Annotated in this window: 98 protein-coding genes; 48 read left to right on the top strand and 50 right to left on the bottom strand. The window is 54.2% G+C overall.

Annotated elements, in window-relative coordinates; all coding sequences use genetic code 11:
• Positions 1–222: 222 nt before the first annotated feature.
• From ACT3XD_RS07170 to ACT3XD_RS07160, 3 genes are all read right to left on the bottom strand, one after another.
• Positions 223–996, bottom strand: coding sequence for an AfsA-related hotdog domain-containing protein (locus tag ACT3XD_RS07170; RefSeq protein WP_192539880.1), 774 nt, complete (start codon positions 994–996; stop codon positions 223–225).
• A 30-nt stretch (positions 997–1,026) separates the two neighbouring features.
• Positions 1,027–1,566 carry a hypothetical protein gene (locus ACT3XD_RS07165; protein WP_192539879.1) on the bottom strand — a complete coding sequence of 180 codons (540 nt, stop codon included), beginning with the start codon at positions 1,564–1,566 and terminating at the stop codon, positions 1,027–1,029.
• A 232-nt stretch (positions 1,567–1,798) separates the two neighbouring features.
• Positions 1,799–2,740, bottom strand: coding sequence for a LysR family transcriptional regulator (locus ACT3XD_RS07160; protein ID WP_192539878.1), 942 nt, complete (start codon positions 2,738–2,740; stop codon positions 1,799–1,801).
• A 46-nt stretch (positions 2,741–2,786) separates the two neighbouring features.
• Between ACT3XD_RS07160 and ACT3XD_RS07155 the strand changes: the two genes are divergently transcribed.
• The 3 genes from ACT3XD_RS07155 to ACT3XD_RS07145 are packed head-to-tail and all read left to right on the top strand — an operon-like array spanning position 2,787 to position 5,364.
• Positions 2,787–3,770: an aldo/keto reductase gene (locus tag ACT3XD_RS07155; RefSeq protein WP_192539877.1), complete on the top strand. Its 984-nt coding sequence runs from the start codon at positions 2,787–2,789 to the stop codon at positions 3,768–3,770.
• The gene (locus ACT3XD_RS07150; protein WP_192539876.1) at positions 3,767–4,147 is read left to right on the top strand and encodes a carboxymuconolactone decarboxylase family protein; all 381 of its coding nucleotides are present in this window, start codon (positions 3,767–3,769) and stop codon (positions 4,145–4,147) included. The genes ACT3XD_RS07155 and ACT3XD_RS07150 overlap by 4 nt, the downstream gene beginning before the upstream one ends.
• 29 nt (positions 4,148–4,176) lie before the next feature.
• Complete coding sequence (locus ACT3XD_RS07145; RefSeq protein ID WP_192539875.1) at positions 4,177–5,364, top strand: MFS transporter; 1,188 nt, start codon at positions 4,177–4,179, stop codon at positions 5,362–5,364.
• A 179-nt stretch (positions 5,365–5,543) separates the two neighbouring features.
• Here ACT3XD_RS07145 and ACT3XD_RS07140 read toward each other — a convergent pair whose 3' ends face one another.
• Positions 5,544–6,650 (bottom strand): hypothetical protein, encoded by a 1,107-nt coding sequence (locus tag ACT3XD_RS07140; protein WP_444280550.1) that lies wholly within the window; start codon positions 6,648–6,650, stop codon positions 5,544–5,546.
• A gap of 859 nt (positions 6,651–7,509) precedes the next feature.
• On the opposite strand from ACT3XD_RS07140, the gene ACT3XD_RS07135 reads away from it, so the two are divergent.
• On the top strand, positions 7,510–8,460 hold the full coding sequence (locus tag ACT3XD_RS07135; RefSeq protein ID WP_192537605.1) for a DUF808 domain-containing protein: 951 nt from the start codon (positions 7,510–7,512) through the stop codon (positions 8,458–8,460).
• Positions 8,461–8,551: 91 nt separating this feature from the next.
• Here the strand turns inward: ACT3XD_RS07135 and ACT3XD_RS07130 are convergent, their stop codons facing one another.
• Positions 8,552–8,860, bottom strand: a complete 309-nt coding sequence (locus tag ACT3XD_RS07130; protein WP_018917985.1) for a hypothetical protein — start codon at positions 8,858–8,860, stop codon at positions 8,552–8,554.
• Positions 8,861–9,191: 331 nt separating this feature from the next.
• On the opposite strand from ACT3XD_RS07130, the gene ACT3XD_RS07125 reads away from it, so the two are divergent.
• Together ACT3XD_RS07125 and ACT3XD_RS07120 are read left to right on the top strand one after the other, a co-directional pair.
• Positions 9,192–10,013: a type IV toxin-antitoxin system AbiEi family antitoxin gene (locus ACT3XD_RS07125; RefSeq protein ID WP_192537604.1), complete on the top strand. Its 822-nt coding sequence runs from the start codon at positions 9,192–9,194 to the stop codon at positions 10,011–10,013.
• A complete protein-coding gene (locus tag ACT3XD_RS07120; RefSeq protein WP_192537603.1) occupies positions 10,003–10,920 on the top strand; it encodes a nucleotidyl transferase AbiEii/AbiGii toxin family protein in 918 nt (305 codons plus the stop codon). The genes ACT3XD_RS07125 and ACT3XD_RS07120 overlap by 11 nt, the downstream gene beginning before the upstream one ends.
• A 199-nt stretch (positions 10,921–11,119) precedes the next feature.
• Here the strand turns inward: ACT3XD_RS07120 and ACT3XD_RS07115 are convergent, their stop codons facing one another.
• A complete protein-coding gene (locus tag ACT3XD_RS07115) occupies positions 11,120–11,749 on the bottom strand; it encodes a LysE family translocator (RefSeq protein WP_192537602.1) in 630 nt (209 codons plus the stop codon).
• Between the two features lie 397 nt (positions 11,750–12,146).
• On the opposite strand from ACT3XD_RS07115, the gene ACT3XD_RS07110 reads away from it, so the two are divergent.
• Together ACT3XD_RS07110 and ACT3XD_RS07105 are read left to right on the top strand one after the other, a co-directional pair.
• Positions 12,147–13,130, top strand: coding sequence for a DUF1852 domain-containing protein (locus ACT3XD_RS07110; RefSeq protein WP_192537615.1), 984 nt, complete (start codon positions 12,147–12,149; stop codon positions 13,128–13,130).
• Between the two features lie 27 nt (positions 13,131–13,157).
• Positions 13,158–14,180: a methionine synthase gene (locus ACT3XD_RS07105; protein WP_192537601.1), complete on the top strand. Its 1,023-nt coding sequence runs from the start codon at positions 13,158–13,160 to the stop codon at positions 14,178–14,180.
• 882 nt (positions 14,181–15,062) lie between these two features.
• Here the strand turns inward: ACT3XD_RS07105 and ACT3XD_RS07100 are convergent.
• The 5 genes from ACT3XD_RS07100 to ACT3XD_RS07080 form a co-directional block, all read right to left on the bottom strand.
• A complete protein-coding gene (locus ACT3XD_RS07100; protein WP_192537600.1) occupies positions 15,063–15,911 on the bottom strand; it encodes a fumarylacetoacetate hydrolase family protein in 849 nt (282 codons plus the stop codon).
• A gap of 47 nt (positions 15,912–15,958) precedes the next feature.
• Positions 15,959–18,586: a UxaA family hydrolase gene (locus tag ACT3XD_RS07095; RefSeq protein WP_192537599.1), complete on the bottom strand. Its 2,628-nt coding sequence runs from the start codon at positions 18,584–18,586 to the stop codon at positions 15,959–15,961.
• Between the two features lie 30 nt (positions 18,587–18,616).
• Positions 18,617–19,648, bottom strand: a complete 1,032-nt coding sequence (locus ACT3XD_RS07090) for a 2-keto-3-deoxygluconate permease (protein WP_192537598.1) — start codon at positions 19,646–19,648, stop codon at positions 18,617–18,619.
• A gap of 51 nt (positions 19,649–19,699) precedes the next feature.
• Complete coding sequence (locus ACT3XD_RS07085; RefSeq protein ID WP_192537597.1) at positions 19,700–20,413, bottom strand: GntR family transcriptional regulator; 714 nt, start codon at positions 20,411–20,413, stop codon at positions 19,700–19,702.
• A gap of 379 nt (positions 20,414–20,792) precedes the next feature.
• Complete coding sequence (locus ACT3XD_RS07080) at positions 20,793–21,647, bottom strand: AraC family transcriptional regulator (protein ID WP_225736100.1); 855 nt, start codon at positions 21,645–21,647, stop codon at positions 20,793–20,795.
• A gap of 38 nt (positions 21,648–21,685) precedes the next feature.
• Here ACT3XD_RS07080 and ACT3XD_RS07075 point away from each other — a divergent pair, with 38 nt between their 5' ends.
• Positions 21,686–22,495 carry a sulfite exporter TauE/SafE family protein gene (locus tag ACT3XD_RS07075; protein WP_192537596.1) on the top strand — a complete coding sequence of 270 codons (810 nt, stop codon included), beginning with the start codon at positions 21,686–21,688 and terminating at the stop codon, positions 22,493–22,495.
• A gap of 134 nt (positions 22,496–22,629) precedes the next feature.
• On the top strand, positions 22,630–23,406 hold the full coding sequence (locus ACT3XD_RS07070) for a virulence RhuM family protein (RefSeq protein ID WP_225736098.1): 777 nt from the start codon (positions 22,630–22,632) through the stop codon (positions 23,404–23,406).
• 128 nt (positions 23,407–23,534) lie between these two features.
• Here the strand turns inward: ACT3XD_RS07070 and ACT3XD_RS07065 are convergent, their stop codons facing one another.
• The 8 genes from ACT3XD_RS07065 to ACT3XD_RS07030 all read right to left on the bottom strand — a co-directional run bounded on the left by ACT3XD_RS07065 (position 23,535) and on the right by ACT3XD_RS07030 (position 28,270).
• On the bottom strand, positions 23,535–24,794 hold the full coding sequence (locus tag ACT3XD_RS07065) for a type II toxin-antitoxin system HipA family toxin (RefSeq protein WP_192537595.1): 1,260 nt from the start codon (positions 24,792–24,794) through the stop codon (positions 23,535–23,537).
• The gene (locus ACT3XD_RS07060; protein ID WP_192537594.1) at positions 24,784–25,047 is read right to left on the bottom strand and encodes a type II toxin-antitoxin system Y4mF family antitoxin; all 264 of its coding nucleotides are present in this window, start codon (positions 25,045–25,047) and stop codon (positions 24,784–24,786) included. Before ACT3XD_RS07060 ends, ACT3XD_RS07065 begins: the two co-directional genes overlap by 11 nt.
• A 283-nt stretch (positions 25,048–25,330) precedes the next feature.
• Positions 25,331–25,627 (bottom strand): DUF1330 domain-containing protein, encoded by a 297-nt coding sequence (locus ACT3XD_RS07055; RefSeq protein WP_192537593.1) that lies wholly within the window; start codon positions 25,625–25,627, stop codon positions 25,331–25,333.
• Positions 25,628–25,648: 21 nt separating this feature from the next.
• Complete coding sequence (locus ACT3XD_RS07050) at positions 25,649–26,326, bottom strand: type 1 glutamine amidotransferase domain-containing protein (RefSeq protein WP_192537592.1); 678 nt, start codon at positions 26,324–26,326, stop codon at positions 25,649–25,651.
• The gene (locus ACT3XD_RS07045) at positions 26,323–26,967 is read right to left on the bottom strand and encodes a TetR/AcrR family transcriptional regulator (protein WP_225736097.1); all 645 of its coding nucleotides are present in this window, start codon (positions 26,965–26,967) and stop codon (positions 26,323–26,325) included. Before ACT3XD_RS07045 ends, ACT3XD_RS07050 begins: the two co-directional genes overlap by 4 nt.
• A 61-nt stretch (positions 26,968–27,028) precedes the next feature.
• Complete coding sequence (locus tag ACT3XD_RS07040) at positions 27,029–27,541, bottom strand: cupin domain-containing protein (RefSeq protein WP_018917972.1); 513 nt, start codon at positions 27,539–27,541, stop codon at positions 27,029–27,031.
• Between the two features lie 14 nt (positions 27,542–27,555).
• Positions 27,556–27,771, bottom strand: coding sequence for a hypervirulence associated TUDOR domain-containing protein (locus tag ACT3XD_RS07035; protein WP_192537591.1), 216 nt, complete (start codon positions 27,769–27,771; stop codon positions 27,556–27,558).
• 106 nt (positions 27,772–27,877) lie between these two features.
• Complete coding sequence (locus ACT3XD_RS07030) at positions 27,878–28,270, bottom strand: RidA family protein (RefSeq protein WP_192537590.1); 393 nt, start codon at positions 28,268–28,270, stop codon at positions 27,878–27,880.
• 140 nt (positions 28,271–28,410) lie between these two features.
• Here ACT3XD_RS07030 and ACT3XD_RS07025 point away from each other — a divergent pair, with 140 nt between their 5' ends.
• From ACT3XD_RS07025 to ACT3XD_RS07015, 3 genes are all read left to right on the top strand, one after another.
• Positions 28,411–29,334, top strand: coding sequence for a LysR family transcriptional regulator (locus tag ACT3XD_RS07025; protein WP_192537589.1), 924 nt, complete (start codon positions 28,411–28,413; stop codon positions 29,332–29,334).
• Positions 29,335–29,458: 124 nt separating this feature from the next.
• Entirely contained in the window at positions 29,459–30,619 is a 1,161-nt protein-coding gene (lldD, locus tag ACT3XD_RS07020) for an FMN-dependent L-lactate dehydrogenase LldD (RefSeq protein WP_018917968.1), read from the top strand.
• Positions 30,620–30,726: 107 nt separating this feature from the next.
• Positions 30,727–31,926, top strand: coding sequence for a Bcr/CflA family efflux MFS transporter (locus tag ACT3XD_RS07015; protein WP_192537588.1), 1,200 nt, complete (start codon positions 30,727–30,729; stop codon positions 31,924–31,926).
• A gap of 57 nt (positions 31,927–31,983) precedes the next feature.
• On the opposite strand, the gene ACT3XD_RS07010 is transcribed toward ACT3XD_RS07015, so the two are convergent.
• Positions 31,984–32,547, bottom strand: a complete 564-nt coding sequence (locus ACT3XD_RS07010; protein ID WP_192537587.1) for a TetR/AcrR family transcriptional regulator — start codon at positions 32,545–32,547, stop codon at positions 31,984–31,986.
• Positions 32,548–32,668: 121 nt separating this feature from the next.
• Between ACT3XD_RS07010 and ACT3XD_RS07005 the strand changes: the two genes are divergently transcribed.
• Genes ACT3XD_RS07005 through ACT3XD_RS06995 form a run of 3 tightly spaced genes read left to right on the top strand, consistent with a single transcriptional unit; the run spans position 32,669 to position 35,477 of the window.
• The gene (locus tag ACT3XD_RS07005) at positions 32,669–33,898 is read left to right on the top strand and encodes an MFS transporter (RefSeq protein WP_225736096.1); all 1,230 of its coding nucleotides are present in this window, start codon (positions 32,669–32,671) and stop codon (positions 33,896–33,898) included.
• Positions 33,895–34,110, top strand: coding sequence for a hypothetical protein (locus tag ACT3XD_RS07000; RefSeq protein ID WP_192537586.1), 216 nt, complete (start codon positions 33,895–33,897; stop codon positions 34,108–34,110). Before ACT3XD_RS07005 ends, ACT3XD_RS07000 begins: the two co-directional genes overlap by 4 nt.
• On the top strand, positions 34,104–35,477 hold the full coding sequence (locus tag ACT3XD_RS06995) for an amidase (protein WP_192537585.1): 1,374 nt from the start codon (positions 34,104–34,106) through the stop codon (positions 35,475–35,477). Before ACT3XD_RS07000 ends, ACT3XD_RS06995 begins: the two co-directional genes overlap by 7 nt.
• A 250-nt stretch (positions 35,478–35,727) precedes the next feature.
• Here ACT3XD_RS06995 and ACT3XD_RS06990 read toward each other — a convergent pair whose 3' ends face one another.
• Positions 35,728–36,423 carry a FadR/GntR family transcriptional regulator gene (locus ACT3XD_RS06990; RefSeq protein ID WP_192537584.1) on the bottom strand — a complete coding sequence of 232 codons (696 nt, stop codon included), beginning with the start codon at positions 36,421–36,423 and terminating at the stop codon, positions 35,728–35,730.
• Positions 36,424–36,568: 145 nt separating this feature from the next.
• Here ACT3XD_RS06990 and ACT3XD_RS06985 point away from each other — a divergent pair, with 145 nt between their 5' ends.
• Genes ACT3XD_RS06985 through ACT3XD_RS06970 form a run of 4 tightly spaced genes read left to right on the top strand, consistent with a single transcriptional unit; the run spans position 36,569 to position 40,573 of the window.
• Positions 36,569–37,534 (top strand): sialic acid TRAP transporter substrate-binding protein SiaP, encoded by a 966-nt coding sequence (locus ACT3XD_RS06985; protein WP_192537583.1) that lies wholly within the window; start codon positions 36,569–36,571, stop codon positions 37,532–37,534.
• Positions 37,534–38,112, top strand: coding sequence for a TRAP transporter small permease (locus ACT3XD_RS06980; RefSeq protein WP_192537582.1), 579 nt, complete (start codon positions 37,534–37,536; stop codon positions 38,110–38,112). The genes ACT3XD_RS06985 and ACT3XD_RS06980 overlap by 1 nt, the downstream gene beginning before the upstream one ends.
• Complete coding sequence (locus ACT3XD_RS06975; protein WP_192537581.1) at positions 38,109–39,380, top strand: TRAP transporter large permease; 1,272 nt, start codon at positions 38,109–38,111, stop codon at positions 39,378–39,380. Before ACT3XD_RS06980 ends, ACT3XD_RS06975 begins: the two co-directional genes overlap by 4 nt.
• A gap of 17 nt (positions 39,381–39,397) precedes the next feature.
• Positions 39,398–40,573 (top strand): mandelate racemase/muconate lactonizing enzyme family protein, encoded by a 1,176-nt coding sequence (locus tag ACT3XD_RS06970; protein ID WP_192537580.1) that lies wholly within the window; start codon positions 39,398–39,400, stop codon positions 40,571–40,573.
• Between the two features lie 92 nt (positions 40,574–40,665).
• Here ACT3XD_RS06970 and ACT3XD_RS06965 read toward each other — a convergent pair whose 3' ends face one another.
• The 7 genes from ACT3XD_RS06965 to ACT3XD_RS06935 form a co-directional block, all read right to left on the bottom strand.
• On the bottom strand, positions 40,666–41,466 hold the full coding sequence (locus ACT3XD_RS06965) for an ABC transporter ATP-binding protein (RefSeq protein WP_192537579.1): 801 nt from the start codon (positions 41,464–41,466) through the stop codon (positions 40,666–40,668).
• Entirely contained in the window at positions 41,463–42,506 is a 1,044-nt protein-coding gene (locus ACT3XD_RS06960) for a FecCD family ABC transporter permease (RefSeq protein WP_192537578.1), read from the bottom strand. Before ACT3XD_RS06960 ends, ACT3XD_RS06965 begins: the two co-directional genes overlap by 4 nt.
• Complete coding sequence (locus ACT3XD_RS06955) at positions 42,503–43,591, bottom strand: FecCD family ABC transporter permease (RefSeq protein WP_192537577.1); 1,089 nt, start codon at positions 43,589–43,591, stop codon at positions 42,503–42,505. Before ACT3XD_RS06955 ends, ACT3XD_RS06960 begins: the two co-directional genes overlap by 4 nt.
• Positions 43,551–44,543, bottom strand: coding sequence for an iron-siderophore ABC transporter substrate-binding protein (locus tag ACT3XD_RS06950; protein WP_192537576.1), 993 nt, complete (start codon positions 44,541–44,543; stop codon positions 43,551–43,553). The genes ACT3XD_RS06955 and ACT3XD_RS06950 overlap by 41 nt, the downstream gene beginning before the upstream one ends.
• Before the next feature lie 95 nt (positions 44,544–44,638).
• Positions 44,639–46,816, bottom strand: coding sequence for a ferric-rhodotorulic acid/ferric-coprogen receptor FhuE (gene fhuE / locus ACT3XD_RS06945; protein WP_192537575.1), 2,178 nt, complete (start codon positions 46,814–46,816; stop codon positions 44,639–44,641).
• A gap of 323 nt (positions 46,817–47,139) precedes the next feature.
• Positions 47,140–47,658, bottom strand: coding sequence for a hypothetical protein (locus ACT3XD_RS06940; RefSeq protein WP_192537574.1), 519 nt, complete (start codon positions 47,656–47,658; stop codon positions 47,140–47,142).
• Positions 47,659–47,808: 150 nt separating this feature from the next.
• Positions 47,809–48,240, bottom strand: coding sequence for a MerR family transcriptional regulator (locus tag ACT3XD_RS06935; RefSeq protein ID WP_018917960.1), 432 nt, complete (start codon positions 48,238–48,240; stop codon positions 47,809–47,811).
• A gap of 71 nt (positions 48,241–48,311) precedes the next feature.
• Here ACT3XD_RS06935 and ACT3XD_RS06930 point away from each other — a divergent pair, with 71 nt between their 5' ends.
• The gene (locus tag ACT3XD_RS06930) at positions 48,312–49,334 is read left to right on the top strand and encodes an SO_0444 family Cu/Zn efflux transporter (protein WP_192537573.1); all 1,023 of its coding nucleotides are present in this window, start codon (positions 48,312–48,314) and stop codon (positions 49,332–49,334) included.
• A gap of 91 nt (positions 49,335–49,425) precedes the next feature.
• Here ACT3XD_RS06930 and ACT3XD_RS06925 read toward each other — a convergent pair whose 3' ends face one another.
• Positions 49,426–50,865 (bottom strand): PQQ-dependent sugar dehydrogenase, encoded by a 1,440-nt coding sequence (locus ACT3XD_RS06925; RefSeq protein WP_192537572.1) that lies wholly within the window; start codon positions 50,863–50,865, stop codon positions 49,426–49,428.
• The gene (locus tag ACT3XD_RS06920) at positions 50,862–51,290 is read right to left on the bottom strand and encodes a DUF2231 domain-containing protein (protein ID WP_192537571.1); all 429 of its coding nucleotides are present in this window, start codon (positions 51,288–51,290) and stop codon (positions 50,862–50,864) included. The genes ACT3XD_RS06925 and ACT3XD_RS06920 overlap by 4 nt, the downstream gene beginning before the upstream one ends.
• 461 nt (positions 51,291–51,751) lie before the next feature.
• Between ACT3XD_RS06920 and ACT3XD_RS06915 the strand changes: the two genes are divergently transcribed.
• From ACT3XD_RS06915 to ACT3XD_RS06875, 9 genes are all read left to right on the top strand, one after another.
• Positions 51,752–52,474 carry an MIP/aquaporin family protein gene (locus tag ACT3XD_RS06915; protein ID WP_192537570.1) on the top strand — a complete coding sequence of 241 codons (723 nt, stop codon included), beginning with the start codon at positions 51,752–51,754 and terminating at the stop codon, positions 52,472–52,474.
• 96 nt (positions 52,475–52,570) lie between these two features.
• Positions 52,571–54,076 carry a glycerol kinase GlpK gene (gene glpK / locus ACT3XD_RS06910; RefSeq protein WP_192537569.1) on the top strand — a complete coding sequence of 502 codons (1,506 nt, stop codon included), beginning with the start codon at positions 52,571–52,573 and terminating at the stop codon, positions 54,074–54,076.
• Between the two features lie 285 nt (positions 54,077–54,361).
• Positions 54,362–55,114 carry an ion transporter gene (locus ACT3XD_RS06905; protein ID WP_192537568.1) on the top strand — a complete coding sequence of 251 codons (753 nt, stop codon included), beginning with the start codon at positions 54,362–54,364 and terminating at the stop codon, positions 55,112–55,114.
• A gap of 204 nt (positions 55,115–55,318) precedes the next feature.
• Positions 55,319–55,834: a sigma-70 family RNA polymerase sigma factor gene (locus tag ACT3XD_RS06900; RefSeq protein ID WP_192537567.1), complete on the top strand. Its 516-nt coding sequence runs from the start codon at positions 55,319–55,321 to the stop codon at positions 55,832–55,834.
• A 5-nt stretch (positions 55,835–55,839) separates the two neighbouring features.
• Complete coding sequence (locus ACT3XD_RS06895; protein WP_192537566.1) at positions 55,840–56,814, top strand: FecR domain-containing protein; 975 nt, start codon at positions 55,840–55,842, stop codon at positions 56,812–56,814.
• Between the two features lie 84 nt (positions 56,815–56,898).
• Positions 56,899–59,295, top strand: a complete 2,397-nt coding sequence (locus ACT3XD_RS06890) for a TonB-dependent siderophore receptor (RefSeq protein WP_225736095.1) — start codon at positions 56,899–56,901, stop codon at positions 59,293–59,295.
• Positions 59,296–59,335: 40 nt separating this feature from the next.
• On the top strand, positions 59,336–60,202 hold the full coding sequence (locus ACT3XD_RS06885; RefSeq protein WP_192537565.1) for an alpha/beta hydrolase: 867 nt from the start codon (positions 59,336–59,338) through the stop codon (positions 60,200–60,202).
• Positions 60,203–60,420: 218 nt separating this feature from the next.
• Positions 60,421–60,870, top strand: a complete 450-nt coding sequence (locus ACT3XD_RS06880; RefSeq protein WP_192537564.1) for an Rrf2 family transcriptional regulator — start codon at positions 60,421–60,423, stop codon at positions 60,868–60,870.
• A 126-nt stretch (positions 60,871–60,996) separates the two neighbouring features.
• Positions 60,997–61,893 carry an NAD(P)/FAD-dependent oxidoreductase gene (locus ACT3XD_RS06875; RefSeq protein ID WP_192537563.1) on the top strand — a complete coding sequence of 299 codons (897 nt, stop codon included), beginning with the start codon at positions 60,997–60,999 and terminating at the stop codon, positions 61,891–61,893.
• A 19-nt stretch (positions 61,894–61,912) separates the two neighbouring features.
• Here the strand turns inward: ACT3XD_RS06875 and ACT3XD_RS06870 are convergent, their stop codons facing one another.
• A complete protein-coding gene (locus tag ACT3XD_RS06870; RefSeq protein WP_192537562.1) occupies positions 61,913–62,815 on the bottom strand; it encodes a LysR substrate-binding domain-containing protein in 903 nt (300 codons plus the stop codon).
• Between the two features lie 182 nt (positions 62,816–62,997).
• Between ACT3XD_RS06870 and ACT3XD_RS06865 the strand changes: the two genes are divergently transcribed.
• Entirely contained in the window at positions 62,998–63,576 is a 579-nt protein-coding gene (locus ACT3XD_RS06865) for an NAD(P)H-dependent oxidoreductase (RefSeq protein ID WP_192537561.1), read from the top strand.
• 35 nt (positions 63,577–63,611) lie between these two features.
• On the opposite strand, the gene ACT3XD_RS06860 is transcribed toward ACT3XD_RS06865, so the two are convergent.
• The 4 genes from ACT3XD_RS06860 to ACT3XD_RS06845 form a co-directional block, all read right to left on the bottom strand.
• Positions 63,612–64,748, bottom strand: coding sequence for an MFS transporter (locus ACT3XD_RS06860; RefSeq protein ID WP_192537560.1), 1,137 nt, complete (start codon positions 64,746–64,748; stop codon positions 63,612–63,614).
• Between the two features lie 98 nt (positions 64,749–64,846).
• Positions 64,847–66,928, bottom strand: coding sequence for an FUSC family protein (locus ACT3XD_RS06855; RefSeq protein ID WP_192537559.1), 2,082 nt, complete (start codon positions 66,926–66,928; stop codon positions 64,847–64,849).
• Positions 66,929–66,931: 3 nt separating this feature from the next.
• Entirely contained in the window at positions 66,932–67,840 is a 909-nt protein-coding gene (locus tag ACT3XD_RS06850; protein WP_192537558.1) for an efflux RND transporter periplasmic adaptor subunit, read from the bottom strand.
• A gap of 12 nt (positions 67,841–67,852) precedes the next feature.
• Positions 67,853–68,071, bottom strand: coding sequence for a DUF1656 domain-containing protein (locus tag ACT3XD_RS06845; RefSeq protein ID WP_192537557.1), 219 nt, complete (start codon positions 68,069–68,071; stop codon positions 67,853–67,855).
• A gap of 286 nt (positions 68,072–68,357) precedes the next feature.
• Here ACT3XD_RS06845 and ACT3XD_RS06840 point away from each other — a divergent pair, with 286 nt between their 5' ends.
• Positions 68,358–69,095 carry a YoaK family protein gene (locus ACT3XD_RS06840; RefSeq protein WP_318782746.1) on the top strand — a complete coding sequence of 246 codons (738 nt, stop codon included), beginning with the start codon at positions 68,358–68,360 and terminating at the stop codon, positions 69,093–69,095.
• 53 nt (positions 69,096–69,148) lie between these two features.
• On the opposite strand, the gene ACT3XD_RS06835 is transcribed toward ACT3XD_RS06840, so the two are convergent.
• Positions 69,149–70,933, bottom strand: a complete 1,785-nt coding sequence (locus tag ACT3XD_RS06835; protein WP_192537556.1) for a S8/S53 family peptidase — start codon at positions 70,931–70,933, stop codon at positions 69,149–69,151.
• 229 nt (positions 70,934–71,162) lie between these two features.
• Here ACT3XD_RS06835 and ACT3XD_RS06830 point away from each other — a divergent pair, with 229 nt between their 5' ends.
• A complete protein-coding gene (locus ACT3XD_RS06830) occupies positions 71,163–72,818 on the top strand; it encodes an FMN-binding glutamate synthase family protein (protein ID WP_192537555.1) in 1,656 nt (551 codons plus the stop codon).
• Positions 72,819–73,013: 195 nt separating this feature from the next.
• A complete protein-coding gene (locus tag ACT3XD_RS06825) occupies positions 73,014–74,909 on the top strand; it encodes a mechanosensitive ion channel family protein (RefSeq protein ID WP_225736094.1) in 1,896 nt (631 codons plus the stop codon).
• 112 nt (positions 74,910–75,021) lie between these two features.
• Here the strand turns inward: ACT3XD_RS06825 and ACT3XD_RS06820 are convergent, their stop codons facing one another.
• Both ACT3XD_RS06820 and ACT3XD_RS06815 read right to left on the bottom strand, forming a co-directional pair.
• Positions 75,022–75,621 (bottom strand): nitroreductase family protein, encoded by a 600-nt coding sequence (locus ACT3XD_RS06820; protein WP_192537554.1) that lies wholly within the window; start codon positions 75,619–75,621, stop codon positions 75,022–75,024.
• 247 nt (positions 75,622–75,868) lie between these two features.
• Positions 75,869–79,351, bottom strand: a complete 3,483-nt coding sequence (locus ACT3XD_RS06815; protein WP_192537553.1) for an acyl-[ACP]--phospholipid O-acyltransferase — start codon at positions 79,349–79,351, stop codon at positions 75,869–75,871.
• Between the two features lie 137 nt (positions 79,352–79,488).
• On the opposite strand from ACT3XD_RS06815, the gene ACT3XD_RS06810 reads away from it, so the two are divergent.
• Together ACT3XD_RS06810 and ACT3XD_RS06805 are read left to right on the top strand one after the other, a co-directional pair.
• On the top strand, positions 79,489–80,235 hold the full coding sequence (locus tag ACT3XD_RS06810; protein WP_192537552.1) for a helix-turn-helix domain-containing protein: 747 nt from the start codon (positions 79,489–79,491) through the stop codon (positions 80,233–80,235).
• A 145-nt stretch (positions 80,236–80,380) separates the two neighbouring features.
• Positions 80,381–81,256 (top strand): putative RNA methyltransferase, encoded by an 876-nt coding sequence (locus ACT3XD_RS06805; RefSeq protein ID WP_192537551.1) that lies wholly within the window; start codon positions 80,381–80,383, stop codon positions 81,254–81,256.
• Positions 81,257–81,393: 137 nt separating this feature from the next.
• Here the strand turns inward: ACT3XD_RS06805 and ACT3XD_RS06800 are convergent, their stop codons facing one another.
• Complete coding sequence (locus ACT3XD_RS06800) at positions 81,394–81,600, bottom strand: cold-shock protein (RefSeq protein ID WP_018917934.1); 207 nt, start codon at positions 81,598–81,600, stop codon at positions 81,394–81,396.
• A gap of 272 nt (positions 81,601–81,872) precedes the next feature.
• The gene (locus ACT3XD_RS06795; RefSeq protein ID WP_192537550.1) at positions 81,873–83,036 is read right to left on the bottom strand and encodes an MFS transporter; all 1,164 of its coding nucleotides are present in this window, start codon (positions 83,034–83,036) and stop codon (positions 81,873–81,875) included.
• Positions 83,037–83,172: 136 nt separating this feature from the next.
• Between ACT3XD_RS06795 and ACT3XD_RS06790 the strand changes: the two genes are divergently transcribed.
• A complete protein-coding gene (locus ACT3XD_RS06790; RefSeq protein ID WP_192537549.1) occupies positions 83,173–84,027 on the top strand; it encodes a helix-turn-helix transcriptional regulator in 855 nt (284 codons plus the stop codon).
• Here ACT3XD_RS06790 and ACT3XD_RS06785 read toward each other — a convergent pair whose 3' ends face one another.
• Entirely contained in the window at positions 84,028–85,638 is a 1,611-nt protein-coding gene (locus tag ACT3XD_RS06785; RefSeq protein WP_192537548.1) for an ABC-F family ATP-binding cassette domain-containing protein, read from the bottom strand. It abuts the gene before it with no gap.
• A gap of 320 nt (positions 85,639–85,958) precedes the next feature.
• On the opposite strand from ACT3XD_RS06785, the gene ACT3XD_RS06780 reads away from it, so the two are divergent.
• Together ACT3XD_RS06780 and ACT3XD_RS06775 are read left to right on the top strand one after the other, a co-directional pair.
• Positions 85,959–87,233 carry a dicarboxylate/amino acid:cation symporter gene (locus tag ACT3XD_RS06780; RefSeq protein ID WP_192537547.1) on the top strand — a complete coding sequence of 425 codons (1,275 nt, stop codon included), beginning with the start codon at positions 85,959–85,961 and terminating at the stop codon, positions 87,231–87,233.
• A gap of 26 nt (positions 87,234–87,259) precedes the next feature.
• Positions 87,260–87,733 carry a nucleoside deaminase gene (locus tag ACT3XD_RS06775; protein WP_192537546.1) on the top strand — a complete coding sequence of 158 codons (474 nt, stop codon included), beginning with the start codon at positions 87,260–87,262 and terminating at the stop codon, positions 87,731–87,733.
• A 140-nt stretch (positions 87,734–87,873) separates the two neighbouring features.
• Here the strand turns inward: ACT3XD_RS06775 and ACT3XD_RS06770 are convergent, their stop codons facing one another.
• The gene (locus ACT3XD_RS06770; RefSeq protein WP_192537545.1) at positions 87,874–88,047 is read right to left on the bottom strand and encodes a YqaE/Pmp3 family membrane protein; all 174 of its coding nucleotides are present in this window, start codon (positions 88,045–88,047) and stop codon (positions 87,874–87,876) included.
• 182 nt (positions 88,048–88,229) lie between these two features.
• Between ACT3XD_RS06770 and ACT3XD_RS06765 the strand changes: the two genes are divergently transcribed.
• Positions 88,230–90,278, top strand: coding sequence for a TonB-dependent receptor family protein (locus ACT3XD_RS06765; RefSeq protein ID WP_192537544.1), 2,049 nt, complete (start codon positions 88,230–88,232; stop codon positions 90,276–90,278).
• A gap of 102 nt (positions 90,279–90,380) precedes the next feature.
• On the opposite strand, the gene ACT3XD_RS06760 is transcribed toward ACT3XD_RS06765, so the two are convergent.
• From ACT3XD_RS06760 to ACT3XD_RS06750, 3 genes are all read right to left on the bottom strand, one after another.
• Positions 90,381–92,906: a glucose/quinate/shikimate family membrane-bound PQQ-dependent dehydrogenase gene (locus tag ACT3XD_RS06760; RefSeq protein ID WP_192537543.1), complete on the bottom strand. Its 2,526-nt coding sequence runs from the start codon at positions 92,904–92,906 to the stop codon at positions 90,381–90,383.
• Between the two features lie 253 nt (positions 92,907–93,159).
• A complete protein-coding gene (locus ACT3XD_RS06755) occupies positions 93,160–94,164 on the bottom strand; it encodes an NADP-dependent oxidoreductase (RefSeq protein ID WP_018917924.1) in 1,005 nt (334 codons plus the stop codon).
• A gap of 213 nt (positions 94,165–94,377) precedes the next feature.
• On the bottom strand, positions 94,378–94,758 hold the full coding sequence (locus tag ACT3XD_RS06750) for a septal ring lytic transglycosylase RlpA family protein (RefSeq protein WP_192537542.1): 381 nt from the start codon (positions 94,756–94,758) through the stop codon (positions 94,378–94,380).
• A gap of 316 nt (positions 94,759–95,074) precedes the next feature.
• Here ACT3XD_RS06750 and ACT3XD_RS06745 point away from each other — a divergent pair, with 316 nt between their 5' ends.
• Entirely contained in the window at positions 95,075–96,517 is a 1,443-nt protein-coding gene (locus tag ACT3XD_RS06745; RefSeq protein WP_192537541.1) for a hypothetical protein, read from the top strand.
• A gap of 114 nt (positions 96,518–96,631) precedes the next feature.
• Positions 96,632–97,405: an RsiV family protein gene (locus tag ACT3XD_RS06740; RefSeq protein ID WP_192537540.1), complete on the top strand. Its 774-nt coding sequence runs from the start codon at positions 96,632–96,634 to the stop codon at positions 97,403–97,405.
• 218 nt (positions 97,406–97,623) lie between these two features.
• On the opposite strand, the gene ACT3XD_RS06735 is transcribed toward ACT3XD_RS06740, so the two are convergent.
• A complete protein-coding gene (locus tag ACT3XD_RS06735) occupies positions 97,624–98,502 on the bottom strand; it encodes a DMT family transporter (protein ID WP_192537539.1) in 879 nt (292 codons plus the stop codon).
• A 101-nt stretch (positions 98,503–98,603) separates the two neighbouring features.
• Here ACT3XD_RS06735 and ACT3XD_RS06730 point away from each other — a divergent pair, with 101 nt between their 5' ends.
• From ACT3XD_RS06730 to ACT3XD_RS06715, 4 genes are all read left to right on the top strand, one after another.
• On the top strand, positions 98,604–99,476 hold the full coding sequence (locus tag ACT3XD_RS06730; protein ID WP_192537538.1) for a LysR substrate-binding domain-containing protein: 873 nt from the start codon (positions 98,604–98,606) through the stop codon (positions 99,474–99,476).
• Positions 99,477–99,559: 83 nt separating this feature from the next.
• Positions 99,560–100,117 carry a cytochrome b gene (locus ACT3XD_RS06725; RefSeq protein ID WP_192537537.1) on the top strand — a complete coding sequence of 186 codons (558 nt, stop codon included), beginning with the start codon at positions 99,560–99,562 and terminating at the stop codon, positions 100,115–100,117.
• An 80-nt stretch (positions 100,118–100,197) separates the two neighbouring features.
• Positions 100,198–100,920 (top strand): hypothetical protein, encoded by a 723-nt coding sequence (locus ACT3XD_RS06720; RefSeq protein ID WP_192537536.1) that lies wholly within the window; start codon positions 100,198–100,200, stop codon positions 100,918–100,920.
• A 163-nt stretch (positions 100,921–101,083) separates the two neighbouring features.
• On the top strand, positions 101,084–102,739 hold the full coding sequence (locus ACT3XD_RS06715) for a multidrug ABC transporter permease/ATP-binding protein (RefSeq protein WP_192537535.1): 1,656 nt from the start codon (positions 101,084–101,086) through the stop codon (positions 102,737–102,739).
• A gap of 11 nt (positions 102,740–102,750) precedes the next feature.
• Here ACT3XD_RS06715 and ACT3XD_RS06710 read toward each other — a convergent pair whose 3' ends face one another.
• Positions 102,751–103,008, bottom strand: a complete 258-nt coding sequence (locus tag ACT3XD_RS06710; RefSeq protein ID WP_287078388.1) for a (2Fe-2S)-binding protein — start codon at positions 103,006–103,008, stop codon at positions 102,751–102,753.
• Entirely contained in the window at positions 102,992–103,531 is a 540-nt protein-coding gene (gene fhuF, locus ACT3XD_RS06705) for a siderophore-iron reductase FhuF (protein WP_263974096.1), read from the bottom strand. Before fhuF ends, ACT3XD_RS06710 begins: the two co-directional genes overlap by 17 nt.
• Before the next feature lie 189 nt (positions 103,532–103,720).
• On the opposite strand from fhuF, the gene ACT3XD_RS06700 reads away from it, so the two are divergent.
• Positions 103,721–105,883 (top strand): TonB-dependent receptor, encoded by a 2,163-nt coding sequence (locus ACT3XD_RS06700; protein WP_192537534.1) that lies wholly within the window; start codon positions 103,721–103,723, stop codon positions 105,881–105,883.
• Positions 105,884–105,890: 7 nt separating this feature from the next.
• Here the strand turns inward: ACT3XD_RS06700 and ACT3XD_RS06695 are convergent, their stop codons facing one another.
• Both ACT3XD_RS06695 and ACT3XD_RS06690 read right to left on the bottom strand, forming a co-directional pair.
• Positions 105,891–106,748 carry an ABC transporter substrate-binding protein gene (locus ACT3XD_RS06695; protein ID WP_225736093.1) on the bottom strand — a complete coding sequence of 286 codons (858 nt, stop codon included), beginning with the start codon at positions 106,746–106,748 and terminating at the stop codon, positions 105,891–105,893.
• Positions 106,745–107,512, bottom strand: a complete 768-nt coding sequence (locus ACT3XD_RS06690; RefSeq protein WP_192537533.1) for an ATP-binding cassette domain-containing protein — start codon at positions 107,510–107,512, stop codon at positions 106,745–106,747. Before ACT3XD_RS06690 ends, ACT3XD_RS06695 begins: the two co-directional genes overlap by 4 nt.
• Before the next feature lie 320 nt (positions 107,513–107,832).
• On the opposite strand from ACT3XD_RS06690, the gene ACT3XD_RS06685 reads away from it, so the two are divergent.
• On the top strand, positions 107,833–108,290 hold a 458-nt coding region (locus ACT3XD_RS06685; protein ID WP_444280549.1), incomplete at its 3' end, for a sigma-70 family RNA polymerase sigma factor.

The following is a 108,290-nucleotide window of genomic DNA, read 5'->3' as shown; positions in this document are numbered from 1 at the left end:
CTGAGACGATCGCGCAGCCCCATTGAGTTTTGCAGCCGCCTGCAGAATTGAGGTGGCTTATAGCGCCGATGACGATGAAGTTCCCGTTTTCGTCCATTACCTCACTGGGTGGGTAAAGGGGGCCTTGCGTCGTTAGGCTCAACTGGTAGGTCTGTGTTTGCATATTAACCCTCCTGCGAGTAGGTCGGGACATATAGACCCGACCTACTTCATTCAAAAACTTCATTCCGCGACAGTAATCGAGGAAGGTTGTTGGAATTCACTAAGGAATACCTTGGCAGTGTCTCTCGCTAAGGCAGCCTCACGCTCAGAGATGATCCAGTCAGGGTACACAGTGAATGAGATTGAAGATCTGGTACGCACATCTCCACCCTGGATGGTATCGATTTCCACAGAGAATTTTTTTCGCCGTTCGTTGATGTCTTTCGAAACTATCCGATAATCAATATGCGAGTAGACCGGGAATACGAATCCCTTAAACTCTGTTGTCATGGAGTTAATGACAAAATAAACACTTTCCTCAGTATCATTTTTGAAGAAGGTTTCAGTCACTGCCAGGAAGGCTTGGCGCGATGCTTCTATCAACACCATGCCCTGAACATGCTGTCCTGTCTGGTGATCCCCCATCAGCTCAGAATTTTCGTCAATGCAGAGATCCATTCGGAAACGGTTCTCGTCCAGCTGATGAGGGGTACCTATTAGCGTGTTGTGTGGAAATCTCTTGTGAGATAGACAAGGCTGGGCTGGGCGAGGACGAAATGCGAGTGCAGTGGCATCCCAGCGATGAGGTGAAATGCGGTGAGCATTGATCTTGGTGGTTAGTTCTTCTATGTCGTTATCTGAGAGACCCAGTCCCGGTATCAGCTTTAATGTTCCCGGAAGAATGTGCTCGGGAATCTCGAGCATAGCGTTGAGTTGACTAACTGTAATGGCCTTCTTGTCGGCGGTAAAGTCGACAAACTTGTCTGAAACAAGAATCAAAGTTTCGCAGGTCATGTAAACCTCCTAAAAGCTTTTCATATTCCATTAGGCTGCCAAGTGTGGTAGCGCCCGATAGGTTTTAGTGTAAAGCCCCTCTGAACCACCAGTGATATATTGATCGCCAGCCTGCTGGACGATTTCAAGATAGCGATCCGAGGCAAAAACCGCGTTGTAGCTTTCGGGGTTCGCTGAGAAACCTGAGACAAACATCACACCGGGCTGTCCGCTGATCACAGAGTGATACGCTAGGAAGGCTTGAACATCGTCTGCATTACGCACTACATCGAAGATCGTCTCTTCGCGCCACTGACGGTATTCGTCCATCGCCTCTGGCTTGACCTCAACATGTCTTAATTGAATGTAGGGGGTTGTTGGAAGAAGTGTGGCGATATCTTTGGGTGCTTCAATAAAATCCAGCAGCTCTCGGCGTACGTCTCCGACAAGATACTCTGAGAATTTCTGAGCAATCGACATAGTTGTGGCAGTCAAAGCCGTGAGTTCATTATCTCCTAATTTGGTAGCGAGTGCGTCTGCCTGACCGGATTTTACGAAATACCGAGAAATCAAAAGGGTTTGAGAAGGCATAGGTTTCTCCATGGCGAATCGTTGCAGTTAGATAAAGCTCTCAACGAGAATGGAATGTTTAAACTCGCCAATTCCGTCGGAGTGCCATGGAAAGATTGCGACTTTTAGAAAGGTCAGTCTTTAACAAATTTTCTTAATTAGTTTTTCAAAAATGGAAAATATTGATGACCAACATCCTTATGCTGGCTAAATCTATGGGGAGGAGAATTTGAATGGTAAGCAGATACGTCGCTTATCCACTGAGCCGTTCATGATGTCGAGCCACCAAATCTGTGAGAAAGTCAGCAAGTGCTCTGACACGCCGCGATCTTGCAAGGTCTGTTTGGATAACTAGATAGATTGGCTGGTCGACCCCAATGTCTGAGTCGATGCAGATTAGTCCCCTATCGCGTGCAATGAAGTGAGGCAGCACGGCAAGCCCAAGCCCCGCCTTAGTTGCGGATACTTGTGTAGCAAGTGAAGTCGTGGTCAGGGCTGGTTTGCGTCCTCGTAGAATCCGCTCTACCCATTGAGCGCCAGGAAGATGTGTCTGCATCTCCCCCCAAGTGATAAAGGTATCCGTATCGTAGTCACCCTGATCAGGGTTTAATTCTCGGCGTGACTCGTAGTCCGGGCTGCAATAAAGGCCGTACCCTAAGGTACCCAGACGGCGCAGAGTGACATTGCCCCTTTCGGGTCGAACCATCCGTACCGCAAGATCGGCATCTCTTCGATGCAAATTAATGGTCGAGATATCAGTCACAACTTCCACTAAAAGCTCTGGATATTCCGCTCGAAATGCCGGGAGTGCTGGCAGTATTAACTCCGTAGCCAGATTTTCGGCTGTGGCTAGCCGCACTTGACCACTTATCTGCGCTTGAGTGTCCGCGCCCGATGAGAAAGCCTGTGCAGCCGCTTCCATTACTTCAGCCTTCTCTACGAGATCGGCGCCATCCTCAGTTAACTGGTAGCCCGATTGCTGACGTATAAAAAGAGGAAGTTTCAGGGCAGTTTCGAGCCGCTCGATTCTACGTGAGAGTGTCGCTATGCCAATGTTGAGTTCCAAAGCAGCCGCACTCAGCGTTCCGCAGCGCGCTACGGCAAGAAATGCCCGAGTATCGTCCCAAACCAGTCCTCGGGGCATGCTATTTCCGATAATGGAAATCTCTTTGTCAATATCTTGCATTTTTTCCATTTTTTGATCCTGTCAAGCTGTAACCTCCATGATTAAGGAGGTCGTTATGAAAAAGCGAACGCTTGGAAAAGACTTCACCGTTTCGGCAATTGGTTTGGGCTGCATGGGTATGAGCGAGTTCTATGGGCCTCGAGATGATAGTGAGTCTTTGCGGGTTTTGGAGCGAGCTGTAGAGCTTGGGGTCGACTTTTTTGATACAGCAGATATGTATGGGCCGCATCATAACGAAGAGCTGATTGGAAAGTTCCTTTCACGTAGCAAGTCTCAAATTCGAATTGCAAGCAAGTTCGGCATTGTGCGCGACCCAGGGGAGTACAAACGGACTTTGGATAATAGCGCTGACTATGCGCGCCAGTCTTGTGAAGCCTCGCTTCGTCGGCTCGGTGTGGAACAAATTGACCTTTACTATATTCATCGCATCAATCCTGAAGAACCGATCGAAGAGACCATTGGTGGGCTGGAGCGACTTGTCCAATCTGGGAAAATTGCTCGTATAGGCTTATGTGAAGTCAGCGCTGAAACTCTGCGTCGTGCTCATGCAGTACATCCTATCACTGCAGTGCAAACTGAATATTCTCTTTGGTCGCGCGAAGTAGAGAGAGCCGTGTTGCCGACCTGTCGTGATCTAGGTATTGGCTTCGTTCCTTATTCTCCGCTTGGCCGCGGATTCCTAACTGGCCGGTTTCAAAACACCGCTGAACTCGACAATGATGATTTTCGCGCTAATTTACCTCGTTTTGCAAAGGAAGCGATTGGATCCAACCGGCGAATTGCCGACGTGATTGCTGAACTGGCAGAGCATAAGGGTTGCACACCTGCCCAGCTCTCGCTGGCTTGGCTATTGGCACAAGGGCAAGACATCGTGCCGATACCCGGCACCAAGCAACTGCACTATCTCGAAGAGAATGTCGCTGCAGCGAGCATCACGCTCAGTGTGGACGAGCAGCGGCAACTCGAAAAGGCCACGGCATCGTTGCCTGTAATAGGCGAACGCTACACCTCAGAAGGCATGAAAGGAGTGAACGTATGAGTGTTCCGACTTCTAATCGACGTACCCAAGCGTTATCCCTCCTTGAGAGGCTTGAGCCTAGTGCACCTGAACGCGTTGCGCAAAATCTTGATGAGTTTCACGACGACGCAACTGAGATACTACTGGGTTTTGCTTTTACCGATGTAGTGGCTCGTGAAGGGATCTCGCTACATACGCGCGAAATGCTCACTATCGCTATGCTCGCAGCAATGGGTACGGCTCCGGGGCAGCTCGAGTTTCACATGCGAGCCGCGTTGAATACTGGGGTAACTCGTGAAGAGATTGTCGAAATCGTTCTGCAGGTGGCGGTCTATGCGGGTATCCCCGCGTCGATGAATGCTATTACAGCGGCGAAATCCGCCTTCACGTCCGTCTAACTTTTTTGAACAGAGAAAAGGAGGTTGGCATGTCTGCTCAAAAAACAACTTGGCAAGACTGGGTGGCTGTAACGGCTCTTGGCGTAGGTAGCTTCACTATTGTTACCACGGAGCTGGCGCCGATTGGTTTGCTCTCTAATATCGGTAGTTCTCTCGGAACGTCTACTTCGCAGACGGGCCTGATTGTTACTCTCTATGCATGGATAGCTGTTGCAGCTGCGCTTTTTTCTGCTGTCGTTCTTTCCCGCATGCCGCGGCGTCCACTTTTAGTTTGCCTGATGTTAATCCTTGCTCTGTCCAGTGGGGTTGCCGCCATGGCTGAAACATTCCCTGCGCTCATGGGCGCGCGAGTGATTGGTGCGTTAGCACATGGTGCCTTCTGGGCAATGATCGGTACTATCGGTGCTCAGATTGTGCCTCCCCATCGCGTAGGACTTGCCACATCCATCATCTTTGGAGGCGTATCGGCTGCCAGCGTGCTGGGCGTGCCGCTAGCGAATTTGTTGGGCTCTCTCAATGGTTGGCGTGCAGCTTTTACTGCTGTCGCGGTATTGTCATTTGGTGTCGCAGTCGTGTGTTTCGCCACACTGCCTAAGCTTCCTGGGAACGAAGGTTTCGGTGCCGCTGCCATGGGACGTGTTCTATCTAATCAGCGTTTTATGTGTATCTTTGCCGCCACTGCGCTTGTAGTTACCTCTCATTTCATGGCATTCACTTACATCGAGCCCTACCTTGTTAGGCAAAGCGAGATCACGCCATCAGTGATTGCGTATTTACTTCTGGCGTTTGGTGGTGCTGGATTGGCAGCAAATGTGGTGACCGCTAGCTTGATCGACCGCTGGCTCAAATCGGTTCTGATGGTTGCCCTTTGCCTCGCTTCGGCAGCTCTGTGGCTGTTGTCTATGTTATCGGATGTTATGGGCCTATGGGGCACGGTATTAATGCTTATTATTTGGGGTGGAGGCATCGGCGCTGTTTTGGTGGGATTCCAGACTTGGATTCTTAAGGAAGCTGGTGATGACGCTCTACCGGCCTCTGCAATTTATGTCGCCATTTTTAATGCGGCGATAGGACTTGGTGCAATGCTTGGAGCTATCGTGCTGTCGACATCTGGGCTTAATGAGATCTATCTATTCGCCGCTGTTGCGACAGCTCTGGGTACCGCTACTATTGCATTAATGTCTGGCCCAACGGTTGCAACCTCTCAAGCAGAATAGTTAAAGTCTAATTTATCAAAGCGGTGGGCCAGTTTTATTGGCCTGCCGATTTTTCTATCTTCTTTGCCCATTAGTCAACGTCAATTTATAGCTGGGTTCATAAGCGTGAAAGGCGGTTTAACCCTAAAATATTAAGCACGATTCAAAATAATTTTAAGGCCAGAGCCGTATGAAGATTACTATTCATTGTTAATTTTTATTAACCAGGAGCTTTCTACCATAAGGCATGATGCTGCTACTTTCCTAAGGCTTTCAACTTCCTCAGGCTTAAAAACAGTATCTTTATTACAAAGTAGTACAGAACCACCGGCAGAGTACAGCTGTTTAGCAACTATGTATTCATCATTGCTATATTTATCTTCCTTCGCTCTCCACGTCTTGTCCAAGAAAACTCGACGAGAGTTTATGTCAGGCAAGTAGTAGACTCTGTTAGTAGAGTCATTCATACCTAGTAAACCTGCCACATTAAAAGCTGCAACACCAGCCGTTGCTGGTATAATTAATATCAGAACGACTGAAAACAAAAATATTCCAAATGTTACGGCCTGAATTTTCTTTTTAAACTCATTATCGTTTGGAAGAAAATAAAAAAAAGCTGGTATAAAAGTTGCTAGCACGCCGGTGGTGATATAAAAAATAGATTTGTATGTATCATAATTGCTTCCATCCCAAGCACTTAATTGCAAAGTTGCTTTGGCCACAAATATTGTGTATAGAGAGGCGCACAGGACAAAGAAACCAGATAAAGCAGAAACGCCTAATCTCTCCAAATTTACCTTCATGGTATTATGGTGTTTTAGTTCATCTTTTTTTATGTGCTTTTTAATATATTTCCTTAGTGAAATATAGGCGAATGCAGAAATTAAAAGAAGCGATAGGCAAGAATAAAAGTTATCACCAATTTCTATTTTGAAGTAAATTGATAGCAGTAGAGAAAGGGAGATGATTATCACGAAAGATACAGAAGAAACTAAAAGGAAATTTTTGTACTTTTTTTCTTTTCCAGATGGAATGTAGGCTCTAAACATGTGGTTAGAGAGTATTAATATAAATGATGGGATGGAGAAAAGTACAAACGCTACCATGCCAAATATTGTCCCGAACGCTATAAGATATACAAAAGAATTGTTTTCCGTCAGGGAGGCAATAAAAAGATCGGTACGCCCAATTAAGTGAAAATAAAAATATATAAAGATAAGATGTAAAACCACACCTAGAAGAGCTGAGAATTGCACTATTCCGCTCAAGTCTATTTTGATTCTTCTCAGCTGGACTTCTTTACACATGCCCGGATTCCACGTTATTTAAATGTTAGGGTAAAACTTGTCTGTTTTAGGCCACAGTGGTTGCGATGAGGTGGTACTTGGCTAAATACGTAGCTTACACTATTTTCAGTCTCTAAATATAGTGGATGAGAGTATAAGGTTTAAGGAATAAGCTGCTCGTAGATCATGTCTCCTTCCTTTTTTTGTTCACAAATAGTTTTTTTGTTATGTCAGTTTAAAATCCATGTTATTAACCCTCCGTATACTATGCAAGTTCCCCAGGTCGAGTAGAGGATAGAAGCAGAATTAGTAGCGAATATAGTTGGTATGAGATGTATTATCATCCCAATAAGATTTGTTAGAACTGAGGTGGCAGCTCGAGTCCTTCCAATCATGTGTGCTATCGGCAGGTTGTAATTCCACAGTCGAGGATTCTTATTAAGCACAATAAAGTCTCAGCGAAAATAAGATTATTTGGCGGCGGCCTACATTTAAGGAAGTGGTTTAGGCAGGCAGACGCAACAACAAGAAAGGAAAGTTGTTGCGGCTTAATAGTCTGACTTTTTCAAACCCATACGTTTGCTCTTCGGAATGTGCCTTTGGCCCTATTAGCGTATCAGACAGAAGGAGCATAAGGCCATTCGGATGCATTAGTGGGCGGTGGAGGTTTATAAGAAGTGTATTTTAGTCACTATGAGTGATCAAAGTGAGAGTAAATTAAACCTTCTGCTGATACTGGCTAGCGCAATGACTCCCATGCTTTGGCGATAAAAAACACTGGCGAGGCATTGTTTGCGCTGCCCTATGAGGCAAATGAGGCCATTCGCCAACCCGCTATGTGCTTTACTATCAGCAACTGTTATTCACGGAGTAAACATCCATGGCCATAGGCGGCTTGATAGGATTATTGGATGACATTGCCGCATTGGCGAAGTTATCCGCCGCATCATTGGACGATGTGAGTGCCGCCGCTGGGCGTGCGACGGCGAAGGCGGCCGGGGTGGTGGTGGATGATACGGCGGTAACACCGCAATATTTGCAGGGTGTGGCAGCGGAGCGTGAACTGGCGATTGTGAAGAAAATCGCGCTGGGTTCGATCCGCAACAAGCTGATTTTTATCCTACCGGCAGCGCTGCTGTTGAACCACTTTTTGCCCGCGCTATTGCCGATCATCCTGATGGTGGGCGGCAGCTACCTAGCCTTTGAGGGCGCTGAGAAGGTCTGGCACAAGCTTTCTGGCAAGCATGACGACGACAAGCCTGCGGTAGAGAAGGGGCCTGAAGCCGAGAAAAAGATCGTGAGTGGTGCCGTTCGCACCGACCTGATTCTGTCCGCCGAAATCATGGTGATCGCGCTTTCTACTGTTTCCCATCAGGGATTCTGGTCGCAGATGGTGAGCCTGGTGGTGGTTGCGTTTGTCATCACTGTTCTGGTGTATGGCGTGGTGGCGATGTTGGTCAGGATGGATGATTTCGGGCTGAAGCTCGCCCAGCGGGACAGTTCGGGCATGCAGAAACTGGGCCGTGGTCTGGTCACGGCCATGCCCAAGGTGCTAGCGACCATCGCAGTGGTGGGTACCATCGCCATGCTCTGGGTGGGAGGACATATCCTGATGGCCAACCTGGGGGCGGATGGCACGGGTTGGTTCAACGCCCCCTATGAATGGGTACATCATATTGAGCATAGGATTAGCGAGGCCACCGGTGCCTTGGGCGGCTTGCTGGGCTGGAGTTTCAATACGTTGTGCTCAGCGGTGATAGGCTTTTTGGTGGGCTCGGTGGTGGTGGGTGTACTGCACTTCATCCCTATCAAGAAGGCACATTCGGCATAGGTGCGGCCGCGACTTCATTTGCTCGACAATCCGCGCAGCGCCGGGCGCAATCACATGACTGCTTAACAGGTCGTGAACAGGTTCCAATGGATCAATAAGCGACGCGCTTGCAGTTGTCTTGATACAGCGGGGCATCGGTGCCGAGCGCCAGTCGCTTGGTGTTGCTGTTGTAGTAGAAACGATCGGATTCGGCGCCTGCAAGCGCATAGTCGCCGCACACCCCATAGCCCTTGTTGACAGTCGCCAGATTGGAGATTTTGGCCGGTGCTTGGCTCTCAAGACGCTCCGAAATCATCTCGGCGATGTGGGCATCACGCTGGGCCTCGGAATAGGCCTGGCCACCGAATATCAGGCCCGCAACGACGAAAATGGCGACGACGGGAATCCAAAGGTTATGCATAGCGTGTCCAATGAGAGAATGTAGAAGCGTATGATTTCAGCAGAAAACTATGTAGCGGGATAATAACTTTTTGCGCGTCCAATTTCATTGATTGACGAGTGCTTGATTGACACATAGATCACTATTCAGAGTTGCCCCTGTGTCATGTCCCAGGCTGCCGGTCGACGACGAGAGAGGCGTTGCGAAGGTGTCAGACTCTCTTTCAAACTCGTGACTCGTCTCGTCACTTTTTCTTCATAAAATTGATAATTTGTGTACTGTGAGTACACAAAATCTAATTATCTCGAAGAGAATGTGGCGGCTTCTTTAGTTAAATGCTACTTTGTGAACTATGAGTACACATAAAGAAGAAAAATTAAAGAGCGTTCTTGGGGCTACGGCTAAAGGGTTCATGGTCGACTCTGCTTGGCTCGAACGCCACGGTGTCAGCCGTTTTCTTGCCCGTAAGTATGTCAACGGCGGCTGGTTGGAACGTGTCCATCGCGGCGTCTTTCGCCGCCCAGTATCAAGTTCGAGTGTGCCAGACACGCTTGACTGGAAGAACTGCCTTCTCTCGCTTCAGTACCTGATGGGCTACGAGGTTCATGTGGGTGGCATCACCGCCTTAAGCCAACAGGGCTATGACCACTATCTGCGGCTCGGTAGTAACGCCCCTGTCTGGGTTTACGGTGAAAGCATACCGAACTGGTTGACCCAACTGTCATTGAATGTACCCATAGAAGCCCGCAGCACATCGCTATTTTCCGACCCGGCGCTCGGCCTGAAAAAGATCAATACGGACGTAACCGACACGTTGCCTTGGGAATGGGAACTGAAGATGTCAGCGCCCGAAAGGGCGATTATGGAGGCCATGAATGAATTGCCTGACCATGAAAGCTTTCACAATCTCGATATGGTGTTCGAGAGCCTGACGACCCTGCGCCCGAGGACGATATCGGCACTGCTGCATAGCTGCAAGAAGATCAAAGTTAAGCGCCTGTTCTTTGTCTTTGCGGATCGCCACGGCCACCCTTGGCGCAAGCGCCTCGACCCAGCAGAGTTCAACCTCGGCAGCGGCGATCGCGCGTTGGTCAAGGGTGGAAAAATACACCCCCGGTACCGCATCGTGGTGCCCGAAGAATTTATAAGAAGGGAGAGCCACGATGGCCCGTGAAACCTATGAAGCCCAAGTCAGGCTGCTTGTGCGTATTCTTCCCCATGTCGCCAAGGAAGAGGTGTTTGCACTAAAGGGCGGTACGGCGATTAATCTGTTCTATCGTGACTTGCCTCGCCTGTCAGTCGATATTGACCTGACCTACTTGCCGATTAAAGACCGAAGTGAAAGCCTTCTTGAGATCAATGATGCGATGGGCCGCATTGCGGCTTCCATCGAACGTGGTATTGCAGGCGCAAAAACACAACGCATACAAGGCGGCGGCGGCGGTGCTACCCGGCTTCTTGTCCGCTTAGATGGTGTGGAGGTAAAGCTTGAGACGTCACCTGTCACACGCGGCGTTGTTCACGACCCTGAAATGCGCTACGTCTCCGAAACCGTTGAGGATGAATTTGGCTACGCGGAAATGCAGATAGTCTCGTTTGAAGACTTGTTTGGCGGCAAGTTGCATGCAGCCGTAGATCGCCAGCATCCGCGCGATCTTTTTGATGTGGAGCTGCTCTATGATAATGAAGGCCTGACAGACGACCTATTTCGCACTTTTCTTATCTATATCGCGAGTTCATCGCGCCCCGCACATGAGCTTCTGAACCCGAATCTGATCGATCTAGACCAGCCTTATGCTCGAGAATTCGAGGGCATGACCAAGACTTCATTCAGTCTTGAAAAGCTTGTAGGTACTCGCAAACGACTGATTGCGGATATTCAGTCCCGCTTTGATGAAAGCACCAGAAGATTCTTGTTGAGTCTGCACGATGGCACTCCCGACTTCGCTGCCATTGACCGCCTTCAGGCGGCTGATTTACCTGCCGTGCGCTGGAAACTAATCAATCTGGAAAAGCTAAAATACGAGAATGCGGACAAGCATGCTGAGCAGCGAGACAGACTTGAAGCGCTGCTAGAGTAGCGGATCGGGTTAAAGTGACAAAACAGGTGAGTAAGGCCACCGCCACACGGGACATGGCCGAGCTGGTAGCAAAATGTTGCCTATATAAGCTGGGTGGTGGCGGGCGCAGCACGCGTTATGCGGTGCTGTTTGGGTGAAAGGCCTCCCTTGTCTATTGTGCAGTGGCTAATCAACACTCTTGATACGTGGACCTTATACCTTACGCGCGGCTACCGACCAGCCGAATACCCATGCCGATAAACAGCGTGCCACTGACACGACTGAACGCCACTTTCCATCGCTGGCTTTGGAAGTGATGTCCTAGCCGCCGCAACGCTAGCGCGTAGCTTGAGTGTACGCCGATCACGATCAGCGCGATGGTGAGGTACATGAGGGCGAATTGGCGGGTCAAGCCTGTCGTGTGATCAAGGAACTGCGGCAGAAAGGCGGATAGAAACAGTAGGGTCTTGGGATTACTGATAGAGACTAGAAACGCTTCCAGCCATAGAGAGGGGCGCCTTGATGTCACATCGCTGACCACCGGGCTGGCCGCCGGGTTGTTCTTGAAAGAAGCCATCCATTGGGCCACACCAAGATAGATAAGATAGGCCGCTCCGACGATTTTCAATACCGTGAACGCCACCGGTAGCGTGCTCAATAACGTACCCACCCCCAAGGCCACCAGCAGGATAGTGATCAATTGAGCTAGAAGGTTGCCACTTAGCGCGATTACCGTACCGGTTGCGCCATACCGAAGCGTATTACGAATGACCAGGAGCACATTAGGGCCCGGTGAGAGGGTAATCAAAAGGTAGGCAATGAAAAACGTCAGCCAAACGTGCAGAGACATAGGGTGTTTTTTCCTGGCAGGGCTCGCGTTTATTCGGATTTCTTGATTCTGCGCTGGACTGTAACGCTTATGCAAACAAAGGCTCATCCTTAGCAGAAAACTGGCTGGCGCCAGTTGCCTCTAGCACGGCGGCAGTCTGTGTATTCGCCTTAAGTGACTAATAAGCTATGTTTCCATCCTATTATGAATTTTTCTAAACTTCCCATGAAATAAGACCATTTTTATTCATCTTTGTGCTCCTGTATAAAATCCCCAGTACTCTTCGTTATAGAGCCTGCCAGCTTCTCATGAATAAGGCTGTCAGGCTTAAAAGCTGTAAAGCCGCCCGGTTTTTAAATATTGGGCCGTTCCGCAGAAGCGAAGAACCGGTTCGATTTTTACTATTGGAGGCGAGATGATGAATAACGACGTCGCATTTACTATCCAGCGTATCGGCTTCGATGAGAATTATCGTCCGTCGGACAATACGCGTATTACCACCAACTTCGCCAATCTAGCCCGGGGCGAGAGGCGGCGAGAAAACCTGCGTAATACGCTGGACATGATCAATAACCGCTTCAATGCGCTGGTGCATTGGGACAACCCGGAAGGGCGTCGTTACAGCGTCGAGCTCGATATCGTCTCCGTGAATATGGCGGTGGGTGCTGACGGCCAGGGCCAGCCGTTTCAAATCATCGAGATACTCAAACCCCGCTTTGTGGATACGCAAACGGGTCGGCGTATTGAAGGCATCGTGGGTAACAACTTTTCCTCCTACGTGCGCGATTACGATTTCAGCGTGCGGCTAACCGAGCACAATAAGCACCAGTCGAGCTTCAGCATCCCGGACGATTTTGGCGTGCTGCACGGCAACCTGTTCAAGAGCTTCGTGAACTCCTCGGTTTACCAAGAGCATTTTGACAAGCCCCCGGTCATCTGCTTGAGCGTTTCCGATAACAAGGTTTATCACCGCACCGATAATCGGCATCCCGTATTGGGCGTTGAGTATCAGCCGAACGAGTCGTCGCTGACCGAGCAGTACTTCAAGAAGATGGGGCTTGAGGTTCGCTACTTTATGCCTGCCAACAGTGCTGCCCCGCTGGCGTTTTATTTTTCTGGGGATCTGCTCAACGATTACACCAATCTTGAGCTTGCCGGCACCATCAGCACCATGGAGTCTTTTCAGAAGATTTACCGGCCCGAGATCTACAACGCCAATGCGGCAGCGGGCAATGTCTATCAGCCCGATCTGAAGAACCCGGATCATTCGCTGACCCAAATCGTCTACGACCGAGAAGAACGTAGCCAGTTGGCCGCCGAGCAGGGGAAATTTGCTGAAGAGCATTTCATCAAACCCTATCAGGCGATGCTTGAGCAGTGGTCTTCCAACGGCTCGCTTTAACTAATCAAATGCACGGGATGATGACTCATGAGTAAACGCTTACCCACCTCGACGGCGGGCAGCCTGCCCAAACCTTCCTGGCTTGCCGAGCCCGAAACCCTTTGGTCGCCCTGGAAACTTGAAGACGAGGCGTTGATTGAAGGTAAACAAGATGCGCTGCGCGTGTCGCTGCAGGAACAGCAGCAGGCCGGTATCGATATCGTCAGCGACGGCGAGCAAACGCGTCAACATTTCGTGACAACCTTTATCGAGCATCTTAGCGGCGTCGATTTTGAAAAGCGCAAAACCGTGAGAATTCGTAACCGCTACGATGCGAGCGTGCCGACGGTCGTGGATGCGGTCAACCGCCATAAGCCGGTCTTCGTCGAGGACGCCAAGTTCCTGCGCCGCCAGACCGACAAGCCCATCAAGTGGGCGCTACCGGGTCCGATGACCATGATCGACACGCTGTATGACGATCACTATAAAAGTCGTGAGAAGCTGGCGTGGGAATTCGCTAAAGCGCTCAATCAGGAAGCCAAGGAGCTAGAGGCGGCGGGAGTCGATATCATTCAGTTCGACGAACCTGCGTTCAACGTATTCTTCGACGAGGTGAATGATTGGGGAATCGCCGCCTTGGAAAGAGCCATTGAAGGGCTCAAATGCGAAACGGCTGTCCATATCTGTTATGGCTACGGCATTAAAGCCAATACGGATTGGAAAAAAACGCTGGGATCGGAGTGGAGGCAATATGAAGAAGTCTTCCCCCGGCTGCAAAAATCCAACATCGATATTGTTTCGTTGGAGTGCCAGAACTCCCACGTGCCCATCGAGCTGGTCGAACTTCTGCGCGGCAAGAAGGTGATGCTGGGTGCCATCGACGTCGCCACCAACACCATCGAGACGCCGGAAGAGGTCGCCGCAACACTTAGAAAGGCACTTCAATTCGTTGATGCCGATAAGCTTTACCCGTGCACCAACTGTGGCATGGCGCCGCTGTCTCGCTCGGTGGCCAGAGGCAAGCTCAGTGCCTTGAGTGCCGGGACGGAGATCGTTCGAAAAGAGCTTTAATTCCAGCGCTTAGCGCTATAGTGCAATTCCCTTTGTGGTCTGATTTTAGCGGCTGTTAGCCTATGAGCCGAATATAACCCGTAATCGGCTCATAAATTGATTCGAATAGGTTCGGTAATCGGCTCATCTGGCAGCAGCTTGGTATGCCCTCGGATTGTCAGAAGAACATTTGAATGCGATGGTTTGGGAGAGGCCGTTCTCGGAGATGGAGTCGTTTATCAACGCAGAGACCTTCGCACTGTGATGTACTTCACGCCCCGTTATCCTGAAAGCGTTGGGAGCGTATAAGCGACAACGGCAAGGTGAATTTTGGCGAGGCTTGGCAATGACTTGCCGCCTTTTCTGTAGCAGCCCCTGTGCTGTCTTAGTGCACCTTGACGTGGGAACCATCAATGAATAGCCGTTCAACATCAGGGTCCTACACAAGCGCACGGAAGATAGGTTGTAGCTCGTCATTCATGAGCATTAGCCATGCCAGGCTGGCAGTTAAGTGGTGTCGAGACCTCTATTCTGCGAGCTTTCCCTATGCTGTCATAACGTAAACAGGACCTTGTTTACCAGTTTGTATCACGCCAAGGTGGTGATTAAAATGTGGCGTTGGGGGTTATGATGAAAAAGCCGAGGCAGAGTCGTGGTGGGTTGGCTTCTTCAGCCTATGGGGAGCGACTGGGGAATAAAACAAGCGAAAGTCGCATCTGACTCTAAACCCAGTTGCTAAAGAGAATAGGACGACGTTACTTCGACAAGTCGTAACGGCCTATAAAGTTTATTGATCTAGCTTATAGGCCGTAACCGTTAGTTATTCAGACTTAAAGTCTTTTTATTGCATTGTTGGAAATGAATTGTCCTTCATGGTTCCATCATTTAGATAATACAGTGAGTCTAACGGCTCACCACTTGCTGCTGGATACTACCAATTCCTTCGATCGTACTAACAATGCAGCTGCCCGGTTGCAGAAATTCTTGCGGCTTGCGTGCGTACCCCACACCGGAAGGCGTTCCAGTAAACACTAGGTCGCCGGGGTTAAGGGTGACGATCTTACTTAAAATGGCGAGAATATCCGCCACTGGAAAGATCATTTGATTGAGTGTGCCAGCTTGCTTCACAACGCCATCTACCTCGCAGGTAATGGCAGCCTCGCCCATATTGGCCAGCTCATTGGGCGTTACAATGTATGGCCCCACGGGGGCAAATCCAGCGCACGACTTGGCGAGACCAAACTGCGGAGCGTCACCGATAAATTGAAGTTGTCTGTCTGAGAAGTCCTGACCTACGGCAAAGCCAGCCACATACTCCATTGCGTTCTCTCGAGTCACGTTGGATGCTCGCTGGCCGATAATTGCCACGAGCTCCACTTCCCAATCTATATGGCTATCTTCCGGTACAGATACTGTGCCATTAGGGTTAGCAATACTGCTAGCCCACTTGGGAAAAACGGGCGGAAACTCATGGTTAATGCCAATGCCCGTTTCTTTTGAGTGCTCATCATAGTTAAGGCCAATCGCAAAGACCTGACTAGGCCGGGGCGAGACGGCCTCAAGTTCGGATTCATTCCACTCAAACGTAATGCTTGGGGTATGCGAAGCAGCCCACTGACTGAAGGCCTCCCACTGAGTAAACAGATCCGGCATAGTGGGACCAAACTGGCCGTTACTTTCATCAGCGATATTACACGCTAAGTGTTGATCAAGAATAAGACAGGCATTGCCTTGAATATTAGCAACTTTCATTGAAGTCCTCGTCAATAGATATTATCGGCCACGTGAAATGACCATGGTTACAGGGAGACGCCGAAGCGCCCTCGAGAGATTTGGAAGCCCACGTTAGGCGCCGCCTGACGCAGGGGAGTGTAGTCACCAGCCAGTGTGTCGATGATTTGTTCAGTCAAAACTTCAGCACTCTCTTCCTCTGGCGTCACGAGACAGCCATCGAAGTGTTTATCCTGCCCCGTAGGTGAAAGTTGAAGTGTGGGAATGAACCGGTGAGGCTGATATGGGTAGTTAGTGGGCACTGTGATCAAGCAACGGCAGCCGGTTGCTCCCAGGCCAGTCGCTATTTCAAGCCAATCCGATGTACTGCAATCCATTACCTGCAGCCCTGCATGGGTCGACTGCTGAGAATAAGCCAGTGTGGGCCGAGCATGATAGATAGCTAGCCTGTCACAAAAAGCCGCCTCTTTAAGCAACGGGTCGTTCGCCGCCAGCACCACGCCCACCCCTTTCGAGAGGAGCCGATGCGTGAGATCCGCCAACCGTTGTAAAGCGTCATGGCCTATGCCGGGGCTGGTCGTTAGGCCAACATGGAGAGGCAATTGCGGCCATTCAGTCGATGGGGACGGCTTAGAGATGGACTTTTCAACATGCTGGCTAACAGCCGAAATGCCCCCTTCAAGCTGAATACTCGCCCAGTCAAACTGGCCAGGAGCAATGCCACGATCATTAAGCGCCGACTGAAAGTAGTCGTTGTGTGTTTTCTCACAGCCATGCTCAAGGAAGACGCAACGCTTGACGAGCGGATGAGTGGCGTAGCCAATCATCGTATCCCGAAAGATCTCTTCAGACTGACCGCCTGATACGCCGCACCCCTCTGTGTGGGGTAAGGCGATAGCCTTCTCCCGAGTTGGTTGATGACCGCCTTGGTTGATATGGGCTGCGATCTGTTCGGCGACTTGCCCAGAGCAAAGGCTGGTCGGTAGCACCAATGAGCACATGGGAGCCCCTTTGGAACGCGTGCGCACCAGAGTATCGTCCCGATCAGCAACCAGCAGTGGTACACCGCTAAATCGTTGTTCTGACTCCGTAACGGTCGGTATCAGTTGAGTCGCATTGGGGAAGAAGGCATTACGCCAGATTTGAGTTTGGTACTGTCCTGTATGTTCTCCTTTCGAGCGGATCCCCGATGCTGTCTCAAGAAGTAGTTGGCGTAGGCGTTCACTGGCGAGTTCCAGGCTCTCTCCTTCAAGCACTTGCCCCGCGTCGAAATCCATATCCGATTCAAGCAACTGAAAGCGTTCGTGGGTGGTCACGATTTTAAGCGTGGGCACAAAGGGAAAATTGGTAATGGAGCCGTTCCCCGTCGTGAACAGTACCAAGTTAGCGCCTGCTGCCACTTGGCCAGCAATACTCTCCAGGTCATTACCTGGGCTATCCATAAAGTAGTAACCTGGGCGTCGCATTGGTTGTGCGTAATCAATCACATAATCGAGATACGTCTGAGGATCCTTTTTGCGCGCTGCACCAATTGATTTCAGCGTAATGTTATACAGGCCTCGATAAATATTACCGCCTGACACATTCCCTTCCGCTGTGTGTCCATGAGCGGTGGCATAGTCTTTAAAACGCTGTTGAACCGTTAAAAAGCGCTCAAAGGTTTTCCTGCTCGCGGTTTTTTGTAGGACATACTGCTCCGCCCCGATCAACTCATCCGTTTCGGCAAGGTTGGCACTTCCTCCTCGCCGGATTAACTCATGGACGGCTTTGCCCAATACTTGATTAGCTGTTACACCTGAAAACGCATCAGAGCCCCCACACTGCAGCCCCAGTTTTAGGCCGGAAACAGGAGCAGGCTGTCGCTCAAACGACGCCACCTGAGGAATCAGCAGCTCGCACTCACTGACAAGAGAGTCGAAGAAGCCATCATCATCTGCCATCTGATAGCTAACCCGATATTCAGCCTCGGGCAAGGCAAGATGAGAGAGCTGTTCCGCAATTTCATCATTGGTTAACCAAGAGCCATGCTCGTTGACCAGAATGGCGGCACCACTGTTTGGATTGGTTGCAAACCCTGCCAGCGTACGCAGCAGCAGGTCACGATTATTAGGTACATCCAGGCCACCACCCTCGGTGTGAACCACGGGAACCACACCATCGAAGTTACCGTATGCAGGCCACTTCGCCTGGAGACGCTCTGCTGCCTCCAGCACCGCACTACGAGACCGTGAAGTTGCCCCAATAATCACCAGATAGTTGCGTGTTCCCCAACCGCGGCTTTCGCCGCGATAGAAACCTTGGAACGTCAAACCATCCACGATATCAGCAACGTTATTGCCAAAGCTGGGGGCTTCGGGAAGTGTGCGTTCGACAATAGTGTCCTTATCCTCGAAATTGACCTTAAGCTGTTCGTCGTAATCCTCCGGCTGACGCGCCCTTAAGACCTCACGCATCTTGGCATTGCAGAGATAATCACCGAATGCAATATCCTCGATGGCGGTGCCAAATGAGAGGCCCCAAGACAGTAGCGCCTCGCCCTTCAGGATGGGGCTGATACAAATTCGGTGGCCTTGGGGCACCGGGTATTTGAGAGTAACCGTGTTGTCGTCAAGCTCTAGAGTCTCTCCTGCCTCTAGTCGTCTCGTGGCGATACCCGCGTTATCGCCTTCGGCAGGGAGTAAATATTGCAGTGCCATAAGCTTACCTCGTAGTCTTAAAGCCGACGTTCATGACTGTTGTTCGATGACGGCAGGCGTACCATTGAGTTCTGGATCATCGTATTCATTCAGTGGATCAATTCCCCGACGTAACTGCCATCGATGAACCAGAACCGTTAACAGGGGGGTCAGTATGGCAGTGGTCACAACGGCCCCAGCAATCTGCGCTGTCGCCACCTCCATGATCGCCTGGTAAGCCGGGTCGGCCGCCGCCACGACGGCAGGTGTTGCCACGGCGTTGCCAGCCGTCGAGGATTCTGCAATGCCCGAGATTAAGTTACGTTGTTTTGGTGGGCGCCGACGCAGCACCTGAACCACCCATAGAAACAGCATGGCGCAACCACCCGAGATCGTTACCACTAAAGCACCTAGCAGTACTCCAGAGGAACCAGCCTCGATCAGTGTGCGGAAATCAATCCCGGTGCCCAGGGGAAAGGCAAAGAAAGGAATTAGCAGTTGCTCTCCCTGCTTAAGGAAACTTCTCAGTTTTAAATCGAGGTTTCCCAATACAAAACCAATCAAAATAGGAGTGATGACGGCGACAACCGCCAGTAGTGGTATTTGTGCTAAGCCTGCGGCGCCTAATACGACCAATGTAAGAAATGGACCGTCATTGATCGCGATAACAGCGATAGAGCCGCGGTCAGTCTTGTTGCCAAACTCTGTGGTAAGCGCAAGAAACAGTCCACCATTAGAGTTTGTCATTGCCGCAATAATAGCTAATGGCGTCAGCCCCAATAGCATGCCACCTGGGATCAGAAAACCTACCGAAAGTCCAATAATCACGCCAGCAAAGAGCTTGCCCAGCATGATAGCGCCGCCTTTTTCGGCAACAGCACCAGTGGCCTTAATGGGTAGTTGAGCCCCCATACACACTAGGAACACCCCAATAACGGCCATAGCGCCATCGCGGAACAGCGCCTGTGTAAAGCCACCAATTTCTAATATCCCAGGGGCAAACGTGTTGACGAATGCTCCCAAAAGTAGAGGGATGACCATTAGGCCACCGGGTACTTTTTCAATCGTATCTAGTATTCTCATTGTTGTTATCTCCTTCAAGGAAGTGAGTGTTGGCGTTAATGGAACATCGAATCATTCAAGGAAAATGAGTCCTTTTGTCATTGTTTTGGCGGCAATCATAAGGTCAGGCGAGTAATTGGGATCAATCACTTCAAGCACACCGAAGGCTGTACTTTCATAGTGTTTTGTCAGGATTCGGACGGCATTAAAGCGATCACCGGTTTCGCACGCATGCTGTAGATCTGAGTGGTCTGACATGCCTTTATTCCAGTTGCGATCTGAGTCGCCCAGATATAAGCGTCGGTAGCGCTCGGAATGGTCAAAGTAGTGCTGTATCTGTTGATCGATACGAGCACCGGTGCCCAGCACCAGCTGAAGATGGAACTCTCTATGTACTTTTGACCAATTTTCAACGTCATGAACCTTTTCGAACTCTCGCATATCAAGAAGACGCTGCCGCGAAGTTTCAAGAAATGCCTGATCCATTTTGGTGATATTGGTATGTAGCGCTAATGACTCCAGAAGGATGCGTGTTGCATAAAGGGAATCGAGATCTTTAGGAGTCAACTCTGACACCGTGACGCGACGATTAAAATTAACAGTGGCTAATCCTTCATGCTCCAGCAGGCGTACTGCTTCCCGCAATGGCGTTCGGCTAATGCCGAACTCACGCGCCAACTGCACTTGGCTAAACGAATCGGACGCTTTTAATTGATTAGTCAGTATCGCTTCACGCAGTCGCTCTCTAGCGTATTCCACCAACTGCTTGGGTTCTTCGGTATACATTCTATTAATTCTCTCAAAAGAATAACTGCATACAGGCTACATGCTTTAAGGCTTAAATAACCTATAATATGCCCATTTTTAGACTAATGTAGAATAATTTTTTATTTTCTGTATGCAGTATTGCGAGCCATCATGACTGATGCCGCGATATCACATAAAGTAGATAGAGCCGCATCAAAGCGGGATCTAGCAGAACTGCTGGAAAAAGCTGCCTTTACAAATTGTCCGACGGAGGAAGCAGCATGCGTGTTCGGTGATGAGGGTTTGAGCAACTACCTAGGGCTTCTAGGTCACTCAATTAGAAGATAATCCTCAGGGTGGCTGTTGGCTTAAATCGATGAATACGGAATGGCTTGGTAATGCCTGGACCATCTGCTTGTTACTCTTCCTCCTGGCGATTTGCCGCTTGAACGAAAGCGGTTGGCGATTGGCCAAGCACCTTACGAAACATGCTGGAGAAAGCGGCTGGACTGTCGTAGCCGAGTTCCAACGCGGTGCGAGTAACGGAACTGCCGGATAGCAGTTTGGGAATAGCAGCCATCAGGCAGGCCTGTTGACGCCATACGGCAAAGGACATGCCTGTCTGCTGACGGAATAGGCGATTGAAGGTGCGCTGGCTGCGATGCAACTGCCGGGCCCAGTCCTCGGGGAGGCTGTGAATATGTGGCTGGCCGAGAAAATCTCGGCACAGACTGGCTAATTGAGGGTCATGGGGCAGGGGAGCAAACAGCGGCAGGGCCTGAGCCTGTTGCAGTTCGTATAGGAGTAATTGTGCCAGGGCACCGTCGCGGCCGCTTTCATCATAGAGTGCGGGTATATGGGCGGAAGCCAGCAGCAGGTGATGCAACAGCGGCGTCACGACCAGTACCTCACAGCTGCATGAAGCGCGTGGCGCGACATGGGGCTCGATATACAGGCTTCGCGTGCTCACCCCATTCATACGCACTTGATGGCGCTTGCCCGCAGGCAGCCAGACACCGCTATAGGGCGGCACCATCCAGGTGCCGTCATCCGTATTGACTTCCATCACGCCTGTCATGCCATAGAGAAACTGGGCGCGGCGATGGGTATGAAAGTCAAGGAGTGTGCCAGGGCTGTAGTCAGTGCCGATGGCCACCATGGGCCGTGCCACATGATCCACGTCTGTTAGAGGAGTATTGAGCATAATCGTCATTCTGGCCGAAATGCGATGATTATTGTCCAAAAGACGAATGTCGGCCAGTTCCAGCCGCAATATTCTCTCTGCTATTGAGTCTTATTAGGAGAGTGGCGGTGTATAGCATATTACTTCTTTGTGGCGGTTTGGCGGGCGTCACCACCGTACTGTTCGGTTTCGGTGGTGGGTTTGTGGTGGTTCCCTTGCTGTATACCTTACTGATTGCCGTCCATGGGTCGGATAGCGCGACGGGTTTGGCGGCCATGCATATTGCGGTGGCCACCTCGACTGCACTGATGATCTTCGCGGCTTCAATGGCAACATGGCGTCATCATCGGCGACAGACCGTGCAGTGGCATCTAGTGCGCCCATTAGTTGGTTATATCGCCATGGGGGCGGTGCTCGGCGCGGCAGTGGCAGTATCGTTAAGTGGGAACTGGGTCCGCTGGGTTTTCATCGGCTATCTGTGCATCACTATTGCGGATGCCGTTCTGCGGCCTGGTTTTCTGCATCAAACGGGAAGTGATGTGCGTCCTATAGGGCGTGCGGTAACAGCAATGACGGGTACATGCATTGGTACAGTGGCCGCCTTGCTGGGCGTGGGTGGTAGCGTGATGACCGTGCCGCTCATGCGACGCAGAGGGGCCAGTATGACGGCGGCCACGGCCATGGCCAACCCGTTGTCGTTGCCCATGGCGGTGAGTGGCACCGCGACATATGTGTTGCTGTCGGCCAATCACACAGCGTTAGGAAACGGGTATGCAGGTTATGTGGATCTGCGCGCCTTGCTGGTACTTGCGGTGGGCTCATGGCTCGGTATCCGCCTAGCGTCGATCTGGATCGGGCGCATCCCTGATCGTATTCATGCCAGGGTGTATTTGCTATTACTGACAGTGGTGCTGGTGGTGATGGTTTTCATACATTGAATCGGCCCAGGCTTTAGCAAAAGACTGTTTGGCTGAGCCAAACGCAAAACGCAGATGGGTACAAAGCCTGAAAACGTCTGATGCACATTGCAGAATGTTTTTTGATAAAGTTTGATTAGCCTTATAGCAGGCTAATGAACGTTTTTGCAGCAAAAAAAGATATACGCTGCATTGAAGGGAGCTTGCTTTGGAAATGCATTGAGCTTGTAAACCTAAAGAAAGCGATCATGAATGACCAACAAATCCAGATATTCACCAGCGAAGATGGACAAACACACATTGAGGTAACGCTGGAGCAGGAAACCGTGTGGTTAAGTTTAGATCAGATGACTAACCTATTTGGGAGGGATAAATCTGTAATATCTCGCCACATTCGCAACGTCTTTATAGAGGGTGAACTTGAAAGGGAGTCAGTTGTTGCAAAAAATGCAACAACTGCCGCTGATGGTAAAATCTATCAGGTCGAATACTACAATTTAGACGTGGTTATCTCAGTGGGTTACCGTGTGAAGTCTCAGCGCGGCGTGCAGTTTCGCAAATGGGCCACCCTGGTACTAAAAGACCACTTGGTTTATGGCTATACACTCAACCAGCAACGCTTAACCGAGCGAGGAATAGAGTTCGAGCAGGCGGTGAGTTTGCTCAGCCGCACCTTAACCAATCAAGGCTTGGTCTCCACAGAAGGTGAAGCCGTCGCCCGCGTGATCAGCGATTACGCACGCTCTTGGAGTTTGTTACAAGGCTACGATGAGCAGCAATTAGCTGAATTAAACATCAAGCAACCTGATATGCAGTCGCTGGGATTGGAAGAAGCCTTGAAAGCTATTGGCGAGTTGAAGCACACCTTAATCGCCAAAGGTGAGGCAACCGAGCTGTTTGGAGCCATTCGGCTTAGGCATGTTGATATTTAAAATACAAAAGGGCCGTTCGTTAAACCACGAACGGCCCTTTGTGCGTCTATGCGTAATTGCAAAAAGGCTTAAGCCTCCTCAACCCCATCCACAATAAACACGCGGTAGTCAGCATCCTGGAAAAGACATTATTGTGCCGACCATCGCTCCGGAAGCTTTCGACAATTACTTAAAAGCCGCTGCTCCAGCCGCTCTAGCAGAGTCTGCTCAGAGCCTTTATGAGCTACGGTACCCAGTGTGGTAAGGGTGCTGTCGATGGCCGCTGGCATGCGTTCAGCGAGTTCGAACCCTTGGCGTAGGAAATAACGTGGTTGAAAGCGTAGTGAACGGGCCACTGCTTCGAGATGAGAACGCTCAATGTTGCCGGGACGATCCTCACCGTTGATGCGAAGTGCAAAGCGTCGCGAGAGTCCGCTGTAGAGCGTCGTACTCATCAAGTCGTAAAATGGCGCCAACCGAGGGCCTTCGTCAGAGTAGAGAATGGCGAGATTCTTGGCGTGGCTGTCGTTGTTGCCGATCAGCAAGTTGAAGAATAGCCAGCCGATCAGGCGCTGCAGATCCTTGGCTGGTGTTCCAACCTCCTGCAGGAGTTCACGACAGAGAATGAGGCCTGGGCCGCCGTCGCTTTCATATTTGATCAGCGAAGGTGTGCCAGCGAGCTGGCAGAAATCGAGCTGATGCAGGCGCCGTAAGTTGCCGTGTGCATCGGGAATGCGATCGTATCGGCGCACAAGGCAGGCGCGGGTTTCGGGCTGGTAATTCGCCTCGGCGACGTCAAACCCAAGTTCAGCGGCCAACTGCATACAGAAGGTTTCGTTGAGGGCGGTGGCCCATACACCTTTCAAGCCTTGAATGTCTGGCTTGAGAATATGGCTAGAGGGTGCCGATCCTTCAGGTATGGCGGGGGTTCCGTCTGGCTGCACCATCAGTAGCAATTTATTTTGAGCACCGGCCAAAGATATACGTGGTTCTTCGCCCTGTTGCGAAATCAAAGAGCCACGTTCCCGGTGTTGTAAATGCTCTGCTACGCTCTCCCAACTGATAGGCTGATAGTGTGGTTGGGCCGGTGACTCGTCCGGTGGCATTAAGGTGAAGCCGCTAGCCGTATCCCCACCAATAGCTTTCAGCAGACCGAAAACGGTCGTGGTGTGGTGGCGAAGCTCTAAATGATGGCGCAGATCGCCTTCTGGTAGCAGGTTTTCAAAGTAGGCCAGCACGTTATCGCCAGCATGAACCTGCTGCGTGAGCGGCAGCGAGGGTGAGAGACTTACCGCTTTGGAGTACTCCAGCCATTCTAGAGCATACTCGAAGCGCAGCGGTTGGATATCGTAAAGCCAACCGACGACTTTCTCGCCTTGGTAAACTGTTAGCGTATCGTCACTTGCCATGACGGTCGCCACCCTTGCGTCGCACGATGACCTCAAGCCCTAGCAAATCCAGTACATCCAACACCTTCTGCAATTGAAGAGTCGGCTTGCCTCGCTCCAAGTCAACGATAAAGCGATTGCCCGTGCCCGCGAGGCCAGCTAAGTCGTACTGTAACAGTCCTTGCTCGCTACGCAGCTGGCGCACCAGTTTACCGAGGTCTTCGCTTTGGCGAATGGTAGTGGTTAGAGGGGCTGAAATATCATTAGTAGGCATGAGAACCTGCGATTTAATTACCGTTCGGTAAGTCTAAGCCTAAACTTAGCACCTAACAACTTATAAGTTACCGATCGGTAATTATTGCTACGTATAAGGATTAGAACTTAATGCTAGTTACCGTTCGGTAATTATACGGGGCATCTTTGAATTTGATGGGTTCGCTGGCGCCGAGCTGCTGAAAACATACGTGGTCTGCTGTTATCAAGCCGCGATAAAAAAGGCCGTTCGTTAAACTACGAACGGCCTTTTGTGCGTCTATGCGTAACTGCAGGAAAGGCTCTTAAGCCTCCTCAACCCCATCAACAATAAAAACGCGATAATCAGCACCCTGAAAACGATGCTTGCGGGCTTCCTGGTAGGCGTCGCTTTGATACCAGGCGCGGGCGGCGGCCATGTCGGAGAAGCGCAGGATTACCGCGCCTTCCATGTCGCTGCCTTCCATTACTTCGAAGTCACCGTAGAAGGCGAGCGGCTTCGGGTCGTGGCCTTCGCGGGCGGCTTTGGCCTTGGTGGCGTATTGCTCCATTTCCTTGGCGTCGTGAGTGCGTTCACGAGTCAGTACAACGTAAGCCGGCATTCCATTCTCCTTGGTTAATTATCAGGAAAGCTTCTTTAACAGCGCTTCGGCGGTGGCTTCAGACGAGCCGGGGTTTTGCCCGGTAATCAGTAGGCCATCGACGAGTACGTAAGAGCTCCAGTCATCGCCTTTACTGTATTCGCCGCCGCTCTCTTTGAGCATATCTTCGACTAAAAACGGTACCACGTTTGTCAGACCCACGGCGTCTTCTTCGCTGTTGCTGAAGCCGGTGACTTTGCGGCCCGAAACCAGCGGTTTGCCGTCGCTGCCTTTTACATGGCGAAGCACGCCGGGGGCGTGGCATACCGTGGCGACCGGCTTGTTGGCGGCAATGGCGTCTTCGATCAGGCGCACGGACGTGGCGCTCTCGGCCAGATCCCACAGCGGGCCGTGGCCGCCGGGATAGAACACCGCGTCGAACTCGGCGATATCGATATCGGCAAGCTGATGAGTGTTGGCCAGTGCTGCTTGGGCGTCAAGGTCCGCTTGGAAGCGGTTAGTAGCCTCGGTCTGGGCGTCCGGTGCATTGCTGCTGGGGTCGAGCGGCGGCTGGCCACCGGCGGGGGAGGCCAGGGTTAACTCGGCGCCTGCGTCGATGAAGGTATAGTAGGGCGCAGCTAGCTCTTCGAGCCAGAAGCCGGTCTTGTTGCCGGTGTCGCCAAGTTTATCGTGCGAGGTAACCACAACGAGAATTTTCATGATTGAGACCTTTCCTGGGTGAGAGAGCGGTTGGGGTCGAGGTTTAATAGCGCGTAGGTGGCTTTGAAGGCGGCATCCAGCGGCACCCGGTCGCGGGTAATCTTGGCGCGCAGGCTGGCGCCTAGCCATAGCTGGTAGAGGGTGGTGGCTAGTTCCAGGGCACTGCCTTGAGCGCTGACAGATTGAGGCAACGAGCCATCGGCAACCGCGGCTTCGATCGACTGCGCTAACCTGGCAATAATGCGCTCGGTGCCCTGTTGCAGCACGCAGCGCATGCGTTCTGAAAGATCACTGACTTCAGCGGCAAGCTTCACCGCCAGGCATTTGCCGCTGGGGTCGCAGTGGTGTTGGGTATCCCGCCAATGTGCCCAGTAGCTGAGCAAACGTTCAGCATGGGAAGCGCCCGGCTGGGTAAGGCGTTCTTCCGTCTGCGCGAGATACTCAGTGAAGTAGCCTTGCAGTAGCGCTTCGCCAAACGCTTCTTTGGAGCTGAAGTAGTGATAAAAAGAGCCCTTGGGCACCCCGGCGGCTTTGAGGATCTCGTTAAGGCCCACTGCTGAGAACCCTTTGCCACCGATGATGACCTGGCCGGTGTTAAGAATGTGCTGCCGGACATCGCCGGTGACTGGTGTCATGTTCATACCGCTAGCTTACGCCTAATTAGACCAGTCGTCTAGCGGGCTTGATTGGCCGCGTCTATGGTTACTGTTCCCACATTGGCTTGAGCGGGCCGCCCACCGGAGCAGTGTCTGGAATGGTGACGGAAGCCACTCGCGCTTGTGCCGCTGCAAGCTCGGCCGGGTCGCCGCGCTCGTTCTCCGGGTCTTGTCCTGGTGGGTAGGCGCCGACCATGCAGAAATCGTCGTCAGCCTCTACGCAGGCATGCCCAACCCCGGCGGGCAGCACCAGAACATCGCCTGGATAAAGCACTGTTTCTCGGCCATTGGGACCGCCCAGTCGGGCTCTTGCCTGACCCTGAAAAATGCCTAGCGCCTCGTGGGCGGTGGAGTGGAAGTGGTCAAAATCATATAGATAGTAACGCCACGCTGGCGGCCAGCCGTGCTGCTTGAACATGCTTTCAAAAGCATCGGCCCGCTCATCTGCACTGCTGAGGTCAAGAACCTCGCGGTAAATCAGTACAGGCAGGGGGGAATTGGGATAGCCGCTCGTTTCATCGCTGTCAAAATGGAGTATTTCGGGCTGTGGGATGCGCACTGTGGCCTCCTTGCCTATGCCTTCTTAAGCTCAGTATGAAGTTTTAAGACTCTGCTGCCGTTCTCTTGCTTGATTAAGTACGCGGGGTTCTTCTCGCTACCTTTGCGAGTTACCTCGCTGCCCTGCAGTTTGCGGGTTACTTCTTCCTGAAATTTCCGGGTCACTTGGCCTTCGGCCCAGCTGTCTGCCCATTTCCATTTCACCCACTCGCGCTGCTTGAAGTCCGCCATTGCAAAACTCCTTTACTACAAACACTGTTCAAGCATTGTTCGTTTTTCGGGTTTCTGCAATGTCGGGCTTCACCACTGCTGTTGCAAAACAAGCGAACCTTCTGGGTTACTTGGGTAGCCTCGCAATCACTTTGATTTCAAAATCGAAGCCTGCCAGCCAGTTTACGCCGACCGCCGTCCAGTTTGGGTAGGGTTTATCTGGGAACGCGCGGGTCTTGGCTTCCAGCACGGTAGCGAATTGAGTTTCAGGGTCTGTATGGAAGCTTGTGACATCGACGATATCGTCAAAGCTTGCGCCCGCGGCGTCCAGCACGCTCTGCAAGTTGTCGAAGGCAAGCTGAACCTGTGCGGCGAAGTCAGGCTCAGGCGAGCCATCTTCACGGCTACCCACCTGGCCCGATACAAATAACAAGTCGCCCGAGCGGACGGCTGCAGAATAGGCATTCTTGTCATAAAGAGCCTGTCGGCCTTGGGGATAAACTACGTCACGCTTTGCCATATATTTTCTCCATCAGTCGTTCAATGCAGGTCTGTCCGTTGGGTGAACCTACTCTAGGCCTGCCTTCAAGCTGGATAAACGGAGAATCCTGATCAACACTGTTCGCACTTTCCAAACAATCACAAGGCGGTATCGCTGTAATGGACCGTTTCAATGCAATGCAGGCATTTGCTCGGGTCGTCGAGACGGGCAGTTTTACCAAGGCCGCTGAAACGCTGCATATCAGTAAAACCAGCGTGACCCAGCTGGTGCAGCAGTTGGAGGCACGGCTGCGGGTAAAACTTCTCAACCGCACCACACGCAAAGTTAATGCGACGGCAGATGGCGCGGCCTACTACGCGCGCGTTATAAAACTGTTAGCCGATATGGATGATGCTGAAACCAGCCTCTCCAATGCGGTGGTTTCGCCTCGCGGACGGCTTAGGGTCGATGTGCCCAGCCCGTTTGCGCGAATGATTTTGATACCGGCACTACCGGCTTTTTACGCGCAGTATCCCGATATTCAGCTCGATATGGGGGTAAGCGATCGCATGGTGGATTTGATTGATGAAAGCGTGGATTGCGTGGTGCGCGGCGGAGAACTTACCGATTTATCTTTGGTGGCGCGTCGGGTAGGGGAGCTGAGGATGGGGGTTTACGCCGCCCCCAGCTATTTACAAAAGGCGGGGGTACCGTCGCATCCGCGAGCGTTATCCGCTCCGCCTCATTACATCGTTAGCTTCAAGTGGCGTGCCGGTTTGGCTTCTCTCTATACCCTTCGCCGCGAAGCAGAGAGTGTTAGCATCCAGGGACGCCATAGGATTACAGTCGATGATGGCAATGCGGGGCTAGCGGCAGGTTTGGCGGGGCTTGGTGCGATTTTGCTACCTGATTACATGGCCAGGGAACACGTCGCACGGGGTGAGCTGGTGCCTTTGCTTGAGGAGTGGCACCTTAATCCCATGCCAATGTTTATCGCGTTTCCGCCCAACCGTCATGTAAGCGCCAAGCTGCGTGTGTTCATTGATTGGGTAGTTGCACTAATGGCTGAGCACGAGTCTGGGCATGAACAAAACCGCTCATAGACTAAAGTTCAGGGGCGCGAATCGCTCTAGACGCGGCTTTACTTGGTACGCTAGCTGGGGTTAGCATTAAGGTTTCAAGTGTACGGTCACTTCTCCGTTTCCCGTGTCGAGTTAAGGCGAATTCATGATCATTTCAAGCCCTTCTGATTACCGGCAGGCTGCCAAGCAGCGTATCCCTCGTTTTCTGTTCGATTACCTTGATGGTGGCTCGGTGACCGAAAGCACGCTGCGCAATAACGTGGAGGCGCTACAGGCGATTCCTCTGCGTCAACGCGTACTGCAGGGTGGTGGCACACCATCGCTTGAAACCGAGCTGTTTGGCAACCGTTGGAAAATGCCGTTGGGGTTGGCACCTATCGGGGCAACGGGAATGTACGCCCGGCGTGGTGAGGTACAGGCCGCGCGTGCAGCCGAGAAAGCCGGGGTTCCCTACACGCTTTCCACGGTGTCGGTGTGTTCGATTGAGGAAGTGGCGAAAAATGCCCACGGCGAGCTTTGGTCGCAGCTTTACGTATTGAAAGATCGCGGCTTTATGAAAAACGCCCTGGATCGCGCCTGGGAAGCGGGCATGAAAACACTGGTGTTTACCGTGGATATGCCGCTGCCGGGCTCGCGTTATCGCGACCGTCGCTCGGGTATGTCGGGCCCCAATGCCAAGCTGCGCCAGTACGCTCAGGCAATCACCCACCCGCAGTGGGCGTTCGATGTGGGACTCAAGGGCAAGCCGCTGTCGTTCGGTAATATCGAGGCGTATACCGGACGCCAGATGAACATGGACGACTACATGGGGTTTCTGGCCAAAAACTTCGACCCTTCGATTAGCTGGAGCGAGCTTGAATGGATTCGCGATAGCTGGAAGGGCAAGCTGATCATAAAAGGGCTGCTGGACAAGGAAGATGCGCGAGACGCGGTGCGCATGGGGGCTGATGGCATCGTGGTTTCCAACCATGGCGGGCGCCAGCTGGATGGGGCCATTTCCACCGCCCAGGCGTTGCCGCATATTGCCGAAGCCGTGGGCGATGAGCTGACGGTACTGGCAGACTCCGGTATCCGCTCTGGGCTTGATGTAGTGAGAATGCTGGCGCTCGGCGCGAAAGGCGTGCTGCTGGGGCGGGCTTACGCTTACGCACTGGCGGCAAGAGGTGAACAGGGCGTTTCTCATCTGCTCGACCTGATCGCCGCTGACATGCGCGTCACCATGACGCTGATTGGCGCCAACTCACCTGCTGAAATCAACTCTCGTCATCTTGATGCCGTGGTCAAAGAGCTGAAAATGAGCGAGTAGCGCGCGGTTGCAGCGCCATTAAATTGGCGAATATTGGCTGATAATGGCATCAATCGGTATCATATCGCTGAGGATGTTCATCATTACGCCATTTATCGCGAGCTCTCATGACCCAATCTAAAACGCCCTTCATTGTGGTGCTGAGCCTGGCATTGACCATGATGCTGGGCCCGTTTTCCATGGATACGTATCTACCGGCTTTCCCGGTCATCGGCGAATCGCTGGGGATTTCTCAGCAGGCGGTATCGCTGAGCGTATCGGTATACGTGTTCGCGATGGCGTTGGGTCAGTTAATTGGCGGTGCGCTTTCAGACCGCTTCGGACGCCAGCGGGTGCTGATGAGTGGGCTGGCGATTTTTGCGATCTCAAGCATTGCCATCGGCATGGCGGATTCCTTGAACACCTTGCTGGGCGGGCGGGCCATTCAGGCGATTGGCGCGGGTTTGACCTTGGTGTCGGTACCGGCGCTGGTGCGCGACCGGGTGGCGGGCCGCGACGCCGCGAAACTGTTTTCGATGATGGGCTTTATCATGGTGCTGGCGCCGGGGATTGCGCCGAGTGTGGGCAGCGCGATTCTAGCGCTAGGCTCCTGGCACTATATCTTCTTCGCCTTGGCGGCATACGCGGTGCTGCTGGTGCCGTTGCTGGTGCGAGTACTGTTTTCCGGCAAGGGTAAGGTGTCACGCGCCAAAAGCCCGCAGATGAGCCTGCTGGCGCGTTACAAGCTTGTGCTATCTACCAAGCCAGCACTGCCGTTCATTGCCTGGCAGGCCGCGTCTTTTTCTACCCTGATGATGTTCATCACCTACGCTTCCTTTATCTATCAGGGACACTTCGAGCAGTCGCCTTCGAGTTTTTCGATGCTGTTTGCGGCTAACATCGTCGCCATGCTTATCTTCAATATAATTAATCGGATACTGCTTTCCAGATTGCCGTCGTTTCGCATTCTTCAGTTGGCAACGGGCTGCCAGGCGGTCGGCATATTATTGCTGGTGATGGCTGCCTTCATGGACTGGTCAATGTATGCCTTCCTGGCCGCCATGATGCTGACCATCGGCACGGTAGGGGCAATCTCACCCAATATTCAAGCCTGCTTTTTGGAGTTCTTTCCTACCAGCGGTGGCACGGCTGCAGCGCTTTTGGGGGCGGCCCAGTTTGGTATCGCCGGGATATTAAGCGCGCTATCCGCCGTGCTGCCGCATACGCTTGAAGCGGTCGTTCTGGCCATGGCCGCCTGTGGTTCGGTGGCGTATCTGCTGCTTGTCCGCTCGATCATTAAAGGGCGTGCCGCAGTCGAGGCGTCTTGAGCCCAACAGCACCCCTTGCCAAAAGCCCCGTGTTATCCAGAACACGGGGCTTTTTTATTAAGCATCTGTTGAGCTTACTAATTGTTCGAAAAGTGCTTCTATGGCCTGCTCAGTCGGTGTTTCGTTGGCAAACAGTATGCGGTACATCAGAGGCGCCACTACTATTTGGGTGACCAGTTCTATATCTATCGGCTGCTCTCCTCTGGCGAGGCCGCGTTCGTTGATTACTTCGATCTGCTGACGCAAGAAGCCATCACATTTACCTGCGCTGGTATGGCCTTCTGTGCCTAGAACATCGCGGAGCATCGCCCGCCCTGGGGCTGATGACATTTCCTCAAAGTACTCAACAAGCCAGGCTAATAAGTCGCTACGCAAACTTCCCGTATCGGCTGGCGGCTGCTCTGGCTGTAGTTGCTCGACGGCAACGTCGGCCAGTAACTGGGCAAGATCACCCCAGCGACGGTAGATCGTCGAGGGGGTGACTTCAGCGCGTGTGGCGATAGCGGGCACCGTAAGCCCGGCCCGGCCTTGCTCTTGTTGCAGCTCTCGAACGGCTTGATGAACGGCAGCCTGAATACGAGCGCTGCGGCCACCTGGACGGGGGGTGGGTTTGTTGATCATGTGCTCCTTCAGTGCCTATTCGTCGGTACGGTGCAATAAATCACTAAAGCAAAATATTTGCGTTAGTGATTTATTGAGATTATGCTCTTTAAAGCTAATATTTTGCCTTTTGAGAGAGATCATGTCCATCAACGATTCTGCTCCCCTCCGCCGTTCCTCGAACTGGAATCTGTCTTCCTCCCGTTCTGTTTTCCTGCACACCGCGACAATGATTGCCTTTTTGGCAGCATCGAGTGCGCCTACCCCCCTGTATCAGCTTTATCAGCAGCAGTGGAGCTTTAGCGCAACACTGTTGACGGTGGTTTTTGCCGCTTACGCACTGGCACTGCTTTTGGCACTGCTGGTGACGGGGAGGCTTTCAGATCATATTGGCCGACGCCCGGTTATTACCTTGGCGTTGTCGCTACAGATCATCGCTATGGTGGGCTTTTTGTGTGCGGCCGGGCCGAGTTGGCTGATTGGTGCGCGCGCTCTGCAGGGCTTTGCCACTGGTATGGCTACTGCGGCAGTTGGTGCGGCGATACTCGATGTTGGTCGGGAGCGGGGAGCTGTGATCAACAGCATCTCACCGCTGCTTGGCATGGCAGCCGGTGCGCTAGGCAGTACCTCGTTGGTTGTATTGGCGCCTGATCCGCTGCACATGGTGTACGTGTTACTGCTGGCTATTTTTCTGGTGTTGCTGGGCTTGATTTGGTTGGCGCCGGAGACGGCGGCGAATCGCCCGGGGGCATGGGCAAGCCTGAAACCACGCCTTACCGTGCCGCCGCAAGCGCGCAAGGCTTTGTTATCTGTCACCCCTGCGAACATGGCAGTGTGGATGCTAGGTGGTTTTTATCTATCGCTTATGCCATCGCTGGTCGTTGACGTTACGCATGTAAACACGCCATGGCTGGGTGGGTTTGTCGTCGCAGCACTAACGCTCACCGGCGCCACAGCGGTTCTGGCGGCTCGCAAGTTGCGTTCTTTTACAACCCTCTTGTCTGGTGAACTTGCTTTGGTCGCAGGACTGGTCGTCATTTTGGTCGGGGCTAACCAGGGAAACGCTGTCTTGCTGTTGGTCGGGTCGGTCATTGCGGGGTTCGGGTTTGGCGCGAGCTTTCTCGGGGCTGTGCGCAGTGTTCTGCCGTTGGCCGAGCCCCATGAACGTGCTGCGCTGATGGGCGTGTTTTATATCGAAAGTTATCTGGCTCATAGCGTGCCCACGATGGCTGTCGGCTTCCTGGCTCAGAAGGCCGGCTTGCTGGCTGCGGTCAATATCTATGGTGCGGTGATCACTGCACTGGCCTTGCTCGCCATTATCCTGCTGCTTATGCAAGCGCGCACTTCAATAAAGAAAGGAAATCAAGCATGACTGTTCAAAATGTCTCTCCTATGTCCGCCGAGGAAACTCTGGCTCTAGCTACCAGCCTGGGGCTGCCCCTGGACTCTGAACGTGCGCCAATGATTGCTGATGTGCTGCATCACATACACACGGTCATTGCCCGGCTTGACGAATTACCTATCGATGAATCATGCACTCCTTCATTTGCCTTTGATGCTAGCCAGGGGAACAAACCATGCTAAACCCATTAAACCTGACACTGGCCCAAGCCAGTGCCGCCATCGCGGCACGCGAACTATCGCCAGTAGAATTGGTGGATGCAGCCTTGGCGCGTATTGGTGAGCGAGAGCTCGAGATCAACGCTTTTGTATCTGTATGGGAAAAAGCCGCCCGTCAGCAGGCACTTAAGGCCGAGCGAGACATTCAACATGGCCGTTATCGTGGGCCGCTGCATGGAATTCCTGTCGCACTGAAAGACCTGTTCGATATTGCTGGCCACCCCACCACTGCCAGCTCCCGTGTTCGGGACGGTCATCGGGCAGAGGCCAACAGCGCGGTAACGGATGCCTTGCTGCGTGGCGGAGCCATAATCCTGGGCAAGACACATACGCATGAGTTCGCTTTCGGCCTGACCACACCACAAACGCGCAATCCGCTTGATCCACAGCGTACGCCGGGGGGCTCTAGTGGGGGGGCTGCAGCAGCGGTTGCTTACGGCGGAGCCTGGGCAGCCATGGGGACCGATACCGGTGGCTCGATTCGGGTGCCCGCAGCACTTTGCGGGCTGGTCGGATTCAAGCCGACGTATGGCTTGGTTTCTCGCCACGGCACTATGCCCCTGGCCTGGTCGCTCGATCATGCGGGCCCTATGGCGCGCACGGTAGAGGATGTTGGCCTGTTATTGCAGGCAGTGATGGGCTTTGATGCGCGCGACCCTGCTAGCCGTACTCCTCCTGCCTCTTTCGATATCAACGCACAGTCGAGTGTGCATGGGCTGCGTGTTGGTATCCCACGTAACTATTATTTTGACCACGTTGCGGAGCCAGTCGCTGCGGCTGTTAGGCGTGCGGCAGCACATCTGGAACAACAGGGCGCCGTGCTGGTGGAGGTGGATATTCCGCTGGCTGACTACCTTATTCCGGCTCAGTGGGGCCTGATGGTGGCCGAGGCAGCAACCGTACACGCCAAGGACATACGCCAATCAGCATCGCTATACGGTGATGATGTACGCACCTTGCTCGAAGCCGGACAACTGCTGCCAGCAGGCGTTTATCTGAAGGCGCAGCGTGCCCGAGGCCTCATCGCTAAGCGCTGGTGTTCCCTGTTTTCAGAGATCGACGTTCTGCTGACACCCACCGTGCCCCAGACAGCAGCAAGCTTGGAGCAGGATACGTTTGATTGGGAAGACGGCAGCCAAGAGAGTGTCTCCGAAGCGTATGTGCGCTTATGCGCACCCGCCAATGTGACAGGACTACCCGCACTGACGGTGCCATTTGGTAAGGATCATCAAGGGCTGCCCGTAGGCGTCCAGATTATGGGCAAGGCATTTGATGACGCCAAAGTGCTACAGGTTGGGCGTGCCATTGAGCAGCCTCTTTCCCCCATTTAACAGGCATTAAGTTTCGATAAAGGGGTGTGACGTTAAGGCTGCTACCAAGGATTGCTTGATAGTTGCCTTAAGCACCAGGTTGTACAGAACGGCCAAGCACATCCACATCTTCTTCAGGCCTGTGTCTCCATATCAGCAGTAAATGCATGCTTACGCTTGCATGCCCCATGCCGTCCCAACGGTATCATCATCGGTTTTCCGGTTACCGGGTCGTCGATGACGCGGTTTTCCAAGCGCAAAGATATTGCGCTTACGGCTGGCCATGCAAAATGCGCGAAAGTGAAGCTTCGATATGGCGCTGCATGGACGTTCTTGCCTGCGTTTCATCAGCCGCACGAATAGCCTCAATGATCGCAGCGTGCTCCTGGGTGACCTGTTTGGACTGAAGAAACCTGGGTAAATCCGATGTTTTTTGGCCTAGTTTGGCAGAAAAAATCACCCCAGTTTGTAGGGCTAATATGGAGCTAAGAAGAAACTTATTACCCGATGTTTTAGCAATTTGTAGATGGAAATCAAAATCCTCCTGAGTGCCTTGTCCGCCATTTCGAAAGACTTCTTGTAAATTGCGGCTCTTGGCTTCAATACGCTCAATATCACTTTCGCTACGTTTTGATGCAGCTAAAGCCGCCGACTCAGTTTCAATTAACATTCGGAAATCAAACAGCGCAATCATGTCGCTAAAGTTGTTAACAAAATTTGGTGCATCAAGTGCTGTAGTGGGTCTTGCGACGACAAAAAGTCCAGAACCTTGGCGGGATGCTACAAGGCCTTCAGCTTTCAGTTGCGCAACAACTTCCCTTACCGCGCTGCGACTTAACTCATAGCGGCTCGATAGCTCAGCCTCTGTGGGTAACCGCGAACCGCGAAGATATTGGCCGCGAAGAATCCAGCTTCGCATGTCCTCATGTAAGTCTTTAGTCTTTTCTACCTTAGTCTTTGTTGTCACGTTTAATAACTCCTTATTTTATTTATTCTACTTTTAAAACAAAGCCATATTTCCATTTTTCTAAGCTCACAACAAACAAATTGATAAATTTGTTTAGCCGGAGTGTACTGTCAAGGGCGGGTTGAAAACTAATAAGGAGTTAATAATGCGAGCACGTCATCAACTAACAACTTTTCTTCTTGCGTTGTCGTTAGCACCTTTAGCTCAAGCTAATGACTTTGTGTTTGGTCATATCTATGAGGCAAGCCATAGTCATCATAAATGGGCGCTATGGGCGGCTGAGGAAATCGAAAAGCGCAGCGAGGGGCGGCACAGTATTGAGGTTTTTCCTTCATCCCAGCTAGGTAATGAGGTTGAGCTTAACGAAGGCCTCGACCTGGGGACGGTAGACATCATTTATACCGGTAATGCATTCGCGGGGAATGCTTATCCGCCGATTGCGCTGGGTAGTGCGCCTTTCGTTTTCCGAGACTTTGATCACTGGATGGCTTATTCAAAAAGCGACCTTTTCCAGGAACTTGCCGAGGGGTATGAAGATACTACCGGGCATGTACCGCTTGGTTTGATCTATTTCGGCCAGCGCCACGTCACCGCCAATAAGCCGATCCTTACCCCAGATGATATGCAGGGCATGAAAATTCGTGTGCCGGATGCTCCGCTGTTACTGATGTTCCCCAGAGCGGTGGGGGCCAACCCTACGCCAATCGCCTTTTCGGAAGTCTACCTGGCGCTTCAGCAAGGTGTGGTTGATGGCCAGGAGAACCCTTTGCCCATCATCCAGGCGATGAAGTTTGATGAAGTACAGTCCGATATTTCGTTGACCGGGCATATCTTTGATAGCCAGCCGATCATTATGAACGGTAGCGCTTGGTCACAGCTCTCCGCCGAGGATCAGGCGCTATTCCAGGACGTTTTCAGCGAAGCTGCCGAGCAGGGCAGCCTGGATATCCACCAGCAAGAGCAAGACTTGGTGCCTTGGTTCCAGGAGCAGGGAACGCAAGTGCATGAGGTAGACCGCGAACCCTTCGCTGAAATGGTAAGGCCGAAACTGACCGATGAGAACGCCGGTTGGACCGTTGATCAATACCAGCGTTTGGAGGCGATTGAGTAATGATGGGGGATAAAGGCGATCACCGTGGTGAAGTAGCGGCGATGTCAGCACAACCCGGCCGCGAGAGCGTGGCCGGGAGTGATCTTGAGCAACCGCTTGGCGTCTGCGCGGATAGTCCGCCGCCCAAATGGGTGTTTGAAGATCATGTGGCACTAGGGGTTCTGGTGCTGCTGGGTGGCGTGGTTTTTGCGCAGTTTTTGTCGCGCTATGTATTTAACCACTCCATCGGCTGGACTGAAGAGGGCGCCCGCATGCTATTGGTGCTGCTGGTGTTCATTGGCGCGGCGGGCGCTGCTTCCCGACGTGGCCATATTTACGTGGAAATCCTTGAGCTCATCTTGCCGGATAAGGCGAAGCGTTGGCTGCGAGGATTCAATAACCTGCTTAGCGCAGCATTTTTTGGCTACGTGGCATGGCTTGCATGGCAGGTCGGCCAAAGGGTTTGGCATTCCAGCATGAGTACGCTGCCGATCTCGAAAGGCTGGCTTTATACCGTGGTTGCCGTAGCCTGCGCGGCGATGGCATTTCGTTTGGCCCGCCAGGGCATTGCTTTCTGGCGAGGCAAGGAGGAGAAATGATCATTCTGCTTTTCGTAGCGTTGGCGTGTCTGCTATTGATCGGTGCGCCGGTCGCGGTAGCGTTGGCTGGGTCATCGCTGGTTTATCTACTGGCCTCTGGCCGGATCCCGGATATTATTCTGATTCAGCGCATGGTGGGTGGTGTCGATAGCTTTCCGCTACTCGCTGTGCCTTTTTTCATCCTGGCAGGCAACTTGATGAATGTCTGCGGGGTAACCGAGCGAATCTTCCGCTTCGCCGATGCGATGGTGGGGTGGACGCGCGGTGGCCTGGGGCACGTTAACGTAGGCGCCTCGGTGATATTTGCGGGTATGTCGGGTGCGGCAATCGCTGATGCTGGTGGCTTGGGTGCCGTTGAGATCAAGGCAATGCGCGATAAAGGCTACGATGTTGATTTTGCCGTGGGAATTACCGGGGCTTCCTCGACAGTCGGGCCGATTATTCCGCCGTCGCTTCCGCTTGTGGTCTATGGGGTTGTGGCGTCTGCATCCATTGGCCAGCTGTTCATTGCCGGCATTGTGCCTGGCTTACTGATTGCGGCGATGCTGATGGCGATGGTCGCAGTGATCTCTCATCGGCGTGGCTATCCGATTGGCGAGCGCTTCTCGCTACGCCGTCTGCTTTCTACGTTTATACATGCAGCGCTTTCGCTGCTTATCCCCGTCATTATCGTAGGCGGTATCGTGCTGGGGATTTTTACCCCAACCGAGAGCGCTATTGCGGCCGTGGCCTATGTATTGGTATTGGCAACGCTGGTTTATCGCAGCGCAGGTTGGCGTCAGATCATCACCGTCTTTCGCGAAACGGTGGAAATGACTTCTGTGGTGCTGCTTATCGTTGCCGCCTCTTCGATCTTTGCCTGGATTTTGACGCGTGAAGGCGTTCCTGCTGCGTTCGCAGAAGCGGTGATGACGGTAGCCGATAATCCTATCGTTATTCTGATACTGATCAATCTGATTTTGTTAGTGGTCGGCTGCTTTATGGAGACGGTTGCAGCCATCACCATCCTGACACCCGTGCTGCTGCCACTGGCTATTCAAGCGGGCGTCGACCCCGTTCAGTTCGGCATCATTATGGTGCTGAACCTGATGATTGGTCTACTCACGCCCCCGGTTGGGCTAGTGCTTTTCATTCTGGCTCGCGTCGCCGATATCTCATTCCCCCGTGCGGTAAAGGCAACGCTTCCCTTCATCGCGGCGCTTCTGGTGTCACTGCTGTTGATCACGTTTATTCCTGCTTTGACGCTATGGCTGCCTAGCCTGATTTAGTCTGGAGATTTAGTCGTATGAACCATCTGCAAAATAACCGCTCGGTTGCCCAGGATGCTGTTATAGAGGCGATTGATATGGTGCCCATCGGTAGCTATCTACCGGCGGACGGGGGCTATGGAAGCGCTCGGGAAATCGGCCATGCGCGAATGGCAACTCTCGTTTTCGTGCGTCTATCGGCGGGTATTATAGGTATTGGCGAATGCTATGGCCCGCCAAAGACCACACTTGCCTACCTGGATATCCTTCGCGAGGCTTACGTGGGCAAAAGCGCGTTTGATCATCGAGTGATCTGGCGGCGTATGACGAACGTGCTTTATCACGTACGTGCCCAAAGCCAGCTTGCTGCTGCCGTTAGTGGTTTGGATATCGCCCTACACGATGCCTTGGGCAAACTGCTGGGACTACCGATCTACCGATTATTGGGCGGGGAAGAGCAAGAGTCGGTGCAGGTGTATGCGTCTGGCGGCTATTTCCATGAGCCCGCGGCACTGCCATTGGAAGCGCAGCTCGAACGCGTTGCCGGACAGTTTGAAGGCTACAAGATTAAAATCGGTCATGGCGTCAAAAGTGACCTTGAGCGGATGCAGAGTGCCCGCCAAATTCTGGGTGATGATGTAGCGATCATGGCGGATATTAACGGTGCCTACACGGCGGATATCGCGCTGGAGTCGATGGCTGCTTTGACACCGCTGCGTCCTTATTGGATTGAGGAGCCGGTAGCGCCGGAGGATCTTCCCGGTTTTCGCCGCCTTGCAGCTCGCCGTGCAGGCCGCATTGCAGCGGGCGAGGCGTCGGTCAATGCAGTGGAGTTTCGTGAGTTGGCCGCCACGGGAGGCGTTGACGTTCTAATGCCGGACCTCAACCTGTGTGGTGGCTATGTAGAGGCACTGCGCATCGCTGATATGGCCCATCTCAACGGGTTAAGAATCTCGCCTCACGTCTGGGGAAGTGCCGTTGGGATTATGGCGGCGGCGCATTTCGCGGCCGCGATCCCGCCGCAGCCGCACCCGGACCGAGCCCACACCCCGACCTGGGTTGAGTTCGACGTGTCGGCAGACAACCCGCTGCGTGAAGCGCTTCTGACGGAGCCGCTAACGCTTTCTCAGGGCCGCCTGGCCTTATCTGAATTACCGGGGCTGGGGATAGAAATCGACAATGAGCGGTTGAAAGCACTCAAGATCGATTGCTAAGAGTTGAGTCAGGCGGGTAATGTTCTACCCGCCTGTTCAGGCCAGCCACTACATTAAATACCCCTCTTTAGCTGCAAAAGAGGGGTATTGCTTTATTTACACGCTCCATGCCGCCCCAGCGGTATCATCATCGGTTTGCCGGTTACCGGGTCGTCGATGACTCGGCTTTCCAGGCCAAATACATCACGGACCATCTGTTCGGTAAATACTTCTTCCGGTTCGCCAACCGCGTAGATGTTGCCGCCCGCCATGGCGACCAGTCTATCGGCGTAGCGGGCGGCCAGGTTGAGCTCATGAAGCACCATCACAATCGTTGTGCCACGGGTCTGGTTTAAGTCGGTAAGCAGGTCGAGCACTTCGATCTGGTGGTTGATATCCAGAAAGGTGGTGGGTTCATCCAGCAGCAGTACGTCGGTTTGCTGGGCCAGCGCCATGGCGATCCATACCCGCTGGCGCTGCCCGCCGGAGAGTTCGTCCACCGCGCATTCGGCCAGAGCAGTCATATGGGTAGCACTCAAGGCGTCTGCCACGGCGGCTTCGTCGGCAGCACTCCACCGCTTGAAAAGCCCTTGGTGCGGGTGGCGGCCTCTGCTCACCAGTTCAAGCACGGTAATGCCTTCTGGCGCGATGGGAGATTGGGGTAGAAAGCCCAGCTGCTGCGCTAAACGGCGGGTGGGTAGTCGGTGAATGGCATTGCCATCGAGTAGCACCTCGCCTTGTTCAGGAGTAAGCAGCCGCGAGAGCACGCGCAGAAGGGTCGATTTTCCACAGGCGTTGGCGCCCACAATGGCGGTCGTTTTCCCGGCTTGAACCGTCAGGCTGACGTCATTGAGTATGGTACGTTCGCCATAGCCTGCAACCAGGCTCTGGGCGAGTAGCGACGAAGCGCTCATAGGGTGCCTCTGCTTTTGTTGTCGCGAAGTATCAGATAAACCAGATAGGGTGCGCCTAATACGCCGGTCACAATGCCGACCGGATAGCGGGCGGGTAACAAGAACTGGCCCGCATAGTCGCCCAGTAGAACGAGCAGGGCGCCTACCAGCGCAGAAGGTATCAGCAGCGAGCCGCGATGCGCCATCAGGCGTGACGCAATAGGGCCGGATAGAAACGCCACAAAAGCGATCGGGCCTGAAACGGCCGTGGCAAAGGCGACCAGCGCCACGGCCGAGATCACAATGGTAATACGCGTGGTGGCTAAGCGAACGCCCAACCCCGCCGCGATATCATCCCCCATGCGCAGGGTTTCAAGATCGCGGCTGCGGCTTAACAGCAGCCCGCCGAACAGCAGCAGGGCGATCAACAACGGCAGCGCCTGATCAAGCTGGGCACCGTTTACGCTGCCGGTAATCCAACGCAGCGCTTCTTGTAGCGTCCAGCTGGGGGCGCGCATCAGCAGATAAGCGGTAACGCTTTGCAGCATCGCGGCGAGCCCGATCCCGATCAAGATCAGCCGCCCGCCGGTGACGCCTTGCCGCCAGGAAAGCATATAGATCAACAGCGCAACGCCTAGCCCGGCAACAATTGCCACGACAGATACGGCTGGGCCGCTCATGGAAAACACCACGATAGCGAACACGGCGCCGGTGCTCGCCCCGGTGCTGATGCCAATAATATCGGGGCTGGCGAGTGGGTTGCGCAGCATGGTTTGAAAGGCGATACCCCCCAGGCCGAAACAGGCGCCGGTAAGTATTGAGATAACCGCGCGTGGCAAGCGTAACTCACGCACGGTAAAACCTGCGCCGGGCACCTCGGCACCACCGAGAATGCGTAGCACCGTTGTAAGTGGTGTGAATGACTGCCCCAGCGTTAGGGTCAACATTACACCGGCTAGCAGGATAGCCCCTAAAATCGCCAGCATACGCACGCGCTGTCTGGCTTGCACCCGGCGCATTTGGCTGAACCTGGCGGCTGGTTGAAGCGTCAGGCGGTTCATAGGGAGCCTACTTTGCGGTTGCGTACGATCCAGATAAACACGGGCGCGCCAATAAAAGCGGTGACGATACCCACATCAAGTTCGGAAGGGTGCGCCACCAGTCGGCCAAATACATCTGAAAGCGTTAACAGAACAGCGCCTGCCAAGGCGGAGAACGGCAACAACCAGCGGTAATCGCCCCCGACCAGCAGTCGGCAGGCGTGCGGCACGACTAAACCCACAAAACCAATCGGGCCACATATCGCGGTGATAGGGCCACACAGCAGTACTGCGCCCACCGCCGACATGGCCCGGGCGACGGCGACTTTTTCGCCCAGCCCGGCGGCGGTATCGTCGCCCAGCGCCAGCAGGTTGAGCTTACGCGCGGCCAGTAGGGTGATTACAAAACCAGCAGCCAAAAAGGGCAGCACGGGCGTGATTTGTTCATAGGTGGCGCCGCCGACACCGCCTACCAGCCAGGACTGCACCAGCCCGCCAATATCGCCACGTGGCAATATAACGGCGGTGGCAAGCGAGCTTAATGCCGCCGTGGTAGCGGCTCCGGCAAGCGCCAGCCTAAGGGGCGTGGCGCCACCACGGGCGAGGCTTGCTATCGCGTAAACCGCCACGGCGGCAAGCCCGGCCCCCAGAATGGCCGTCCAAATATAGGCGGTGGTTTCATCGATCCCAAACCAGGCGATGCCGATCACAATCGCCAACGCCGCCCCGGCATTCACGCCTAAAAGGCCGGGGTCTGCGAGCGGGTTACGCGTAAGGCCCTGCATAACGCCACCCGATACGCCCAGCGCGGCACCAGCAAGCACTGCCAGCAGAGTACGCGGCAAACGGCTGGCCACTGCGGCGTCGCCAATGGTGTCAACTTGTCCGCTGAGCGCTGCAATAATCTCTGGCCAGCCAACTTCGCGGGCACCGAACGCTACGGAAAGCATTAACGCAAGGGCAAGCAACGCTAGCAGCAGTAGGCCACCCGCAAAGCGCGTGCTCAGCTTTTTACGCGATTGAGTGGTGCGAGTGGCTGGCCTGAGGTGAGGCGCTGTAACACCGCTACTCTGCGTGGTGGGCGGCTTCTGAGAGCAGGTCAGCATAATCGTCTAACAACCATGAAATCGACATCGGAGTAGGGTTGGCCGCGGTACCCAGCGGGCTATTGTCGAGCAACACGATGGCGCCGCGCTCAACCACCGGAAGCCGGGAGGTCAGCGGGTGGGCTTCGAGCTGGTCAATCAGCGCCTGCCCGCCATAGGTCACGAGAATATCCACATCATTAAGCTCATCGATCAGCTCTGAGCTGATTTCGCCCGAGAATTTTCCGGGGGCCGAGTTCTGTTTGACTACCTCAGGCGAGGTCAGCCCGAGATCATGGAAAAATCGCACCCGCGCATCGTTGTCGGTATAGAACGAGATGCGGCCCAAATTGGTGGGGTCAAGGTGGGTAACGAACATGGCCGTTTTTCCGGCAAGCTCGGGGTGGTTCGCGGCGGTATCGGCAATCTGTGCATCAAGGCGCTCGATCAGCGCCTGGCCTTCATCGCTCATGCCCATGCCTGCACTATTGAGACGGATCATATCGCGCCAGTCCGTCGCCCAGGGCCCTTCGGAGTAGGCGACTACCGGGGCAATCTGGCTCAGGGTGGTATAGTCCGCCTGGCTAAGGCCTGAGTACGCGGCAAGGATGACATCCGGCTGGCTGGCAGCCACGGCTTCAAAATCAATGCCGTCGCCTTCATCGAAGAGCGCCGGGGGTGATACTTCGAGTTCTTCAAGTTTGGCATCGACCCAGGGAAGCAGGCCATCGCCGTTGGGGGCGCCAAAGTTGGCGGCAGCAAAGCCCACCGGTACCACGCCAAGCGCCAGCGGCACCTCGTGGTTGGCCCAGGCTACCGTCGCGATCCGTTCGGGTTTTTCCTGAAGTACCGTCGTGCCCAGGGCATGTTCGATTTCAAGCGGGTATTGCTGTGCGCTTGCCAGCGTTGAGGCAAGCGTAAGGGTGGCAAGAGCTGCCAAGCCGAGCGTTTTGCGGTTACGTAACCAGGTCATTAGGTTCTCCGGTTCAATTATGCAAGCGCCTCCACCCGATAAGTACCGAATGGAGGCGATCTTGTCAGCACGGTGCTAACGCTTGCGCCAGCAAGTTAGAACGCGTAGCGCAGCGTTGAGGAGATGCTGCGTGGCTCGCCATAAACGCCGTAGCCACCCACATTGCTGTAGTACTTCTCGTCGAACAGGTTCTTCACGTTAACCTGAAGCGATAGCTCCGGCGTGAACTGGTAGCGACCGAAAAGGTTGGCCAGAGTGTAGCTATCCTGCTCGTATTCGGTAGGAATACCTGCTGGTGTAGACAGGTTGCCGGCGAAAAGGCTGCTTTGCCAGTTAACCCCGCCGCCCACGGTCAGCTCAGGTTTCTGCGGCACGTTGTAGCTTGCAAACAGGTTGAACAAGGAGCGCGGCTGGTTAATATTGAGCGTGTCGTCTTCGGTCTTCGCGGTGAAGTGAGAGTAGCCAACGGTCATATCCAGATCATCAGTCACTGCACCGCTCAGCTCTACTTCAAAGCCTTCGCTCACGACACCTTCAGCGGCGGTATAAAACGTCTCGGTTTGGCCTGGGCCCATCGGGAGGGCTGCGGCAACGTTTTCCTGCTCAATACGGAAGACCGAGAAGGAGCCGTTAAGCAAGCCGTTGAGCCAGGCCGCCTTGAGGCCGGTTTCGTAGTTCTTACCTACCACCGGGTCCAGGTAAGTGCCGTCAACATTGAGGTAATTCTGTGGCTCGAAAATCTCGGTGTAGCTGGCAAAGGCCGAGTAGGTATTGTTGAAGTCGTATACTAGACCACCATAAGGCGTGACTTCGTACTTGCTCTGTTGATCAAGGCTGCGGAATTGGGTCATGCCTTCCCACTCGGTATAGCGTGCGCCGACAATCAGTGTTAGCGGGTCAGCAAGCGAGAAGCGGGAAGCGGTATAAACGGCTTTCTGACGGGTGCTGGATGCTTCAGAGGGAGTAAAGGGCGCCCAGCCTTCGTTGGGGGCCGAACCGTCCCAGCTATTGAAATCATCGACGGTAAACCCATCAATAAAGGTGTTTTCGTAGTTATTGGTCTGGTCGCTGTAGTTGCCGCCGATGACCAGCTCATGCTCACGGCCTAAAAGCGCAAATGGGCCGCTTGCCTGCACGTCTACAGAGTCGACTTCACGGTGCCCACGGTTCCACCCGGTAAAGAAGGTAACGCCGCCAGCACCCATTTGATCCGGTAGGGTTGATTCCACGTAGGGGTAGGCCAGCTTGCCGTCCATATCGGTTTTTTCATGAGCGCCGACTACGCGCACCTGCCAGTCGTTGTCGAACCGGTGGCTGATTTCCGCGAAAACTTTCTCGGACTCGAAGTCATAATAGGACCAGTCCGGCGCCACGCTGAACGAGCGCGAATAGTTGGTGGGCGTCCCGTCACTGAACCATAGCGGTAAACCACCCCAGGTGGGCGAGGAGGTGTGGCTATCCTGATAGTCAAAACCCAGGGAGAGCGTTGTAGATTCAGTTACGTCGGCATCGATAATACCGTAGCCGAAGGTGCGACGCTTGTCCTGGCGGTCAAGGTGGGCACCACCTTCCTCATAACCGCCGATAAAGCGAGCGCGTACATTGCCAGAGGCCGTGAGCGGCGTGGTGACATCGACGGTTGTGCCACGCTTGTCCCAACTGCCCACGGTGCCGGAAATAGAGCCAGTAAGTTCGCGGCTGTCGGCGTGTTTACGTACGAAATTGATCGATGCTCCGGGGTTGCCCGAGCCCGTGGTCAAGCCGTTGGCGCCACGGATTACTTCCACACGGTCGTAGATCGCTGTATTTAGCCGTCCCTCTCCAAAATACCAGCGATTATCTCGATTGAGCGTAGGAATCCCATCGTATTGGAAGCTATTGATACGAAATCCGCGCGATGCGAAGCTAACGCGATCACTATCGACATTGCGCACCGAAATACCGGTAGTGTTACTCAACACCGACTCGATGGAATCCAGATTCTGATCCTGGATGCGTTGTTCCGTAACGATACTAATGGCTTGCGGCAGCTCTTTCTGGGTAAGCGTTAAACCGGTGCCTGCACTGGTGGTGCGCCGCGTGTAGCCAACGTTTTCATACAGATTGGTGCCGGTCACCGTGACGGTACTCAGCGCTTCAGGACTATCGGCGCTAGTGGTTTGCGCGAAAGCGCTACCAGAGGCGAGTAAAGAGGCGGAAACAAGCGCGGTTAGCGTGGCATGTTGCACTGGCCGCCGGGCCGTGTTCAAGACATGAAGTGATGACGTTTTCATAGGATCCCTTGCACGCCTTGACGGCGCTTGTTCGCTGGTTTTGTGTCGATTAATGGCGAAGGATCATATAAAAACGGTTCTTAAATGTAAATGTACATGAGAATGTTTAATATTCGTGGCAGGATCTGTTTGGCATGCCTGAAGGGACAGTTATGTTCTTGAAAAAGCACAGCATAATTATGTATCTACTGGCTTTTGCCAAGCAATAGGGGGTATTGGCGCTGTTGGTCGTCCACCGTTTAGGGTTTAAACGGTGGAGCGAGGTTGACGCTTACTTATAGGGGGAGCGATAACGGTAAGCGCTACGATGGTAACAGACTGCTCTAATCAAGCTCGGATGGCTTGGGTTCAAACATAGGCTCTGTCGCGTTGGCAGGAAGGTCGTTCTCCATCGCCGCCAAGGCAATTTCATAGCAGTCGTCGATATGGCTATTGCCCATATACTTCATCGCTGTAAAGCTGATACCTCCGGCCACGGCGCTGCCGATAAAGGGCACAAATTTAGTAGCGCCTTTCGCGGCAACCTTAACGCCCATCTTTTGCAGCAGCGATACAACCAGTTTTTTGGTGATGTATTTTCCGGCCATCTTGCTGCCCACGTTGGAAATGGCAGTCATCACCATTACTTTGGATTCTGTATCCAGGCTTTCGATTTGTTCGGGCGTTAAACCGAATTTCTCATTAATTTTGGGAATCAGCCTTAACAATATGGCAACGTCTGAGCCGATATCTAAACCGGGAATGGGAATGATCGCCGTGCCCGCCGAAAGGCTTGAGCTTTTGGTTACCATTGTGCGGCAAGTCTTTCTGATCTCGTCGAGTTCTTCCCTTGTTTCGATCATGTGCTACTCCTTGTTTACGATTACTCTAACCTCAGCGTAGACGACGCTGCGTGAAAATGAGGGAATTCAATTCCGCGTGCCACCTCCCTATTTACCTACGTTTTTATTACCTATGCCTTTATTACCTATGCCTTTATTACCAGCATCTCTTTACCCACAGCCGCGTTCGCTGCAGGTGTGGGTGTGGTCGTACAGCGTTTGAATAATCTGGCAGTCGGCGGCTTTGCCGCCCCGGCACTGTTGTACCACTTGGCGTAACTCAGCGGCGAGCGCTTGCAGCTTGGCAATGCGCGCTTCCAAATGCTGAAGATGTCGAGTGGCGATGTCGTCAGCTGCGCCGCAGTCGGTATCAGGGTGGTCAGAAAGTGCCAGCAATTCCTGAATACTATGTAGATCAAGCCCCAGACTGCGACCATGACGAATAAAACCTATACGCTCTAGCGCTGCTTGATCGTAGTGCCGATAGCCTTGCTCGCTGCGTTTTGGAGCAGGCAATAACCCCAGCTTTTCATAATGGCGAATACTCTCCGGTGAGCAGCCGGTGCGGGTAGCTACCTCACCAATGCGATAAGCGTTTTTCATCAGCTTGACCCTGTAACGATTACAGGGTTTAGGCTAGACCCTATTCCCTCTGTGGACAAGTAGATGATGACATGACGCTGATATTCGAACTAATGCAAATCGCACTAACGGCAGCCCCGTGGCTGCTGTTGGGGCTGCTAATTGCTGGGTTGATCAAGGCATGGTTGCCGGAACATTTGCTCCAGCGCTGGATGGGCGGCCGCAGCCTTGGCAGCATTGTACGGGCGGCGTTCATTGGCATGCCGTTACCGCTGTGCTCATGTGGCGCAATTCCCACTGCTATTGCCTTGCACCGTGGCGGTGCCGGACGTGGGCCCACCACGTCGTTTTTAATCAGCACGCCTGGGGTCGGGGTTGATTCCATCTTGCTTACCAGCGTACTGCTTGGCCCACTGATGGCGGTAGTGCGGGTCGCAGGTGCGCTGGTAACCGCCATTGTGACCGGGCTGCTGGTCGGGTTTACGCGTGAAACTGAAACGCCAGTGCCGGCCACGTCCGGTGGCTGCTGCGCTTCATCGGGTTGCCATACGCCCGATTCAGACACCGGCGAACCCGTTGGCCTGAAAGCCGGATTGCGTTATGCATTCAGCGATTTATTGGACGACATCAGTACGTGGATGTTTGCCGGGCTACTCCTGGCCGGCGTGCTGGTTAGCCTGGTACCGCCGGATACGCTGGCTTATTACTCGGGCGGCCTGCTGGCGCTGGTACTGATGGCCGTAGTGGGGATTCCACTCTATATCTGCGCAGCGGCGGCTACGCCGGTGGCCGCCGGGCTGCTGTTGGCCGGGATTTCACCCGGCATGGCGCTGGTATTCTTACTGGCGGGGCCGATCACCAGCTTGGCGACGTTGGCCATTCTGCGCCGCGAGTTGGGCAATCCGGCACTGGCCGTATACCTTACCAGCGTGCTTGCTGTGACCGTGCTGGTGGGCTGGGTGTTTGACACGGTGCTGGGTATGACAGGCTGGAACCCTGTCGAGCAGGCAAGCGAGGTGCAGGAGCTGCTGCCTGTTTGGCTGGAGTGGTTGGCGCTCGGCATACTGGCACTGGTGGCTATTCGGCCAGTGCGTAAGCGGCTACTGGGGTTTTAAGCATTTTCAGTAGGTAAAAACGCCGGATGGGGAATGCCCACCCGGCGTTTGATTGGCCCTTAGCCACTTGAGGCGCTGACAACTGGCTGGGTTATTCAGTGGTCTCTGTCACGGACTCGTCTGTTTCCAGATCTTCGTTTTCCTGGTCTTCTGTGTTAGAGCCTTCTATATCAGGGCTTGCTGCTTCAGGATCTTCTGTCTCAGCGTCGTCTGCTTCGGACGCCTGTTGAGCGGGCGGATTATCCGGTGTCACCCGCCAGATCGCATTGGTCAGATCGTCGGCGATGATCAGCGCGCCGTCCGGATCAACCGTCACGCCCACAGGGCGGCCGAGTGCTCTACCATCATCGGTAAGAAACCCGCTGGCAAAATCAATCGGATCGCTGTCAGAGAGTTGGCCGTTGTTGAAGGGGATGAAGCTTACCTTGTAACCAACCGGATCGGCACGGTTCCAACTGCCGTGTTCGCCGACAAAAACGCCCTCAGCGTATTCTTCGCCCATGGCTGGGGTAGAGAACGCCAAGCCAAGCGGTGCCACGTGAGAGCCCAGGCTGTAGTCAGGCGCAATGGCGGATTCTACCTTTTCAGGATCTTCCGGTTGTACGCGTGGGTCGACATGTTGCCCCCAGTAGCTGTAGGGCCAGCCGTAAAAGCCGCCTTCCTGAACGGAGGTGAGATAATCCGGCACCAAGTCCGAGCCCAACTCGTCACGCTCGTTCACCACTGCCCAGAGCTGCTCGGTATCAGGATGAATGGCAAGCGCTGTCGGGTTGCGCAGGCCAGTGGCATAGGGCCGGTGAGCGCCCGTTTCGGCATCGATTTCCCACACTTCGGCGCGATTAACCTCAGCCTCCATACCGCGCTCGGTAATATTGCTGTTAGAGCCGATACCCACATAAAGATATTGGCCATCGGCGCTGGCGGTCATCGCCTTGGTCCAGTGGTGATTGATCTCTGAAGGTAGCTGCGCAATGACTTCAGGCGGCCCGCTGGCTTCTGTCTGGCCCTCTTCATAATCAAAACGCACCAGCGCGTCCTGATTGGCCACATAGAGGTTGTTATCTACCAGAGCTAGTCCATACGGCGCGTTCAGATCCTCCGCGAAGATCATCTGTTCGTAGTTGCCGTCACCATTTTCATCGCGCAGCAGGGTTAAGCGGTCGCCGCTTTCTACAGAGGTGTTGCCCTGGTCCTTGATATAGCCGGCGATTACGTCCTTGGGCTTTAACGCTGGCGCATTACCGCCACTGCCTTCGGCTACCAGAATATCGCCGTTGGGCAGCATGATGGTTTGCCGGGGTACCTTGAGATCAGAAGCGATCCTGGTGATGGTGTAGCCTTCGGGAACCGTAGGCAGCTGGTCGCCCCATTCGGCAGGTTCGGGAACCGTCATATCTGGCAGCAGCCCGCGCTGCGGTTCAGGGAGTGTAGGGTTGGGGCCGAAGGGCTGTTCGACATCAAAAGCGTAAGCGCCGCTGGCAGTCAGCAGCAGTGCCAAAGGCGTTGTATAGCGAAGTGCAAAATATTTCATGACGTTGCTCCGACGGTGCGCCGAGAAAAACCGATCCAAATCGCCGCGACGGTCAGTACGGTAACGATGATCGAAAGAATAAGGCCGGTAGGCATCATGGCCCATGCATCACGGGCATGAACTAGCGCATTGATAAAGCCGAGTATCCAGGTGACCAGCAAAATCAATGGATAGACCAGGACAAGCCCGCGGCGATGTTCGGCACGAAAGAGGCCGATAATTGCGCATAGAAAAGCCAGTCCCGCAAAAACAAGCCCCCCGGCAATTAACCAGGAAGAAAACGTGCTCCACTGGATATGGAAATTTTTCGAGTAGGCGTAATCACTTAGCGTAGCGCCAAGAAAAAGTGGAAAGGTGCTTGCAAGTAATAAGGCATGAAGCGGGTGGATGCCGCTTAGATAGGTCGTCGGTGAAGACCTCGACATAGTACGTTCCTCCTTGATAAGTGACCCCAAAAAACGTGGTCAGGCCCGCTTTTAATACGGGCTTAGGATGGCCAGCTCAATCGCTGCCACCCTGAGTATAGGTCACGTTTTGCTAACCCAAAAATCACTACGGTTATACTTTTTTAAAAAATATGCACAGAAGAAAACTATTCAATAACTATCCAAAATAAAATGTTCGTTAGTTGACAATTTAGGATCTTTGTGTGATCGAGTTAGTGGTTGTTTATAATAAGCGAACACGCATTAAACTAATGTCTATATTTGCATATAATTATATTAAAATCATATTCTTATATTGTGATTATGTAAAAGTTCGTTTTTTTATATTGTTTTTTAAAATGCCCGCTATAGGATGCCAAAAAGAAAACGAAATTTTCTAAAAAGAACATCCGGCTGCTTCAAAGAGTGACGAGTCGGTCAAACGGGGTAGCTGAGTAGCAATGCTTGAAACAATTTTTCTACACGAAATAGCCGGTACGGCCGTATTAACGTTATTGGGGTGCGGAGTGGTAGCTAATGTGCTGTTGAATAAAACCAACGGTAACAGTAGTGATGGCATCGTTATCTTCTTTGGTTGGGGACTCGCGGTTTTTTGTGCGGTTTATGTTGCCTATGACACCGGCGCCCATATCAACCCTGCCGTTACGCTTGCGTTGCTGGTAGGCCCGGCGAACGAGTACGCCCCCGGTATTCCTATCAACGCTATGACCACCGTCGCCTACTTTACGGCTGAAGTCATTGGCGCCTGGTTGGGTGCAACCATTTGCTACCTGGCCTATAAAAAGCATTACGACGCTACTGAAAATGCTTCAAGCATATTGGCGACGTTCTCCACAGGCCCGGCTATCCCTTCCTACGGTTGGAACCTGGTCACCGAGATCATTGGTACCTTTGTGCTGGTGTTTGTCATTATCATGTTTGGCCATACGCCGTCAGGGCTTGGTCCGCTGGCAGTGGCGCTGCTGGTAGTATCCATTGGTGCCTCGCTAGGCGGGCCAACAGGCTATGCGATCAACCCCGCTCGGGATTTAGGGCCGCGCATTGCTCACGCGCTACTTCCCATTAAGCATAAAGGGACGAGCAACTGGTCCTACGCCTGGGTGCCGATCCTGGGGCCTGCTGTCGGCAGCATCCTCGCCGGGCTTGCCGCCTATGTTTATTAAATTATCCGGGTTTATTAAGTCAGCCGGGTTTATTAAGCCAGCATGCTGATTTGATTTTAAAATAATCGTTTAACGTTAACGCTTGAGAGGCATTTCATGAGCCAGAAAAACTACGTCCTCGCTATTGATCAAGGCACCACCAGCTCGCGGGCGATGCTATTTGACCATGAAGGCCGGATAGCCAGCGTAGCGCAGCATGAGTTCGAACAGATTTTTACGCGCCCAGGTTGGGTCGAGCATTGCCCCCGCGAGATCATGACCAGCGTGCTGACCACCTTGACCGAGGTGATTAATAACAGCGGCGTGGATGTTTCCGAAATTGCCTCCATCGGTATTACCAACCAGCGTGAAACCACCGTGGTATGGGACAAACATACCGGGCAGGCCGTGCACAATGCCATTGTCTGGCAGTCGCGTCACTCCGCCGAGATCTGCGATGAGCTGCGTGAAGCGGGCCACGCCGATATGATTCGCGATAAAACCGGCCTGGTGATTGACGCTTATTTTTCCGCCACCAAGTTGAAGTGGATTTTCGAGAACGTAGCGGGCGTTAAGGAGAAAGCCGAAAAGGGCGATCTGCTGTTCGGCACCATTGATTCATGGCTGGTGTGGAACCTGACCGGCGGTGCCGTACACGCGACCGATGTCAGCAATGCATCCCGCACGATGCTGTTTAATATTCGTGATCGGCAGTGGGACCCGGAGCTACTCGAGCTGTTCGGCGTACCCGAATCGATGCTGCCCGAGATTAAATCCAGCAGTGAAATCTATGGCAACGTGTTGCCTAAGTTCCTGATGGGCCAGGAGGTACCGATTGCCGGTATCGCTGGCGACCAGAACGCCGCGCTGTTCGGCCAGGCCTGCTTCAAGCCGGGCATGGCGAAAAATACCTACGGCACCGGCTGTTTTACGCTGATGAATACCGGCACCCACGCCACGCCCTCCAAAAACGGCCTGCTCACTACCGTTGCCTGGGAAGTGGATGGCACGCTGGAGTACGCTCTGGAAGGCAGCGTGTTTGTGGCAGGCTCCGTAATCCAGTGGCTGCGTGATGGCCTGAGAATGCTGGGCAAGGCGTCCGATTCAGAAGCGTACGCCACCCGCGCCAAGGATAATGACGGCGTTTATATGGTGCCTGCCTTCACCGGCCTGGGGGCGCCTTACTGGAACTCCAACGTGCGCGGCGCCATGTTTGGGCTCTCTCGGGGCACCCAAAAAGAGCACTTTGTGCGCGCGGCGGTTGAATCGCTTGCCTATCAAAGCGCCGATGTTCTCAAAGCCATGCAGGCAGATGCCGACATTGCGCTGACCGAGCTGCGCACCGATGGCGGGGCGATCTCCAATGATTTTCTTGCTCAGTTCCAAGCCGATATACTGGGAGTGGACGTACTGCGCTGCGAGGTGAACGAGACCACCGCACTGGGTGCGGCTTATCTTGCCGGTCTTGCAGTCGGTTTCTGGAAATCACGCGATGAAATCGTAGAACAGTGGGCGCTAGAGCGGCGCTTTACGCCACAGATGAAAGACGAAAAGCGCGACGAGCTTTATGCCGGTTGGAAAAAGGCAGTTAACGCGACCATGGCGTTCCACGTAGAGTCCTAAGCTTGATGCTGTAAGCTCAGGTATTTGATAAGCCCCCGGCCCAGGTCGGGGGCTTTGCGTTAAGGACACCCATACCTGACTAATCAAGATTTAAAAGACACCATGCCTTTTTCTTTACAATCGATTACGCCTTCGGGTTTACTTGGATTTAGTTAATAAAAAGTGGTTCTAACCATTAAAGGTTCAAAGCCTGAGACGACCAAGGGAATAAGCACCTGAATATTTATGCCACTGTGGCAGTACGTCGATTGATGTGCGTCAACCGGTGCCCGCTGGAGCGAGGGCATGAATAAAGCCAAGCTCTATCACCAGTTAGCACCAGAAGCCTGGCATGAAAAGGGGTTGTCGAGACTCAACCAGCTTATTTGTCTGCTCATACTGCTTGCATCCCTTACCGCCATACTGGAAACCGAGCCGACGCTCAGAGCGATGGCGCCAGGGCTATTTACAGCGCTGGAGGCCGTGTTTATCGGTGTATTTACGATTGAGTATCTGCTGCGGCTATATACGATCGGTGAAGATCCGCGTTATCGCGGTGTTACAGGGCGTATTCGCTATATCTTCTCGTTCTGGGCGCTGGTGGATTTAATCGCCATTCTGCCTTTCTTCCTGGGTTTTATGACCCATAACAATGCCTTCTTACTGCGGCTTCTGCGTTTAGCGCGCATATTGCGTCTGGCACGTTTGGGACGGTTTAGCCAGGCATGGTCTGCCCTGGCAGACGCCCTTAAATCTCGCACCCATGAACTGTTGCTAAGTGCCGGAGTGGCAGGGCTTTTACTGCTGTTTTCATCCTGCTGCCTGTATGTGGTAGAAGCCGCCGCCCAGCCGGAAGCTTTTGGCAGCGTACCGCGCGCCCTATGGTGGAGCATCGCCACCCTGACCACAGTGGGCTATGGCGATGTCACGCCCATCACCGCACTGGGTAAGTTTTTTGCAGGCTTAACCGCTGTGGCAGGCATCGGCATTATCGCCATGCCCACGGGCATCCTGGCCGCCGCGTTTAGCGATGCGCTGCAAAATAAGCATCACTCGTAGAGGCCAGTCAGAGCGTTAACTCGCGTTTGCCACGCCACAGTAATCAACGGTATCAAGAGGCTTATCGCTTACGATGGCTTAGCGCATTCCATGAACTCAAAAAGACCCCTCCAAAAACACAGTTAAAACAAATGGTAATTATTTGCATTAAATAGTTACTATTATTAGAATTACTTCGGTTTGCTGACTGTTTTGGAGAGGGCAATGCCTGGTTCAGCTAAAAATACGCCGCTGGCCGAAATGTACAATACACATTATGGCTGGTTGCAATGCTGGCTGCAGCGCAAAACGGGCTGTAGTTGGCAGGCGGCTGATCTGGCTCAAGATACCTTCCTGCGCATTCTTACCTCCCCAGGCAATACTGCCCAAATTAGTAAAATTTATGAACCGCGCAGTTTTTTGACCACTATTGCCCGTCGGGTATGGATAGATTTTGTGCGCCGGGATGCGTTGGAAAAGGCCTGGCTGGAAGCGCTGAAACATCAATCCGAGCCTGTAGTCATTTCTCCGGAAGAGCAGGCGCTTATTCTGGAAACGCTGTTTCAGATCGATGCGATGCTGGAGGGGCTGGGCCATAAGGTCAGCCAGACATTTCTACTCTGCCATTTGGAAGGGCTGCGCTATGCCGAGATCGCCGAGCGTTTGGAAGTATCCGTAAGCTCAGTAAAAAAGTATATGGCCAAAGCCACTGAGCATTGTTTGCTGCTTATGTGTGAATAACCGCGATGATTGATAATCAGGCAGCCCGTAAAGACACCCTCAGATCTGCCGCCCGGTGGGATGCGCTGCTGCGCTCCGAGGATGTTACCGAGCAAGAAAAGCAGGCACATGACGCCTGGTTGAAGGCCGATCCGGCTCATACTTATGCTTGGCAACAGGTGGAAAAATTACGCCGACAGCTACAGTCAGTGCCCGGCACCGCGTCACTCAATACGTTGCAGCTTAAACAGTATCAGGGACATAGCCGCCGGGCAGTATTGCGCAGTTTTGCTTTGTTGGCTGCCGGAGGCGCGATTGGTTCGTTGGCATGGCGACAAGCCCCTACGCAAAGCTGGATGGCCAGTCATCGTACCGCACGAGGCGAACGTCGCAAATATAGTTTGGCGGATGGTACGCAATTGATACTCAATACTGCCACTGCACTGGACGTTGTGGAAACCTCGACGGCACGAGTGATCCGGCTCTACGAAGGCGAAATCTTTATACGCACAAGTGAACGCGCCAAAAAAGTTGCTGCTAATAAAGCGTTGCAGATACGCACTGAACAGGGCCTGGTTATACCGTTGGGAACCGTTTTTACGGTGCGCAAGCAAGATATGTCTACCCAGGTCACTGTGCTGGAAGATGAGGTCGAGTTGATCCCCTTGTCGGCTGGTGATAAGACCCAGCGTATTGTTGCCGGTGAGCAGGCGTGGATGAGTACACGTAATGTGAAGGTTGCCAACGCCGCCCCGCAAGCAGATAGCTGGACACGCGATTTGCTAGTGGTAGTGGATTGGCCGCTAAGTAGTTTAGTGGCCGAATTGAGCCGTTATCGCAAAGGCGTGCTGCGTTGTGACCCCTCGATTGCCGGGCTGCGGGTGTCCGGCTCTTTTCCTATTGATGATACTGGCCGGGCACTACAGGCTATTGCCAATGCGTTGCCGGTTAAAATCGACCGTCTGACCCACTACTGGGTAACCATAAAAGAGGTTAGTTAAAAAAACTCTATTATTTTTTGTCCCTTTTTCGATCTCGTTCGACCCATAGAGAGATTTATTGACTCTGAAATTAACGAGATAACGATGACAATGCATTTTAAGCTCTGCCAAACGCCCATGCTTCTTCGCCAGCATTACAACAAACCCTCGCGCGTGCTGGGTATTATATTGGGCTGCTTGCTGATGGCCCCACTATCCGCGCCGTTAGCGCAGGCGCAACAAACAGTGGAGGGCCAAACACAGCAGGCGGCAGGCCGTACATACAGTATCGAGCCGGGGCCACTAGGCAGCGTATTAAGCCAGTTTGCCAGTCATGCAGGTATCGTTCTATCCTTTCCCTCGAGCCTCACAGAACGCCTGCAAAGCGATGGCTTGCATGGACGTTATAGCGTGGAAGAAGGTTTTACACAGTTACTTCAGGGTAGTGGTTTGCAGGTGGTCAAGCAGGGCCCTGCCGATTACGTAATGGAGAAAGCTGATAAAGCAGAAGCCATGGTTTTGGATACCGTTGAGGTATTGGGAAGCAAAATCAGTAACGGCGGTTATTTGGCTTATAGCACCTCGGCGGGCACCAAAACTGATACGCCGCTTATAGAGCTTGCGCAAAGTGTCAGTGTTATAACGGATGAACAGCTGCGTGACCGTCAACCACAGACGGTAGAGCAGGCGGTCGCTTATACTGCTGGGGTTCGAACTGAAGCGGCGGGTATGGATCCACGCTTTGACTTGATCTCAATACGGGGCTACCCGACGGTTTACCATGGCGATTTCCTTGATGGATTGCGCCAGCCAAATAGCGGTTGGTTGTCTTACTATTCCACCGTGCCTTATAACCTGGAGCGCATCGAAGTCGTCAAAGGTCCGGACTCAATGCGCTATGGCCAGCTTTCACCGGGTGGGTTGGTTAATCGCGTCAGTAAGCGTCCTCAGGCAGACGCAACGCGGGAAGTGCAGCTTCAGGTAGGTAGCCATGATCATCTGCAAGGCCAATTCGATGTTGGTGGCGATATGGGGCGCGATGTTCAATACCGTTTGGTGGGCGTGATGCGCGATGCGCAAACGGATATTGAGCAGGTAGGTAATGATGTTGCTTTGCTGGCGCCGTCTCTCTCTTGGCAGATTAGTGATCGCACCGACATCACTTTTATCACTCAGTATCAGGAGCGTCTAACCTCCGCTTCTCCGCGCCCTTATCAGGACGGTGAAAACCTGACCCATTTTTGGTCCAGTGATGAGAACTTCGATAAGCTGGATCAAACGCAGTGGGCTTTGGGCTATGAGTTGAACCACCGTTTTAATAACCATCTGCAGCTGCAGCAAAACCTGCGATACGGCCAAGTAGATACTACCAACCAGTATCTTTCAGCGGGCGCCTTATCCGGCTCAACCTTGAGTCGTAGCAGTGTGGGTCTTTACGAAGAGATGGAGTCTCTGAGTACTGATACCCGGCTTGAGGCAACATTTAATCAAGGCGAGGTGGAGCACAAGGTGATGTTAGGTGCTGATTACTCCTTCCTTGAGAACGATGTTACTTATGCTGGAGGCAGCGCGCCCTCCATCGATATCAACAACCCAGACTACAGCCAACCAGTGGCCCAGCCGAGTACCGTCTGGACGGATGACAGTGGTAAAAACCACCGCAAAGGTCTTTATTTACAGGATCAGATTAAGCTCGATAACTGGCGTCTGACTGCAGGCGTTCGCCACGATTGGGCGCACGATGAAACCCACAACCATCTTACCGAAATTACCAGCGAACGCCGGGATGAGAAGAACACCTGGCGTTTTGGTGCGCTTTACGCGTTTGACTTTGGGCTATCGCCGTACTTTAACTATGCGCAGTCGTTTTTGCCTGAGGCCGGTACCGACGCAGAAGGCAATGACTTCGATCCCACCGACGGTGAGCAGTTCGAGCTGGGGCTGAAATATCAGCCAATGGGCAGTGATACGCTGCTAACAGCAGCAATCTACCAAATCCATGAAACCAATCGTAAAACTACTAATCTGGACAATCCGCTATTTCAGGAGCAGACCGGAGAAGTGCGTACCCGTGGATTTGAGCTTGAGGCTGTTGGAAATGTCACCGACGACCTGCGTATGACGGCAAGCTACAACTATAACCAAGCTGAAATAACGCAAGATAACGATGGCAACGAGGGCAGTGATCTAGCGAATACACCCCGTCATTTAGCATCTCTGTGGGTGGATTATCGGGTTCCCGAGCTTGATCGACTGCATCTGTCGGGCGGGGTGCGCTATATCGGTACTGAATACATCGATAATGCCAATAGCTATAAAAACAGCGCGTACAGCCTCGTTGATCTGGCGGCCCACTATGACTTCGGCGGCTCATTTCAGGGCGTTCGCGCCAGCCTCAATGCGTCTAACGTAACGGATGAAGAGCATATTTCCTGCGAGGGCATCTATTGCTATCGCGGAGCCGGCCGCAGCCTGATTGGCAGCATCTCGTACCAGTGGTGAATCCAGTAATAGGGCTACAGTGGTTAGGAGGCAACCTGCCATGAAGTTATTTATCAGTACTTTAATATTTAATGGGCTGCTGCTTGGGCCCGTATCAGCGGTGGCGGCGCCGAGCCAGGAGCCGGTGCCTGAACGGCCAGTAACCCTTGACCAGACGCTGGAATGGTCGATGCAAAATGAGGAGGGCGCTGCCTATCGGATTCTGATCAGCAAGCCCGAAGGCGAGGTGCCCTACAGCGGTGGTTACCCAGTGATCTATGTGCTGGATGCCAACGCGTATTTCGCTTCCCTGCATGAGGCCAAGCGGGCGCAAGAGCAGTTTCGCCAGGCCATTATTGTCGGCATCGCCTATCCTGGCGAGGCGCCCCATAATTTCTTGCGGCGCTCCTACGACTTATCACCGCCGGTACCAGAGGAAAATAACACACCTCCTCAGGGCGGGCAGGATGAGCTGTTGGATTTTATCGAGGATAGGTTGATGCCCGCCGTCGCTGAACGCTTCCCGGTGGATACTCATCACCAGAGCCTTTATGGCCACTCGTTTGGCGGCATGTTTGCGATTTATGCTCTGTTTACCCGACCAGATCTGTTTAATCACTTGGTTGCCGCCAGCCCGAGCCTTTGGTGGGATGATAGCTATCTGCTGAAACATGAACGCGATTTCAGGCAGCAGGTTGAAGCAGGCGAGGCTAATGTTATCCACCACAGTTTGTCATTGATCGTGGCTGACCACGACTCTCTTCAGAACCAGCAGGATGCCAGTCAGCTCTATCAGCGAATTGAACCACTGTCGGCATACGGCCTACGCAGCAGTTTTTATACAGTCGAGGGTGAGGATCATATGTCCGTTCCTTTTGTACTGGAATCGCGCGTTTTGAAGCAGATACTAGGCTCTCGGCACGGCTGATACTCTTGCTCTGCTTAACCGTCAAAACGGTAAAATATTCGTCATGGAGGTGTTGGTTTAAGCGTTTATATACATCATCGACAACGGCTCTATCAAAAACTCCATGCACAGCCGGGCACGTTGGAAAAGCGTGACGTGGATGCCAGCGCCCGGTAATGAATATGCTAAAGTTCGGCTATCCTTCATTTCCCTTGTTTCTACATGGATGATGTTTTCCCGTGAGAACCGATAGCCGCCTTTCTCGTATGCTGCATGTGCTTTTGCACATTGCCCGCGAATCCCGGCCGATTACCTCTGAACAGATCGGCGCCATGCTGGGCACCAATGGGGCCGTAGTACGCCGTACAATGGCGGGGCTGCGCAAGGCGGGTTATGTGAAATCCGAAAAGGGACATAACGGCGGTTGGCGTATCGCCTGCGATTTGCACAACGTAACCCTGCTGGACATCCACAACGCCGTGGGTGGGCCGCGCATTTTCGCTATTGGCACGGATCATACCAACCCTGATTGCGCGGTAGAACAGGTAGTCAACGCGGCGATTTTTGACGCCATGCATGAGGCCGAGGCTTTGCTTATCAATCGCTTGGGCGCCGTTACTCTCGCGGAGCTTGCCGAACAGTTTGACAATATCGCCACGCGCAAGGGTTATCAGCTACCGACGCTCTGATAGCGCATTATTTCGCTGACTCCTTTACTCCTGAGAATACGGGACTTGCTCTTGTAAGGTCTTTAATGTATCAATAAAAGATACATGAAATGGTTTTACTCTGGCGGGCACAACGGGAGACAGATGATGAGTGTTGATGCAGTGATTATTGGCGGAAGCTATGCGGGCATGGCAGCGGGTCTGCAGTTGGCGCGGGCAAGGCGAAACGTAGTGGTGATTGATGCGGGGGAGCCACGTAATCGTTTTGCCGCCCATTCGCATGGCTTTTTAGCTCAAGATGGTGTGCCGCCGGGCGAAATAGCGGCAGACGCTCGCAGTCAGCTAATGGAGTACCCAACAGTTGAGTGGCAGGCAGGGCGTGTGGAGGCGGTAACCGGGCAGGCGGATAACTTCTTGGTAGTGCTCAATAATGGCAGCACCTATCAGGCACGGCGCATTATTCTGGCCGCTGGCGTGACCGATGAGCTTCCGAGCTTACCAGGGCTCGCCGGCTTGTGGGGCAAACACGTTTTTCACTGCCCTTACTGCCACGGCTACGAGTTGGGCAAGGTAGGGATTGGCGTGCTGGCGACCTCTGAGCTTGCGATGCACCATGGCTTGATGCTGCCGGACTGGGGAGCAACCACGCTGTTTTTGAACGATGCCTTCGAGCCGAGTAGCGAACAGTTGACTCAGTTGGAGGCACGCGGTGCACATATTGAGCGTGGCGCCGTTGCTCAATTGGCTGAACAATCCGGTGCGGGCATTGAATTAATGATGAGCGATGGGCGTAAGTTTTCGCTAGCAGGGCTTTTCGTTGCCCCGACGCTGCACCTTGGGCCCTTAGTGGCTCAACTGGCGTGTGAGCTTGAAGAAACGCCAATGGGGTGCATCGTCAAAACCGATGCGATGCAGGCTACCTCCATTCCAGGCATTTTTGCCTGCGGTGATGTAGCCCGTGCGGGAGGATCCGTTACTTTTGCCGTGGCTGACGGTGTCATGGCAGGACTTTCGACGCATCGAACGCTGATGTTTGGGCTTTAATCATCGTTAGCCCAGACTTTTAACCCTGCAAATACTCCCCCGGCAGGCGTTCGGCCAGAAAATCCATAAACAGCCGGGCGCGCTGGGATAGCGTGGCCTGACGGTAGTAGACGGCATTGACGGCCTGCATTTGACGTTCGGTATGATTGGGCAGTACATCGACCAATGCACCTGCCTTGCGGGGCGTGATGGTCATGAAGTCGGCTAGACAGACGATCCCTTCGCCTTTAAGCGCGAGCTCAATCAGCGTGCTGCCGCTGGAGGCGGAGAGGGCGGGCGTAATGCGTAAGTATTCACCATCGGCACGGCGCAGCGGCCAGCGATTAAGGTGGTCAAGCTGGCTGAAGCCGAGCAGGCTGTGGCGCTCAAGGTCTTCAATGCTTTGTGGAGTGCCCGCGCGCTTAAGGTAAGCGGGGCTTGCCAGAATACGAAGCGGGCTATGGCCCAGGCGCCGTGCATGCAGCGATGAGTCGTCAAGCTCTCCAATACGAATGGCTAAATCCACACGCTGTTCCAGCAGGTCTACAAAACGGTCGTGGGTGTCCAGCTGTAGCGTTATGCCTGGGTAGCGGGCGCGAAACTCACCAAGCACTGGCACAATGACGAACTGCATGAAACTGGGCGCGGCATTTACCCGCAGCCGCCCTTGAGGCTGGCCGTGGTGATCCTGAACCGACTCTTCCGCCGCCTCTACCGCGGTCAAGATGCGGCGGCAGTGATCTAAAAACGTTTCGCCCTCTTCGGTCAGCTCCAGGCGCCGCGTGGTTCGACGCAGTAGGGTGGCGCCCAGCTTGCGTTCCAGGCGATTAAGCGCTCGGCTGACGCCCGACACCGTAATACTCAACCGTTCGGCGGCGCCGGTGATCGAACCGCTATCCACTACGGTAATAAATGCCTGCTGCTCTTCAAGGGTGGTTTTCATAACTGCGGCTCGCGCCTATTGGGTTAAAACACGTTTGTTGACTTTATATCAAAAGTCTCTTGCCAAGGGGCGGGTTTTTCCATGCCTGTGAGCATCTCATAATAGCCAACATTCAAGCCATACCGGTAGGGTTATCACCTATCGACAGGCAAGGTTATCTATTGGGTAAGAGGTTTTTAACGATGAAGATTCTGTTAATCAATGGCGGCAAGCCGTTCGCCCATTCTGGCGGTGAGCTCAACAATACCCTGCATGATGTGGCTTGGAGTACGTTAGCCGAGCAGGGCCATGAAGTTCGTGAAACGGTGATTGAGCAGGGCTACGAAGTGGAGGCCGAGGTGGAAAAGTTCCTCTGGGCGGACACCATCGTCTATCAGATGCCCGGCTGGTGGATGGGCGCGCCCTGGACCGTTAAGCGCTACATTGATGAAGTCTTTACCGCCGGGCACGGTTCACTTTACGCAAGCGACGGCCGCTCGCGCCAGGACCCCACCAAGCAATACGGTAGCGGCGGCTTGTTGCAAGGGCGTCGTTATATGCTTTCACTTACCTGGAATGCACCGCTGGCCGCCTTCGATGAAGCGGATAACTTCTTTGAGGGTCGCGGTGTTGATGGCGTTTACTTCCCGTTCCACAAGTCTCAGGAATTTATTGGCCTGGAAGCGCTGCCCATCTTTATCGCCAACGATGTGATCAAGGCACCGGACGTCGAGCGCGATATGGCCGCTTACACCCAGCACCTAGCGCGCCTGTTCGGCTAAACGATAGCTGAAAACCAGCGTTGGCTGAACAGGCGCTAGAAGCGCTCAAGTGATGAGGCAATGAACACGATGCACACTGCCAGCAGGCCAAGTATTCCGAAGGCATAGTGCAGCGAGATGAAGTGAGCGGTAAAGCCGATCAACGGCGGCCCGAGCAGCATGCCGCCATAGCCCAGGGACGCTACGCTGGCGATGGCGACGCCCGGTGGCGTATCGGGATCGTTGGCCGCGCGGGAAAATGCCAGCGGCATGATAAGCGCGTAGCCGATACCCAGGAAGAAGAAGCCAAGCAGCGCGGCCATGAAGTTGGCGGGAATGACGGCGAGAAGCACGCCGATGGTGGCCGAACACCCGGCAAAGCGTGCCGCGTTTGCCGGGCCTAGCCGGGAAATCACGCCGCCGCCGATCAAGCGCATGATGACCATGGCCAGCGAAAATACGGCGTACCCTATTGCTCCTTGGGCCGTGGTCGCCGACGTGACGGTGACCAGAAACAGTGCGCTCCAATCGGCGATGGCGCCTTCACCAAGTGAGGCGCACAGGGCGATGATCCCGACCCAAAGCAGGACACCATGGGGCAGCGGAAAGCGTTTCGCCCCCGCCGGACGGGGCCTTGTTTCAGATTTCCAGCCGATACTCGCAAGCCAGATCATGCTCACGTACATCGCGATGCCGATAAGCGAAAAGTGGGTAAGCAGCGATAGTTCCAGGCTGACCGCCAGATAGCCCGCCGCGGCACCGACGCCTGCGCCCAAACTCCACATGGCATGAAATGATGACATGACCGGCTTTTCGATGAAGCGCTCCGCCTCGCCAGCCCAGCTGTTCATGGTGACATCCATGGCACCATGGCCGGCACCGAAGAGAAACAGCGCCGCCGCCGTCAACCAGAGGTTGAAAGCGCAAGCGATCATCACTAGAGCAAGGGTGTAGGCGAGAGCAATCGCGAGGGTCGCACGCGCGGCGCCGAAGGTATCCGAAGCTCTGCCCGCCAACGGAAACGAGATCAGAGCGCCAAAAGCCAGCACGAGTAGCAGCAGGCCGAGCCGTCCGCCATCCAGGTCGTGGTGCAACGCCACCGTAGGAATGCGCGAAGCCCAGGTGCCGAACAGCCCGCCGTTGAGAAAGAACATGGCGGCGACCGCAAGCCAGACTCTGCGTGGACGAGACATGTAGCACCTCCATTGCCAAGCGGCTAAATTCCTTCACGTCTTCCGATATAGCCCCAGGGGCCTCCACCGCTCTAAAAGAGCCGGTTTTCACCAAGTAGCTAGGGGTCTTGTGCTTCTTGAGCAAAGTGCTTGGCCTGCGGTTTAGGCTTACGCTGCGGACGTTCTGCCATAATGCGCGCCAGGCGCTCAAGCGAGAGTTCCAGGCGCTCAATCAGACCTTCCAGCAGGACGCGGCGGTCGGCGGAGATATCGCCGTGGGTGGTAATGGCGTCTTCCAGCTGTTTTCCCGCTTCACGAATGCCTTTTGGCAGGTGGCCAGTAGCGCTGTCTTCAAAACCCACCGCTAAGGCACGCAGCACATTTTGATGCGCTTCACGAATGAGTGGATGCGGCGCATCGTCAAGCCGGTCGCGCAGCCGCAGTGTGGCGGTGCCTAAATCAAGCCCGGTCAGGCCAAGAATAAACAGGTGGCGCTGTTCTTCGGGCAGCATATCGTCGTGCTGGGCCAGATGCAGAAGGCGGTCGGCCATATGGCCGCTAAAGCGGGTTTCAGCATCGCGAATTGAACGGCGTCTTAGCTCGTGAATATCATTGGATATTGCCTTGATCAAACGCCGCCGCCTAAGCCGAGTCCCCAGCCCTGGCAGTAGGCGAAAGCCCATTACCACGCAGCTCAGGCCGATTACCACCGCGACTACCCGGTTGGCGAAGCTGTCAAACGAGAAGTCCATGCCGTTGCCGGGCATCGTCAGCAGGATGTTGAAGATGGTAAAGGCCAGGCAGTAGCCCATCGTGGCCAGGTTAGTCGCGCCTAATAGGCCTAAAAATAGCGGTGTCCCGAAAATGAGTGCCAGCAATGGAAAGCTATTGGCCTGAGAGAGCAGCACATGGCCGAACAGAAAGGCGCTGGGAATGGCCGCCAGCATGCCTTTGTAGAACATCATGGTAATCGCTATCGGGTTGTCACGACTGGCAAAGAAGGCCGAAAACAGGGTGCCCAGCATCATGGCGATCATGGCACTTTGCCAGGCGGTAACAATCCAGAAGACCGCGAGCAGCGAGAACACAATCCCTGAGCGTATCGCGTTGATACTTGCGGCGAGGTGGTCGCGGTGCCAGGCCAGCGGCGATGAGCGCAATTGATAGCGCCCCGGGGAGGCTATCGCTTCGCGGGCGTCAAGCATCACCATGGCGTGGCCAATGGACTCGCGTAGCCCCAGGCGCAGGCGACGATCCAGCGGTGCCAAGGTGGTTTCGTCGTTATTTTCATGCACCAGATGGCGTAGCGCCTGAAGCGTTTTTCTGGCGTCAGCAACGCCTTTAACGTGCTCGGCCTCCCGAAACCCCTGAGCCACCTGACAGGCAAGCTTCAGGCTTTGTGGATCAAGCCGGTCGGCATGATCGTGCATGAGCTGATGGAGCGCCTGCAAATTGGCGAAAAAGCGCAGCGTGCGCCGTGTGAGGACATGGGTCGCGCGCACTCGGCCAGGGCCGACCGGGCCTTCAAAGCGGGCCGCCTGGCTATCGGATTCAAGTAAGGTTAATGGCCCTAAACTGCCGCGCAGGGCCTTCTGCATCGCAGGAATGTCGTCGCTGGCTTCCAGGCGCAGGGCGGCATGCTCAAAAGCTTCATTGATGACGCTGTCTGCTTGGGTCGCCAGGTGCGTTCCCACGTGGGATGGCCATAGCAGCGAACTGACCAGCATCGCGCAGACCGCGCCCAGCCCCAGTTCAGAAAGGCGCGCCACCGCGATATCGAAAATCCCCGCAGGCGTGCTACCGCTGGAAATAACCACGATCAGCATGGCGGTCACCGCGGCCATCAGGCAACCGTAGGTGTAGTTGTTACGCCATAGCGAGCCGACATAGGTACACAGCATGATCCAGCCGGTCAGGGTAATCAGCGCGGGTATACGCGCTTGAGCGAACAGGGCCATGATAATGATGCCCGCCACGGCGCCGATAAAAGTGCCGCCAAGCTGGCAGATGCCTTTTTCGATCACCATGCCGCTCATCGGACGAATCTGAAGAAACGCCGCCGACATCAGCGCCCAGTAGGGGCGTTCCAAGTCAAACCAGAGCGCCACATAGAGCGCGAGCATCATCGCCAGGGTGGTCTTGATGGCAAATTTGACCGCCGTGGCGTTGGGCATTAAATACGTTTGAACGAACGGCGACATGGGTTACTCAGGCCGTGCGTTTTGGGTTTCGGTAGCGCGCTCGGCAGGACGCTCGACAGGACGGACATGAACGGTGGCCGTCATGCCGACACTCAGCAACGTTTCATCGGGGATTTCATCCAGGGCAATACGTACCGGGATGCGCTGCGCCAGGCGTACCCAGTTGAACGTAGGCGCAACCTGAGGCAGCAGTTGCTGGTTCAGGTTGGTATTGCTGTCGGCAATGCCCCGGCCAATCCCTACCACGTGGCCGTTAAGGTGCGTATCGCCGTTCATTAAGACGACATCGACCGGGTCGCCCACGTGAATTGTGGCCATTTTGGTTTCTTCAAAATAACCCACCACGTAGTAAGAATTGGCGGCGATCAGCGCCAGTACTGAGCTTCCGCGGTTGACGTAGTTACCGGCCGAAAGCTGCACATTCAGCACATGACCGCTTACCGGCGCGTTAATCTGGGTTCTCTCCAGGTCAAGCTGGGCGCTTGCCAGATCAGCCTCAGCCTGCTGCAGGTCAGCGGCGGCAATGCGCGAATTTACCTGGGCAACCTGCTGATCCTCAGCGCTAATCGCGCGGCTATTGCGCAGCTGATTGCGGCGGCCCTCTTCGGCCCGGTTGAGCTCAAGCGTTGCCTGACGATGTTCTACCGTTGCCTGGGCTTTATTCACTGCCGCTTGATAGCGTGCATCGTCGATCTCAAACAGCGTATCACCCTGGGCAACGTAATCGGTGTCGGCCACGTTAAGGGTGCGTACCCAGCCGGAGACATCCGGGGCAATGGTGATGACTTCTGCATGCACGCGGGCGTCGCGCGTCCAGGGCGTATAAAGGTAATAGCGCCATAGCCAGGCACCGGCGGCAACGGCAATCGCGACAATAATAAGGGTCAGCAGAATACGAAGCGAAGGGCGCATTAAGGGTCTCTCTTAAGGGCTTTCAAGCAAAATGGTAAAGATGAAGGTGGTGGCTGCGGTAAAGATGACAAAAAGAGAGATGTCGAACCATGCCTCGTACCACAGCGCGTACTGCCCGACTATCCAATGAAGCAAGGAGCGGGTCACCAGAGTGGCGACAAACCCAATCAATGCGTAAATCAGCAGAGGGCTGAGATAAATGCCGCCAAAAGCGATTTCTTGAAGACCCATAACATCCTTAACGTGGCCTGAAGTCATGTAAAGAGACAAGAGCTTAGTGAGTTATCTGATAGATGCCAGATGTTTCACTCTTTTTATAGCATAGAGAGCTTAAACGAATCTTGCTTTGCAGGGGAGGAGTGACAAGAGAGTCTTCGTCTGCAGTGTTTGCTGGCTATTTAAGGTTTGGCGCCAGGTGCTAATAGGGAAGTACTTACTTAATTAGACAAATGAGAATTATTCTTTAGTATTAGTGTCGTAACTACTCACTGTCAGCCCGGTAGTTGGAGACGCAATTGTGCTAATCAAAAAGAAGAAAGCTCGATCTCATACCGAAGATCGTTATCTGGCAATGGTGCTGGCGACGGCTGCGGGTATTCTCAATGCCATGGCATTGGGCGCCTTTGGTTTTCTCCCCTCGCATATGAGTGGCAACGTCTCGCAAATGCCAAGCGAAGTGGCAAGCTCCGATACGCATGGGTTTCTGTTTCTGGCAACTCTGCTCATTGCCTTCGTAATGGGAGGGATGCTTGCCCGTATTGCGGTGATCGCAGGTCAGAAAATAAGAACCATCTTCTGTCTGATACTTCTAGTTGAAGGCGCGGCTCTGGTCGCCGTATCACTTTTTGAAATTCTGGTGTATTCGACGCACTTCAACTCGCAAGTGCTGATAATGCTGGGCTTTTTGATGGGGGTGCATAACTCGACCTCAACGCAACTGTCCAATGGTCGGGTGAGATCGACGCATGTGACCGGCACACTGACCGATGCGGGCATCGCGCTAGGCTCGTTCTTGTCATCCTTCGTGTCACGTGATGGATCGCTTGATCGGCGCTTTTTTCAAAAGCAGTTACATACCCATTTAATAACGATTTTTTCATTCCTGAGCGGATGTGTCGCCGGACTCATACTGTTCGATTTATTCGGCTTCACGGCGATGCTGACGTTAGGAGCGTTTTTGATCGTCGTTGCCGCAAGCGCCATCGTTATCACGGTGCGTACGGCAAGCAAGTTGATGGTTCCTAAAAGAGTATGATGCGGCGATCGCCCACCCCGTGGGGTGGGCTTTTCTGCGTCGGTCTAGATAGCCTAGCGGTCTCGTTCCAGACTCTGCACCGTTAGATCCAGCGTCTTGTACATATTCAGCCGAGCGGAAAGGCCAATATCCGGATGATTCAGGTCATTGGCGCGTTCTGACGGTAAAATTGGTGCGGTCAGGTCATCGGCATCAGTCGGCTCGAAATCGTACTCTTCACCGATGGTCATGGCGCCGCGGCGGAGCAGAATGCGTAACTGCGCTGGCGTGAGTTCTGGGTCTATCGACATCATGGCAGCCAATAGGCCCGCCACCAGCGGGGTGGCGTAGGAGGTTCCACAATGGGCCTCGCCTTGCTCACCCTCTATCAGGGAAGACCCGCGCACACAGGCCGCCGCAGTGATATCCACGCGCATATCGATATTCGATGCTTCACGTTTGATCACGTAACGGGGATCTTCCACCGGGACGTCCTCATCACTGCGCTCATGCCCACCCACTACGAACAGCTGCTCGGTCACGAACGAGGAGGGCAGCCGATAATCATCACTCCCAGAAAACGATGATGCGTTGCCCGCTGAGTTCACGACCACTACATCCGGATGTTCTCGGCGCAGCCATAAGAAGAACTCTTCAAGCAGTTCTTCATAACCGCTCATGGCAATGCCTGAGCGCACTAATGAATCAACCTCGTCGCCGTTAATATCGGTAGCGCCTACCCGGTGGATGCCCCAGCTCCAGTTGAGCACTCGGACACCGTCTTCCACAAGGTTCACCGAGGCGGCGACATTGGCGGTAATGCCTGCATCTGAATTGCGGTCCACAATCACATCAAAGCCTGGGCCTACCTCGTCCAAGCCGCGTAGAAAACCACTGTTGCCACCTTCATTCCAGGCCGCGGCAAAAACGCCGGCAACCGTGGTGCCGTGCCCATCGGGCGTGGCGGCATCGCGTGCATAAACACAGGTTCTTGACGAATCTTTACGGCAGTCGCCCAGGTAATCGGCAAAATCCGGCGAATCAAAGTCGACTTCTCTCTCAATGACGCCAATGCGTATGGGCTGCGTTTCGATATCCCCGTTCTGCGGCAGACGCCGCTGGTAATAGTTCACGGCATCCAGAAAGCGATTGGATGCCCATCGCTGGTCATCTGCATTGGGTAGGTTGTTTGCCTCACTCTCAGCGGTTTCTTCTGCGCCGGATTCTTCGACGACGACCGCATCGATGCTGACCTCGCTGCCTAACCTGAGTACTAACGCATCGCGCTCCTCCAGGTTGTCGACGGGTAAGCGCAATTGATAGGTATTGAGCGGCGGGATCATGCCGACGACTTCAGCGCCGTATTTTTCTGCCAGCCGCTGGGCCTCCTCGGCACCGTCGTAGTCTTCTTCAATGATCAGACTGATCAGATCCACGTAGGTGGTAATGTCATCCATGTTCTTGGCGGTCTCTTGATCCGTGGCCGCCAGCACATGGCTGCCTCTGAGGCTGACCCAAACCGGATTGCTGGACTGTTCGTGCTGCTCGAACCACAGAGGACCGCTTTGCGCATCGGCGCTATTGATGCGCACCCGCACTCGATCTCCATCGTGGTCAAGGCCTTCTGCGTGAAGTGGGGTGCCGTTGAGCTTCACTTGAAAATCGGTGTCATCCAGCCCGCTGACACGCAGGCAGAATTCTTGAATATCCATCGCCAGCAGATTGCCACAGCGTTGCAGTTGTTCAACTCGTAAAGGTTGCTCACCCTGTGAAGGCTGCTCAGCAGCTGCGCTAGTCGCTATTAACACCAATGTCAGCGCGGCAACCAGGCGGCCCGCGCCACAATATTTTACTGTCATACTCATGCTCCAGACGGCATTCAACACAATGGCATTCAACCCAATGGGTATTCGATTGGCTGCACGTAGCATAAACGTATTCGCTGAATGGAACATGAATACGCTGTCCTCCCAGCAGCTGCATTCGTACGACACTTAATGCTCAACTTACCTTTATGGTTGCCGCGTACGTTATGCTAGTCATTACTTTGCTAATGATTAATCCGCCCCCCAAGGAGTTTTAGCGCACATGATTGAAGCAAGAGGACTCACCCGCCTGCCACTGCGTAACGTTGCCTTTGTTGCCTGCTGGTGTCTGTTGGCTATTTCACTCATAGGGCTGTCCTTCTCGCTTATATGGTTATTGGGCGTGGTGGTGTTTGGCAGCCTTGCCTTGCTGGGTTTACACGACGTGCGCCAACGCAAGCGCACGGTAAGCCGTAACTATCCTGTGCTTGCCCATATTCGGTATTTTCTGGAGTCGATCGGCCCGGAAATACGCCAGTACTTTATTCAGTCGGATCTGGATGAACGGCCCTTTTCCCGCGAGCAGCGTGCCGTGGTCTATCAGCGCGCTAAAAACGAGAGCGACAAGAAGCCCTTTGGTTCGCTTCGGGATATGTATCAGCCGGGCCATGAGTGGATTAATCACTCGCTGCTTCCCCATACCATTGAAGACGCTGACTTTCGCGTTCAGGTGGGCGGTAGTCGCTGTAGCCAGCCCTACTTTGCCAGCGTGTTTAATATTTCGGCGATGAGCTTTGGCTCGCTCTCCGGTAATGCCATCGAGGCGCTGAATGCCGGCACTTACAAGGGTGGCTTTTATCACGACACGGGCGAAGGCTCGATCTCTCGCTACCACCGCTTGCATGGCGGTGATTTGGTCTGGGAAATAGGCTCCGGCTACTTCGGCTGTCGTCACGAGGACGGCACGTTTAACGCCGAGCGCTTTGCCGCCAACGCAGCGGATGATCAGGTTAAGATGATCGAGATCAAGCTTTCTCAGGGCGCCAAGCCAGGCCACGGGGGCATATTGCCCGCAGCCAAGGTAACCGCCGAGATTGCTGAGGCAAGAGAAGTACCTATGGGCCAGGATGTGATTTCTCCTGCCGCCCATTCAGCGTTCTCAACCCCGCTGGAGTTGATGAGCTTTATTGGCCAGCTGCGCACGCTTTCCGGCGGCAAACCGGTAGGTTTCAAGCTGGCGATTGGTCACCCCTGGGAATGGTTTGCGATTGTTAAAGCCATGCTGGAAAGCGGTGAAAGGCCGGATTTTATTGTGGTGGATGGCGGTGAAGGCGGAACCGGCGCTGCGCCGCTTGAGTTTATCAACCGTATGGGGGTGCCGCTCACCGAAGCTGTAACGCTGGTGCACAACACGCTGGTGGGCGCTGGGCTTCGCGAGGAGATTCGAATTGGCGCGGCAGGCAAGATTACCTCCGGCTTTAATATTGCCCGCACCATGGCGCTGGGGGCCGATTGGTGTAATGCGGGCAGGGGGTTCATGTTTTCTCTAGGGTGTATCCAGGCGCTCAACTGCCACTCCGATAAGTGCCCAAGCGGCGTGGCTACTCAGGATCCCAACCGCAGCCGCCATCTGGATATCGCTGACAAAACAGACCGCGTGTACAACTTCCACCGCAATACCTTAAAAGCGTTGGCGGAAATGCTGGGCGCCGCCGGGCTTAGCCACCCTAGTGAGCTGGGGCCTGAGCACATTATTCGGCGGGTGTCTGAAAATGAGATTCAGTCTTACGATCAGATGTTTACCTTTTTAAAGCCTGATGAACTGCTCAGTGGCCGTTGCGAGCACACGGTGTTTCAGCAGTACTGGGAAGAAGCGCGGTCAGACTCATTTTTGCCCTCTTCCAGAATTTCCCGGCTGCGGCTTACCAAGCTGGAGTAAAGCTTAGGCGTAAGGCACGTTAGCGCCGCCTGGGTAAGACTAAAGCCTGACTGAGCTGATAAGACGGTCAGGCTTTGGCTTGCTTGATCCACATAGGTAGGCTGTAATTCGTTTCACCACTGACACGGATAAAACAGTGTTACCTACTGATCGTTGGTGGACAAACGTCGGCTCACCTCTATGGATAAAGTAATTATGAAAGCACACGGCTCGTGGCCTACATGGATAGTGCTGGTAATAGCATTGGCATTTTCCAGCCTCTGCACGGCGCAATCTCAGGGAGAAGAAGACCAGGATAGCCGTTGGTTCGCGATTAGTACGCTAAATGAAGGGTTGGATGAGGCGCCTGACGACGTTCGGCGCGCAACCCCGCGTGAGTCGATACGCAGTTTTTTGAGGTTAACCAACGAGGAAAAGTTTGCCGAAGCGGCACACATGCTGAATCTTAATGACCTGTCAGCGGAAGAGCAGCAGAGCCAAGGCGCGTTGTTGACCCGTCAGTTAGCCGAAGTATTGCGGCGCGGTGAGTGGATGAATGCCTCAAACCTTTCCGGTCGTCAGGACGCCGCTGTTGAAGACCCCACCGGTCAAAACTCCCTGGCGGGCCAGCCGCGCCGAGATATTGAGCTTGCGTCGCTGAAAATAGAAGGCCAGGACTACGATATTCGCCTGGGGCGCTACCGGTTAGATGACCAGGACCCCGTCTGGTTGATCATGCCAGACAGCATTACCTACATCCCGGATCTTTATGAAGAGTACGGTCCTTCAATGCTGGAAGAGTATATCCCCAGCCGCTTAAAGGCTTCGTTTGGGATGCTCAAGATATGGGAATGGATCGCCATTCCGATTTTTCTGTTGGTGATTACCTTCGTGGGTTGGGGAAGCTACCACTTGGTTGAGCTGATGGCACGCTTGCTGCCGAGCGGGGCACGAAGCATCTTCGCTGCGCGAATTAAAGGTCCGATGGCCTTGATCATGATGTCGTTGGTGACCCAAACGCTGCTCGACTACGTCGTATCGTTTTCCGCTGTCGCCACAACCACTTTTCGGATTGTATTGATCGCCATACTGGCCTGGAGCCTCGGTACCATTGCGCTTCGCCTGATAGATACCATTATGCTGCGCATGACGCGCCGCCTGGTGGGGGAAATTGACGACACCAAACCCAAGGATGAGCGTAAGCTTTTAACCTCGTTATACGCCTTACGCCGGGGCATCATTCTGCTTACGGTAATCAGCGTTTCGATTTATGTTTTAAGCAAGATCCAGCTCTTTGAAACGTTGGGGTTATCGATTTTAGCCTCGGCGAGCGTCTTGGCGGTACTCGTGGGTATTGCCGGGCAAACGGTGCTGGGCAATATCCTGTCTTCCTTTCAGCTGTCGCTTGCTAAACCGATTCGTATCGGCGACCTGGTGATGTTCGAAGGGCAGTGGTGCTATGTAGAGGGCATTTTCTATACGTTTATCCGTTTGAGGGTATGGGATGATCGGCGGCTGATCGTGCCGGTCACCTACTTTACCTCCAAACCCTTTGAAAACCTCTCGGTTAAAAGCGCCAAAATATACCGCGGCCTGGAGCTGATTCTTCACTTAAGCGCCGATATTTCAGTGATCAGAGAAAAGTTTCTGGCTGTTGCCAAGGAAGAGGACAGTGTGGTCGAGCACCATAAGCTGCTCTGCTATGTCACGGGGCAGACTGCCACGGCCCAGACCATTACCTGCTATTTGATGACGTCTGACCCGCTTTCCGGCTGGACCGCGGAAATGAATGTTCGAGAAAAGCTGATGACATTTATTCGCGATCAACATCCAGAGTGGTGGCCTCGCGAAGTTATGGTGATCAGCCATAACGATGTGGCCAAAGGTGAAAGGCCCAAGAAGGCTGCGTCAAAGGCAGATGCCGAGCAGAAAGAGCATTCAGACGAGGACCAGTCTGAGCATGAAGAAAGCGCGGATGCAGCATCCGATTCATCAGACGAAGAACGTTCCGACGAATCAGAAAGCTCGGGCGAGACAGAAAGCGCGCGCTATACAGATGAGTCGGAAAGTTCTAACGATACGGACAGCTCAAATAAAAAGCCCGCTTCGTAAGGTCAGGGGCGGCTAACGTCTTGGTATAAATGCCGTATTTAAACGTTACCGCCCGCTGGTTTGAATACGCCAGCGGGCGGTAAGGCGCTTCTATACGGGGAGGCTTTGCTGCTTAGGAGAAGACGCGGAAGCGTTCTTCGTCATTCATATAGGTCTTTTCACCGAACGGCGCTTCATGAGAGCCGAAAGGCATCTGGGCACGCAGCTTCCAGGAAGACGGTAGATCCCACGCTTCAAATACGGCGTCGTCGATGATGGGATTATAGTGCTGCAGGCTGGCGCCGATATCGGCTTCTGAAAGCGCTGTCCACACGGCAAATTGGGCGATACCCGTAGCGTGCTCTGACCAAACAGGGAAATTGTCAGCGTAGAGCGGGAATTTGTCTTGCAGCCCTTTGATCACATCCTGGTCTTCAAAAAACAGGACGGTGCCCGCGCCGGCGGCAAAGCTATTAATTTTTTTCTCGGTAGGCTCAAAAGAGTCAGCCGGTACGATCTTGCGCAGCGTATCCATGACTAGCTGCCAGAACTTGTCGTGCTGTTCATTGAACAAAATCACCGCACGCGAGCTTTGTGAGTTGAACGAGGTAGGCGCCTGCTTGACGGCTTCCTTGATCAGCGCGGTTACTACAGTCTGGCTAATGGGGATATCTTTACCGATGACATATTGACTGCGGCGCTGCTTGTAAATATTGATCGCGGGGTTGGGCATAACGCGTTCCTTAGTTTCGGGTATGGGGCTTCGAGGAAACACCCTACCTCGAAATAGCCAGTAGCAATCTAATACACAATCAATTTAGAAACCATGGATAAAACTCAGCGCTTTCAGTGAATAAAATCTACTAATTTACACCGAGGTTCAGCCGATAAGATCAGGTAGCGCCTCAAGGCTGAAGCGCTGTCTGTGTTCGGGGTGAACACGTGCTACTTCTTAAACTGCCGACACACGGTTGCCTGGGCTAAGGCGCTGGCTGCTTCTCATTTTCGGCTAGTTTTTCCTGTGCCAAGCGCTTGGCTCCAGCGATATCCTGCTTGCCAGAACCCAGGCGGGGAAGGGTATCTACCGTTAGCCAGTAGCTGGGTAACATCATGGGCGATATGCTATTTTCCAGCATCGCGGCCCTGACCGTTTTAGCATCCAGCGGTGTCTCGGATAGCAGCACAATTCGCTCGCCTTTACTTGCATCCGGTATGTTGACCGCCATGATGGCCGTGTCCGGGTCGTTCAGCGTGGCTTTCACGGCCTGTTCTACTGCGGCAAGGCCGACAATTTCGCCGCCGATTTTGGCAAACCGCGAGTAGCGGTCAACGATGGTTAAAAAGCCATCCTCGTCTAGATAGCCTTTATCGTTAGTCACGTACCACTGCTGATGGTCAATTTCGCACAGCGCAGCGTGGGTGCGTGCCGGGTCATTCAAATAGCCCTGCATGACCTGGGGACCGCTGATCAGAATCATGCCCGCATCACCCGTGGAGAGCTCTGCAAAGCTTTCCGGGTCAACAATCTTGAAGCTCGTGCCGGGCAAGGGCATGCCCACACTTCCTACCTTGGCGCCACGCTGAACCTGCAGATAGTTGATATCCAGTGCGTCGGGCAGGTTGACCGCCGCCACGGGGGAGGTTTCCGTTGCGCCGTATCCCTCGTAAATCAGCTTATGAAACTTAAGCTGGAACGCGCTGCGTACGCTGTCGTCGACCTTTTCCGCCCCGGCCACCACCACTCTTATGCTATCCAGCATCAGCGGATGAACCTTGGAGCTACGCGTAAACAGGCGCAGGAACGTGGATGTGCCGCACATGATGGTCGCTTGATACTTGGCTGCTGCTTTTGCGATACCCACGGCATCGGTCGGGTCGGGATGACACACCAGCGGTAGACCTTCAATCAAGGGCAAGAACTGGGTAACCGTTAGGCCAAAGGCGTGAAACAGCGGGAGTGAGGCCAGCATGACGTCGTTATGTTCAGTGTTCAACGCGTCGGAGGTCTGCTTCACGTTGGCCATCAGGTTACGGTGGCTGAGCATTACCCCTTTCGGCTGCCCCTCGCTGCCGCTGGAAAAAAGAATGGCTGCGGTGGCTTCGGCGTCATGCGCTCGGCAATAAAGCAGGCGCAATAGCCCCGTAGGTAGTAGGCGCACTGAAAGCCAGGTAAACAGGCGCTCACCCCGACCCATTGAGGCTTGCAGCGCTTCCAGGTAGACAACATTCTGCTTGGCAAGCAGCTCGGCAATATTCAGCCCGCGCTGTTCAAGCTTTTCGACAAAGCGCTGCGAGGTATAAACGGTTTCAATCTCCGCTTGTGCCAAGGCAGACGCCAGCGCCTCCTGGCTTGCGGTGTAGTTGAGGTTAACTACCGTTTTACCCGCCAGTAGTGACGCCATATTGGCAAGTACGCCAGCGCTGCTGGTGGGCAGCAGCAGGCCAACGTTTTGCGCTTTGCTTTGCTTGCGAATACGTTTGGCCATCAGAATGCTGGCGGTTAACGCCTTCGCGGCACTCAGCGGGCGACTGATGGTGTCAGCCAGGGCTAGTTGGCCGGGGCGGCGCTTGACGCTGCGTATCCAGGCATCCGGCAGGGTATGCAGGTTTTCCATCGAAAGCTGCCAGGAGCGGGTAGCCTGCTCGAAAATGCGCCGTTTAAGCACGTCCGCCGGGGTCTCTTTAGGTAGCGTGCGGCCAAACACCACAACGATTGAGCGGTGCAGCGGCGCATAGCGCAGCTCTTTCAATTTGCTGGAGGAGTGCGAGAACTGGCTGCCCCATAGTCCGCGCAGATAAAACGGAACGATTTTGACGTCGGGGTTGGCCATCTTGCAGGCGCGCTCATAGCCTTTGCGGAATTCGCCCAGTTGTCCCGTGCGGCTGATGGCGCCTTCCGGAAACAGACACACCACTTCACCGGCGTTGAGCTGATCGGCGACCGCTGTCAGCGCCTGCTCGGCACCAACGCCGCGTTCAATCGGAATACAGCCCAGCGCTTTAAAGAACCAGCGTAGATACCAGCGTTGATAAATGCTTTTAAGCATCACAAAGCGTACCGGCCGGGGGCTGGCGATCTGCACCATGGCCCAATCCACCCAACTGATATGGTTGCCCAGTAGCAGCACGCCACCCTGGGCGGGCATGTTTTCCAGGCCGTGAACATCCACCCGGTAGCGTCGGGTAAGCAGAAAACCGAGTAAAAAGCGCACCAGGCTCTGGGGCAGCTTAACGATGGTGTAGCCGCCACCGATCATCGCTACGCTGGCAATCAATAGCAGTAGATAGTGGCTATCCACGCCCGCTAAAGCGAATAGCGCCGTGAGCACCAAAAAGCCCAGCATGGCGAGGTTTTGAATCCAGTTATTGGCGGCCAGCACGGTACCCAGCTCATTGTCAGCGGCATGGAACTGGATTAGCGCATTGAGCGGCACGATAAATAGCCCACCCATCAAGCCGATAAACACAAAGTTCAGCGCCTGACCAAGCGGCGACGTGAGGAGCGGCAGGCACCACAAGCCAACGGCCACGCCCAGGGCACCAACGGGAATCAAACCCGTTTCAATCCGATTGCGGGAAAGCTTGCTGGCGAGTACCGAGCCCAGTGCGATGCCGATACCGCTGGCCGCGAGAATACCTTGAAGCACCAGCGTGTTACCGATGTCTAGAGCACCTTTGGCATAGGCGGGGAAAGCCGCCAGCAGCACCTGGCCGACCGACCAGAACGTGGCCAGACCAATAATCGAAAGCTTTAATACGGGCTGCGATGCCACCAGGCGTAGATTGTATTTTAGAGCGCTGCCTTTAATGTAGCGCTGCCAGGTAAGCGGCGTGCCTGGCGTGGGTGGGGCATCCAGTGACAAGCGGTAAAGAGCCAGCACCTGAATCACACTATTAACCACCAGCAACCAGCCTAGCGGGGCAATTTGGCGCAACAGTTGGTCAGGGGATTGGTTCGCAAGAGGTGTCCAGGTTTCGAAGAAGGCGGTGAAAATCACTGTGCCGGCCAGAATAGCGCCGATGGTAAGCGCCTGGATAAGGCCATTGGCTTCTGCCAGACGCGGCTTACCAAACAGGGTTCTGACCATGCCGTATTTGGCCGGGGAGTAGAAAGCTGACTGAATCGCCAGAAGTAGCGTCATGGCGAAGGCGAGCCAGAACCAGCCTTGGTAGTAAGCGGCGGTAATACCCAGTGAAATGGCCACCGCTGCCCACGCCGAAAAGCGTAGAATGCGCACTTTGGGGTAGGTATCGGCGACATGACCGGCAGGGCTGAACAGCATGATAAAGGGCAGCAGAATCAGCCCGTTCACCAGCGCCGTCAAGACTATCTGGACGGTGCCATCGTAGCTTTTGAAGATTGTATTTTGAATCACAATCTTATGCCCTAAATCCATAAAGGCATTGAGAAAGATAGCGATGAGATAAGGCCAGGCACCTGGCGTGCGGAGCAGTCGTTGCATGGTTCGTTAGCCTTGTTTGCGTCTCGAAGTCATCGGACTTTCCTTTATAGCTCTGGTTTACGCAACCTTTTAAAGATGAGTTGCGTTATTTGTGCGGTAAAGTATCGTTATTCGATACTTTACGCCAGGAGGTCGCTGTGTCTCAAACCGACTCACTGCTTAATACTTTAAAGCGCCAACTGCGAATGCAGGGAAAAACCTACGCCGATGTGGCTCAGTGGCTTGGATTAAGCGAAGCCTCAGTTAAGCGGCTTTTTGCTGAACGCAATATCACGTTAGCACGCCTTGAATGCATCTGTGAGCAGCTCAACCTTGAATTTGCCGAGCTGGTGCAGACCATGCAAACCGAAGAGCGCCGCCTGCAAGAGCTTACCCAGGCACAAGAGCAGAGTATTGCTGACGACCCCAAGCTATTCTTGATTGCCGTTTGCGTAATCAATGGTTATAGCTTTGCTGAGATTCATCATCAGTATCAGCTAAGCGAAGCGGAATGCACCCAGCAACTGCTTAAGCTTGAACGGCTTGCCCTTATCCAGCTGTTGCCGGGTAACCGAATTAAACGCAGAGTAGCGCCTAATTTTCGCTGGCGGCCTGGCGGCCCTATTCAGCAGTTCTTCCAGCAACATATTGCCAACGACTTTTTTCGCTCACGTTTTGACAGCGAAAGCGAAAAGCTGCTGGTCCTCAACGGCCTGCTCTCCCGGGCGGGTAACGACGAGTGGCAACAGATCATGCAGCGGCTGGCCAAGGAGTTCCATGAACTCTGTGAACGGGAAAGCAGCCTGCCCATCACTCAGCGCTTTGGTACTACCTCGGTGCTCGCGGTGCGCCAGTGGCAGCATGGGTTGTTCAAGGGCTATGCGCGTAAGCTTCCGCAACAATAGAGTGATGAAGGCGAGTGGGCAACAAGCAACGACGGCGTGTTAGTACGTACTGACGCGGTCAGGTAAACTGCCCACCTTTTATCGTTGCCTTGTTCGCAGAGACTCATCATGACCCGTTATCTTTTCAGCAACCGTAGCTTTCTTTATGAATAGAACCGCGTTTAAAGCCCTGGCCTGCCCGCTTGATGGCGACCCGCTGACTCAAGCCGAAGGCGCTTGGCGCTGCGCGGCCGGGCACAGTTTTGATATTGCCAAACAGGGCTATGTGAACCTTTTGCCGGTTCAAAACAAGCGTTCAAACGACCCAGGCGATAGCAAGGCCATGGTGTCTGCCCGACAGCGTTTTCTGAATGCCGGGTATTATCAGCCCATTGCAGACGCTATCAATCACGCTGCCTTGAGCGGCGCGCCGGAAGATATGCCGCTTAGCTGTCTGGATGCCGGTTGTGGTGAGGGCTATTACTTGCGCCAGCTGGCCCAGGCGGCATCTGATAATACCCAGCTTGAGCTGATTGGCCTGGATATTTCCAAATGGGCGGCCATGGCCTCGGCCAAACAGAGTTTTCATAAAGAGCAGGGTCGTCAAAAAGACCCGTCTGCCACTTGGGTAGTAGGCAGTAACGCTAACTTGCCTGTGCAATCTGCCTCGCTGGATAGGCTGCTATGCATGTTCGGCTTTCACGTGATGAGCGAGTTTGCCAGGGTGCTCAAGCCGGGGGGGATACTGTTACAGGTAGAAGCAGGCGCAAATCATTTGCGCGAGCTGCGCGAAATCATTTATCCAACGCTCAAGCCTGAGCGCAGTGGTGAGCAGTTAGTGCCGGAAGGATTCACTGCGCAAGTAGCTGAAACGGTCAGTTACTCGCTCACACTGAATGGTAAAGAGTCCATTGCGGATCTGCTGGCCATGACCCCGCATCTTTATCGGGCAAGCGCTGAGGGCCGCGAAAGAGCGGCAGCACTGGAGACACTCACCGTGAGTGTTGATGTGCGAGTGAATAAATGGATTAAAAACGCATAGAAGAAGGGCAGGCAAGCCGTGGTTGGCGGCTTGTTTGGTTTGGTTACAACTTTACTGAACCCAAACGCAACAAGGCCCGCCGAAGCGGGCCTTGTCAGTCAGACCCTAAGGTCTGAACAAACACTTAATAATAAATATTAAGAAGTTTGCTTGATGTTAGAAGCCTGAAGGCCTTTTTTACCCTGGGTAACGTCAAAAGAAACGCTAGCGCCTTCTTGAAGGGTTTTGAAGCCGTCAGACTGAATTTCGGAGAAGTGTGCAAACAGGTCGTCGCTGCCGTCAGAAGGAGCGATGAAACCGAAGCCTTTAGTGTCGTTGAACCATTTAACTGTGCCAGTTGCCATGATTAAATCCTTTCGCGCATATGCGCTGTAATGATGTTCCTGGTATTACCCAGATTAAGTAGCGGGTGAAACAAGGAATACAATATCAGGCTTGCCGAAAAAGATCGTACACTTCTGAAACCATGCTGCTTGCTAACCAACTGACGCTACAGTGTCACGATTGGCGTCGCGCGTCAAAGGCTTTTTGTATTTATTTTCCAGGCCGAGGCAATATTTCCTTCTTTCTTATCCGCTGACGGCTTGCCGTGCGCTAAGTATTTAATACTAATTGCTTAATGACTCCGCGGGCCCATGGTGAGCTGCACTAGTGCCCCAGCGGCTGCTAGCGCACTGGCGCTTACAGCAAGTATCCAGACAGGTAGCGCGCTGGAAAGCATAAGCCCACCAGCTGCCGCCCCAATAGCGCTACCCAGGTATAGGGCTGATTCATTCAGCGCCACCGCGAGATTACCATCGCCATGCTGTTGGCGAACGCGCATTAGCGCATTATTTTGCGGTACCTGTAACGCCCAGCCAACGGCTCCCCATAAGCTGATAGGCACAAGCGCAAGCCATGGGTGCAGGGAGGCGGCGACTGGCAGGCTAATCAGAGAAACTGCCAATAACAGCATAATCACCAGCACAACCCTGGAGCCTTGGCTTTTATCCACAATCGGGCCAATTAAAAAGCTGCCCAGAATCCCGCCGACGCCCCAAACCCATAGGTAGAGCGCGATAGACGCGGTTTCGCCGGAAGGGGATGCCGCCATAAACGGAGCAATAAAGGTATACATGCCAAGGCTTGCTATGGCACCCAAGAGCGAGACGGCCAAAATGGTCAGCGTGGCGGGGTGCTTCAAAATAGGCAGCTTGCGCCACAGTGAAACATAAGGCGCAGCGGGAATGTCGGGTAGCTTAAGGTAAAGGCCTGCCAGGGAAGTCGCGCCGAGCAGTGCAATCAGCCACATGGCTGATGTCCAGCCCAGTTGCTCGGCGAGTAACAGACTAAGCGGCACGCCAAGTACCGTGCCGCTTGCCATGCCGCCCATAATGACCGCGATGGCTTTGCCGCGCTGCGCTTCAGGCGCCAGCGTCGCTGAGGCCGCAATTCCCAATGCCAGATAAACCCCGGCTCCCACGCCCGCCAGCGCTCGCCAAGCCACTAGCATTGCAAAGCTTGCGGCCAGCGCACTTGCCACATTCGCCACAACGAAAAGTGCTAGCGCGATAATTAACCCCGTTCGCTGCTGATTGCCTGGGAGCAGCGCAACTGCGATGGGCGAAATCAGGCCATATGCCAGCGTAAACGCCGTCACTAACTGTGCCGCCATCGCATCCGAGACTAGAAATGCAGAGGTGATCAGGGGAATAAGCCCTGCGGTGACATAGGACGCCATACCTAATGAAAAGGCGCCCAAGGCAATAAGATAAATCGATAGTCGAGAAGAAAACGCCATCAGGCTCTCCAGTCAGGCTCATTATGTACTTGTTAGCGTGTGTTGCTGACCGCTACCAAGTGGTGAAGGCGCTATTCTGGAGAGGCTTTAAAGGGGGTACAATTTAACTATTTATACTATTACTAAAGGCAATAAGATGGCGCTGGAACGTTCGTTAAAACGCACCCGCACAGAGCTAGGGGAGTTTTTACGCAGCCGACGTGAGCAGGTAACACCGGAAGAGGTTGGCTTGCCCGTGGGCAAGCGGCGCCGCACGCCGGGGTTACGCCGTGAGGAGGTGGCAGCACTCGCAGGGGTAGGCTTGACCTGGTACACCTGGCTGGAGCAGGGTCGAGATATTCGCGCCTCGGCGGATTTTCTCGACCGTCTTGCGCGCACGCTAAAGCTCGATGCCATTGAGCGACGTCATCTTTTTTTACTGGCGCATCAGCGTCTTCCCGCTGAACCGGGGAAAACCTGGTGCAGTGTACCGCCGCTGGTACATCGCCTGATGAACGACTTGCCCACGCGGCCTGCGTACGTGTTGAATTTACGTTGGGATGTGCTGGCCTGGAACCACGCCGCAGCTCGTCTGTTTGGCTTCTCCGAGCATCCTCCGGAGCAGCGTAACCTGCTATGGCTACTGTTTATGGATACGGCTACGCGCGCTCTTTTCGACCCCTGGAAAGCGCAGGCACGGCAACTGCTTGCCAGCTTCAAACGTGATGCGGCCCGTGCGCCTGAAGACCCGGCAATCAATCAACTGATCAAGACCTTGGTGAAAGTGGATCCGGATTTTAAAGCGTGGTGGGCAGGGCAGGATATCCACGGGCCTTGTCATGGCATTCGCCATTTTCATCTAAAGCCGTTAGGAGCGATCGATTTTGAACATACCTCGCTGATCGTCGATGAAGACCGCCATCTACGGCTGGTCTACTACGCCGCTCGCGACACCGTTCAAGACGAGGCGTTTGACCACTGGCTTCAGGAAGGCCAAACGCCAGTGGCATGATTAGCGGTTCGTGGCTGGCTCCAGTACCCAGCCGTCTGATGTGGCGCGCAGATAATCGGTCAGTGCCAGGTGGCGTAAGAAATCCTGGTCATGAGAGACCACTACCAGCGCGCCAGGGTAGCCTCTCAGCATACTTTCGAGTGCCTGTAGCGAGGGCAGGTCGAGGTGGTTGCTGGGTTCATCCAGCAGCAATAGCTGCGCGGGCGGGTCGGCATAAAGCGCGCACGCCAGCGCTACCTTGAGCTGTTCACCGCCGCTTAGCTTTGCGCAGGCAACGCTAATTTTCTCAGCCGTAAGCCCAAGGTGTACCAGCCGGGTTCGCAGCAGGCTGACAGGTGCCGCTCGGTTGGCCGCTTTTAACTGCTCTATAGCGCTCTGGGTTTTATCCAGTTGGGCCAGGTGTTGATCGAGATAGGCGCTTTTGACATGAATACGGCTTTCGCCTGTTTGGGGTAGAAGTTGCCCCGCCAGGAGTTTAAGCAGTGTGGATTTACCCGAGCCGTTGGAACCAACAATGCCTAAACGCTGCTGTCCTTGCAGGCTGAGGTTAAGCTTTCCTGCAACGTAAGAAAGCGTGATATCGGTTAGTTCAGCAATCATCCGCTTGGCAGGCTGCACGGCAATGTCATGTAGCGCGATATTAGCATCTTCAGCAAGCTGCTCCCGCGCTTGCTGGATAGCGCTTAGGTGCTGGCTGTGTGTTTCTGCCTGCTGGCGGGCGAGGCGGCCGACGGAAAGTTCGCTGCGCGCCTTTTGGCGATCCAGCAGGATTTTTGCCTGATTGGCATCGCGCCGCTGGCGGTTGCCACGTGCCTGACGCCTTTCCTGACGTTCCTGCTGCTGATTCAGTGCGCGCTCTGCACGTTTTTTGTCTTTTTGATGGTGTTCAAGGTTCGTTTGAGCCGCTGCCTGTTCACTCGCCTTTTGTTCGGCGTAAAAGGAATAATTACCGCCGTAACTGCGTAGTCCAAGCGGCGACAGCTCCACGATACGCGGCAGGTGAGCAAGCAGTTGTCGGTCATGGCTGACAACCAGCAGCCCTTTGGGCCAATGGGTCAACTGCTCGATAAGCGCTTCCCTGCTCGGGCCGTCCAGGTGATTACTGGGCTCATCCAGAATAAGAAAGTCCGCCCTGGATAACAGCACGCCGATCAGGGCAACGCGCATGGCTTGGCCGCCGCTCAATGTCGCGGCCGGGGCTGTCGCGTCAAGGTGTGCAAGGCCACTGTGCTCTAGCTCTCGCTGTAAGGTCTGGCGGATATCCCAACGATCACCCAGCGCATCAAAGTCGTCTGGATGTGGGCTGCCCGCCTCAATACGGGCAAGTGCTGCTAAAGTGGTGCCTACGCCTGCCAGGTCGGCTAGCGTGCCGGAGGCTTCTTGGGTAACGCGTTGCGATAAATAGCGCACTTCGCCAGTGCTCATGCAGCGCCCCGTTGAAGGTGCGATTTCGCCCGCCATTAGCCTGGCCAGCAGCGTTTTACCCATGCCGTTACGCCCTACCAGGCCCGTGGGCGTGGTGTCGAAGGTTTCCGTTAACTCGGAAAACAGAAGGCGACCGTGGGGTAGCGTATAAGAAACGCGATCGAGCGAGATAAACGTCTTCGTCATCGGATGTACCTATCAATGCCTGACATTCCCCTTTTAATAAGGGACGGAGAACGTGGCCGTCGAAAACAGGACGGCGGCATTAATAGCGCATTGGACGAATACCTTTAATAAGAGAGAGGGCCTCTAGCCTAGTCAACTTATGTTGCTTTTCCAAGCCTTTCGCCGCGCTGCAGTGGGTTCAGGTTCGGCGTAAGCTGGCTCTTCTTTAAACAAGCTTCCATGGTTCTGTTGTATATAGAGGTTGTATTTTAGCTCCGGCTACTTAGAGTGACGTTTTCAGTTGACGGGCTCTATTGAGCCCTTTTGGTAAAGGTGAATGCATGACGGCACTGTTGAAAGGGTATATGCGTTCTTCGTTGATCTTACGGGTCACGATTGCACTGTTACTGGGGCTGGTCGTTGGTTTGTTTGGCGGTGACGCAGTCGCCACCTGGCTTGGCCCGGTGGGTGATCTGCTGCTGCGCCTACTGACGTTTCTTATCGTGCCTATCGTGCTGTTTACCCTGATGGTGGGTATCAATCGGTCGCGCGAGGGGAGCGTAGGGCGCGTGGGAGGCAAGGTGTTTGCCTACTATCTCGTCTCCACGGCGCTGGCAATTGTCGTGGGGCTGAGTGTGGCCTCGCTGTTCAGCCCAGGAAGCGGCATGACGCTGGATGAAAACGCCAGCTTCACGGCACCGGAAAACCCGGGCCTGGTCGATGTCGTTCTCGGTATCGTGCCGAGCAACATTATCGGCGCCTTTGCCGAACAGAATCTGCTGGGCATCATTTTTACTGCGCTGGTGTTCGGGTTTGCGCTGTTGAAACTTCGCCAGCAAGCCACCCAGCCAGGCAGTGCCGAGCGCTTGTATGAAGTAATCGAAGGATTGAACGACGTCACGCTCAAGGTCATGGCCGGCGTGCTGCACGTGGTGCCCATCGGTGTGTTCGCCATTGTGGCCGAGACGGTCAGCCAGCAGGGCCTGGAAACGCTGCTGTCGTTGGGCGATATGGTGATGGTGTTGTATATCGCGCTGGCCCTGCAGCTTTTAATCTACTGCGTGATCATGCGCCTGTTCGGGGTAAAGCTTCGGACCTTCTTTCGTGAAGCGCGCACGCCCATGGCCACTGCGTTTGCCACCCAGAGCAGCTCCGGCACCTTGCCGTTGACCATCAATGCGGCACGGCGGCTGGGGATTTCGCGCAGCGTGTACGGGTTCAGCCTGCCGCTGGGAGCCACTCTCAATATGGACGGCGCGGCGATTCGCATCGCGATTTCCGCCGTTTTCGCCGCCAATGTGATCGGCGCGCCGCTCGATTTTGTCAGCATGGTGCAGATCGTGCTGGTCGGCACGCTGGTTTCGGTAGGTACCGCTGGCGTGCCCGGGGCGGGGATCATCATGATCGCCACGGTGTTTGCCCAGGTGGGGCTGCCCATCGAAACCGTGGTGCTGCTGACCGCCATTGATGCTCTGGTAGGCATGGGCGCCACGGCGTTGAACGTGACCGGCGATTTGGTAGGCACCACGGTGATCGCCCGAAGTGAAGGTGAGCAGCTCAGCGAGACGCCTGTTGAAACAGACGAGACTTCCGCCACGGTCATCAGCAAGGCGTGAGCGGCTAACCTACAGGAGTATCCGCGATGAAGGCACACGAGCAGATCTATCTGAACCGGGCCCTGGCGCTTGCAGAAGAGGCGCTTGAGGCGGGCGATGAGCCCTTTGGCAGTGTACTGGTCAGCGCCGAGGGAGAAATTCTAGCGGAAGACCGCAACCGCATTGCAAGCGGTGATGCCACTCAGCACCCCGAGTTCACGCTGGCGCGCTGGGCGGCCCAGCACATGACGCCCGAGGCGCGTGCCAACGCAACGGTTTACACCACCGGCGAGCACTGCCCCATGTGCGCGGCCGCTCACGGATGGGCCGGGCTTGGTCGCATCGTTTATATCAGTTCATCCGAGCAGTTAGGACGCTGGCTGGCAGCTCTGGGGGTGGCACCGTCGCCGATCAAGGCCTTGCCTATCGGTCAGATAGTACCGGCGCTTGAAGTAGAAGGCCCCATCGCCGGTCTGGATGAAAAGGTTCATGTCCTGCATCAGCGCCGCCACGCAGGCTAAGCTTTCGCAGGCTAGGCTTTACGAGAAAGTGGCTTACGCTCGCCTAGTGGTTTTTTCGTGCAACCCCTAGTAATTAAATACCGCCCAAACGAAACAGCCCGAGCCATTGGCTCGGGCTGTGGGTAACGGGGTAAGCGTTCCTAATGCTTCAGAATGACATAAAACGCGTGAATGACGCCTGGAATAAAACCAAACAGTGTCAAAATGATGTTGAGCCAGAAATGTCCCTTTAGGCCAACTTCAAAAAAGACGCCTAATGGCGGCAAAATAATCGCGAAAATCATCTTGATAGGATCTGTTGCAGTAAACGCCATAAAGCCTCCTTTGCTTAATCGATACGTTACTCCTTGCAAGTGTAGACGCAGGGTTCACACTTAGCGAATGCGTCCACGTTAGTTAGACTTAACGTTTAGGTTGTGGTTCATCCAGAGTTACGCCGAATTATCAAAAAACCGATTATCAAAAAAACGATTATCAAAAAAAGGGAAGGGAATCCATGTATAAACTGTTGCCGCCGTCGCTAATGCTGACGGGTCTCGCGGTCTCAAGCCCCCTTTGGGCGCAAAACGAGCCAGCATCGGTACAGGCATTGCCTACGGTTGAAGTAAGCGCACCGCGTTTGGCGCGTGAGCTTTACGCAACGCCGGCGGCGGTTTCCACCGTGGACCAGGAAACCATCGCCCAGGGCCAGCAGCGTGTTCGGCTGGATGAAACGCTGGTCGGTGTGCCCGGCGTTTTCATTCAGAATCGCGACAACTTTGCCCAGGGCCAGCGGATTGCCATTCGGGGCTTTGGTGCCCGCGCCCCGTTTGGGGTGCGTGGGATTACGGTGATGGTCGATGGCATTCCCTATACCTTGCCCGATGGTCAGGCGCAGCTGGACGCGATTGATCTGGATAGCGCCGAGCGTATCGAAGTCATTCGTGGGCCTTCGTCGGTGCTTTACGGCAACGCCGCGGGCGGGGTGATCGATGTGACCACCGCCGATGGGCGCGAAAACCCGGGTACGCGCCTGCGGGTGGAGGCGGGCAGCGACGGGTATCGTAAGGCGTCCCTGCAAACCGGTGGTTCGCAGGGCGACTGGTCGCACAACGTCAGTTTTTCAGCGCTCAATGTGGATGGCTACCGCGATCAAAGCTCAACCGAGAAATACCTGCTCAATGCCAAGCTGCGTCGCGAGCTGGGTAGCGAGCGGGCGCTGACGGCGATTGTGAATCTTCTGGAAAACCCTCGCTCGGAAGACCCCGGCGCGCTGAATGCTGGTGAAGTGGCAAGCGGTCGGCATCAGGCCGCGCCGAATTCGCTGGCGCTGGACGCCGGGCAGAATGTCGATCAGCAACTTATCGGCTTGCAGTACGAGGATTTGTCCGCAGGGCCAGGTGAGTTCTACCTGAAAGGCTTTATCGCTCGGCGTGATTTTGAACAGCAACTGCCCTATGTGGGCGATAGCCGTATCGGCTACCAGCGTGACTATATGGGCGCGAGTGCCGAGTATCATCATGAAATCGCCCTGGGCGAGCTGCCGTTAAGCTATGTGGCGGGGGTGGACGTGGCCCGTCAGGACGATGATCGCTTCCGGCGCGACGTCAATGCTCAGGGCGGCGTAGGTGAGCAGGTGGCGGATGAAACCCAAACGGCAACCTCTACCGGGGTATTTGCTCAGGGTGATTTGGGACTCACCGAGCAAGTAACGCTTTCCCTGGGCGCGCGCTTTGATCGTGTTGATCTGGATGTGGATGATCGGTACTTGGCCGATGGTGATCAAAGCGGCGAGCGTACCTTTAATGAGTGGAGCGGCTCCGCCGGGCTAAGCTATCGCTATCGCCCTCAGCATCAGGTGTATATCAACACCGGCACTGCGTTTGAAACGCCGACGTTCTCCGAGTTCGCCAACCCGGCTGGCGGTGGGTTCAACCCGTCCATTGAGCCGCAAAAAGCCTGGAATCGTGAGGTGGGTACGCGGGGATATATCGAGCCGCTGGCCATGGATTACGACCTCGCCCTGTTCTCGGTGCGCGTACGCGATGAGCTGGTACCTTTTGATGAAGGTGGGCGTACCTTCTACCGGAATGCGGGCGATACCAACCGCGATGGCCTGGAACTTTCCCTTGGCTGGCAGTTAGCGGACCAGTGGCGTTTGAACAGCGCGTTAACCCTGGCTCGCTATGAGTTTGACGAGTTTGCCACGCCCAGCGAGCGCTTTGACGGCAATCGCATCCCCGGCTTACCCGAGCAGACCTGGGTCAATCAGCTAACTTGGGAGGGGCTGTCACACCGCTTTGCCACGCTTGAAACCCAGTACGTGGGTGACATGGTGGCCGACAATGCCAATGAAACGGAGATTGACAGCTATTGGCTGGTCAACCTGCGGGTAGGCGATGGCTGGCAACTGGGTGGCGATACGTTGTTAAACGCTTACGTGGGCGTGCGTAATCTGTTTGATGAAGACCACTATGCCAACGTGCGCTTGAACGGCACCTTTGGGCGTTTTTATGAGCCGGCGCCGGGGCGCAGTGTTTACGGCGGTTTGGAAGTACGCTTTTAAGCTTTCAGAAAATAGTTTTCAGAAAATAAAAGTGGCAATAAAAACGGGCAGCCTTTGGGTCTGCCCGTTTTCGTGTCGGTCGACTATATCGGTCGGTAAGCCTTACTCGGGTAAGGCATAACCGATCACGTAGTCACCCATCAAGGTACCAAAGGTTCCGTGACCACCGGCCGTTACCACAACGTACTGACGGCCATCGGCGCCGGTATAGGTCATGGGCGTGGCCTGGCCACCTGCAGGCAGGCGAGCTTTATAAAGCTCTTCACCGGTGGTGATATCGTAACCCCGCAGGTACTGATCCAGCGTGCCCGACATAAAGGTAACACCGCCTGCGGTGGTCAGCGGGCCGCCGAGTGCCGGAACACCCACGGGCAGGCCAATCGGCAAGCCAAGGGGCATGCTGTCGCGGGTGGTGCCGTTACGATGTTTCCAGACGACTTCCGCACTTTGCAGATCGATACCCGTTACATCGCCCCAAGACGGTGATTGGCAGGGCAGATCAAAAATCGACAGCAGCGGGCCTAGCTCAACAGCATAAGGTGCGCCGGCGTTGGGCTGAAGGCCCTGTTCGCTGGCCGAGCCCTGGCCCTCTTCCACTTCGTCACGCGGAATCAAACGTGAAACAAAGGCGAGGTACTTGGCGCCGGTGAACAGTGCCTGACGTTCAGGATCGACCGCGACGCCGCCCCAGTTCATTACGCCGACGTTACCCGGGTAAATAATGCTGCCTTCCAGCGACGGCGGCGTGTACTGGCCTTCATAGCGCAATGAATTGAACTGAATACGGCACATCATCTGATCAAAGGGCGATGCGCCCCACATATCGCGCTCGGTAAGCGGCGGTGGCAATAGGTTCAGCGCTGAGCGTGGCTGTGTTTCTGCCGTCCAGTCACCCTCTACTGCGCCTTGAGGAACGGGGATTTCTTCAATCGGGACAATGGCTTCACCGGTTTCACGGTTGAGGACATACAGGCTGCCTTGCTTGGTCGGCTGAATCACCGCAGGCTGGGTGCCTTCATCGGTTGCCAGGTCAATCAGCACGGGCTGGGCTGGCATATCCATATCCCAAAGGTCGTGATGAACAAACTGATAGACCCAAGCCACCTGGCCTGTTTCGAGCTCAAGCGCGACCAAGCCCGCACTATAGGTTTCATCGTTTTCGGTACGATCCGCGCCGTACTGGTCGGGCGTGGCGTTACCCATGGGCAGATAAACCAGGCCTAGCTCTTCATCAACGCTGATCGGCGGCCAGACATTAGGCGAGTTGCGGGTATAGGTTTCCCCGTCTTCGATAGGCGTGGTGTCATCCGGGTTACCGCTATCCCAGTTCCAGACCAGCTCGCCGGTGCGTACGTCAAAGGCACGGATAACGCCAGACGGCTCATCGGTTGAGCTGTTATCGGTGACGTGACCACCTAGAATTACCAGGTTTTCAGTCACGGTGGCAGGCGAGGTGGAGTAGTAGCCGCCCGGATCAAAACCGCCGATATTGCGCGTTAGCTCCACCTCACCGTTTTCACCAAACCCTTCGCAGCGTTCGCCGGTATCCGCATTAAGCGCGATCAGGCGGGCATCGGCGGTAGGCAGGTAAAGGCGACGCGGACACATGACGTCAGTCTGGCTGATGATCGCCGAGGGAGCATTTTCACCCTCATTCGCAGCGGTGGTTTCAAAGCCACCCAGCAGCGAAACATCGATGTCAAAAGCATCGCTGTCGGCAAACAGCGCGGAAAGCTCGTCGGTAGTATCTGTGTCAATGGCAGCGTCGGCGCTTTCACCACTGGTGGCGTAGTTGGCTGCATCATAATAGGCCAGGCCGCGGCAGGTCATGTGCGCCCAGCCGGAGAAGTCGTCGGCGCCCTGGGTGCTGATTTGTGGGTCGAATTCCCAGATCGTTTCACCGGTTTCCGGGGAAAGCGCCATGGCGCGGCTGTGTGATGTGCAGATATACAGGCTGTCGTTAACCTTCAGCGGCGTATTCTGGTTAGTGATTTCAGGCGGAGCGTTGGAGCCGGGCTCATCGCCGGTTTGAATACGCCATACTTCTTCGAGTTCACCGATATTGTCTGGGGTAATCTGGCTAAGCGAGGAGTAGTGCGTGCCTGCATTGGTGCCGCCATAGGCAGGCCAGTCGTCACCGGCTACCTGGGCCGGGTTCACATCGCCACTTGTGCGGTTCTCTGCGAGGGTGCCCTCTATCTGGGCCGGGTCATCCATCAAACTGGCAATGGCCACCACGATGGCGGCGGCAATGCTGGCCGTCAGCGCAAGACTTCCGCCGCGTGAGTGGAGCGGTTTGCGCCACCAGGGCAGCAGCATGATAATGCCGATGAGGGCAAGAATGGCGACCCGAGGCACCAGTTGCCACCAATCCAAACCGACTTCCCACAATGCCCAAAGCAGTGTGGCAATTAAAATCAGGGCGTAAAGCCAAAGCGCAGCGCCGCGGCGCATGGCAAGCAGCATGCCGCTAGCCGCAATGCCAATGCCGGCAATCAGGTAATAGGCGCTGCCGCCTAAGCTAAGCAGCTTGCCGCCGCCGATGGCGAGTGCCAAGCCAGCAACAATAAGCAAAAGACCTAGCAGCAAGGCAGGCCATTTACCGCGAGTTCGCTTGTTTTCATCCATGAGAGTTCCCCTGTTAGCAACGTATTAAGGGTTAGCAGGCGATGGCGCCAGCTAACCGCTGGCAACGTGCGCTAACCCATCAGTCGGTGCAAACGATGGGTTAAAACACATTGGCTTGACGGTTATTTTAATTATCAATTCGCTTTTGGTCGAACTGATTTGAGAATTAATCTTGGCCAAAAAAAACAGGGCCGTCCCTCAAGAGGGCGGCCCTGCACATTACTCAAGCAGCGTACGCTTAGAAACAGCGGTATTAATCTGTCAATTTAACCAGCATCTTGCCTGTATTGCCGCCTTGGAACAGTTCCAGAAACGCATCGGGTGTCTGTTCCAGACCCTCTTTAACCGTCTCTTTATAATCGATATCGCCTGCGGCTACCTGCGGTGCCACTTCTTTAAGAAACTCGGGGTAATGCTCCCAGTGATCTGCCACGATGAACCCTTGCATCCTGGCTTTACGCACAACCATCTGCGACAGATTGCTGGGCCCCGGCGTGGGTTTTTCAGCATTATAGGTATCGATCATGCCGCACACGGCAATGCGAGCGCCTTCATTTAGCTGGCTTAACGCCGCTTCCAGGCAAATGCCGCCGACATTTTCGTAATACACATCGATGCCTTCCGGGCTTGCAAGCTGTATAGCGTCGCTGAGCTCTTGGGCGCCCCGATCCTTATAGGTAACCGGCTCCACGCCCAGCGATTCAAGCCAGGCGAGCTTATGTGCGGCGCCGGCAATGCCCACTACATGACAACCTTTAGCCTTGGCCAGTTGAACTACCAATGAGCCAACGGCACCGCTTGCCGCACTTACCAGAACGTTGTCACCGGGGCGGCATTCGGCAATAAGATTAAGGCCGGTCCAGGCCGTCATGCCCGGCATGCCCAGCACTCCAAGGTACGCTTGCTCGGGCACCTTGGCATCAGGCAGTGGATAAACGCCTGCCGAAGAAATCTGTGCAATATCGCGCCAGCCGCCCATGTGGCTCACGATGTCGCCCTCTTTCAGGCGCTCATCGTTTGAGGCGATCACTTCACCAATCGCACCGCCTTCCATGGGCTGGCCAAGACGAAAGGGCGCAACGTATGTGTGCTGACCGCTCATGCGGCCGCGCATGTAGGGATCCACGGAAAGCCAGCGGTTGCGAATGCGCACTTCGCCCGGATTGAGCTCAGGGAGTTCCTGGGTTTTTAGAGTAAACAGCTCGCGCTCGGGCAGGCCGTTGGGATAGTCGGTAAGCGTAAAATAACGCGATTGCATGGGTGCCTCCTGCAAAGCCATGTCGGATCAATGTACTTGCAGCATAGAGATCATTAACCTGCTTGCAAGTTCGTTATTTTTTTACAGTGTCGTTTTTTTTGGCAAAAAAATAGGGCGCTCTGTTGAGAGCGCCCTATACGATATTACGAACAGCGTGACTAGAATTGCGTTGAGCGGCTAAGGGGTACCACACACTTACGGGTATGTTATCCGTTAATCCAGCAACGTGACCATAACAGGGGCCGTACCACGGCGCAGCATACCTAATGCACGGGCTGCCCGCTTTGAGAGATCAATAATGCGTCCTTGAACAAACGGACCGCGATCATTGATCAGTACCTCTACTTCTTGCCCGGTATCAGGGCGGGTCACCAGCACTTTCGATCCAAACGGCAGGCTTGGGTGAGCGGCCGTTAGTGCCTGCTGGTCAAAGGCTTCTCCGCTGGCAGTGAGAGCGCCTTGAAAGCGGTCACTGTAGTAGGAGGCAACGCCTTCTTGTCCATCTATATCGTTTGCGAACGCGCTATTTGCTGTAATAGCTAAAAGCAATACAGCTAAACAACTCGTTCGGAGTAGTCGTGTAGGGGCTCCCATTGGAGTACCTCAGTTATTCGTGTCGAGAGTCTCGCAAGTTTCAATGAGGTGCCGGATCGGCGAAGCGATGGTAACGCGCCTGGATAAGCTCGGCAAGCTTTAAGACGTTCGACGCAATTGGCCCCAAAATTACGTTTTTTCTGCTGCTTGCGTTATGCCCTTTTATTTCAGCGGTTTAAAGAGATAGGTCAAAATATAAGTAAAGTTGTTTTGGTACATTAAAATGATATCGCTCATTGAGCATTTTACTTACCATTGCATATGGTTAAGTACTGAGAAACAACCCACTGTTTTATCTTTTATCAAGGGCGCACTAATGGCTAAATCCTCTCCTTTTGCATTAATAGTGGTTGCGGCAGGCGGTGCTGTTGTCGGCTTTTTAGTCGCCCAGAGCCTGCCTTCTGAAACGTTTGCATCTGACCCCGTATCGGCATCAGAAACGGCTGAGCAAAGCGCAACGCCTAGCGCATTAGCAGAGCTTGAAAGCGTGACGCTGGGCGAACGCATGGCAGGAGAAATTACTTCCAGCGACATGCTTAACGGTAACGATGGCAGCCGCTATGACCGTTACGCAATCAGCCTGGAAGAGGGAGATCTGGTCGAATTTAGCCTGCGTGGCGCCTTGAACGGTGTGGTCGCGCTTTATGATGATCAATTGCAGTTGCTCAGCAACGCGCCCACCGCCCGCCATCGTATTGAAGAAAGTGGCGATTATATGGTGGTGGTCAGCGGTGCTGATGGAAGCAGCTACGGGCCTTATACGCTCAATAGCCGAGTAATTGAGCTAAGTGGCGATAATGCTCTGAGCGTTGATGCTCCCTTGGACAGCTGGCTGGATGGCTCGTCGAGCGAATTTACCCTGACCATCGAAGAAGCGGGTATGTATCAGGTCGAAATGCGTTCTGATGAGTTTGACGCCTATCTGGTGCTCGAAGGTCCTAATGGCTATCGGCGTGAAGATGATGATAGCGCCGGGAATCTAGATGCCCGCATCTCTGACTTTCTGGCCCCCGGCGATTACACGCTGACTGCCAGCGCCCCTTATGGTGAAAGTGCGGGCCTTTTCACATTGTCGGCTGAACCGCGTGAACTGCCAGGCGATGGCGAGCTGCGTAACGATGGCACGATTGCGCCTAGCGACTCGTTAAACGGCTGGTTTAGTGGCCAAGAGCTTACCTATCAGGTAGAGGTGGAGGAAGCGGGCATGTACCAGATTGATATGGCCTCTGACGATATCGATGCCTATCTGGTGCTTGAAGGCCCTAACGGCTATTACCGTGAAGACGATGACAGTGGCGGTAACCTGGATGCACGCATTGCCGACTTTCTTGAGCCGGGCACCTATCAGTTAACCGCACGCACTGCGTACGGCAACGATAGCGGGCTGTTTAGCGTTACCATGGAGCCACGCGAGCTGCCGGAAGGCGTTGAGCTGCGTAACGACGGTGCGCTAACGCCGGATGAAACGTTAAGCGGCTGGTTTAACGGTGAATCGCTGACCTATCAGCTTGAGCTTGATGAAAGTTCATTGGTAACGGTGGATATGCGCTCCAGTGATTTTGATGCTTACCTGGAGCTTGAAGGCGAAGGCGTAGCTTACAGCGACGACGATGGTGGCACCGGCACCGATGCACGCCTGCAGCAACAGCTGCTACCGGGCATGTATACGATCATCGCACGTGGCTTCAGCGGTATGGACAGCGGGCTTTTTGAGCTGGAAGTAAGCGCTGAGCCAACACAAATGCAGCCTAGTATGTAATTCGTTATAGCTTGAGATGATAACGCCCTTGTCCACTATGTGGGCAAGGGCGTTTACGTTTGGCTAGTCTCAATCTTAACTTGCGGCAAGAGTCGTAGAACAGGGAGGTAAGGCATGTCAGGTTGGAAAATAAGTGTATTCCCCATCACCGCATTGCTGTTAAGCGGTTGTCAGTCGGCTGAGACCGATATGAGTAATACCAGTCCCTTGGTATATCAGCCGTTGGAAAAGCAGTACGTTTCACCCGAGTGCCAGGGCGAGCACTGCTCAACGGTGCAGATATCAGCGTTAACATTTCCAGATGCCCCGACGCTGACGGATGAGTTGCAAACGCGCTTACTGACGCTTGCCATGGGCATTACGGATGGGGCCGAAACGCCAGCACAGGACTGGGATAGCTACGCCCAGGATTTCTTTGTGCGTGCTGACGAGGATCGAGACGTACTGCCGCAATTTATGGCCAGTGACGCGCAGCTGGAGGCTAGTATTTACGCCCAGCACGATGATCTTTTAGTGCTTGAGCTCACAAGCTACGTCTACCACGCCGGGCAAGCGCACGGTCTGCCGTCTACGGTGTTTATGGTCATTGATGAGCGCCAGCAGAGCGTTGTTAGCTTGAATGACATGTTGATAAGCGGTCAGCAGGAGGCGTTTCAAGAAGCATTGGCCCAGGCCCACAAGCGGTGGATGGCCGAGCTGGATTATGACGATCAATATGCCAAAAGCTGGCCACTAGGCGAAAACCATAATGCGGCGCCGCTGGAAGACAGCTGGGTGATCAAATACAACGTCTACGAAATTGCTCCCTACGCCGTCGGCCAGCCAGAACTCACGATACCCTTGGAGGCTTTACAAGGCGTGGCTAAGCCTCGCTATTTAGGCCCGTGAATTTACGCTAAATTCTTGTCCGCTGTCCTGATGCCGTCGACATTGTTATTGAGGTAGACCTTGATGAGCCGGCAGAAGAAAGCCAGGGCCACCCTCTAGAATATCGCTGGTGGTCCCTGGCTGATTTGCACAACGCTACTGACAATGCGTTTACACCGAGCTGGCTGCCTGAATTGTTGGCCAGCGTGCAGGTGAGCGAACCGCCGTTGTCGCCTTCTTTATCGGCCAGCGTTTAAGCAGCCAATAACCACCAGCAGGGCGGCGGTGGGTAAGCGCCAGTCGAGTACGCTTACGCCAGCGAGCACCAGCAAGAAACCCGCTAAAATGGGTACGCCATAAGCAAGGCTGCCCACTAAACTTGCATGTCCCCAACGCAGGGCTTTATCCCAAGCCACCATGGCTACTCCATACGGGCCCAAACCCAGTGCCACGCCAGCAAGCAGCGCTTCACTGCTGGGCAGAACAAGCTGACCTTCCATCCCGATGCTGGCAATAGTGGCGATTGCGCAGGCAATCAATAGCATGCGGGGTAGAAGAGGGGTAATCGAAACCGGGGCGGCCTGGCTTAACCATGAATAGAGTGCCCAGCAGCAAGCTGCCAGCAGGGCAAGCCCGTACCCTAACGTCGCGCCGCCCAAGCCATTACTGATCGCCTGCGGTATCAGCAGAATAGCCGCGCCTGAAAAGGCAATTAAAGCCCCGATAATACCTGCCAGGCGTATCCGGCCAAAGCGGCTCCACTGGCTTAACAGCACGAACAATACCGGCCAAGTGTAGGTAATAAGTGCAGCCTCGGCCGCCGGGGCAAGGCGCATGCCGATAAAGTAAGTGCTGACCGCGCCGAGTATCAACAGCGGAATACCGACCCAGATGCCCAGCTGCCAGTTCAAGCTGCAGCTTGTTACATTAACGCGGCGACTTAACGGCAGGGTGGCAAAGGCTCCCGCTAGCAGCGTTAACGCTGTTAGCTGAAGCGGAGAAGAGGTATGGGCACGTTCGGCAAGTAGTGGCGCCACGCTCCATAGGATGACGGCCACCAACGCGGCGCCAACACTATACCAACGAGGAAACACAATAGGGGAGTGAGTACGTTGCATGAGCGGTCTCCTTGCCTAGAACATGTGCAAAGCAGCATACTCGTCAATAACACATCACAATATCGATCTTTTGTGATTAATTTAATCAAGAATGGTGATATATGCGTGCGCCAACGTTAGATCTCACCCTGCTGCGTACGCTAGTGGCGATTGCCGATACTGGTAGCGTCACGGCGGCTGCCAAACGGCTGGATTACACCCAGTCCACCGTGAGCATGCAGCTTCAGCGGCTGGAGGCTCAGTTGGCGCTCAGCCTGCATGAACGTGAAGGACGGCGTATCCGCTTTACCCCTGACGGTGAGCGGCTGCTTACCCACGCGCGTCGCCTATTGGCGCTTAACGACGAAGCGTGGGGCGATATGCAGGCCCAGCAGGTGACCGGAGATTTGACCCTGGGCATTCCGGAAGACTACGCCTCGCTGTTGCCATCGGTGTTTGCTTACTTTCATCAGCTTTATCCGGCCGTCGGGTTAAAGGTAATCTGCGGAACAAGCGCGCACTTGGTCGAGCAGGTTAAAGCCGCCGAGCTTGATTTAGCCTTGGTAACACGCCAGCGCAACTCGCCGGGCGGTGATGTTATCCGCCGCGAGCCGTTGGTCTGGGCGGTGGGGGTTAACCAGCAGCCGCTACTCAGCGACCCGATACCGTTGGCCCTTTATTCGCCCGGCGCCGACGTATTTAGAGAAGTCGCCGAGCAGGCTCTGCATGGCGCGGGACGTAATTGGCGGGTGGCTTATACCAGTCAGTCCATGGCGGGGTTGGCGCCTATCGTCATTGCCGGGCTTGCCGTGGTAGTGGTAACGCGCAGTATGTTGACGCCTTCACTACGCCCGTTGGATGAAAGTAGCGGCTTGCCAGCCTTGCCCATGATTGAGTTGGCACTGCACCGTGCGCCCCACCGGCCATCAGAGCCGGCCCGGCGTTTAGGTGAGTTGATCCGTGAACAGTTAGCTGCCCCTAGTGAGGCGCTATAAGATCAAGCGCCAAGCGTTGAATGATTAATCGACTTAATATAGCTAGACTAAACGCCATATAACGTTGCTGCTAGGAGTGCTCAATGCACGAGCTGGATCACTACATTTATCCACACCGGGTACTGCATTGGCTGGTGGCGGGCGCCGTACTGCTTGCCTTGGCCAGTGGTTTAACCATCGGAACGGTCGGCTATGAACGTACGGTGACGCTGGTGGGCAATACGCTTACTAACCTGCTCTATACCAGCCATAAAACCTTGGGTTTAACGATTTTACTGCTGATGACCCTGCGCATTATTACCCGCTTGGCGTTTGTGGTGCCTGATCATGATCCGCCCTTGAATGCGTTTGAGCGCATTGTCAGCACTAGCGTGCATCATCTGCTTTATTTGGCGCTGGTTATTATGCCGCTGCTGGGTTGGGTCGCGACTGCCAGCGGTGGGTACCCGGTTGAGTTTTTTCACTGGCATCTGCCCGCTCTAATTAGCGAGCGCCCAGCGCTTTCTGACCAACTCTATATATGGCATGGGCGTCTTGGCTGGGCCATTTTGGTATTGATCGTGCTGCACGTGACGGGTGCGTTATTTCACTGGCGAAGAAAGCACGATAACGTCACCAAACGTATGAGCCTATTCGACTAGGTTTTAAATGACTAGGTTTTAAGTGACTAGTTTTAAGCGACTAGGTTTCAAGCCCAAACCCTCGCAGGGAGCGATGATATATGGGCCTGCAGATTGCCTTCATTATCGGTTTGGCTGCCGTACATATCTTCGCCAGCAGGCTACGTAAGCTAAGCGCTGTGCCCCGCAGCGCCTGGCTTTCGTTAGCGGGTGGCGTTTCTGTTGCCTATGTCTTTATCCATATCTTTCCTGCTCTAAGCGATGCCCACGAAACCATTAACGCCCATGGCCTGCTGGCGGTGCTGGAGCATAACGCCTATATCGTGGCGTTAATTGGTTTGGCGGTGTTTTATGGGCTTGAGCAAGTCGCCACCAAGTACTCCCATAAAGGCCAGCAGGAGAACCCGGTTAATTTTCAAAAGCTGAAAGGCGTTTTTTGGATACATATTGGCTCTTTCTCGCTTTATAACGCGCTGATCGGCTACCTGTTGGTTTATCGCAATAATGAACTTCCCGCCATCATCTTCTTCTTTTTGGCAATGAGCGCGCACTTTTTGGTCAACGACCAGGGGCTGGTGCGTCATCATCGGGATATCTACTTGAGCAAGGGCCGCTGGGTGCTGGCCGCGGCGGTTATCGTCGGTTGGCTGATAGGGTTAAGCGTGGATGTGAGCGAACCCATTATCAGCCTGCTTTATGCGTTTGTGGCCGGTGGGATCGTGCTCAACGTTTTGAAAGAGGAGCTGCCTGAAGATCGCCACAGCCGCTTCTGGCCCTTTGCGTTAGGTGCACTTAGCTGTACTGTTTTGCTGTCATTTTCCTAGAACCATACGGCTATTTCGCAGATGCTCATCTAATGCATTATTAAGCTACCGTCCGATAGCTGTGTCTGGACTGCCTCATTTGTAAATGAAAATCACTTTGCGCATTGACTTGACGGAGTAGTACGTCAAACTCTTCCGCTCATATTCCCGTCAGGAAGCGCTAATGGAGTTGCTGCAGGTTGTCTTTCGTCACTACCGCTGGCCGTTTTTAGGTGCCATTGGTTTAAGCCTTTTGAGCGCGGGCCTGGGGGTCGGCGTTATTGCCTTTATTAATCAACGCCTAATAGAGGTAGGCAGCCCCATGTCAGCGCTACCTCAGTTTTTGGGGTTGTTGGCGGTGCTACTGGTGGTGACTCTGGCTACCCAATTAGCCCTTACCTTGCTGGGCCACCATTTTGTTTATGATCTTCGCTCAAGGCTTGTCAAACGCATTCTGGATACGGATATCGAGCGCCTTGAACAGCTGGGTAATGCCACGCTGCTGGCGAGTCTTTCAAGCGATGTGCGTAATATCACCATTGGGTTTGTGCGCCTGCCCGAGCTCGTCCAGGGCGTGGTGTTAACCCTTGCCTCGGTTGCGTATTTGGCGTGGCTCTCACCGGAAATGGTGGTGATTACCATTGTATGGATTGCATTCACCATGGGGGTGGGCTGGGTGCTGGTATCCAAGGTATATCGGCATTTTAATCTTGTACGGGCAACCGAAGATCGCCTTTATAAAGACTACCAATCGGCAATTGAAGGGCGCAAAGAGCTGGCGTTAAACCGCGACCGGGCAAAGCGTTTTTTTGATGACAGCTACACTGCTAATGCCCGGGATTACCGCTACCATATTATTCGTGCCGATACGTACCACCTGAGCGCCGGTAACTGGTCCAACATCATGATGTTGGGGGCCATTGGTGTGGTCTTCTTTATGGCTAATGGGCTTGGCTGGGCAACACCAGCCGTGGCGGCCACGTTTGCATTAACCCTGCTGTTTTTACGCACGCCGCTTATTCAGGCGGTAGGTGCCTGGCCGACTCTGATTAGCGCCCAGGTGGCGTTTGATAAGCTGGCAAGCCTGAAGCTTGCCGACTATCAGCCGGGTTTTGAGGTCGATGATGCCTTTGCATCCTGGCAGCGTCTGGAACTTGTCGATGTGACCTACCACTACCCCTCTGGTGAGCAGGGCGAGGGGTTTCATGTCGGGCCGGTCAATTTAACCCTGGCGCGTGGCGAACAGGTCTTTCTGATTGGCGGCAACGGAAGTGGTAAATCTACCTTTGCGCGGCTGTTAACCGGACTGTACCGTCCGCAAAGCGGGCAGATCAAGGTCGATGGGCAAGTGCTTACGTCTGCGCAGTGGCATGCCTTTCGGGCGCGATTTGCCAGTGTATTTACCGATTTCCATCAGTTTGATCTGGCCATGAAAGCCGGCGGTGAAAAAGCCGATCCGATACTTATCGATACGTGGTTAAAGCGTCTGCAGATGCAGCAAAAGCTGCAGTGGGAGGGCGATAGAGTAATCAATACCCAGCTTTCCCAGGGCCAGCGCAAACGCCTGGCACTTCTGTTGGCTATCGCCGAGGAACGGGACATTCTATTGCTGGATGAGTGGGCCGCCGACCAGGATCCGCAGTTCAGGCGGCTATTTTATCGCGAACTGCTGCCCCATCTGCGTGATATGGGTAAAACGGTGTTTGCGATTAGCCACGATGACAGCTACTTCGTTCACGCAGATCGTTTGCTGGAAATGTCTCAAGGGCAGCTACGCGAGCTAACCGGCGAGCAGCGTGATGTGGCGAGCCAGGATGCCGTCGCCCAGATCAATCATTAAACCGTATTAGTTTACGTTGACCGCTTGCGAGCCACGCGGTCACAGCCTTCCAGCGGACAGTTACTGCAGACGCTGAACTCATCCAGCAAGTAGCGCAGGCAGCAAAGCTTGCGCACTTGCTTCACTTCATCACTGCCTTTGGGTGTAAACGTGCGCACCGGCTGAAACAGGGGATTACGCTGCCCGTTAAGGTGGCGTGATTCCAGCAGGGCCCGTGCGGCACTGAGCGCCTCTTGATTGACCTCAGGATGCTCAGCCAGCGCATTCACGTAGAAATTCAGGTAGCCGCCAGCCGCCGGCATTGCTCCAAAACACCCGTGGGGCAGCACCAGATATGGCGGCCAGACGTTCAATAAGCGGTGCCCAGTGTTGATCAATCAATTTGGCAAAGCGCTTACCCGGGGCTTGCGTATCCAACGGCACGCCTTCATCAGGGAGCCAAAGCTGCTTTGTACATCCCTGTTCATTAACGATCACATGGACATTATCGAGCCCGACCGGTAAATCGCGGTTGAGGATAAGTTGTGCCGCAAGAGTAGGCACGGTTAGCGCAACAAAATGCCATTTCGACCACAGCGACGTGATCGCACGCTTATCGCCGCCTGGGTAGCGTGAGGCATAAAGCGAAATGTCTTGTTCTAACAATGCGGGGTTGCGCCAGCGAGCTGCCTTAATCGCGCCTGCGGGTATTTCTGTGCCAATCAGCGGGGGAGTGAAGGGAGCTAAAGGGCCCTTATAACAGTCGGCCAACGAGGGCAGGGCAGCTGCAGTCTGACGTAACGCAAAAGACATAACCGGACTCCAACACTGGGCGCTGGGAAGCATGAATGTGGGCAGTTTAAACGATAATGCATATCAATAAAATATCAGATCAACGCTGAATGCGTCTATATATCAAATGAAAATGAGTTTGTTTTGTTGTAGCCTTTGCATCGCTGCCCTGCTGTTACCCCCTATTGCTCTTAAAAATAAGGAACACTCATGTCGCTGCCTTCCCCCTCCTGGCGCTCTTTCACCTTTGTACTGCTGGGCGCTTTACCATTGCCTGGCGCTGTATGGGCGCAAGCGCCCAATAACGACGCCGCGCTTGAAACCGTAACCGTTATTGGCGAAGCAACGGCGCGTGGCGATACGCCGACTTCGGCGTTTGCCGGTGGTCAGGTGGCAGCTGGCGCGCGTATTGGCACCTGGGGGCAGCGCGCGGCCGCCGATATACCCTTCAATGTGATCGGCTTTACCGCAGATTTAATCGACAATCAGCAGGCAAAAACGCTGGCGGATGTGCTGATCAACGATGCCTCGGTACAAAGCGGTTTTGGTTATGGCAACTTCGCTGAAAAGTTTCAGATTCGTGGTTTTGAGCTTGATGGTGATGATATCTCTTATGGCGGCCTCTACGGCGTATTGCCGCGCCAAGTGGTTGCCACCAACCTTGCCGAGCGCGTGGAGCTGTTTAAAGGCGCCAATGCTTTTGCCAATGGCGTGTCGCCGAGCGGCTCTGGGGTGGGCGGGGCGATCAATATTGAGCCCAAACGCGCCGCAGATGAACCCCTCACCCAGCTGACTACCGCGGTGACCGACAGCGGCTATGTGGAAAGTGGCGTAGAGCTTGGGCGGCGTTTTGGTACCGAGAATCAGTTCGGCGTGCGTACCAGTATCGAGCGAGGCCGGGGGGACAGCGCAATTGATAATGAAGAGCAGCGTGCAACGTCGGCCGTTGTGGGGCTGGATTATCGCGGTGAGCGTGGTCGTGCTTCGCTGGATATTGGCCACCAGGCCCATACCATCCAAAGCGGTCGTTCGGTGGTTCACGTAGGCGCTGGTATGGACAGTGTTCCCAATGCCCCTTCGGCAAGTACCAACTATGCACCCCAATGGGCCAATACACAGCTTAAGACCAACTTTGCCATGCTGCGCGGTGAGTACGACATGACCGACAGCTGGACGGCCTATGCAGCATTGGGTGGCAGCAATACCCGGGAAAACGGAACCTATGGATCGCCCACCGTCAATGGCGCGGATGGTGCCGCCACTGTCGGCCAGATGAGCGTGCCGTATCGCGCTGAGGGTGTCGGCGGGCAGGCCGGTTTACGCGGGGCCTTCGATACGGGAGTCGTCAGCCACCAGCTGGATCTGGGCTATTCAAGCATCTATCGCACCACTCGGTCGGCCTATGCAATAGCCTCCTCATCCTTGACGAATATCTACCAACCAGCCGACGTGGCTTTCCGGGAGCCTGGGTCGATAGGGGGTGATTTGGATGACCCGAACTTGCGTAGCCGCACGCGCAACAGCGGCATATCGCTTTCCGATACCTTGGGCTTTCTGGATGATCGCCTGCTGTTGACCCTGGGAGCGCGCTATCAGGATATCGAGGTCACCAACTATAGCTATGAAGGTGAGTTCGACAACCGGTTCAGCGATACCCGCCTTTCGCCGGTATATGGCATCGTCGTGAAACCGACGGACTCCCTATCGCTCTATGCTAATCATATTGAAGCGCTACAGCCGGGTGATACGGCTCCCACCACGGCGGTGAATGCCGGGCAGAATATTGGTTTGATTGAAGCAGAGCAGAACGAAGTCGGCGCCAAACTCGATTTGGGCAACCTGGGCGGCAGTTTAAGTCTGTTTCAAATCGAGCAGCCCAATGCCTTTATTGACGCTGAAACCGGTGTTTACGCCTACTATGGCGAGCAGCGTAACCGTGGCGTGGAGCTAAGTGTTTACGGCGAGCCGATGGAGGGTTGGCGCCTGTTGAGCAGCGCGATGTGGATTAATCCTGAATTAACCCACACTACTGATGGTACAAACCAGGGCAACGACGCGGTGGGCGTGCCTAACTATCGCGTGGTTCTTGGCAGCGAGTGGGACATTCCACAAGCGCCGGGCTGGACGCTCAGTGGCCGAGCGGTACGGAACGGCAGCCAGTACCTGGACGCGGCCAATCAGTTGGAAGTCGATGCCTGGACTCGCTGGGATCTTGGCGTTCGCTACGCCATGCCGCTCAATACGAACACGCTAACCCTGCGCGCCAACATCGAAAACCTCACCGATGAAAACTACTGGGCCTCGGCAACCGGTGGTTACCTGACCCAGGGCGAGCCGCGTACGGTCAAGCTTTCCGCCGCACTGGACTTCTAAGCCAGGATTAATCGGCTAACAGCGCTTCGCTGAGCAAATCAGCGAAGCGCTTAGCAGATGGAAAACCACCAAAACTCCACACGGCAGGTAGCTGAATAACGCGCTGTTCTTGAACCGCAGGTAAATGCTGCCACAGTGCATTGCCAGAAAAATCATTATCCATGCCGGTAAGAAGCGGCTCGACCACCACCAGGGTGGCATCGGGATAGCTCAGCAGTTCCTCTAACGCCACGGTCGAAAAGCCCCACTGGTTGGTGGGTTGCTGCCAAGCGCTGGCCAGCCCCAAGCGCTCCAGCACTGCCTCAAACAGGCTGTTTTTACCAAATACGCGTAGATGTCGGGCATCGATAAACTGTACGACGAGTAGCGGAGGCTGCCCCTGTAACTGGCTTTTTCGATGCTCCAGGTAGGTTTCGACAGCGTCGATCAGGGAGACTGCTGCTGAATCATCGCCGTTTAATGCGGCTAATGTGTGGGTGGTGCGTGTCAGGCGCTGCCAGAGAGAGTCGCCGCGTTGGTAGGTGGCCAGCCCGGTTACCGGAGCAATGGAATTTAGCTGATCGCTCAAGCGCATAAACAGCGGTGAAAGCAGCACATGGTCGGGCGCTTGTTGCGCCATCAGCTCACGATTGGGCTGGCCGCGAAGGCCGATATCCAGAACGTTGGTGGGTAGCTGGTCGGCACCCACCCAACGCTTGTACTGAGGAATTTCCGCAAGCCCAATAGGCGGGTTGCCAAGCGCAATCAGCGTTTCGGCAATGGTCCAATCCAGCGTCACGATATTGGTTGAGGCCGCCACTTGAAGGGAGGTAAGCGCGCTGACGCAGGCCAGCGCTAACTGGCCGTAACGCAGGCGGCGCATCATTGGGCAACGGCGATGTTGTGCTCTCCATTGGGATGTTTCATTACCTGCATGGGCAGCCCGTAAATAGCTTCCAGAGTGCTATCAAGCATCATGTCATTTGGGGTGCCGTGGGCTAGCAGGCGACCACTGTGCAGCGCCATTAATTCATCGCAGTAGCGTGAAGCCATATTGATATCGTGCAGTACGATAATGACGCCCAAATTCAGTTCATCGCATAGCTTGCGGATCAGTGCCAGCACTTCTATTTGATGAGCGATATCCAGCGCAGCAAGGGGTTCATCAAGCAGCAGGAACCGGCTGCCCTGAGCAAGTAGCATCGCCAGCCATACCCGTTGGCGTTCCCCCCCCGAGAGCGTATCCACTAAGCGGTCTGCGAACGCCTCGGTGTGGGTGAGGGCGATGGCGCGCTCCACGGCGTCTTTATCCTTTTGCGTATGACGGCCCAAAAGCCCATGCCACGGGTAGCGACCAAACCCTACCAGCTCACGCCCGGTCAAGCTTTCGGCGCTGGGTAAATGCTGGGGAAGGTAGGCGACTTGGCGTGCAAATTCGCGGTTGCCCCACTCGCTCAGCGGGCGCTGGTCAAAGAGGATGTCGCCCTGAGTGTTAGGCTGTTGTTGAGCCATGAGCTTGATCAGCGTCGATTTTCCCGAGCCGTTATGGCCAATCAGACCGTAAACCTTGCCCTCGTGAAAGGTGTGCTCAATGGGATTGAGAATAGGCTTGCCATTGATTTCAAAGGTGGCGCCTTTGACCTCGAACATGAACGACTCCTGACAAAAGGATGAAGAGTAATGGCCCCATTCTAGTGCTAATGGTTCTCATTTTTAACAGTGAAGTGAAAAGATTTATTCGAAAGAGGGTAAACACCGCATCGAAGTGATTAGGCTAAGTTGAAGTGTTAGAGCGGAGATACAATTAACGCCTGAAGCACATACCTTTGGCATGCCGCCCTTAGATAAATCAGCAAGTATATCGTTATGAAAATTGGCTTAGCTCTCATTGGTTGACTTACTGCCCCTTAACGCAAATAATAATTATTGCTATTTATTCCGTAGTGTTAATTGAGGCAGGAGGCCAATCAGTGGATACCCAGACCTGGAGCGCTGAGTTAGAAGATATCTTCGTTAATCAGCGGCCCCGGCTCTGCTGTGTCGCTGCCAAGGTATTGGGTAATACTGATCAAGCCGATGATGTCGTGCAGGACGCTTATCTGAAAATTTCAGAAGCAACAACGCTTTTTGAAATTAAGCAACCCATATCCTATGTGTCACGTGTGGTACGCAATCTCGCCATTGATCGTTGCCGCCGCTCAGTATTTGAGTCAGCGCTGTTTGCAAAAGAAGAGGAGGGGGATAACGCCTCTTGTGCATCACATTCTCCAGAGGTGATCGCGATTGATCGCCAGGCTTTGGCCCTGGTGGTGGATGCGTTGGATGAGCTGCCTGAGCGTACGCGGTGCGCTTTTGAACTCTACCGGTCGGGTAGTCATACGCAGCGAGAAGTAGCCCATCTATTAGGTATTTCTACAACGTTAGTTAA

Source organism: Halomonas sp. AOP7-B1-5 (genome assembly GCF_052353045.1).
Taxonomy (GTDB): domain Bacteria; phylum Pseudomonadota; class Gammaproteobacteria; order Pseudomonadales; family Halomonadaceae; genus Vreelandella; species Vreelandella colorata.
Note: the sequence above shows the minus strand (reverse complement) of the source record. Positions and strands in the feature narration are given on the sequence as shown.

What these genes read in the sequence shown, in the direction of transcription:
- ACT3XD_RS07170 (WP_192539880.1), bottom strand. Translation starts at nt 996, where the DNA reads ATGACCTGCGAAACTTTGATTCTTGTTTCAGACAAGTTTGTCGACTTT.
- ACT3XD_RS07165 (WP_192539879.1), bottom strand. Translation starts at nt 1,566, where the DNA reads ATGCCTTCTCAAACCCTTTTGATTTCTCGGTATTTCGTAAAATCCGGT.
- ACT3XD_RS07160 (WP_192539878.1), bottom strand. Translation starts at nt 2,740, where the DNA reads ATGGAAAAAATGCAAGATATTGACAAAGAGATTTCCATTATCGGAAAT.
- ACT3XD_RS07155 (WP_192539877.1), top strand. Translation starts at nt 2,787, where the DNA reads ATGAAAAAGCGAACGCTTGGAAAAGACTTCACCGTTTCGGCAATTGGT.
- ACT3XD_RS07150 (WP_192539876.1), top strand. Translation starts at nt 3,767, where the DNA reads ATGAGTGTTCCGACTTCTAATCGACGTACCCAAGCGTTATCCCTCCTT.
- ACT3XD_RS07145 (WP_192539875.1), top strand. Translation starts at nt 4,177, where the DNA reads ATGTCTGCTCAAAAAACAACTTGGCAAGACTGGGTGGCTGTAACGGCT.
- ACT3XD_RS07140 (WP_444280550.1), bottom strand. Translation starts at nt 6,650, where the DNA reads ATGTGTAAAGAAGTCCAGCTGAGAAGAATCAAAATAGACTTGAGCGGA.
- ACT3XD_RS07135 (WP_192537605.1), top strand. Translation starts at nt 7,510, where the DNA reads ATGGCCATAGGCGGCTTGATAGGATTATTGGATGACATTGCCGCATTG.
- ACT3XD_RS07130 (WP_018917985.1), bottom strand. Translation starts at nt 8,860, where the DNA reads ATGCATAACCTTTGGATTCCCGTCGTCGCCATTTTCGTCGTTGCGGGC.
- ACT3XD_RS07125 (WP_192537604.1), top strand. Translation starts at nt 9,192, where the DNA reads ATGAGTACACATAAAGAAGAAAAATTAAAGAGCGTTCTTGGGGCTACG.
- ACT3XD_RS07120 (WP_192537603.1), top strand. Translation starts at nt 10,003, where the DNA reads ATGGCCCGTGAAACCTATGAAGCCCAAGTCAGGCTGCTTGTGCGTATT.
- ACT3XD_RS07115 (WP_192537602.1), bottom strand. Translation starts at nt 11,749, where the DNA reads ATGTCTCTGCACGTTTGGCTGACGTTTTTCATTGCCTACCTTTTGATT.
- ACT3XD_RS07110 (WP_192537615.1), top strand. Translation starts at nt 12,147, where the DNA reads ATGAATAACGACGTCGCATTTACTATCCAGCGTATCGGCTTCGATGAG.
- ACT3XD_RS07105 (WP_192537601.1), top strand. Translation starts at nt 13,158, where the DNA reads ATGAGTAAACGCTTACCCACCTCGACGGCGGGCAGCCTGCCCAAACCT.
- ACT3XD_RS07100 (WP_192537600.1), bottom strand. Translation starts at nt 15,911, where the DNA reads ATGAAAGTTGCTAATATTCAAGGCAATGCCTGTCTTATTCTTGATCAA.
- ACT3XD_RS07095 (WP_192537599.1), bottom strand. Translation starts at nt 18,586, where the DNA reads ATGGCACTGCAATATTTACTCCCTGCCGAAGGCGATAACGCGGGTATC.
- ACT3XD_RS07090 (WP_192537598.1), bottom strand. Translation starts at nt 19,648, where the DNA reads ATGAGAATACTAGATACGATTGAAAAAGTACCCGGTGGCCTAATGGTC.
- ACT3XD_RS07085 (WP_192537597.1), bottom strand. Translation starts at nt 20,413, where the DNA reads ATGTATACCGAAGAACCCAAGCAGTTGGTGGAATACGCTAGAGAGCGA.
- ACT3XD_RS07070 (WP_225736098.1), top strand. Translation starts at nt 22,630, where the DNA reads ATGAACGTTTTTGCAGCAAAAAAAGATATACGCTGCATTGAAGGGAGC.
- ACT3XD_RS07065 (WP_192537595.1), bottom strand. Translation starts at nt 24,794, where the DNA reads ATGGCAAGTGACGATACGCTAACAGTTTACCAAGGCGAGAAAGTCGTC.
- ACT3XD_RS07060 (WP_192537594.1), bottom strand. Translation starts at nt 25,047, where the DNA reads ATGCCTACTAATGATATTTCAGCCCCTCTAACCACTACCATTCGCCAA.
- ACT3XD_RS07055 (WP_192537593.1), bottom strand. Translation starts at nt 25,627, where the DNA reads ATGCCGGCTTACGTTGTACTGACTCGTGAACGCACTCACGACGCCAAG.
- ACT3XD_RS07050 (WP_192537592.1), bottom strand. Translation starts at nt 26,326, where the DNA reads ATGAAAATTCTCGTTGTGGTTACCTCGCACGATAAACTTGGCGACACC.
- ACT3XD_RS07045 (WP_225736097.1), bottom strand. Translation starts at nt 26,967, where the DNA reads ATGAACATGACACCAGTCACCGGCGATGTCCGGCAGCACATTCTTAAC.
- ACT3XD_RS07035 (WP_192537591.1), bottom strand. Translation starts at nt 27,771, where the DNA reads ATGGCGGACTTCAAGCAGCGCGAGTGGGTGAAATGGAAATGGGCAGAC.
- ACT3XD_RS07030 (WP_192537590.1), bottom strand. Translation starts at nt 28,270, where the DNA reads ATGGCAAAGCGTGACGTAGTTTATCCCCAAGGCCGACAGGCTCTTTAT.
- ACT3XD_RS07025 (WP_192537589.1), top strand. Translation starts at nt 28,411, where the DNA reads ATGGACCGTTTCAATGCAATGCAGGCATTTGCTCGGGTCGTCGAGACG.
- lldD (WP_018917968.1), top strand. Translation starts at nt 29,459, where the DNA reads ATGATCATTTCAAGCCCTTCTGATTACCGGCAGGCTGCCAAGCAGCGT.
- ACT3XD_RS07015 (WP_192537588.1), top strand. Translation starts at nt 30,727, where the DNA reads ATGACCCAATCTAAAACGCCCTTCATTGTGGTGCTGAGCCTGGCATTG.
- ACT3XD_RS07010 (WP_192537587.1), bottom strand. Translation starts at nt 32,547, where the DNA reads ATGATCAACAAACCCACCCCCCGTCCAGGTGGCCGCAGCGCTCGTATT.
- ACT3XD_RS07005 (WP_225736096.1), top strand. Translation starts at nt 32,669, where the DNA reads ATGTCCATCAACGATTCTGCTCCCCTCCGCCGTTCCTCGAACTGGAAT.
- ACT3XD_RS07000 (WP_192537586.1), top strand. Translation starts at nt 33,895, where the DNA reads ATGACTGTTCAAAATGTCTCTCCTATGTCCGCCGAGGAAACTCTGGCT.
- ACT3XD_RS06995 (WP_192537585.1), top strand. Translation starts at nt 34,104, where the DNA reads ATGCTAAACCCATTAAACCTGACACTGGCCCAAGCCAGTGCCGCCATC.
- ACT3XD_RS06985 (WP_192537583.1), top strand. Translation starts at nt 36,569, where the DNA reads ATGCGAGCACGTCATCAACTAACAACTTTTCTTCTTGCGTTGTCGTTA.
- ACT3XD_RS06980 (WP_192537582.1), top strand. Translation starts at nt 37,534, where the DNA reads ATGATGGGGGATAAAGGCGATCACCGTGGTGAAGTAGCGGCGATGTCA.
- ACT3XD_RS06975 (WP_192537581.1), top strand. Translation starts at nt 38,109, where the DNA reads ATGATCATTCTGCTTTTCGTAGCGTTGGCGTGTCTGCTATTGATCGGT.
- ACT3XD_RS06970 (WP_192537580.1), top strand. Translation starts at nt 39,398, where the DNA reads ATGAACCATCTGCAAAATAACCGCTCGGTTGCCCAGGATGCTGTTATA.
- ACT3XD_RS06965 (WP_192537579.1), bottom strand. Translation starts at nt 41,466, where the DNA reads ATGAGCGCTTCGTCGCTACTCGCCCAGAGCCTGGTTGCAGGCTATGGC.
- ACT3XD_RS06960 (WP_192537578.1), bottom strand. Translation starts at nt 42,506, where the DNA reads ATGAACCGCCTGACGCTTCAACCAGCCGCCAGGTTCAGCCAAATGCGC.
- ACT3XD_RS06955 (WP_192537577.1), bottom strand. Translation starts at nt 43,591, where the DNA reads ATGCTGACCTGCTCTCAGAAGCCGCCCACCACGCAGAGTAGCGGTGTT.
- ACT3XD_RS06950 (WP_192537576.1), bottom strand. Translation starts at nt 44,543, where the DNA reads ATGACCTGGTTACGTAACCGCAAAACGCTCGGCTTGGCAGCTCTTGCC.
- fhuE (WP_192537575.1), bottom strand. Translation starts at nt 46,816, where the DNA reads ATGAAAACGTCATCACTTCATGTCTTGAACACGGCCCGGCGGCCAGTG.
- ACT3XD_RS06940 (WP_192537574.1), bottom strand. Translation starts at nt 47,658, where the DNA reads ATGATCGAAACAAGGGAAGAACTCGACGAGATCAGAAAGACTTGCCGC.
- ACT3XD_RS06935 (WP_018917960.1), bottom strand. Translation starts at nt 48,240, where the DNA reads ATGAAAAACGCTTATCGCATTGGTGAGGTAGCTACCCGCACCGGCTGC.
- ACT3XD_RS06930 (WP_192537573.1), top strand. Translation starts at nt 48,312, where the DNA reads ATGACGCTGATATTCGAACTAATGCAAATCGCACTAACGGCAGCCCCG.
- ACT3XD_RS06925 (WP_192537572.1), bottom strand. Translation starts at nt 50,865, where the DNA reads ATGAAATATTTTGCACTTCGCTATACAACGCCTTTGGCACTGCTGCTG.
- ACT3XD_RS06920 (WP_192537571.1), bottom strand. Translation starts at nt 51,290, where the DNA reads ATGTCGAGGTCTTCACCGACGACCTATCTAAGCGGCATCCACCCGCTT.
- ACT3XD_RS06915 (WP_192537570.1), top strand. Translation starts at nt 51,752, where the DNA reads ATGCTTGAAACAATTTTTCTACACGAAATAGCCGGTACGGCCGTATTA.
- glpK (WP_192537569.1), top strand. Translation starts at nt 52,571, where the DNA reads ATGAGCCAGAAAAACTACGTCCTCGCTATTGATCAAGGCACCACCAGC.
- ACT3XD_RS06905 (WP_192537568.1), top strand. Translation starts at nt 54,362, where the DNA reads ATGAATAAAGCCAAGCTCTATCACCAGTTAGCACCAGAAGCCTGGCAT.
- ACT3XD_RS06900 (WP_192537567.1), top strand. Translation starts at nt 55,319, where the DNA reads ATGCCTGGTTCAGCTAAAAATACGCCGCTGGCCGAAATGTACAATACA.
- ACT3XD_RS06895 (WP_192537566.1), top strand. Translation starts at nt 55,840, where the DNA reads ATGATTGATAATCAGGCAGCCCGTAAAGACACCCTCAGATCTGCCGCC.
- ACT3XD_RS06890 (WP_225736095.1), top strand. Translation starts at nt 56,899, where the DNA reads ATGACAATGCATTTTAAGCTCTGCCAAACGCCCATGCTTCTTCGCCAG.
- ACT3XD_RS06885 (WP_192537565.1), top strand. Translation starts at nt 59,336, where the DNA reads ATGAAGTTATTTATCAGTACTTTAATATTTAATGGGCTGCTGCTTGGG.
- ACT3XD_RS06875 (WP_192537563.1), top strand. Translation starts at nt 60,997, where the DNA reads ATGAGTGTTGATGCAGTGATTATTGGCGGAAGCTATGCGGGCATGGCA.
- ACT3XD_RS06870 (WP_192537562.1), bottom strand. Translation starts at nt 62,815, where the DNA reads ATGAAAACCACCCTTGAAGAGCAGCAGGCATTTATTACCGTAGTGGAT.
- ACT3XD_RS06865 (WP_192537561.1), top strand. Translation starts at nt 62,998, where the DNA reads ATGAAGATTCTGTTAATCAATGGCGGCAAGCCGTTCGCCCATTCTGGC.
- ACT3XD_RS06860 (WP_192537560.1), bottom strand. Translation starts at nt 64,748, where the DNA reads ATGTCTCGTCCACGCAGAGTCTGGCTTGCGGTCGCCGCCATGTTCTTT.
- ACT3XD_RS06855 (WP_192537559.1), bottom strand. Translation starts at nt 66,928, where the DNA reads ATGTCGCCGTTCGTTCAAACGTATTTAATGCCCAACGCCACGGCGGTC.
- ACT3XD_RS06850 (WP_192537558.1), bottom strand. Translation starts at nt 67,840, where the DNA reads ATGCGCCCTTCGCTTCGTATTCTGCTGACCCTTATTATTGTCGCGATT.
- ACT3XD_RS06845 (WP_192537557.1), bottom strand. Translation starts at nt 68,071, where the DNA reads ATGGGTCTTCAAGAAATCGCTTTTGGCGGCATTTATCTCAGCCCTCTG.
- ACT3XD_RS06835 (WP_192537556.1), bottom strand. Translation starts at nt 70,933, where the DNA reads ATGACAGTAAAATATTGTGGCGCGGGCCGCCTGGTTGCCGCGCTGACA.
- ACT3XD_RS06830 (WP_192537555.1), top strand. Translation starts at nt 71,163, where the DNA reads ATGATTGAAGCAAGAGGACTCACCCGCCTGCCACTGCGTAACGTTGCC.
- ACT3XD_RS06825 (WP_225736094.1), top strand. Translation starts at nt 73,014, where the DNA reads ATGAAAGCACACGGCTCGTGGCCTACATGGATAGTGCTGGTAATAGCA.
- ACT3XD_RS06820 (WP_192537554.1), bottom strand. Translation starts at nt 75,621, where the DNA reads ATGCCCAACCCCGCGATCAATATTTACAAGCAGCGCCGCAGTCAATAT.
- ACT3XD_RS06815 (WP_192537553.1), bottom strand. Translation starts at nt 79,351, where the DNA reads ATGCAACGACTGCTCCGCACGCCAGGTGCCTGGCCTTATCTCATCGCT.
- ACT3XD_RS06805 (WP_192537551.1), top strand. Translation starts at nt 80,381, where the DNA reads ATGAATAGAACCGCGTTTAAAGCCCTGGCCTGCCCGCTTGATGGCGAC.
- ACT3XD_RS06800 (WP_018917934.1), bottom strand. Translation starts at nt 81,600, where the DNA reads ATGGCAACTGGCACAGTTAAATGGTTCAACGACACTAAAGGCTTCGGT.
- ACT3XD_RS06795 (WP_192537550.1), bottom strand. Translation starts at nt 83,036, where the DNA reads ATGGCGTTTTCTTCTCGACTATCGATTTATCTTATTGCCTTGGGCGCC.
- ACT3XD_RS06790 (WP_192537549.1), top strand. Translation starts at nt 83,173, where the DNA reads ATGGCGCTGGAACGTTCGTTAAAACGCACCCGCACAGAGCTAGGGGAG.
- ACT3XD_RS06785 (WP_192537548.1), bottom strand. Translation starts at nt 85,638, where the DNA reads ATGACGAAGACGTTTATCTCGCTCGATCGCGTTTCTTATACGCTACCC.
- ACT3XD_RS06780 (WP_192537547.1), top strand. Translation starts at nt 85,959, where the DNA reads ATGACGGCACTGTTGAAAGGGTATATGCGTTCTTCGTTGATCTTACGG.
- ACT3XD_RS06775 (WP_192537546.1), top strand. Translation starts at nt 87,260, where the DNA reads ATGAAGGCACACGAGCAGATCTATCTGAACCGGGCCCTGGCGCTTGCA.
- ACT3XD_RS06770 (WP_192537545.1), bottom strand. Translation starts at nt 88,047, where the DNA reads ATGGCGTTTACTGCAACAGATCCTATCAAGATGATTTTCGCGATTATT.
- ACT3XD_RS06765 (WP_192537544.1), top strand. Translation starts at nt 88,230, where the DNA reads ATGTATAAACTGTTGCCGCCGTCGCTAATGCTGACGGGTCTCGCGGTC.
- ACT3XD_RS06760 (WP_192537543.1), bottom strand. Translation starts at nt 92,906, where the DNA reads ATGGATGAAAACAAGCGAACTCGCGGTAAATGGCCTGCCTTGCTGCTA.
- ACT3XD_RS06755 (WP_018917924.1), bottom strand. Translation starts at nt 94,164, where the DNA reads ATGCAATCGCGTTATTTTACGCTTACCGACTATCCCAACGGCCTGCCC.
- ACT3XD_RS06750 (WP_192537542.1), bottom strand. Translation starts at nt 94,758, where the DNA reads ATGGGAGCCCCTACACGACTACTCCGAACGAGTTGTTTAGCTGTATTG.
- ACT3XD_RS06745 (WP_192537541.1), top strand. Translation starts at nt 95,075, where the DNA reads ATGGCTAAATCCTCTCCTTTTGCATTAATAGTGGTTGCGGCAGGCGGT.
- ACT3XD_RS06740 (WP_192537540.1), top strand. Translation starts at nt 96,632, where the DNA reads ATGTCAGGTTGGAAAATAAGTGTATTCCCCATCACCGCATTGCTGTTA.
- ACT3XD_RS06735 (WP_192537539.1), bottom strand. Translation starts at nt 98,502, where the DNA reads ATGCAACGTACTCACTCCCCTATTGTGTTTCCTCGTTGGTATAGTGTT.
- ACT3XD_RS06730 (WP_192537538.1), top strand. Translation starts at nt 98,604, where the DNA reads ATGCGTGCGCCAACGTTAGATCTCACCCTGCTGCGTACGCTAGTGGCG.
- ACT3XD_RS06725 (WP_192537537.1), top strand. Translation starts at nt 99,560, where the DNA reads ATGCACGAGCTGGATCACTACATTTATCCACACCGGGTACTGCATTGG.
- ACT3XD_RS06720 (WP_192537536.1), top strand. Translation starts at nt 100,198, where the DNA reads ATGGGCCTGCAGATTGCCTTCATTATCGGTTTGGCTGCCGTACATATC.
- ACT3XD_RS06715 (WP_192537535.1), top strand. Translation starts at nt 101,084, where the DNA reads ATGGAGTTGCTGCAGGTTGTCTTTCGTCACTACCGCTGGCCGTTTTTA.
- fhuF (WP_263974096.1), bottom strand. Translation starts at nt 103,531, where the DNA reads ATGTCTTTTGCGTTACGTCAGACTGCAGCTGCCCTGCCCTCGTTGGCC.
- ACT3XD_RS06700 (WP_192537534.1), top strand. Translation starts at nt 103,721, where the DNA reads ATGTCGCTGCCTTCCCCCTCCTGGCGCTCTTTCACCTTTGTACTGCTG.
- ACT3XD_RS06695 (WP_225736093.1), bottom strand. Translation starts at nt 106,748, where the DNA reads ATGATGCGCCGCCTGCGTTACGGCCAGTTAGCGCTGGCCTGCGTCAGC.
- ACT3XD_RS06690 (WP_192537533.1), bottom strand. Translation starts at nt 107,512, where the DNA reads ATGTTCGAGGTCAAAGGCGCCACCTTTGAAATCAATGGCAAGCCTATT.